This window comes from Streptomyces sp. NPDC091972 (genome assembly GCF_044756385.1).
Classification (GTDB): domain Bacteria; phylum Actinomycetota; class Actinomycetes; order Streptomycetales; family Streptomycetaceae; genus Streptomyces.
This window is the reverse complement of the sequence record NZ_JBIVSV010000004.1, coordinates 508548-620224: the sequence shown is the minus strand read 5'-3', so window position 1 is coordinate 620224 and position 111677 is coordinate 508548. Positions and strand designations below refer to the sequence as shown.

General features: G+C 70.9%; 106 protein-coding genes and 1 pseudogene (2 of these 107 cut by a window edge). 43 read left to right on the top strand and 64 right to left on the bottom strand.

Translation table 11 applies throughout. The annotated features are described in order from the left end of the window. The 3 genes in view from ACIQJT_RS15400 to ACIQJT_RS15390 are tightly spaced (each overlapping or abutting the next) and all read left to right on the top strand, a layout consistent with a single transcriptional unit that may run on beyond the window. Positions 1-431, top strand: the end of a protein-coding gene (locus ACIQJT_RS15400) for an aromatase/cyclase (protein WP_365451032.1). It extends 523 nt beyond the left edge of the window; 431 of the gene's 954 nt are visible here — the last part of the coding sequence; its start codon lies beyond the left edge, outside the window; it ends in the stop codon at positions 429-431. Continuing rightward, a complete protein-coding gene (locus ACIQJT_RS15395; protein WP_402643568.1) occupies positions 428-1975 on the top strand; it encodes a class I adenylate-forming enzyme family protein in 1548 nt (515 codons plus the stop codon). The genes ACIQJT_RS15400 and ACIQJT_RS15395 overlap by 4 nt, the downstream gene beginning before the upstream one ends. Next, a complete protein-coding gene (locus tag ACIQJT_RS15390) occupies positions 1968-3116 on the top strand; it encodes an alpha/beta hydrolase family protein (RefSeq protein ID WP_402643565.1) in 1149 nt (382 codons plus the stop codon). The genes ACIQJT_RS15395 and ACIQJT_RS15390 overlap by 8 nt, the downstream gene beginning before the upstream one ends. A gap of 93 nt (positions 3117-3209) precedes the next feature. On the opposite strand, the gene ACIQJT_RS15385 is transcribed toward ACIQJT_RS15390, so the two are convergent. After that, positions 3210-3698 (bottom strand): MarR family transcriptional regulator, encoded by a 489-nt coding sequence (locus tag ACIQJT_RS15385; RefSeq protein ID WP_365451038.1) that lies wholly within the window; start codon positions 3696-3698, stop codon positions 3210-3212. 67 nt (positions 3699-3765) lie between these two features. Between ACIQJT_RS15385 and ACIQJT_RS15380 the strand changes: the two genes are divergently transcribed. Together ACIQJT_RS15380 and ACIQJT_RS15375 are read left to right on the top strand one after the other, a co-directional pair. Next, on the top strand, positions 3766-5484 hold the full coding sequence (locus tag ACIQJT_RS15380) for an MFS transporter (RefSeq protein ID WP_402643563.1): 1719 nt from the start codon (positions 3766-3768) through the stop codon (positions 5482-5484). Next, complete coding sequence (locus ACIQJT_RS15375; RefSeq protein WP_365451042.1) at positions 5481-5795, top strand: hypothetical protein; 315 nt, start codon at positions 5481-5483, stop codon at positions 5793-5795. Before ACIQJT_RS15380 ends, ACIQJT_RS15375 begins: the two co-directional genes overlap by 4 nt. A gap of 495 nt (positions 5796-6290) precedes the next feature. Here the strand turns inward: ACIQJT_RS15375 and ACIQJT_RS15370 are convergent, their stop codons facing one another. Continuing rightward, positions 6291-6629 (bottom strand): MazG-like family protein, encoded by a 339-nt coding sequence (locus tag ACIQJT_RS15370; RefSeq protein ID WP_402643560.1) that lies wholly within the window; start codon positions 6627-6629, stop codon positions 6291-6293. A 36-nt stretch (positions 6630-6665) separates the two neighbouring features. Further along, entirely contained in the window at positions 6666-7241 is a 576-nt protein-coding gene (locus tag ACIQJT_RS15365; RefSeq protein ID WP_365451046.1) for a DoxX family membrane protein, read from the bottom strand. 133 nt (positions 7242-7374) lie between these two features. Between ACIQJT_RS15365 and ACIQJT_RS15360 the strand changes: the two genes are divergently transcribed. Together ACIQJT_RS15360 and ACIQJT_RS15355 are read left to right on the top strand one after the other, a co-directional pair. Further along, on the top strand, positions 7375-7701 hold the full coding sequence (locus ACIQJT_RS15360) for a nuclear transport factor 2 family protein (RefSeq protein ID WP_402643556.1): 327 nt from the start codon (positions 7375-7377) through the stop codon (positions 7699-7701). A 60-nt stretch (positions 7702-7761) separates the two neighbouring features. Next, complete coding sequence (locus ACIQJT_RS15355) at positions 7762-8742, top strand: aldo/keto reductase (protein WP_402643553.1); 981 nt, start codon at positions 7762-7764, stop codon at positions 8740-8742. A gap of 12 nt (positions 8743-8754) precedes the next feature. Here the strand turns inward: ACIQJT_RS15355 and ACIQJT_RS15350 are convergent, their stop codons facing one another. From ACIQJT_RS15350 to ACIQJT_RS15335, 4 genes are all read right to left on the bottom strand, one after another. After that, positions 8755-9447: an ABC transporter ATP-binding protein gene (locus ACIQJT_RS15350; RefSeq protein WP_365451052.1), complete on the bottom strand. Its 693-nt coding sequence runs from the start codon at positions 9445-9447 to the stop codon at positions 8755-8757. A gap of 123 nt (positions 9448-9570) precedes the next feature. Then, on the bottom strand, positions 9571-11031 hold the full coding sequence (locus ACIQJT_RS15345) for an ABC transporter permease (RefSeq protein ID WP_402643551.1): 1461 nt from the start codon (positions 11029-11031) through the stop codon (positions 9571-9573). Positions 11032-11374: 343 nt separating this feature from the next. Then, entirely contained in the window at positions 11375-12133 is a 759-nt protein-coding gene (locus ACIQJT_RS15340; protein ID WP_365451056.1) for an SDR family oxidoreductase, read from the bottom strand. Between the two features lie 44 nt (positions 12134-12177). Then, complete coding sequence (locus ACIQJT_RS15335; RefSeq protein ID WP_402643548.1) at positions 12178-13206, bottom strand: Gfo/Idh/MocA family protein; 1029 nt, start codon at positions 13204-13206, stop codon at positions 12178-12180. Between the two features lie 88 nt (positions 13207-13294). Between ACIQJT_RS15335 and ACIQJT_RS15330 the strand changes: the two genes are divergently transcribed. From ACIQJT_RS15330 to ACIQJT_RS15310, 5 genes are all read left to right on the top strand, one after another. Next, positions 13295-14629, top strand: a complete 1335-nt coding sequence (locus ACIQJT_RS15330; protein ID WP_402643545.1) for a multidrug effflux MFS transporter — start codon at positions 13295-13297, stop codon at positions 14627-14629. Further along, positions 14554-15756 carry a serine hydrolase domain-containing protein gene (locus ACIQJT_RS15325; RefSeq protein WP_402643542.1) on the top strand — a complete coding sequence of 401 codons (1203 nt, stop codon included), beginning with the start codon at positions 14554-14556 and terminating at the stop codon, positions 15754-15756. The genes ACIQJT_RS15330 and ACIQJT_RS15325 overlap by 76 nt, the downstream gene beginning before the upstream one ends. A gap of 178 nt (positions 15757-15934) precedes the next feature. Next, positions 15935-16924, top strand: coding sequence for a small ribosomal subunit Rsm22 family protein (locus ACIQJT_RS15320; RefSeq protein WP_402643540.1), 990 nt, complete (start codon positions 15935-15937; stop codon positions 16922-16924). Positions 16925-17157: 233 nt separating this feature from the next. Beyond that, complete coding sequence (locus ACIQJT_RS15315) at positions 17158-17790, top strand: TetR/AcrR family transcriptional regulator (RefSeq protein WP_402643537.1); 633 nt, start codon at positions 17158-17160, stop codon at positions 17788-17790. Between the two features lie 98 nt (positions 17791-17888). Continuing rightward, positions 17889-18626: a bifunctional DNA primase/polymerase gene (locus ACIQJT_RS15310; protein WP_053850511.1), complete on the top strand. Its 738-nt coding sequence runs from the start codon at positions 17889-17891 to the stop codon at positions 18624-18626. 21 nt (positions 18627-18647) lie between these two features. On the opposite strand, the gene ACIQJT_RS15305 is transcribed toward ACIQJT_RS15310, so the two are convergent. The 4 genes from ACIQJT_RS15305 to efeO are packed head-to-tail and all read right to left on the bottom strand — an operon-like array spanning position 18648 to position 22888. Next, entirely contained in the window at positions 18648-19649 is a 1002-nt protein-coding gene (locus ACIQJT_RS15305) for a hypothetical protein (protein WP_402643534.1), read from the bottom strand. Continuing rightward, complete coding sequence (gene efeU, locus ACIQJT_RS15300; protein WP_365451072.1) at positions 19609-20481, bottom strand: iron uptake transporter permease EfeU; 873 nt, start codon at positions 20479-20481, stop codon at positions 19609-19611. Before efeU ends, ACIQJT_RS15305 begins: the two co-directional genes overlap by 41 nt. 3 nt (positions 20482-20484) lie before the next feature. Then, on the bottom strand, positions 20485-21732 hold the full coding sequence (gene efeB, locus ACIQJT_RS15295) for an iron uptake transporter deferrochelatase/peroxidase subunit (protein WP_402643530.1): 1248 nt from the start codon (positions 21730-21732) through the stop codon (positions 20485-20487). Positions 21733-21742: 10 nt separating this feature from the next. After that, positions 21743-22888 (bottom strand): iron uptake system protein EfeO, encoded by a 1146-nt coding sequence (gene efeO / locus ACIQJT_RS15290; protein ID WP_402643527.1) that lies wholly within the window; start codon positions 22886-22888, stop codon positions 21743-21745. Positions 22889-23074: 186 nt separating this feature from the next. On the opposite strand from efeO, the gene ACIQJT_RS15285 reads away from it, so the two are divergent. Further along, a complete protein-coding gene (locus ACIQJT_RS15285) occupies positions 23075-23719 on the top strand; it encodes a PhzF family phenazine biosynthesis protein (protein ID WP_365451078.1) in 645 nt (214 codons plus the stop codon). 3 nt (positions 23720-23722) lie between these two features. On the opposite strand, the gene ACIQJT_RS15280 is transcribed toward ACIQJT_RS15285, so the two are convergent. Next, positions 23723-24370: a biliverdin-producing heme oxygenase gene (locus ACIQJT_RS15280; protein ID WP_365451080.1), complete on the bottom strand. Its 648-nt coding sequence runs from the start codon at positions 24368-24370 to the stop codon at positions 23723-23725. Between the two features lie 145 nt (positions 24371-24515). Next, positions 24516-25373: a type I methionyl aminopeptidase gene (gene map / locus ACIQJT_RS15275; protein ID WP_365451082.1), complete on the bottom strand. Its 858-nt coding sequence runs from the start codon at positions 25371-25373 to the stop codon at positions 24516-24518. A 58-nt stretch (positions 25374-25431) separates the two neighbouring features. Between map and ACIQJT_RS15270 the strand changes: the two genes are divergently transcribed. After that, the gene (locus ACIQJT_RS15270) at positions 25432-25662 is read left to right on the top strand and encodes a hypothetical protein (protein ID WP_053850503.1); all 231 of its coding nucleotides are present in this window, start codon (positions 25432-25434) and stop codon (positions 25660-25662) included. On the opposite strand, the gene ACIQJT_RS15265 is transcribed toward ACIQJT_RS15270, so the two are convergent. Together ACIQJT_RS15265 and ACIQJT_RS15260 are read right to left on the bottom strand one after the other, a co-directional pair. Beyond that, positions 25663-26919, bottom strand: a complete 1257-nt coding sequence (locus ACIQJT_RS15265; RefSeq protein WP_402643724.1) for an MFS transporter — start codon at positions 26917-26919, stop codon at positions 25663-25665. A gap of 93 nt (positions 26920-27012) precedes the next feature. Next, the gene (locus ACIQJT_RS15260) at positions 27013-27615 is read right to left on the bottom strand and encodes a hypothetical protein (RefSeq protein ID WP_365451086.1); all 603 of its coding nucleotides are present in this window, start codon (positions 27613-27615) and stop codon (positions 27013-27015) included. Between the two features lie 183 nt (positions 27616-27798). On the opposite strand from ACIQJT_RS15260, the gene npdG reads away from it, so the two are divergent. Beyond that, positions 27799-28506 (top strand): NADPH-dependent F420 reductase, encoded by a 708-nt coding sequence (gene npdG / locus ACIQJT_RS15255; protein WP_402643522.1) that lies wholly within the window; start codon positions 27799-27801, stop codon positions 28504-28506. A gap of 4 nt (positions 28507-28510) precedes the next feature. Continuing rightward, positions 28511-28780 (top strand): hypothetical protein, encoded by a 270-nt coding sequence (locus tag ACIQJT_RS15250; RefSeq protein ID WP_365451090.1) that lies wholly within the window; start codon positions 28511-28513, stop codon positions 28778-28780. Here ACIQJT_RS15250 and ACIQJT_RS15245 read toward each other — a convergent pair. Beyond that, positions 28770-29567, bottom strand: coding sequence for a site-2 protease family protein (locus ACIQJT_RS15245; protein ID WP_402643519.1), 798 nt, complete (start codon positions 29565-29567; stop codon positions 28770-28772). The two genes, ACIQJT_RS15250 and ACIQJT_RS15245, sit on opposite strands and share 11 nt — an antisense overlap. A gap of 623 nt (positions 29568-30190) precedes the next feature. Here ACIQJT_RS15245 and ACIQJT_RS15240 point away from each other — a divergent pair. After that, the gene (locus ACIQJT_RS15240) at positions 30191-33502 is read left to right on the top strand and encodes an AfsR/SARP family transcriptional regulator (protein ID WP_402643516.1); all 3312 of its coding nucleotides are present in this window, start codon (positions 30191-30193) and stop codon (positions 33500-33502) included. 30 nt (positions 33503-33532) lie between these two features. Here the strand turns inward: ACIQJT_RS15240 and ACIQJT_RS15235 are convergent, their stop codons facing one another. Next, entirely contained in the window at positions 33533-34348 is an 816-nt protein-coding gene (locus ACIQJT_RS15235; protein WP_402643513.1) for an ABC transporter permease, read from the bottom strand. Beyond that, entirely contained in the window at positions 34345-35370 is a 1026-nt protein-coding gene (locus ACIQJT_RS15230; protein ID WP_365451098.1) for an ATP-binding cassette domain-containing protein, read from the bottom strand. The genes ACIQJT_RS15235 and ACIQJT_RS15230 overlap by 4 nt, the downstream gene beginning before the upstream one ends. Positions 35371-35471: 101 nt before the next feature. Between ACIQJT_RS15230 and ACIQJT_RS15225 the strand changes: the two genes are divergently transcribed. Continuing rightward, positions 35472-35948 carry a hypothetical protein gene (locus tag ACIQJT_RS15225; protein WP_402643510.1) on the top strand — a complete coding sequence of 159 codons (477 nt, stop codon included), beginning with the start codon at positions 35472-35474 and terminating at the stop codon, positions 35946-35948. Positions 35949-36002: 54 nt separating this feature from the next. On the opposite strand, the gene ACIQJT_RS15220 is transcribed toward ACIQJT_RS15225, so the two are convergent. The 4 genes from ACIQJT_RS15220 to ACIQJT_RS15205 all read right to left on the bottom strand — a co-directional run bounded on the left by ACIQJT_RS15220 (position 36003) and on the right by ACIQJT_RS15205 (position 40883). Beyond that, positions 36003-37223 carry an MFS transporter gene (locus ACIQJT_RS15220; RefSeq protein ID WP_365451102.1) on the bottom strand — a complete coding sequence of 407 codons (1221 nt, stop codon included), beginning with the start codon at positions 37221-37223 and terminating at the stop codon, positions 36003-36005. Between the two features lie 101 nt (positions 37224-37324). Beyond that, positions 37325-38374: an endonuclease/exonuclease/phosphatase family protein gene (locus ACIQJT_RS15215; RefSeq protein WP_365451104.1), complete on the bottom strand. Its 1050-nt coding sequence runs from the start codon at positions 38372-38374 to the stop codon at positions 37325-37327. 197 nt (positions 38375-38571) lie between these two features. Continuing rightward, positions 38572-39195 (bottom strand): TetR/AcrR family transcriptional regulator, encoded by a 624-nt coding sequence (locus ACIQJT_RS15210; RefSeq protein ID WP_365451106.1) that lies wholly within the window; start codon positions 39193-39195, stop codon positions 38572-38574. A gap of 101 nt (positions 39196-39296) precedes the next feature. Continuing rightward, a complete protein-coding gene (locus ACIQJT_RS15205; RefSeq protein ID WP_365451108.1) occupies positions 39297-40883 on the bottom strand; it encodes an MFS transporter in 1587 nt (528 codons plus the stop codon). A gap of 203 nt (positions 40884-41086) precedes the next feature. Between ACIQJT_RS15205 and panB the strand changes: the two genes are divergently transcribed. After that, positions 41087-41950 carry a 3-methyl-2-oxobutanoate hydroxymethyltransferase gene (panB, locus tag ACIQJT_RS15200; protein WP_365451110.1) on the top strand — a complete coding sequence of 288 codons (864 nt, stop codon included), beginning with the start codon at positions 41087-41089 and terminating at the stop codon, positions 41948-41950. 132 nt (positions 41951-42082) lie between these two features. Here the strand turns inward: panB and ACIQJT_RS15195 are convergent, their stop codons facing one another. From ACIQJT_RS15195 to ACIQJT_RS15180, 4 genes are all read right to left on the bottom strand, one after another. Beyond that, positions 42083-44119: an NAD(+) synthase gene (locus ACIQJT_RS15195; protein WP_365451112.1), complete on the bottom strand. Its 2037-nt coding sequence runs from the start codon at positions 44117-44119 to the stop codon at positions 42083-42085. A 113-nt stretch (positions 44120-44232) separates the two neighbouring features. Then, positions 44233-46173, bottom strand: coding sequence for a protease pro-enzyme activation domain-containing protein (locus ACIQJT_RS15190; protein WP_402643503.1), 1941 nt, complete (start codon positions 46171-46173; stop codon positions 44233-44235). 143 nt (positions 46174-46316) lie between these two features. Then, complete coding sequence (locus ACIQJT_RS15185; protein ID WP_053849697.1) at positions 46317-46934, bottom strand: DUF305 domain-containing protein; 618 nt, start codon at positions 46932-46934, stop codon at positions 46317-46319. Continuing rightward, entirely contained in the window at positions 46931-47593 is a 663-nt protein-coding gene (locus tag ACIQJT_RS15180; RefSeq protein WP_402643500.1) for a DUF3105 domain-containing protein, read from the bottom strand. The genes ACIQJT_RS15185 and ACIQJT_RS15180 overlap by 4 nt, the downstream gene beginning before the upstream one ends. Before the next feature lie 339 nt (positions 47594-47932). Between ACIQJT_RS15180 and glnA the strand changes: the two genes are divergently transcribed. Further along, a complete protein-coding gene (glnA, locus tag ACIQJT_RS15175) occupies positions 47933-49294 on the top strand; it encodes a type I glutamate--ammonia ligase (protein ID WP_028807424.1) in 1362 nt (453 codons plus the stop codon). A gap of 159 nt (positions 49295-49453) precedes the next feature. Here the strand turns inward: glnA and ACIQJT_RS15170 are convergent, their stop codons facing one another. From ACIQJT_RS15170 to ACIQJT_RS15080, 19 genes are all read right to left on the bottom strand, one after another. Next, positions 49454-50350: a hypothetical protein gene (locus ACIQJT_RS15170; RefSeq protein WP_402643497.1), complete on the bottom strand. Its 897-nt coding sequence runs from the start codon at positions 50348-50350 to the stop codon at positions 49454-49456. A gap of 104 nt (positions 50351-50454) precedes the next feature. Beyond that, positions 50455-51705, bottom strand: a complete 1251-nt coding sequence (locus ACIQJT_RS15165; protein ID WP_402643495.1) for a tyrosine-type recombinase/integrase — start codon at positions 51703-51705, stop codon at positions 50455-50457. An 80-nt stretch (positions 51706-51785) separates the two neighbouring features. Further along, positions 51786-52031, bottom strand: a complete 246-nt coding sequence (locus tag ACIQJT_RS15160) for a helix-turn-helix domain-containing protein (RefSeq protein ID WP_402643493.1) — start codon at positions 52029-52031, stop codon at positions 51786-51788. Between the two features lie 303 nt (positions 52032-52334). Then, positions 52335-53897 (bottom strand): YfjI family protein, encoded by a 1563-nt coding sequence (locus tag ACIQJT_RS15155; RefSeq protein WP_402643490.1) that lies wholly within the window; start codon positions 53895-53897, stop codon positions 52335-52337. After that, positions 53894-54217, bottom strand: coding sequence for a hypothetical protein (locus tag ACIQJT_RS15150; RefSeq protein WP_402643487.1), 324 nt, complete (start codon positions 54215-54217; stop codon positions 53894-53896). Before ACIQJT_RS15150 ends, ACIQJT_RS15155 begins: the two co-directional genes overlap by 4 nt. Beyond that, a complete protein-coding gene (locus ACIQJT_RS15145; protein WP_402643485.1) occupies positions 54214-55092 on the bottom strand; it encodes a bifunctional DNA primase/polymerase in 879 nt (292 codons plus the stop codon). Before ACIQJT_RS15145 ends, ACIQJT_RS15150 begins: the two co-directional genes overlap by 4 nt. Continuing rightward, positions 55089-55718, bottom strand: coding sequence for a DNA cytosine methyltransferase (locus tag ACIQJT_RS15140; RefSeq protein ID WP_402643482.1), 630 nt, complete (start codon positions 55716-55718; stop codon positions 55089-55091). Before ACIQJT_RS15140 ends, ACIQJT_RS15145 begins: the two co-directional genes overlap by 4 nt. After that, on the bottom strand, positions 55715-56365 hold the full coding sequence (locus tag ACIQJT_RS15135) for a DNA methylase (RefSeq protein WP_402643721.1): 651 nt from the start codon (positions 56363-56365) through the stop codon (positions 55715-55717). Before ACIQJT_RS15135 ends, ACIQJT_RS15140 begins: the two co-directional genes overlap by 4 nt. Positions 56366-56564: 199 nt before the next feature. Next, positions 56565-56852: a hypothetical protein gene (locus ACIQJT_RS15130; RefSeq protein WP_402643479.1), complete on the bottom strand. Its 288-nt coding sequence runs from the start codon at positions 56850-56852 to the stop codon at positions 56565-56567. 19 nt (positions 56853-56871) lie between these two features. Beyond that, entirely contained in the window at positions 56872-57375 is a 504-nt protein-coding gene (locus tag ACIQJT_RS15125) for a hypothetical protein (RefSeq protein WP_402643476.1), read from the bottom strand. Between the two features lie 11 nt (positions 57376-57386). Next, positions 57387-57581 carry a hypothetical protein gene (locus tag ACIQJT_RS15120; RefSeq protein WP_123761058.1) on the bottom strand — a complete coding sequence of 65 codons (195 nt, stop codon included), beginning with the start codon at positions 57579-57581 and terminating at the stop codon, positions 57387-57389. Positions 57582-57603: 22 nt separating this feature from the next. Beyond that, positions 57604-57861 (bottom strand): hypothetical protein, encoded by a 258-nt coding sequence (locus tag ACIQJT_RS15115; protein WP_402643473.1) that lies wholly within the window; start codon positions 57859-57861, stop codon positions 57604-57606. Positions 57862-58002: 141 nt separating this feature from the next. Next, entirely contained in the window at positions 58003-60192 is a 2190-nt protein-coding gene (locus ACIQJT_RS15110; RefSeq protein ID WP_402643470.1) for a cell division protein FtsK, read from the bottom strand. A gap of 137 nt (positions 60193-60329) precedes the next feature. After that, complete coding sequence (locus tag ACIQJT_RS15105; protein ID WP_402643468.1) at positions 60330-60713, bottom strand: RRQRL motif-containing zinc-binding protein; 384 nt, start codon at positions 60711-60713, stop codon at positions 60330-60332. Continuing rightward, entirely contained in the window at positions 60710-61843 is a 1134-nt protein-coding gene (locus ACIQJT_RS15100; RefSeq protein ID WP_402643466.1) for a conjugal transfer protein, read from the bottom strand. Before ACIQJT_RS15100 ends, ACIQJT_RS15105 begins: the two co-directional genes overlap by 4 nt. Next, a complete protein-coding gene (locus ACIQJT_RS15095) occupies positions 61840-62505 on the bottom strand; it encodes a GGDEF domain-containing protein (RefSeq protein WP_402643463.1) in 666 nt (221 codons plus the stop codon). The genes ACIQJT_RS15100 and ACIQJT_RS15095 overlap by 4 nt, the downstream gene beginning before the upstream one ends. Then, positions 62502-62951 (bottom strand): Pycsar system effector family protein, encoded by a 450-nt coding sequence (locus tag ACIQJT_RS15090; RefSeq protein WP_402643461.1) that lies wholly within the window; start codon positions 62949-62951, stop codon positions 62502-62504. Before ACIQJT_RS15090 ends, ACIQJT_RS15095 begins: the two co-directional genes overlap by 4 nt. Then, positions 62948-63238 carry a hypothetical protein gene (locus ACIQJT_RS15085; protein ID WP_402643719.1) on the bottom strand — a complete coding sequence of 97 codons (291 nt, stop codon included), beginning with the start codon at positions 63236-63238 and terminating at the stop codon, positions 62948-62950. Before ACIQJT_RS15085 ends, ACIQJT_RS15090 begins: the two co-directional genes overlap by 4 nt. A gap of 103 nt (positions 63239-63341) precedes the next feature. Next, a complete protein-coding gene (locus ACIQJT_RS15080) occupies positions 63342-64154 on the bottom strand; it encodes a DUF4097 family beta strand repeat-containing protein (protein WP_402643458.1) in 813 nt (270 codons plus the stop codon). Positions 64155-64641: 487 nt separating this feature from the next. Between ACIQJT_RS15080 and ACIQJT_RS15075 the strand changes: the two genes are divergently transcribed. Then, positions 64642-65037 carry a GntR family transcriptional regulator gene (locus ACIQJT_RS15075; protein WP_402643456.1) on the top strand — a complete coding sequence of 132 codons (396 nt, stop codon included), beginning with the start codon at positions 64642-64644 and terminating at the stop codon, positions 65035-65037. A gap of 216 nt (positions 65038-65253) precedes the next feature. Here the strand turns inward: ACIQJT_RS15075 and ACIQJT_RS15070 are convergent, their stop codons facing one another. Both ACIQJT_RS15070 and ACIQJT_RS15065 read right to left on the bottom strand, forming a co-directional pair. Then, a complete protein-coding gene (locus ACIQJT_RS15070; RefSeq protein ID WP_402643454.1) occupies positions 65254-65754 on the bottom strand; it encodes a flavoprotein in 501 nt (166 codons plus the stop codon). Positions 65755-65813: 59 nt separating this feature from the next. Continuing rightward, the gene (locus ACIQJT_RS15065; protein ID WP_402643451.1) at positions 65814-67049 is read right to left on the bottom strand and encodes a helix-turn-helix domain-containing protein; all 1236 of its coding nucleotides are present in this window, start codon (positions 67047-67049) and stop codon (positions 65814-65816) included. 303 nt (positions 67050-67352) lie between these two features. Between ACIQJT_RS15065 and ACIQJT_RS15060 the strand changes: the two genes are divergently transcribed. Continuing rightward, positions 67353-68753, top strand: coding sequence for a hypothetical protein (locus tag ACIQJT_RS15060; protein ID WP_402643448.1), 1401 nt, complete (start codon positions 67353-67355; stop codon positions 68751-68753). Between the two features lie 161 nt (positions 68754-68914). Next, positions 68915-69001, top strand: a pseudogene (locus ACIQJT_RS15055) (glutamine synthetase); the annotation flags it as partial. Positions 69002-69059: 58 nt separating this feature from the next. On the opposite strand, the gene ACIQJT_RS15050 reads toward ACIQJT_RS15055, so the two are convergent. Together ACIQJT_RS15050 and ACIQJT_RS15045 are read right to left on the bottom strand one after the other, a co-directional pair. Then, entirely contained in the window at positions 69060-69494 is a 435-nt protein-coding gene (locus ACIQJT_RS15050; RefSeq protein ID WP_365451118.1) for a VOC family protein, read from the bottom strand. A gap of 40 nt (positions 69495-69534) precedes the next feature. Beyond that, positions 69535-70044 (bottom strand): pyridoxamine 5'-phosphate oxidase family protein, encoded by a 510-nt coding sequence (locus tag ACIQJT_RS15045; protein ID WP_402643445.1) that lies wholly within the window; start codon positions 70042-70044, stop codon positions 69535-69537. Positions 70045-70232: 188 nt separating this feature from the next. Between ACIQJT_RS15045 and ACIQJT_RS15040 the strand changes: the two genes are divergently transcribed. Then, a complete protein-coding gene (locus ACIQJT_RS15040; protein ID WP_402643442.1) occupies positions 70233-73220 on the top strand; it encodes a bifunctional [glutamine synthetase] adenylyltransferase/[glutamine synthetase]-adenylyl-L-tyrosine phosphorylase in 2988 nt (995 codons plus the stop codon). Positions 73221-73250: 30 nt separating this feature from the next. On the opposite strand, the gene ACIQJT_RS15035 is transcribed toward ACIQJT_RS15040, so the two are convergent. Beyond that, the gene (locus ACIQJT_RS15035) at positions 73251-74129 is read right to left on the bottom strand and encodes a phosphatase PAP2 family protein (RefSeq protein ID WP_402643439.1); all 879 of its coding nucleotides are present in this window, start codon (positions 74127-74129) and stop codon (positions 73251-73253) included. 132 nt (positions 74130-74261) lie between these two features. Further along, positions 74262-75296: a LacI family DNA-binding transcriptional regulator gene (locus tag ACIQJT_RS15030; RefSeq protein ID WP_053849710.1), complete on the bottom strand. Its 1035-nt coding sequence runs from the start codon at positions 75294-75296 to the stop codon at positions 74262-74264. A 363-nt stretch (positions 75297-75659) separates the two neighbouring features. Here ACIQJT_RS15030 and ACIQJT_RS15025 point away from each other — a divergent pair, with 363 nt between their 5' ends. The 9 genes from ACIQJT_RS15025 (at position 75660) to ACIQJT_RS14985 (ending at position 90569) form a co-directional block, all read left to right on the top strand. Then, on the top strand, positions 75660-76928 hold the full coding sequence (locus ACIQJT_RS15025) for an extracellular solute-binding protein (RefSeq protein ID WP_053849691.1): 1269 nt from the start codon (positions 75660-75662) through the stop codon (positions 76926-76928). Positions 76929-77060: 132 nt separating this feature from the next. After that, complete coding sequence (locus ACIQJT_RS15020) at positions 77061-78065, top strand: carbohydrate ABC transporter permease (protein ID WP_402643435.1); 1005 nt, start codon at positions 77061-77063, stop codon at positions 78063-78065. 13 nt (positions 78066-78078) lie between these two features. Then, positions 78079-78987: an ABC transporter permease subunit gene (locus ACIQJT_RS15015; RefSeq protein WP_365451129.1), complete on the top strand. Its 909-nt coding sequence runs from the start codon at positions 78079-78081 to the stop codon at positions 78985-78987. A gap of 129 nt (positions 78988-79116) precedes the next feature. Beyond that, positions 79117-80778 (top strand): glycoside hydrolase family 13 protein, encoded by a 1662-nt coding sequence (locus tag ACIQJT_RS15010; protein ID WP_402643715.1) that lies wholly within the window; start codon positions 79117-79119, stop codon positions 80776-80778. 128 nt (positions 80779-80906) lie between these two features. Next, a complete protein-coding gene (locus ACIQJT_RS15005; RefSeq protein ID WP_402643431.1) occupies positions 80907-81473 on the top strand; it encodes a dihydrofolate reductase family protein in 567 nt (188 codons plus the stop codon). A gap of 109 nt (positions 81474-81582) precedes the next feature. After that, positions 81583-82974, top strand: coding sequence for an alpha-amylase family protein (locus tag ACIQJT_RS15000; RefSeq protein WP_402643429.1), 1392 nt, complete (start codon positions 81583-81585; stop codon positions 82972-82974). Between the two features lie 120 nt (positions 82975-83094). Then, a complete protein-coding gene (pulA, locus tag ACIQJT_RS14995) occupies positions 83095-88494 on the top strand; it encodes a pullulanase-type alpha-1,6-glucosidase (protein WP_402643426.1) in 5400 nt (1799 codons plus the stop codon). Between the two features lie 73 nt (positions 88495-88567). After that, complete coding sequence (locus ACIQJT_RS14990) at positions 88568-90187, top strand: fused response regulator/phosphatase (RefSeq protein ID WP_365451137.1); 1620 nt, start codon at positions 88568-88570, stop codon at positions 90185-90187. Positions 90188-90215: 28 nt separating this feature from the next. After that, complete coding sequence (locus ACIQJT_RS14985) at positions 90216-90569, top strand: isomerase (protein WP_365451139.1); 354 nt, start codon at positions 90216-90218, stop codon at positions 90567-90569. Here the strand turns inward: ACIQJT_RS14985 and ACIQJT_RS14980 are convergent. The 3 genes from ACIQJT_RS14980 to ACIQJT_RS14970 form a co-directional block, all read right to left on the bottom strand. Further along, positions 90566-91255, bottom strand: coding sequence for a TetR/AcrR family transcriptional regulator (locus tag ACIQJT_RS14980; RefSeq protein WP_402643422.1), 690 nt, complete (start codon positions 91253-91255; stop codon positions 90566-90568). The genes ACIQJT_RS14985 and ACIQJT_RS14980 overlap by 4 nt on opposite strands. 87 nt (positions 91256-91342) lie before the next feature. Continuing rightward, a complete protein-coding gene (locus ACIQJT_RS14975) occupies positions 91343-93268 on the bottom strand; it encodes a hypothetical protein (RefSeq protein ID WP_365451143.1) in 1926 nt (641 codons plus the stop codon). A gap of 49 nt (positions 93269-93317) precedes the next feature. Continuing rightward, entirely contained in the window at positions 93318-93818 is a 501-nt protein-coding gene (locus ACIQJT_RS14970; RefSeq protein ID WP_402643418.1) for a tetratricopeptide repeat protein, read from the bottom strand. A 129-nt stretch (positions 93819-93947) separates the two neighbouring features. Here ACIQJT_RS14970 and ACIQJT_RS14965 point away from each other — a divergent pair, with 129 nt between their 5' ends. Next, positions 93948-94382, top strand: a complete 435-nt coding sequence (locus tag ACIQJT_RS14965; RefSeq protein WP_078959897.1) for a hypothetical protein — start codon at positions 93948-93950, stop codon at positions 94380-94382. 59 nt (positions 94383-94441) lie between these two features. On the opposite strand, the gene ACIQJT_RS14960 is transcribed toward ACIQJT_RS14965, so the two are convergent. The 3 genes from ACIQJT_RS14960 to ACIQJT_RS14950 all read right to left on the bottom strand — a co-directional run bounded on the left by ACIQJT_RS14960 (position 94442) and on the right by ACIQJT_RS14950 (position 98109). Next, entirely contained in the window at positions 94442-96022 is a 1581-nt protein-coding gene (locus tag ACIQJT_RS14960) for a DUF1996 domain-containing protein (RefSeq protein ID WP_402643415.1), read from the bottom strand. A 183-nt stretch (positions 96023-96205) separates the two neighbouring features. Then, positions 96206-96859, bottom strand: a complete 654-nt coding sequence (locus ACIQJT_RS14955) for a response regulator (RefSeq protein ID WP_402643412.1) — start codon at positions 96857-96859, stop codon at positions 96206-96208. Next, positions 96850-98109, bottom strand: a complete 1260-nt coding sequence (locus ACIQJT_RS14950; RefSeq protein WP_402643409.1) for a sensor histidine kinase — start codon at positions 98107-98109, stop codon at positions 96850-96852. The genes ACIQJT_RS14955 and ACIQJT_RS14950 overlap by 10 nt, the downstream gene beginning before the upstream one ends. A 314-nt stretch (positions 98110-98423) precedes the next feature. On the opposite strand from ACIQJT_RS14950, the gene glnII reads away from it, so the two are divergent. The 5 genes from glnII to ACIQJT_RS14925 all read left to right on the top strand — a co-directional run bounded on the left by glnII (position 98424) and on the right by ACIQJT_RS14925 (position 102385). Further along, complete coding sequence (glnII, locus tag ACIQJT_RS14945; protein WP_053848744.1) at positions 98424-99452, top strand: glutamine synthetase; 1029 nt, start codon at positions 98424-98426, stop codon at positions 99450-99452. Positions 99453-99537: 85 nt separating this feature from the next. Then, positions 99538-100467, top strand: a complete 930-nt coding sequence (locus tag ACIQJT_RS14940; protein ID WP_402643405.1) for a DUF6891 domain-containing protein — start codon at positions 99538-99540, stop codon at positions 100465-100467. Positions 100468-100565: 98 nt separating this feature from the next. Beyond that, positions 100566-100688 (top strand): hypothetical protein, encoded by a 123-nt coding sequence (locus ACIQJT_RS14935; RefSeq protein ID WP_086724564.1) that lies wholly within the window; start codon positions 100566-100568, stop codon positions 100686-100688. A 77-nt stretch (positions 100689-100765) separates the two neighbouring features. Then, entirely contained in the window at positions 100766-101317 is a 552-nt protein-coding gene (locus ACIQJT_RS14930) for a winged helix-turn-helix domain-containing protein (RefSeq protein ID WP_402643402.1), read from the top strand. 60 nt (positions 101318-101377) lie between these two features. Beyond that, the gene (locus ACIQJT_RS14925) at positions 101378-102385 is read left to right on the top strand and encodes an NAD-dependent epimerase/dehydratase family protein (protein WP_402643399.1); all 1008 of its coding nucleotides are present in this window, start codon (positions 101378-101380) and stop codon (positions 102383-102385) included. Between the two features lie 206 nt (positions 102386-102591). Here the strand turns inward: ACIQJT_RS14925 and ACIQJT_RS14920 are convergent, their stop codons facing one another. Continuing rightward, entirely contained in the window at positions 102592-103266 is a 675-nt protein-coding gene (locus ACIQJT_RS14920; protein ID WP_053849681.1) for a hypothetical protein, read from the bottom strand. A gap of 108 nt (positions 103267-103374) precedes the next feature. Next, on the bottom strand, positions 103375-103740 hold the full coding sequence (locus ACIQJT_RS14915; protein ID WP_402643395.1) for an arsenate reductase family protein: 366 nt from the start codon (positions 103738-103740) through the stop codon (positions 103375-103377). 164 nt (positions 103741-103904) lie between these two features. Between ACIQJT_RS14915 and ACIQJT_RS14910 the strand changes: the two genes are divergently transcribed. Continuing rightward, complete coding sequence (locus tag ACIQJT_RS14910) at positions 103905-104219, top strand: hypothetical protein (protein ID WP_365451161.1); 315 nt, start codon at positions 103905-103907, stop codon at positions 104217-104219. 245 nt (positions 104220-104464) lie between these two features. On the opposite strand, the gene ACIQJT_RS14905 is transcribed toward ACIQJT_RS14910, so the two are convergent. Then, complete coding sequence (locus ACIQJT_RS14905) at positions 104465-105664, bottom strand: winged helix DNA-binding domain-containing protein (RefSeq protein WP_402643392.1); 1200 nt, start codon at positions 105662-105664, stop codon at positions 104465-104467. A 235-nt stretch (positions 105665-105899) separates the two neighbouring features. Between ACIQJT_RS14905 and ACIQJT_RS14900 the strand changes: the two genes are divergently transcribed. After that, positions 105900-107240 (top strand): DUF2252 domain-containing protein, encoded by a 1341-nt coding sequence (locus ACIQJT_RS14900; RefSeq protein WP_402643389.1) that lies wholly within the window; start codon positions 105900-105902, stop codon positions 107238-107240. Positions 107241-107385: 145 nt separating this feature from the next. Next, positions 107386-107670 carry a hypothetical protein gene (locus tag ACIQJT_RS14895; RefSeq protein ID WP_365451167.1) on the top strand — a complete coding sequence of 95 codons (285 nt, stop codon included), beginning with the start codon at positions 107386-107388 and terminating at the stop codon, positions 107668-107670. A gap of 29 nt (positions 107671-107699) precedes the next feature. On the opposite strand, the gene ACIQJT_RS14890 is transcribed toward ACIQJT_RS14895, so the two are convergent. The 4 genes from ACIQJT_RS14890 to ACIQJT_RS14875 all read right to left on the bottom strand — a co-directional run bounded on the left by ACIQJT_RS14890 (position 107700) and on the right by ACIQJT_RS14875 (position 111113). Next, entirely contained in the window at positions 107700-108284 is a 585-nt protein-coding gene (locus tag ACIQJT_RS14890; RefSeq protein WP_402643387.1) for a hypothetical protein, read from the bottom strand. A gap of 2 nt (positions 108285-108286) precedes the next feature. Further along, positions 108287-109204 carry a zinc metalloprotease HtpX gene (gene htpX, locus ACIQJT_RS14885; protein ID WP_365451171.1) on the bottom strand — a complete coding sequence of 306 codons (918 nt, stop codon included), beginning with the start codon at positions 109202-109204 and terminating at the stop codon, positions 108287-108289. 98 nt (positions 109205-109302) lie between these two features. Then, entirely contained in the window at positions 109303-110769 is a 1467-nt protein-coding gene (locus ACIQJT_RS14880) for a hypothetical protein (protein ID WP_402643385.1), read from the bottom strand. 86 nt (positions 110770-110855) lie between these two features. Beyond that, on the bottom strand, positions 110856-111113 hold the full coding sequence (locus ACIQJT_RS14875) for a hypothetical protein (RefSeq protein ID WP_365451175.1): 258 nt from the start codon (positions 111111-111113) through the stop codon (positions 110856-110858). A 392-nt stretch (positions 111114-111505) separates the two neighbouring features. On the opposite strand from ACIQJT_RS14875, the gene ACIQJT_RS14870 reads away from it, so the two are divergent. Further along, positions 111506-111677, top strand: partial view of a hypothetical protein gene (locus ACIQJT_RS14870; protein WP_402643383.1) — the 5' end (the start) only. The gene runs 1577 nt beyond the window's last position; the window shows 172 of its 1749 coding nt (coding positions 1-172); it begins with the start codon at positions 111506-111508; its stop codon lies beyond the right edge, outside the window.

The window sequence follows — 111677 nt, the reverse complement described above, 5'->3', positions numbered from 1 at the left end:
ACGACTTCGTGCACCGGTCGGACCTGTGGCCCGAGCGGCTGCCGCACGTCGGCCGGGTCGACCTCACCGAGGACCCGGCGGGAGTGCAGCACATGGAGATGGACACGGTCACCGCCGACGGCCGTACCCACACCACCGCCTCGGTCCGGCTGTGCGTGCCGGGCGAGTCGATCTCCTACAAGCAGACCGTGCTGCCCGCCCTGCTGTCCGGGCACAGCGGTCGCTGGGAGTTCGAGAAGTCGGCCGGCGGCACCGCGATCGTCTCGCACCACACCGTGGCGCTCGACCCGGCCGCCGTGGAGCGGGTACTGGGCGCGGGCACCACCGTCGACCAGGCGTGCGCCCACGTCCGCGACACCCTGGGCGCCAACAGCCGCGCCACCATGGGGGCGGCCTGCGCGTACGCGGCATCGGTGGTGCGACGCCCATGACCCCGACGCCGAAGCTGGTCGGCCTCGCGCTGTCGCCGGACGCCGAGGCCGACCGGGTGTGCATGGTCGCGGGCGGCCGTTCGCTGACCCGGCGCCAGGTCCGCAACGAGGTGGCCCGTACCCAGGCCGCTCTCCTCGACCGCGGCCTGGCCCCGGGCCGGCGGGTGCTGGCCCTGCTGGACCACGGACCGGAGGCGGTGTTCCTCCTCGCCGCGGCCAGTTCGCTCGGACTGCACCTGCTGATGCCGTACGGCCTGCAGACGGCGGCGCTGCCCGAGTGGCTGTCGATCGCGGAGGCCGCCGAGCCCGACGTGGTGCTGCACTTCAAGCGCGACCGGGCCGGACTGGACGTGCTGCGCGAGCGCTGCGCGACCGTGGTCGAGCTGCCGTTCCCCACCGGCGAGGCGCCCGACGCGGAGGTGGAGGTGCGCCACCCCGAGCCGGTGGAGCACTTCCTGGTGCTCTTCACCAGCGGCACCACCGGCAAACCCAAGGCGATCAGCATCAACGAGGCGCACATCGTCACCAGGATCGGCTGGGTCACCCGGACCATGGGCTACGGCCCGACCGCCCGGATCTTCATGACCGGCCTGATGAACAACACCACCGGTGTGATCAACTCCTTCGGCGCGCTGCTGCACGACGCCACCGTGGTCTTCCCGGAGACCCCGGACCCCGCGCAGTGGCCCGCGCAGGTGGCCCGCCACCGCGGCACCCACCTGGCGCTGCGCCCGGTGGCGCTCAAGCAGTTCGTGGCCGCCGCGGCCACCGGCGAGGACGACCTGTCCTGCCTGCGGGTGATCTCCTACGGCGGCGCCGCCGTGCCCCGGGCGGTGCTCGAACAGGGCCGCGAACTGGCGCGCTGCGACTGGATCCAGGGCTACGGGCTGACCGAGACGTACGGCCCGTTCTGCTTCCTGGACGAGCAGGGCCACGCCGAGGAGCGCCCCCTCAAGCACGTCTACTGCATCGGCCGGCCCGACGACTCCCTGGAGGTGCGTCTGGAGCCGGTGGCCGGCCACCCGGACGGAGTCGGCGAGATCTGCGTCCGCGGCGACTCGGTCATGGAGGGTTACGTGGATGTCGCCACCGGAGTGATCCAGCCGGTCGGCGAGTGGCTGCGCACCGGCGACCTCGCCGAGTGGAGCCCGGACGGCGACCTGGTCCTCAAGGGCCGGCTCGCCGGGGTGCTGCTCAGCGAGAACGGTCACCGCATCTACCCCGAGGAGACCGAGGCGGTGCTCGCGGGCACCCCGGGGGCGGACGAGGTGGTGCTGGTCGGGCTGCCCAATCCGGACGGCCCGCACGAGCTGCCGGTCGCCTGTCTGTGCGGCCCGATCGGTGAGCGCGGCGAGAGGGAACTGCGCGAACTGGTCACCGCCGAACTGCGCCACGCGCTGGCGCCGGAGAAGTGGCCCGACCGGATCTGGGCCACCCCGCAGCCGTTCCCCCGCAGCGCCAACGGCAAGATCATGCGCGGCGAGGTGGCCGCGGCCGTCGACCCGGCCCGGGTCGTGCTGCTGAGGGGCGGCACCGATGAATGAGCCGACGGAGATGAGGGAGACCACGGAGCGCCTGCGGGTGCCCGAGCACATGTACCGCGCGCTCGGCTACCTCTTCCCGCGGCTGATGTTCCTCAACGCGCGCTACGCCCCGCAGGTGCACTGGGGCGACATCGCGGCGGCGCTGGACGGCTTCCCCGCCGACGACCTGGACCTGGCCTCCGCGGGGTTCTGGGACCTGTGGCGCGAGCGCTGGACGAGCCAGGCCGAGGGCTGGGCCGCCCTCGCCGAGGCGTCCGGCACGCAGGCCGGGCGCGGACGCGCGCTGCGCACGGCCGCGGCGGCCTACCACTGGGCGGAGTTCCAGTACTTCGACGACCGGGCCGTCAAACAGCGGCTGCGGCAGCGCATCCGGGACTGCTTCCTCGGCAGCCTGCCGGGCACCGGCCTCGACGTCACCGAGCGGTCGCTGCCCGGCACCGGAGCGGGCTACTGGGTGCTGCGCACCGAGGCGATGCGCGCGTCGGGCGAGCCGCTGCCCGCGGTGGTGCTCTCCAACGGCCTGGACTCCGCCACCGAGGTCGAGATCGTGGCCCTGGCCGAGGCCTACCTCGAACGCGGGATCGCCGCCGTGCTCTTCGAGGGCCCGGGCCAGGGCTCACGGCTGGGCCGCACCCCGGTACGGGCGGAGATGGAGCCGGTGGTCGCCGAGCTGCTGGACGGGCTGCGCACCGAGCCGGGGATCGACACCGGCCGGCTGGCGTTCGCGGGCATCAGCTTCGGCGGCTATCTGGCCCTGCGGGTGGCCCGAGGGCTCGGCGAGCACTTCCGGTGCGTCGTCAACTTCGGCGGCGGGCCGGTGATCGCCAAGTTCGACGGCCTGCCGCGCCGACTGAAGGACAACTTCCGGTTCGCCTTCGGAGCGGAGCCGGGCGCCGACCTGCAACCGCGCTTCGACGAGCTGGCGATCGAGCCCGGCCCGGCGCCGGCCACCGAGGTGCTGAGCGTCGGCGGCGCGCTGGACGACATCTTCCCGGTCGAGGGGCTGTACGACCTCGACCGGGCGTGGTCGGGCCGGCACGCGCTGGAGGTGCACCCCAGGGAGGCGCACACCAGCCTCAACCTGATCAACTCCTACACCCTGCGCACCGCCGACCTGGTCGCGGACCGGCTGACCGGCTGACCGGACCGGCTCACGAGGGCCTGCCCGCCGGGACCGCCGACGGGCAGGCCCTTCGGCGTGCGCCGGGGCCCGCCTCGTGCGGAACCGGTCCGGTCAGCGGCTCTCGGCGAGCGCGCCCTCGGACGTGAGGAGGCCGGGGTGCAGGTCTCCGGCGAGTCCGGCCTGCACGAAGACCCGCTTGAGCAGGGTGACGAAGATCCGCGCCTCCTCCGGCTCCAGTCCGCCGAGCAGCCGGGCCTCGAAGCCACTGATGAGCGACTCGGCCTCGGTGTGCAGCTCGCGGCCGGCCGGGAGCACGTGCACGGCGTGGGCGCGGCGGTCGGTGGGGTGGCGGCGGCGCTCCACCAGGCCGCGCCGCTCCATCTCGTCGACCAGGCCGACCATCACGTTGCGGTGCACGTTCAACGGCCCGGCGAGCTGGTGCTGACTGAGCCCGTCCTTGTCGATCAGCAGGTCGAGCAGGCCGAACTGGCGGGGGTGGATGCCCAGGGGGGCGAGCACGTCGACGAGCTGCTCCTGCACATGGGCGCTGAGGTGGGTCATCACGCAGGCGGGGTGGTCGAACAGCGATGGGGTGGTCACGCCCGCCATGATACCTCCGAAGAATTATCACCTTGAGGGATAGTCACTGGAAGTGCATACTTGTTCCGTGACCCAAGACATCTCCGCATCTACTCCCGCCGCCGCCCCGCCGCAGGAAGCCGCGGGTGGCACCGCACCCGACCCGAAGCGCCGCCTGGCCTTCGCCGTCGTCCTGATCGCCGGATTCATGGACCTGGTCGACACGACGATCGTCAACGTCACCGTCCCGAGCATCCAGCGCGACCTGCACGCCGACTACGCCCAGATCGAGTGGGTCATCGCGGCGTACGTGCTGTCCTTCGCCGCCCTGCTGATCCTCAGCGGCCGGCTCGGCGACATCTTCGGACGCAAGCGCGTCTTCCTGGTCGGCATGGCCGCCTTCACCGTCGCCTCGCTGCTGTGCGGGGTCGCCGTCAACCCCGGAATGCTGATCGCCTCCCGGTTCGTCCAGGGCGCCGCGGCCGGCCTGATGGTCACCCAGATCCTGGCGATCCTGCACGTGATCTTCCCGCCGAGCGAGCGCGGCAAGGCCGTCGCGATCTTCGGCGCGGTCACCGGCTCCTCCGCCGTGTTCGGCCTCGCCCTCGGCGGCGTGGTCGTGCAGTGGGACCTCTTCGGCTGGGAATGGCGCCCGATCTTCCTGGTCAACGTCCCGGTCGGGATCGCGGCCCTGATCGCGGGCGCCCTGGTGATCCGCGAGTCCCGCGCCCCGCAGCGCCCCAAGCTCGACCTGCTCGGCATGCCGCTGGCCCTCGCCGCCGTGGCACTGCTCGTCTACCCGCTCACCGAGGGCCGCCGCCTGGGCTGGCCCGCCTGGACCTACGGCATGCTCGCCGGCGCCCTGGTGCTGCTCGCGGTCTTCCTCGCCTACGAGAAGCGCCGCTTCGCCAAGGTCGGCTCCGCGCTCGTCGAGTTCGGGGTGTTCCGCTCCCGCTCGTTCTCCATCGGCATGGCCGTGTGGTTCCTGTTCTGGATCGCCGTCGGCGGGTTCTTCTTCGTCTGGACGCTCTTCCTCCAGCAGGGCCTCGGCTGGACACCGATGCACGCCGGCCTGACCGCCGCCACCTTCGCCATCGGCGTGGGCATCGGCGCGGGCAACGCCCCCGACAAGCTGGTCCCCAAGTTCGGCCGCAACGTCCTGGTGGCCGGCGGCATCGTCAACGCGATCGGCTTCGTCGCCTTCTCCGTCCTGGTCGCCCACTACGGCCACAGCCTCGCGTCCTGGCAGATCATCCCGGTGCACATCGTCTCCGGTGTCGGCTTCGGCCTGATTGTCGCGCCGACCCTGGACCTGCTGCTCGGCCAGGTCCCCGGCGAGCAGGCGGGCAACGCCTCCGGCCTGCTGAACACCGTCCAGCAGCTCGGCATGGCCCTCGGTGTCGCGCTGACCGGCGTGGTCTTCTTCGCCCAGGTCGCGAACGCGTCGGGTGAGGCCGCCGACGAGGCGGCCCCGGCGCTGAAGTCCGCCCTCAGCGGTGCCGCGGTCGGCTCCGAGGACCAGCTGCTGGCCGACTTCCGCACCTGCGTGCGCGAGCGCGCCGACTCGGTCGACCCGAGCGAGGTCCCGGGCGTCTGCCGCAAGGACGACCCGAGGGTCGCCGACGCCTTCGGCGGGGCCATCGCCCGCGCCGACTCGGTCAGTTACTCCTCCGCGTTCCGTACCGTCCTGCTGCTGGACGCCGGCATCCTGGTGATCGCCGCCGCCGGCTTCCTGACCCTGCCCAAGCACTCACGGCCCGCCGACGCGGCCGTCGGGAGCCCCGAGCCCACCGAGGTGACGGCATGAGCAACGAGAAGAACGTCCTGGTCCTCGGCCGTGAGCGGCACCTGGTCGACGCCTCCACCGGCATCATCGAGGCCGCCGGCTTCCACACCGTCGGCGTCACCCGTGACGAGGAGGCGCTCTCCCTGCTGGACACCGGCCGGTTCATCGCCGTCCTGGTCGGCAGCGGCGTCGAACGGGAGTCCCGTCCTCCGGTGCGGCAGCACGCCGCTCCGCACGGCACGGTGGTCCTGGAGGCGCAGCGCGTCCCGATGCAGACCGTCCAGGAGCACGTCCGCCATGTGATCGTCCCGAAGCTGCGGCAGATCGCCTGACCACCTCCGTACCAGGGCCCCGGATCCGGCCGTCCCCCGACGGGTCCGGGGCCCTGCCACCCCCTGACCCGGCACGGCACGCTCACTCCACGACCGCCATCGCCCGATCCGCCCCGTCGAGCCACCTGCCCCCGCCCTCCGTGCACGTCACGACATCCGCGACCCGCACCCCGAACCGCCCCGGCAGACTCCTCGGAACGGGGTCGCCGTGCGGTTCATCGTCCGAGGAGCCGGGTGCGGGGTGCCCGGGGCTTACACCGAACGGGTGAACGCCGAGCTCGGTCAACGCCGAGCTCGGTCAACGCAGAACTCGGCCCGAGCCCGTGATCCGCTCTCCCGACCGTCCCGCGAGCACCGCCCCGAACGGCCCCCACGGCGACTGCCGTGACGATCGTGACCAGCTTCAGCGTCAGACCGTGCATCCCGACGGAGCCGACGGTGAGGGTGAGGAACCCCGGCAGCGGACAGCAAGGTGGCCGTCGCCGATCGAGCGCGCTAGCGAGGGCCCAGCGAGCGGTCCGTGACGCGGGTCAGGTGCTCCATGAAGACCTCGCGCGTGTCCGGCGTCAGCGTGCGCAGCGCCACGAGCGCTGTGATCACCACGTCGCACAGCTCGCCCTGCACGTCCTCCCAACTGTGGCTGACACCCTTGCGGGGGTTCTGGCCGATCGCCCCGATCACCGCCTCGGAGACCTCGCCGACCTCCTCGGAGAGTTTCAGCATGCGCAGCAGCAGGCCCTCCCGGCCGCTCACCGGCTGATCCGCCTCCAGCCAGGTCCACAGGGCGTCGACGGACTTCCAGAGGTCGGGGGAGGGGGTGCCGTGATCACTCATGTGCAGGAGCTTGCCACGGCGAGGGGCCCCGCTCGCCTACTCCCCGAACAACGCCTCCTCCTCCGCGAACAGCGACGACTGGCCGTCGTCCCCGCCGTTCTCCTTCTCCCGGAGCCGCCGGTTCCGGGCCCCGACGACCAGCGTCGTCACCAGGGCCGTCGCTCCGAGCGCCACCGGCACCATCCAGCCCCGGTTCACCGTGTGGCCGAGAGCGTGGTCCAAGGAGAGGCGGCCGGGGCCCGTCACCGCGAGGCCCGCCGCCGTCAGGCCCAGCGTGGCCGCGTACTCGTAGCCGCCGCCCGCGTTGAAGAAGCCGTTGGGGGCGTGCACCGCGGAGGCGCCGGCCATCGCGCCGGCCGCCGCCGCGCCCGCCGCCGGGGTGGCCAGACCCAGCGCCAGCAGGGTGCCGCCGCCCGCCTCGGCGAGGCCCGCCGCCGTGGCGCTCGCCCGGCCCGGCGCGTAGCCGACGGACTCCATGAACTGGCCCGTGCCCTCCAGGCCGCCCCCGCCGAACCAGCCGAGCAGCTTCTGCGCGCCGTGGGCGGCCAGCACACCTCCGGTTCCCAGCCGGAGCAGCAGCAGGCCCAGATCGCGTCGGTCGTAAGCGGTCACGATGAACTCCCAGCAGAAGAGGTGGAACGAGACCCCCCTCGCGTTTCCACCGTCGCACCCCTCACACGCGCCCGGAAGACGCGGGCCGCCGTTCGGGTGGCGGCCGCGCGCACGCGGTGTGAGCCTGGCAGGCATGACGATGCAGCCCGCCAAACTCAGCGACCCGGCCGTCCGCGCCTTCGTCTGCGCCGTCAACGCCCATGACCGCGAGGCCTTCCTGGCCCTTCTCGCGCCCGGGGCGACCATGGCGGACGACGGCAGCGACCGCGACCTCGACGAGTGGGTCGACCGGGAGATCTTCTCCTCCCACGGCCACCTCGACGTCGACAACGAGTCCAACGGCGGCCGTTCCCTCCTCGCCCACTACCGCAACGACGCCTGGGGCGAGATGCGCACCCGCTGGGACTTCACGGTCCAGGAGGACGGCAGGATCTCCCGCTTCGAGACCGGACAGGCATAGAGGGCAAGAACCGGAAAGCCCTTGCCCTGGAGCGCACTCCAACTCCTAACGTTCCGGAGCATGGAGACCACACGTACTCTCGGCCGCTCCGGCATCGAGGTCAGCGCGCTCGGCTTCGGCTGCTGGGCGATCGGCGGCGAATGGCAGAGCATCGACGGGCAGCCGCTCGGCTGGGGCAAGGTCGACGACGAGGAGTCCGTACGGGCCGTCCGGCGCGCCCTCGACCTCGGCATCACCTTCTTCGACACGGCCGACACCTACGGCGCCGGGCACAGCGAGCGGGTGCTGGGCCGCGCCCTCGGCAAGCGACGCGACGACGTCGTCCTCGCCACCAAGTGGGGCAACGTCTTCGACGAGGACACCCGCACCCTCACCGGCCAGGACGACACCCCGGCCTACGCCCGCCGCGCCCTCACCGCCTCCCTGGGGCGCCTCGGCACCGATCACATCGACCTCTACCAGCTCCACCTGTCCGACCTCGACCCGACGCTCGCGGCCGAACTCCGGGACCAGTGCGAGGAGTTCGTCAGCGAGGGGCTCATCCGCGCCTACGCCTGGAGCACCGACGACCCGGCCCGCGCCGCGGTGTTCGCCGAGGGGGAGCACTGCGCGGCCGTACAGCACGCACTGAACGTGATGCAGGACGCGCCCGAGATGCTCGCCCTGTGCGAGGAGTCGGGGCTCGCGAGCATCAACCGCAGCCCGCTCGCCATGGGGTTGCTCGCGGGCAAGCGGCAAGGACCCGCGGACGCCGGGGACATCCGCAGCAGGCCGCCGGCCTGGCTCCAGGGCTTCGGCGACGGCACGTCGGCGGACCCGGAGTGGCTGGCCCGCATCGACGCGCTCAAGGAGATCCTCACCAGCGAGGGCCGCACCCTGGCGCAGGGCGCGCTGGCCTGGATCTGGGCCCGCAGCCCGCGGACCGTTCCGATCCCCGGCTTCCGTTCCGTGGCCCAGGCGGAGCAGAACGCGGGCGCCATGGAGAAAGGGCCGCTCACCGACGGCCAGTTGACCGAGATCAACCGCATCCTGCAACGGTGAGCGGCCCGCGTCCTACCCGGCGAAGGACCGCTGCTGCTCGGTCAGGGTGATCCGCCCCGCCTTGATCGTCGCCAGTCGCGGCGCCCGCCGGGCGATCGACGAGTCGTGCGTGACCATGACGAACGTCAGCCCGTACTCGTGCCACAGCCCTTCCAGCAGCGCCATGATCTCGTCCCGCATCGACTCGTCGAGGTTGCCGGTCGGCTCGTCGGCGAGCAGCACCTTCGGCTTCTTGACCAGGGCCCGCGCGATGGCCACCCGCTGCTGCTGACCACCGGACAGCTCGGCCGGCGCGTGGGTGAGCCGCTCGCCCAGACCCACCGAGCGGAGCGCCTCCGCCGCCCGTTCGCGCCGCTCGGCCGGCTTCACGCCGAGCGGCACGAGGGCCGTCTCCACGTTCTCCTGCGCCGTCAGCGTCGGGATGAGGTTGAAGGACTGGAAGATGATGCCGATCTTCTCCGCCCGCAGCCGCGTCAGCTTGGCCTCGCTGATCCTCGCGAGGTCGACGCCGTCCAGTTCGACGCTGCCCTCGGTGGGCCGGTCCAGTCCGCCGATCATCTGGAGCAGCGTGGACTTGCCGCCGCCGGTGGGGCCCTGGATGACGAGCTGGTCGCCGTCCTCGATGGTCAGGTCGACGCCGCGCAGCGCCTCGACCGTCTCCTTGCCGCGCGTGTAGCGCTTGGTGACGCCCGTGAGTCTGTACATGAGAGCTCCGTAGAGAAGTCCGTGGAGAAGGAGGAGAAGGGAGGAGAGGAGAGGGACGCCGTGCCTCGGGGGGAGTGGACACGGCGCCCCGGCACAGGGGGAGTTACGGCGGGGCGGGCGCTGTCAGGACACGCTGCGCAGCGCGTCCGCCGGCCGCATCCGGGACGCCCGCCAGCCGCCCATCGCCCCGGCGATCAGGCCGCCGGTCACCGCGAGGCCCACGGCGAGCGCGATGGTGGTCAGCGAGACCGGTGCGGTGAGCGCGATCTCCATGGTGTTCTGTGCGGACTGCTGACCGGGCCCGCTACCGGGGCCGCCTCCCATGCCGCCACCGCCGCCGGCGCTGCCGAGCTGGGCGGTCAGCTCGGGGCTGATCGCGGTGACCGTGTACGCGGCCGCGAGGCCCAGGGCGATGCCGAGGGCGCCGCCGAGCAGGCCGTTCACGATGGACTCGCCGACGACCTGCCGGGTGACCCGGCGGCTCGGCCAGCCGAGCGCCTTGAGGGTGCCGAACTCACGGACCCGGCGCGAGACCGCCGAGGAGGTGAGCAGCGCGGCCACCAGGAAGGCGGCCACCAGGACGGCGACGGACAGCCACTTGCCCACGCTGGTCGCGAGGTTCGAGGCGGTCGACAGGGAACCGGACACCGTCTCGGCCAGATCCGCCGAGGTCGTGACGGTCGTACCGGAGATGTTCTTCTGGATCGCCGCCTTGACGGAGTCGATCTGCTGGGAGTCGGTCGCCTTGACGTAGATCGTGGTGACCTTGTTCCCGGCGTCGGCCAGTGTCTGGGCCTGCTTCAGGGGCAGGTAGACGTCGGTGGTGGACTCGCTGCTGTCGGGCGTCGCGATGCCGATGACCGTGTACGTGGTGCCGGAGATCTTTTGGGTCTTGCCGACCTTGAGGGAGTTCTCCTTGGCGTACGACGTGCTGACGACCGCGACCTTCGCGTTCGTCTGCGCGGCGGTGAACGTCCTGCCGGTGGTGATCTTCGAGCCGGCCAGCGGGCCGAGCGTCTGGTCGGTGACGTCCACGCCGGCGACGGAGTAGGAGTTCACGTCGAACTCGGCGCCGCCGCCCTGGACCTGGGGAGCGGCCGTGCTGTCGCCGCCGCCCGGGCCGCCCTGGCCGCTGTTCCCGGTGGTGCCGCCGGAACTGCGGGCCTTGCCCTGGGTGAAGGAGCCGTCGACCTTGGTGACGTTCAGGGTCAGTGCGCCGACCGCGGCGGCGACGCCCTTCTGCCGCGCGACCTCGGTGACCACCGTGGACGCCAGGGCCTGACCGCCCTGGGTCATCACGCGGTCGGAGCTCTGCGTCTCGGAGCTGTCGTCGGCCGAGGCGTCGAACCGGAAGTTCGGTCTGCCCGAACTGCCGGACGTGGGCGCCGACCTGGCCTTGGTGACGGTCATGTCGGTGCCGAGGCCGTACAGCGACTTCAGGACCTTGTCCTGAGCCTGAGCCATACCGGCCGACACCGAGTTGACGGTGATGACCAGCGCGATACCGAGCGCCAGACCCAGAGCGATGACCAGGGCCGCCTTCTTGCGCCGGCCCAGCTCGCGCTTGAGATAGATGCCAAACATCCCGTTCCTCGAAGGTTCTTGGCGCCCGCTGTGGGCGCGCCCTCAAGGTAGGGACGCCGCATTGCGGGGCCGTGAGGAAGGGATGTGCACCGGCTGAGAAGGGATGTGCGTGAGCTGAGAATGTGCGCGGCGGCCGTCCTCGGACCGGTGCGCATCTCGCGGTACCACGCGAGATCCACCCCCACCCGGCCCATGGACGGCCGCCGCGCTCCCCCCTCGGGCGAAGCCGATGGAACGCCGCCCCCCAGATGTGAAGCTCTTGTGGGGGCGTGTGATGAGCATAAGCCGTCCACCGGCCGCGATGGGGGTGGAATTACATATTCCGCTTGTGCAAATCGGCTGCTCAGCCGCGCCCCACGTACGGCATCGCCGTCGCCAGTACGGTCGCGAACTGCACGTTCGCCGCCAACGGCAGCTCCGCCATGTGCCGTACCGTGCGCGCCACGTCGGCCACGTCCATCACAGGTTCGGGCACGACCTCCCCGTTGGCCTGCAACGCTCCGGCCCCCATGCTCGCGGTCATGTCGGTCGCCGCGTTCCCGATGTCGATCTGCCCGACCGCGATGTCGTACGGCCGCCCGTCCAGCGACAGCGACTTGGTGAGCCCGGTGAGGGCGTGCTTGGTCGCGGTATAGGCCACGGAGTGCGGGCGGGGCGTGTGCGCCGAGATCGAGCCGTTGTTGATGATGCGGCCGCCCCGCGGGTCCTGCTCCTTCATCTGCCGGTACGCCGCCTGCGCGCACAGGAACGCCCCGTTGAGGTTGGTGTCCACCACGTGCCGCCACGCGTCGTACGGCAGCTCCTCCACCGGCACCCCGCCGGGCCCGAAGGTCCCCGCGTTGTTGAACAGCAGGTCCACCCGCCCGAACCGCTCCACGGCGGCGGCGAACAGCGCGGCCACGTCGTCGGGGACCGAGACGTCCGTCCGTACGGCGAGGGCGGCGCCCCCGGGCACGAGGGCCGCCGTCTCCTCCAGCGTCCCGGCCCGCCGCCCGGCCAGCGTCACCGACCAGCCCGCCCGCAGCAGCTCCACGGCGACCGCGCGTCCGATCCCGGAGCCCGCACCGGTCACCACGGCACTCTTCACGTTCTTGGTGTCCATGGGCCCGCAGCGTAGGTGAACCGCCGCCGGACGAAAGCCCTGTCTCAGGCGGACGCCGGTGCCGTGACCCTTGCGGCGGGCTCTCCCGGGTAGCGCACGCCGATCCGGTCGCGTACCGCGTCCAGGGTGCGCATCACCGCGAGGGTGCCCTCCAGGGGGACCAGGGGGGACTCCGTCTCGCCGGCGCGCAGGGCGCGCATGACCTCGCGGGCCTCGTGCTTGAGGCTGTTGCGGGGGCCGTCGGCCGGGTCGGCGACGAACTCCTCCGGGTCACGGCCGTCGCGGTGCAGGACGAAACGGTCCGGGTGGAAGAAGCCGTTCGGGATGTCGATCCGGCCCAGCGAGCCGGTGACCGACGCGATCGTGGCGGTGCCGCCGGTCAGCGAGCAGTGCAGGGAGGCCAGCGCCCCGCTGTCCCAGGAGAGCAGCGCGCCCGTCTGGAGGTCCACGCCCTCCTCGGACAGCACCGCCTTCGCCGTGACGTCCGAGGGCTCCCCGAGCAGCAGATGCGCGAACGACACCGGGTACACCCCGAGGTCCAGCAGCGCGCCCCCGCCCTGCGCGGGGTCCCGCAGCCGGTGCGAGGGCGGGAAGGGGCCGGCGAGCCCGAAGTCGGCCTGCACCGTGCGCACCTCACCGATCGCGCCGTCGTCGACGAGTGCCTTCAGCCGCCGGACCAGCGGGTTGCAGTACATCCACATGGCCTCCATGAGGAAGCGCCCGTGCTCCTTCGCGAACCCGACCAGCTCCTCGGCCTCGCGCGCGTTCAGCGTGAACGCCTTCTCGCACAGGACGTTGCGGCCGGCGGTCAGACACAGCCCGGCGGCCGCGCGATGCGCCGCGTGCGGGGTGGCCACGTACACGACATCGATGTCCGTGTCCTCCGCGAGGGCGCCCCAGTCGCCGTACGCCCGCTCGATCCCGAACCGTTCCGCGAACGCCTTCGCCGAGGCCTCGGACCGGGAGGCCACCGCGACCACCTCCGCGTCCGGCAGATCCACCAGGTCCGCGGTGAACGCCGCCGCGATCCCGCCCGTCGCCAGAATCCCCCAGCGCACGCTCTGCTCCGTCATTCCCGGCCCCACCCTCGCTCACCTGATCCTCGCCACCCTGTACGAGCTGAGAGCATAGGTGGCGGATCACCGGGAGAGGGAGGGGCACATGCCCGAGCAGGGGGCACCGACACCGCACCTGGAGCAGCGGGCGGCCGTACCGGACACGGAACCGCCCGCCGCGGCGGTGCGCCGCACCGGCCTCCTGGTCACCCTGCTCCTCGGCGGCCTCACCGCCACACCCCCGCTGGCGATGGACATGTACCTGCCGTCGCTGCCGGAGGTCACCGACTCGCTGCGGGCGCCCGCCGCCACCGTCCAGCTCACCCTCACCGCCTGTCTGCTCGGCATGGCGCTCGGGCAGCTGGTGGTCGGCCCGATGAGCGACCGCTGGGGCCGCAGGCGCCCGCTGCTGGCCGGCCTCCTCGTGTACGTCGTCGCCACCGCGCTGTGCGCCCTCGCGCCGACCGTGGAGTTCCTGGTCGGCTTCCGGCTGGTGCAGGGTCTCGCGGGCGCGGCGGGCATAGTGATCGCCCGGGCGGTGGTCCGGGACCTGTACGACGGGGTCGCGATGGCCCGGTTCTTCTCCACCCTCATGCTGATCGGCGGGGTCGCGCCGATCGTGGCGCCGCTGGTCGGCGGGCAGATCCTGCGGGTGACGGACTGGCGGGGCGTGTTCGTGGTCCTGACGGCCGTCGGGGCCCTGCTCGCCGCCCTGGTGTGGGCGCGGCTGCCCGAGACCCTCCCGGCCGCCGAGCGGCACACCGGCGGTGTCGCCGACGCCCTGCACTCCATGCGCCGCCTCCTCGCCGACCTGCCGTTCACCGGCTACATGCTCACCGGCGGCTTCGCCTTCGCCGCGCTGTTCGCCTACATCTCGGCGTCCCCGTTCGTGGTCCAGGAGATCTACGGCGCCTCCCCGCAGACGTTCAGCCTGCTGTTCGGCGTGAACTCCGTGGGACTCGTCGTGGTCGGCCAGATCAACGGCAAGGTGCTGGTGGGCCGGGTCGGCCTGGACCGGGTCCTGGGCGTGGGGCTGCTCGTCGTGACGGCGGCGGCCGCGGCGCTGCTGCTGATGACGACCGGGGTCTTCGGCGAGGTGGGACTGTTCCCCGTCGCCGCCGGTCTCTTCGTCCTGATGTCCGCGATGGGTGTCACCCTGCCCAACGCCCAGTCCCTCGCCCTGCTGCGCACCAAGCACTCCGCCGGGTCGGCGTCCGCCCTGCTCGGTACGTCCTCCTTCCTCATCGGCGCGATCGCGTCCCCGCTGGTGGGGATGGCAGGGGAGGACACCGCCGTCCCGATGGCGGTCGTCCAGCTGGCGGCCGCACTGGTAGCGCTGCTGTGTTTCATGGCAATGTGCCGTCCTTGGAACAGGCGTGCGACCGCGGAGGACGGGGGTCCCGCCGTCCGAACGGATCCGAGAACGGGGGAGGAGAGCTGAGCGCACCGAGACTGCGCGTCGACACACCGGAACGAGCCGGCCTCGACCCCGAGGAACTCCAGCACCTCGTCCGGGAGTTCCACGCCCTCACCACCGGTGAACGCCCCTGGGCCCCCGGCGCCGTACTGGTCGCGGGGCGCGGCCCGGTGATCGCCGTGCAGGAGGCGTCGGGCTGGGCCGTGCGCTACGCGTCCTACGACCCCGAGGCCGACGCGGGCGTGGAACTGCCCCCCGAGGCACGCGTCCCGGTCCGCGTGGACACCCCCTTCGACCTGGCGTCCCTCACCAAGCTGTTCACGGCCGTGGCCGCGGTGCAGCAGATCGAGCGGGGCACGCTGGGCATCGACGCGAGGGTGGGCGCGTACCTCCCGGAGTTCACGGCGGCGGTGACCCACGGCATCACCGTGCGCGAGCTGCTCACCCACACCTCGGGACTGCGCCCCGAACTGCCCCTCTACGACTGCGACGACGACGCGGGCCGCCTGGACCTCCTGCGCGCCGAGCCGCCCATCGGGGTCCCCGGCACCTACACCTACTCCGACCTCAACCCGCTCCTCCTCCAGCACGTCCTCGAACGCATCACCGGCCGCCGCCTCGACGTCCTTGTCCGCGACGGCATCACCCGCCCCCTCGGCATGACCTCCACCCGCTTCGGCCCCTGCCCGCAGGCGGCGGCCACGGAGGACCAGCGCCGGCCGTGGGCCAAGGCGGACCGGGGGATGCTGCGGGGCGTGGTCCACGACGAGAACGCGTGGGCGCTGGGCGGCGTGGCGGGCCACGCGGGCCTCTTCTCCACCGCGCGCGACCTCGCGATCTTCTGCCGGGCCCTGCTGGCGGGCGGCGCGTACGGCCCCGCCCGCATCCTCGGCCCGGACTTCGTGGAACTGCTGCTGACCCCGCCGGGGCTCGGCTTCGCCATCGACCAGAAGTGGTTCATGGGCGAACTGGCGGGACGCGGAGCGGCGGGCCACACGGGCTTCACGGGCACGTCCCTGGTCCTGGACCCGTCGACCGACACGTTCGTGGTCCTCCTGGCCAACACGGTCCACCCGAGAAGACGCCCCCCGGACAACACCCCCCGGGCGAACACGGCGACAAGACTGGCCCGCGCGGTACGCGGCACGTGAGGAATGCGGGGGGGGGGCGACCGCGCCGTGCACCGGCCGTCGCCCCGGACGACCGCCCCCCTCGCCGTCGTACCGCCCGGGGGCACCGGACTTGGGTAGGAGCCGCGTCCCTCCGCGCCCCCCGTCCGGGCACCCGGCCTGGGCAGGCGGCCGCGTACCCCGCGCCTAGAATCGCCGGGTGAACGTCCCCGCCTCGCCAGCCGAAACCCTTCGTGCCGCCCTTGCCGGTCTTCTCGACGGGCTTCCCCCGAAGCAGGCCGCTCAGGCGGTGGAGCGGCTGATCGGCCACTACCGGGGAGCCACTCCCACCGACAGCCCCATCCTGCGGGACCGGGCGGACGTGGCCGCCTACGCCGCCTACCGGATGCCCGCCACCTTCGAGGCGGTGCACGCGGCGCTGGAGGCGTTCGCCGGGGCGGTCCCGGGCTGGACGCCCGCCGACCACGTCGATGTCGGCGGCGGCACCGGGGCCGCGACCTGGGCCGTCGCCGCCACCTGGCCGGGGGACCGGGCGGTCACCGTGCTCGACTGGTCCGACCCCGCGCTCGCCCTCGGCCGGGAGATCGCCGCGGCCAACCCCGCCCTGGGGGACGCCCGCTGGCAACGCGCCAGGATCGGCTCGGACCTCGCCCTGCCCACGACGGACCTGGTCACCGTCTCGTACGTCCTCAACGAGATCACCCCGGCCGACCGCACCGCCCTCGTCGACACCGCGGCGGCGTCGGCGCAGGCGGTCGTGATCGTCGAGGCCGGGACCCCCGCCGGGTACGCCCGCGTCATCGAGGCCCGCGACCGTCTCGTCACCGCCGGTTTCCGCGTCGCCGCGCCCTGCCCCCACAGCGCCGCCTGCCCGATCGCCCCCGGCGAGGACTGGTGCCACTTCTCGGCGCGGGTCAGCCGCTCCTCCCTGCACCGCCAGGCCAAGGGGGGCTCACTGCCGTACGAGGACGAGAAGTTCAGCTATGTGGCGGCCACCCGGCTTCCCGCCACCCCGGTGCCCACCCGGGTGATCCGCCGCCCGCAGATCCGCAAGGGGCAGGTCCTGCTCGACCTCTGCGAACCCGACGAGCGGCTGAGCCGCCGTACGGTCACCAAGCGGCACGGCGACCTGTACAAGGCGGCGAGGGACGCCTCGTGGGGCGACGGCTGGCCCCCGGCCGGCCACTAGCCCCGGGCGGGTCCCGCGCACCGCCGATCCGGCCGCCGCGGTCACCGCCGCGCAGCGCCTTGCGGCCGATGTTGCTGCGGGTGCCGCCGACTCCGAGCATGCCGCCCGCTCCACCTCGTGTCATGACCTGCTCCTTTTCCGCAACCAGAAGGGAACGAGACGTATCGTCTCGTCTAATGAACCCTTACTATCCGGCGAGACGCACCGTCTTGTCAACCTGGTAAGTTCGCCCCATGGCCACCCAGAGCTCGAAGCAGCCCGCCCCCGACACCACCCGGCGCAGCGAGAGGTCCCGCCGCGCCATCTACGACGCCGCCCTCGACCTGGTCGCCGAGGTCGGCTACCCCAGGACCACGATCGAGGGGATCGCCGCGCGCGCCGGTGTCGGCAAGCAGACGATCTACCGCTGGTGGTCGTCGAAGGCGGAGGTGCTGATGGAGGCGTTCCTCGACCTGAGCGAGCAGGCGGCCCGGGAGGCCGGTCCCGACGCGGCCCACGCCATCCCGGACACCGGTGACCTGGCCGCGGACCTCAAGGCCGTCCTGCGCCTCACCGTGGACCAGCTCAAGGACCCCCGCTTCGAGGCACCCTCCCGCGCCCTGGCCGCCGAGGGAGTCGTCAACGAGCAGGTCGGCCGGGCCTTCGTGGCCCAACTCCTCGAACCCTCGCTCCAGCTCTACGTCGACCGGCTGCGCGCCGCCCAGGAGGCCGGCCAGGTGCGCCCCGAGATCGACCCGCGCATCGCGCTCGAACTGTGGGTCTCCCCCCTCGCCCAGCGCTGGCTCCAGCACACCGGCCCGATCAGCTACGACTACACCGACACCCTCGTCGACTACGCCCTGAACGGCATCGCACCCCGGGCATAGGTTCCCAACCCCTCATATCCGCTCAGGGCCCCCCGGAGCATCGGAAGGTGGGACCATGAGGCATGCTGTTCCGCACGACAGCGAGGCGAGGGTGGTAGATGAGCGCGGAGTCGGGGGGCCGGACCGGCCTGCAGGGCAAACTCTCCCAGTGGCTGCGCGGGCGCAGGCCCAAGGAGGCCGCCGCCGGGGACGACGGCGGTCGTGAGGCCCTGCTGCTGGCCGCCGCCTCAGCGGGACTCCCGCTGGCGCCCGCCGCGCATCCCGCCCCCGGATACCGGTGCTCCTGCGACCGCGTCGGCTGTCCCACACCCGCCAGGCACCCGGTGTCCTTCGCCTGGCAGACCCAGTCGACCACCGACCGCGCCCAGATCGAGCGCTGGGCCCGGCACCAGCCGCAGGCCAACTTCATCACCGCGACCGGCATGGTCCACGACGTCCTCGACGTCCCCCTGGAGGCCGGCCGGGAGGCCCTGGAGCGGCTCCTGGCCGCCGGCGTCGAGGTCGGCCCGGTCGCCGAGAGCGACGACGGACGGCTCCTCTTCTTCACCCTCACCCGCGGCACCCCCGAGGACGAGGACGAGTGGTGGCCGTGCGAGCTGGACTGCCACCCCGAGACCGCGGACGAACACCCCGGCCTGCGCTGGCACTGCCGGGGCTCCTACGTCCTCGTACCGCCCGCCCGGCTGCCCGGCGACCAGGCCGTGCACTGGGTCCGCGGCCTCGAACACCCGCTGCCCGACCCGCTGAGCCTGCTCGAAGTCCTCACCGACGCCTGTGCCCGGCACGTGGGCGAGGAGCCGGACCACGCGAACGCGGCCTGGCCCCTGCGCCGGTAGCGGACCGCCCCGGACCGGCCCCTACGAGCCCTGCGCGGACGTCAGTCCCTGGATCCGCCCGAGCACGTCGACCCGCTGGTCGCCCGCACCCTTCGGCGGGTCGAGCGCGACCTCGTTGGAGACGAACTGCATCGTCAGCGACTGCTTGATCTCGCCGGTCGTCAGCGCGAGCACGGCGTCACCGGGGTCGGGCACCGACGTACCGGAGTGGGCCGTCTCCTTGACGTAGTGGTGCGTGGCGAAGAACACCAGTGCCCCGCCGTCCTTCGTGCGCAGCGCCAGCGGCGCGTAGGCGTCGTTCGCCAGCGGCTCGTCGAGGTACTGGGTGGCCAGCCCCGGCCTGATGGCGTCCTTCGCCCGGTCCGCCCGCCACACACTGGTGTGCGCTCCGTTCGCGAAGACGTTCCCGCCGCTCTTCAGATAACTCACGTACTTCGTGCTCAGGTCGCCGGGCTCGACGGCCAGCCCGGTCGAGTCCGCCGGGACCGCCTCGGCCCAGCCGTCCGCGTCCTTCTCGAACTCCGGGACCTTGCCCTCGGCCACCAGCGTCAGGTACGCCACCTGGAACGGCTCGTCCAGTGCGTCCCGGGTGAACACGAGCAGCCAGCGCGCGGTGCCGCCCTTGTTGCCGGCCGCGTCGGCGACGAACCAGCGCGGCCAGCCCGCCTTCTTCGGGATGGTGTACGTCACGTCCGACAGCTTCAGCGGGGTGTGCGAGGGGTTGCCGTCCGGGCTGTTGGCCTTGCCGGCCTTCAGCCGCGCCGCGTCGATGGCGCCGAGCGCGCCGGTGACGTGGGCGGCGTCCAGCGAGCTGTCGTACGCCTTGTCCGCCGCGTTGTACGCGTTCGTGAACTGCTGGAGCGCCTTGGCGGCCTCCGCCTGGGTGGTCGCGGGAAGCACCTCCCGCTCGCCGTGCACCACCACGCATCCGCTCGCCGTCAACGACAAAGCGGTCACGGAGGCTGCTATCAGTGCGCTCCGGTCAAGCCTGCGGAGCCTTCGAGGGCCGCGATCCCTGCTCATCAGGTGCCTTCACCTTCCCCTTCCCGGAGGCGAACCCTACCGGGGCGAGGAACAGCGCGAGCGTCGGGACCAAGTACAGCAGCCACACCGTGACCTGAAGGACGGTCGGGTCCGGCTGGAAGTTGAACACGCCCTTGAGGAGCGTGCCGTACCAGCTGTCCGGCGGGACGGTGTCGCTGATGTCGAAGGCCCTGTCGTTCAGGCCGGGCAGCCAGTCCGCCTCCTGGAGGTCGTGGAAGCCGTACGCCAGCACGCCCGCCGCCACGACGACCAGCATGCCGCCGGTCCAGGTGAAGAACTTGGCCAGGTTGATGCGCAGGGCGCCGCGGTAGAACAGCCAGCCGAGGACGACCGCCGTCAGGATGCCCAGGGCCACGCCGATCAGCGGGCGCGGGGTGCCGTCCCCGGCCGCGCGCACCGACGCCCACACGAACAGGGCGGTCTCCAGGCCCTCCCGGCCGACGGCCAGGAACGCGGTGGCGACCAGGGCACCGGTGCCCATCTGAAGGGCCGCGTCCAGCTTGCCGTGCAGCTCGGACTTCAGGTGCCGGGCGGTGCGCCGCATCCAGAAGACCATCCAGGTGACCAGGCCGACCGCGAGGATCGACAAGGAGCCGCCGAGCGCCTCCTGCGCCTCGAACGTCAGCTCCTGCGAGCCGAACTCGAGTGCGCACCCGAAGCCGAGGGCGAGCGCGACCGCGACGCCGATGCCGATCCAGATGGGCCGCAGGGCGTCCCGGCGGCCGGTCTTCACCAGGTAGGCGATGAGGATGCAGACGACGAGAGACGCCTCCAGGCCCTCGCGCAGACCGATCAGGTAGTTGGAGAACACGGGTCAGCCCTCCTCGGCGAACAGCGTGCTGCCCCACCAGTCGTCCTTGTCACGGACGCCGGGCGGGATGGCGAAGACCGCTGAACCCACGTGCTGGATGTACTCGTTGAGCGCATCGGTGGACAGGTGGCGCTGGATCCGGATGAAGCCCTCGCGGACGTCCTTCTGGTACGCGAGGAAGAACAGTCCCGCGTCCAGCCGGCCGAGGCCGTCCGTGCCGTCGGTGAAGGAGTATCCGCGGCGCAGGATCGTCGCCCCGCCGTTGGAGTCGGGGTGCGCGAGCCGGACGTGCGCGTCGGGCTTCATCGCCGGCAGGAACGGCTCGTCGCGCTCCTTCGCCTTGCCGACCGGGGCGCCCTCGCCCTTGTCGCGGCCGAAGATGTCCTCCTGCTCCTGGAGCGAGGTGCGGTCCCAGGTCTCGATGTGCATGCGGATGCGGCGGGCGACGAGGTAGGAGCCGCCGGCCATCCAGGCCCTGTCCTTGCCGTCGGCCCACACGAACTTCTTCAGCCGGTCCGTCTCGGTGCCCGCGATGTTGCGGGTGCCGTCCTTGAAGCCCATCAGATTGCGCGGGGTCTGCGCGTCGGGCGTGGTCGAGGACGTCTTGCCGAAGCCGAGCTGGGACCACCTGATGACGACCTTGCCGAAGCCGATCCGGGCGAGGTTGCGGATGGCGTGCACGGCGACCTGCGGGTCGTCCGCGCAGGCCTGGACGCACAGGTCGCCGCCGCTGCGGTTCTTGTCGAGGTTGTCCCCGGCGAACTGCGGGAGGTCGACGAGCGCCTCGGGCCGCCGGTCGGCCAGGTCGAACTTCTCGAACAGGGACGGCCCGAAGCCGATGGTGAGCGTCAGCCGCGACGGCTTCAGCCCCAGCGCCTCCCCGGTGTCGTCCGGGGGTGCCTCGGCGAGACCGCCGTACGCCCCGTCCCCGACCGCCTTGCCCGCGGTCATCCGGCGGGCCGCGGCCGTCCAGTCCTTGAGCATCCGCACGAACTCGGCGCGGTCGTCGGTCGTCACGTCGAACGCGGCGAAGTGCAGCCGGTCCTGCACGGGCGTGGCGATACCCGCCTGGTGGGCGCCGTGGAACTCCACGGCGGCACCGGCCTCGGCGGCCGTCGGGGCGATGTCGTCGCCGGAGCGGGTCATCGCGACCGCGCCGCCGGCCGCGGCGGCACCGAGCGCGAGCCCGGCCCCGCCCCAGCCGATGAGGGCCCGCCGCGAGGGAGACGTGGAGTGTGCTTCGTCCGTCATGGCCTCGGCCTCAGGAGGACTTGGTGACGACGGCGGCGGCGAGCTTGGACAGCGGCTCCGCGAGCGCGTTCACCGCGTCCGACAGCTCCTTGCGATCGGCGGCGCCGACCTTGTCGTACGAGGTGAAGTCGTACGACGTCTTGTCGGCGCGGTACTTGTCCAGCAGCGTGTCGAGCGCCGCGAACTGCTTGTCGAGCTCGGTGACCAGGGCCGCGTCGTTCTCCTCGGCGACCGGCTTCAGCAGCTCGTACGACTTCTCGGCGCCCTCCACGTTGGCCTTGAAGTCGACGAGGTCGGTGTGCGAGTAGCGCTCCTCCTCGCCGGTGACCTTGCCGGTGGCGACCTCGTCGAGGAGCTCCTTGGCGCCGTTGGCCATGGAGGTGGGGGTGATGTCCGCCTTGCCGACCCGCTTCTGCCAGTCGGTGAGGTCGGTGATGAGCTGGTCGGCGAGGGTCTTGTCCTCGGCGGTGATCTTCTTGTCCTGCCAGAGGGACTTCTCCAGGCGGTGCCAGCCGGTCCACTTCTGGCCGTCCTCCAGGCCGTCGGCCCGGACGTCGACCTTCGGGTCGATGTCGCCGAAGGACTCCGCGACCGGCTCGGTGCGCTCCCAGCCGATGCGGGAGGGGGCGTAGGCCTTCTTGGCGGCCTCCAGGTCACCGGCCTTGACCGCGGCGGCGAAGGTCTTCGCCAGCGGCAGGGTCGCGTCGGCCTGCTCCTGCGCGTACTTGCGGTAGGCGGCGACGGCCGCGTCCAGCCGCGGGTCGCGCTTGGCGGCGGTCCCGCCGGTGGCCTTGACCGCCTGGCGGATGCCGTCGCCCTTCATGCCGGGCTTGCAGGCGATCGTGTAGTCGCCGGCCTTCACCTCGGCGGTGACCTTCTGCTTGGTGCCGGGGCCGATGTTCTCGCGCTCGGTGACGATCCGGTCGTCCGGGAACAGGACGTAGACCTCGGTGACCTTGGAGCCCTTGTTCTCGATCGCGAGCTCCAGGTGGCCGGCCGGGAACTCCTTCTTGGAGACCTCGCACTTGCTGTCCGTGGCGGTCACGTCGATCACGTGGTCGCTGTCGCCGGAGCTTCCCTTCTCCGTGCAGCCCGTGACGGCGGTCAGTGCCGCCACGGCGGTGACGGTGACGACGGACAGTCTGACGGCGCGCATACGAGCTCCCGAGGGTTGGATAGGCTCGCCTAACTTATATGAGCCTTATCTATGTATGGCCCCAATTAAAAGTCAAGTAAGAGTCAAGGGAGATTCAAGGGGGCCCTGGTGGAGGTACAGGAGGATCCCTCCCGGCACCGGCCGCCCACGTCCGGCCCCCGGGGCCGCGAATGCTTCAATTCCCCCGTGACTGACTACGACGTGCTGCGCGTCTTCTGCGCGCCGAACGGCGGCTACGGCAATGAGCTGGGCGTCGTCCGCGAGGGGTCCGTGATGCCGGACCGGGACGAGCGACAGGCGTTCGCCGCGAAGCTCGGCTTCAGCGAGACCGTGTTCGTCGACGATCCCGAGCGGGGCGTCATCGACATCTACACCCCCTCCCTGCGGCTGCCGTTCGCCGGGTACCCCTGCGTCGGGGCCGCCTGGCTGCTCGACGTGCCCGAGCTCGTCACGCCCGCCGGGGTCGTGGGCACCCGGCTCGACGGGGAGTTCAGCTGGATCGAGGCGCGCGCCGAGTGGGCTGCGCCGCGGACCTTCCGCCAGTACGGCACCGCGGCCGAGGTGGACGACCTCGCCGTGCCGGCGCCGGGGGAGTGGATCTACGCTTGGGCCTGGGAGGACGAGGCCGCCGGCCGGGTCCGGGCCCGCGGCTTCCCCGGCCGGGGTGACGGCGTCGAGGAGGACGAGGCCACCGGTGCCGCGGCCATTCAGCTCACCGCCGGGCTCGGGCGGGCGCTGAACATCGTCCAGGGCGCCGGCTCCCAGATCCTCACCGCCCCTCAGCCGGGGGACTGGGTCGAGGTGGGAGGCCGGGTCCTCCTGGAGCGCTGAGCCTCAGGCGGACAGCGGGAACTCCTCGCCCAGTGCCCTGAACACCCCGGTGTTCAGGGCGAACGCCCGCTTGCACTCCGCGACGATCCGCTGCCTCTCCAGGTCGTCCGCGCGCACCGCGTCCAGCAGTTCCCGGTAACCCCGCTTGAAGGCGGCGGGGTTGGGGATCTCCTCGAAGACGTAGAAGCGCACGCCGTCGCCCTTCTTCTCGAACCCCCAGGTCTTCTCCGCCCGGTCCCGGATGATCTGCCCGCCGGAGAGGTCGCCCAGGTAGCGCGTGTAGTGGTGCGCGATGTATCCGGCCGGCCAGGTCTCCGCGCAGGCACGCACCCGGTCCGCGTACGCCCGGGTGGCGGGAAGCGCGGACAGTTGCGCCCGCCACTCCGGTCCCCGCAGGTGCGCCAGGTCCCGCTCCAGCGCCCGCAGCCGGAACAGCTCGGGCCGGACGAAGGCGCCCGCCACCGGGTCCGACGCCAGTTTCCCGGCCCCGGTCTCCAGCGCCTCGTAGACGAACCACAGTTGCTCGGTGTAGCGCGTGTACGCGTCGATGCCGAGCCGGCCGCCGAGCAGGTCGCTCATGAAGGTCGAGGTCTCCGCCTCCACGTGCTGCTCGTGGGACGCGGTGCGGATGAGTGTGGAGAACGAGTCCATGGGGGAGAGTCTCGGTGGTTAGGGTTACCTAAGTCAATGCTTTGCCGACTTTCTGTCGGCAACCTTCCCGACGGTCTGTCGGTAAAAACCCGTGCGGGCAACGAAAAGCCCGCCCTCGGCAGAGGGCGGGCACGGGCGATGGGGACTACGGCAGCGTCAGGATCTCCGCGCCGGTCTCCGTCACCACCAGCGTGTGCTCGAACTGGGCGGTCCGCTTGCGGTCCTTCGTGACGACCGTCCAGCCGTCGTCCCACATGTCGTACTCGTGCGTCCCGAGCGTCAGCATCGGCTCGATCGTGAACGTCATGCCGGGCTGGATCACCGTCGTCGCGTGCGGGCTGTCGTAGTGCGGGATGATCAGGCCGCTGTGGAAGGAGGAGTTGATGCCGTGGCCCGTGAAGTCGCGGACGACTCCGTAGCCGAAGCGCTTGGCGTACGACTCGATCACGCGGCCGATGATGTTGATCTGGCGGCCCGGCTTGACCGCCTTGATCGCGCGGGCCAGCGACTCCCGGGTCCGCTCGACCAGCAGCCGGCTCTCCTCGTCCACGTCGCCGACCAGGTACGTCGCGTTGTTGTCGCCGTGCACCCCGCCGATGTACGCCGTCACGTCGAGGTTGATGATGTCGCCGTCCCGGAGCACGGTGGAGTCCGGAATGCCGTGGCAGATCACCTCGTTGACGCTCGTGCACAGCGACTTCGGGAAACCCCGGTAGCCGAGCGTCGACGGGTAGGCGCCGTGGTCGCACATGTACTCGTGCGCCACCTTGTCCAGTTCGTCGGTGGTCACCCCGGGAGCGATCAGCTTCGCCGCCTCCGCCATCGCCCGGGCCGCGATACGGCCGGCGGTCCGCATCGCCTCGACGGTCTCCGGGGTCTGCACCTCCGGACCCGTGTACGGCGCCGGCGCGGGCTTGCCGACGTACTCGGGGCGGCGGATGTTTCCGGGCACGGAACGGGTGGGGGACAGCTCCCCGGGCACGAGCAGCGACTGGCCAGACATGCGGACGAGTCTATCCAGCGGCGATGGGGGAACATGTCCGTGGCGAGAGGAGCAGGTCATGCCACTGTTCAAGAAGCGCGCGGCCGGCAAGCCGGGCGAATGGTTCTACTGCCTGGAGCACAAGAAGGTCGAGGAGGGGCCCCAGTGCCCGGCCAAGGACCGCTTCGGCCCGTACGCGAGCCGCAAGGAGGCCGAGCACGCGATGGAGACGGCCCGGGAGCGCAACCTCGAGTGGGAGAACGACCCCAAGTGGCACGACGCCCCGGCGGGGGGCCGGGAGGACGACTGATCACACCCGGGCCGCGGCCCGCTGGTCCCGTACCCGGGCCGCGTGCTCGTCCGTGCGGGCGTCGTAGGTCATCAGCTTCGGCAGGCACAGCGCCAGCAGGCCCACCGCCCCCGCGCACAGCACCCCGCCCGACCAGACGGAGGCCCGCACGCCCCACCACGCGGCGAAACCACCGCTGCGGACCTGGCCGACGGTAGGACCCACCGAGTACGACAGCAGTTCGATCCCGGCGAGCCGCCCGCGCAGCTCGTCCGGGATCGTCTGGTTCCACATGATCCCCCGGAAGATCCCGCTGACCATGTCGCAGCCTCCGGCCACGGTCAGGAACAACAGCACCAGCCAGACATTGCTCATCACCCCGGCCGCCGCGATCGCCAGACCCCACAGGGCCGCGGCCAGGACCACCATCCGCCCGTGCCGGTGCACCCGTCCCGTCCAGCCGCTGACCAGGCTCACCAGCAGCGCGCCGAGCGGGACGGACGCGTACATCAGGCCCAGCGACCACCGGGCGTCCAGCTCGTCCGCCAGGAACGGCAGGACGGCCAGCGGCATCGCCAGGAACATCGCGGCCAGGTCGACGGCGTAGGTGCCGAGCAGTTCCTTGCGGCTCCACGCGTACCGGGCACCCTCCACGATCGACCGCAGGGAGGGCTTCGCCGCCTCGTGGGAGGCCGGGGCCGGCGCGATCCGCACGACCAGGGCGACCGAGACGACGAAGGTCAGCAGGTCGGCGCCGTACGCCCAGCCCAGGCCCGCGTAGGCCACCACGACACCGGCCAGCGCGGGTCCCGCGACCCCGCCGACCGTCCAGCGGAAGGAGTTCAGCGAGGCCGCCGCGGGCAGGTGGTCGTGGGCCACGATCCGGGGCCAGAGCGAGTCGAGCGCGGGCCGCTGCACCGAGACCAGGCCGGAGGACAGGGCGGCGACGACGTACAGCGGCCAGACGGCCGGGTGCGGGAGCAGCGCGTTGAGCAGCAGGCCCGCGCTGAGCAGGCCCTGCCCGGCCTCCGTCCACACGATCAGTTTCCGCTTGTCCCAGGCGTCCGCGAGCGCGCCCCCGTACAGGCCGAAGACGAGGAGGGGCAGCAGCTCGACGGCCCCGATCGCGCCCACCGCCGCGGCCGAGCCCGTCAGGTCCTTGAGCTGCACCGGCAGCGCCACGAAGGTGAGGAAGCTGCCGAAGTTCGAGACCAACCCCGAGTACCAGAGCCGCCGGAAGTCCCGGGAGGCCCGCCACGGGGCGAGGTCGGGGAGCATCGCGCGAAGGCCGGAAGGGGAGGCGGGGGCGTCGTCGGTCACGACCGGTCATGGTCGGGGGAGGGCTGCCGGTCCGGCAACTGCTTTTCGCGGCTACCAGCGGGCCGGGGGCGGCGCCGTCAGCTCGTCGGCCAGCCGCGACAGCCGGTCCCGGAACCGCCGCCGGCCTCTCGGGGCGGGGACGGCGTTCTCCCCGGCCGCCGCGCTCACCAGGTGCTGCACGGTGTCCAGATCGAGGTCCGTGCCCTCCGGCACGGCCAGCGACTCATGGGCCATCGCGGCGAGTTCGCCCTCGTCGGGGCCGAGGGACAGGACCGTGGCGCCGGCCCGTCGGGCGTCGTGCACCTGCTCCAGAAGCGGGGCGCCCGGCCGGTCCGGGGACACCACGAGCAGGGTCTCGCCGCGCCGGGCCGCCGCGAGCCGGCCCGGTCCGACCGACAGGTGCGCGGGGTCCGAGGGCCGCGCGTCGTGCCGTACGAGGGTGGGGGCCAGCTCCGGTGTGCCCGACCAGGCGGCCTCGTCGACCAGATGGGCCGCCAGGTGCCACGGTTCGTACTCCGGGGTGCCGACCAGGAGCAGTCCGCCGCCGTGCGAGACCACCGACCCGCGCAGCACGCCCGCGAAACGGCGCGTGGCGCCCAACCACTCGGTCCCGGCGAGCACTTCGCGCAGCAGCGCGACCCGTACGGCGTCCATGGGGCCGCATCCTGCCGCAAGAGCCCGTGCCCGGCCCGGGGTTCGCCCCGGATTCGCCCGAACCGGTCAGGGCAGGACTCCCGCACGGGGCCCGGACCCCTGCCCCACGCCCGTCCGGCGGGTGTCCGTGACGCGGCTCACCCGACCGGTCGGGGCGGGCGGGGCGGACGTAAAGTCGGCGCCATGACCTCTACCGACAGTGCTGCACAGAAGGCTCCCGCCAAGGACCCCTGGGACCTTCCCGACGTCTCCGGGCTCGTCGTCGGCGTACTCGGCGGGACCGGGCCGCAGGGCAAGGGCCTCGCCTACCGGCTCGCCCGCGCCGGGCAGAAGGTGATCATCGGTTCGCGGGCCGCCGACCGCGCGCAGGCCGCCGCCGGTGAACTCGGACACGGGGTCGAGGGCGCCGACAACGCCGAGACCGCGCGCCGCAGCGACATCGTGATCGTCGCGGTGCCGTGGGACGGGCACGGCAAGACCCTGGAGTCGCTGCGCGAGGAGCTCGCCGGCAAGCTCGTCGTCGACTGCGTCAACCCGCTCGGCTTCGACAAGAAGGGCGCCTACGCGCTGAAGCCGGAGGAGGGCAGCGCGGCCCAGCAGGCGGCGGCCCTGCTCCCGGACTCGCGGGTCACCGCCGCCTTCCACCACCTGTCGGCCGTGCTGCTCCAGGACCCGGAGGTCCAGGAGATCGACACCGACGTCATGGTGCTCGGCGAGGAGCGGGCCGACGTGGAGATCGTGCAGGCACTGGCCGGCCGCATCCCCGGCATGCGCGGCATCTATGCGGGCCGGCTGCGCAACGCCCACCAGGTGGAGGCCCTGGTCGCCAACCTGATCTCGGTCAACCGGCGGTACAAGGCGCACGCGGGACTGCGGGTCACGGACGTCTGAGCCGATGGGGGACACTGGTCGTCACGGCACAGCGGTGTCCCCCCGGACAGCGGTGCCCCCCGAACAGCGGTGTCCCCCGACAGGAGCCATGGAAATGCCCCGCCTCGCCCTCTACGCCCTCGTCGTCTGCCTCCTCGCGGTCGCGGCGGCGGTCGTCTCCTTCGCGCAGGGCAGTTGGCTGGGGGTTGTGTGGGTGCTGCTGGCGGGGCTGTCCTCCAACATGTGCTGGTACTACGTCAAGCGCGGCCGGGTCGGGAAGTCCGTCACCCGCTGACCGTGCAGAAATCGCTCGTCTGCCAGAACCGGTACAGGTCCTGGCCGCAGTACGTCTCGAGCTCGTGGATGCCGAGCGAGGCCAGAATCGAGTCGATCACGTCGAAGAACGCGTGGTTGACCGCCGGCACCCACAGCAGCGCGAACACGAACAGCAGGCCGAACGGCGCGAAGGGCTCCACCTGGCGCTTGACCTGGTAGGACAGCCAGGGCTCGATGACGCCGTAGCCGTCCAGGCCCGGGACCGGCAGGAAGTTCAGCAGGGCCGCCGAGACCTGGAGCAGGGCGAGGAAGGCCAGCGCGAAGCGGAACTCCAGGGGTACGCCGTCGAGGGCGCCCAGCCAGAACGGGGCCGTGCAGGCGGCGGCGAACAGGACGTTGGTGAGCGGGCCCGCCGCGGAGATCAGGCTGTGCCGCCAGCGGCCGCGGATCCGGTCGCGCTCGATGAAGACCGCGCCGCCGGGGAGACCGATGCCGCCCATGATCACGAAGATCACGGGGAGGACGATGCTGAGCAGGGCGTGGGTGTACTTCAGCGGGTTCAGCGTGAGGTAGCCCTTCGCGCCGATCGTGATGTCGCCGCTGTGCAGGGCGGTGCGGGCGTGGGCGTACTCGTGCAGGCACAGGGAGACGATCCAGGCGCCGGTCACGAACAGGAACACGGCGATGCCGGACTGCTCGGAGAAGCGCGTCCAGGTGGCCCAGCCCGTCACCGCCGTCACGGCACAGATCCCGATGAAGACCGGGCTGATCCGCCGGTCGCTGTGGCGGGTGGTGGCGGTGGTCATGGGGCTCCCTGGACTGGACATTCACACGGTGGGACGGCCTGACGGTACCGGGCAGAGGGGAGAACGTCTGGGGGTGGGGCTGGGGTTCCGTGGGGTCGTGTTGTCCGCGGGTGGGTGGGGGCGGGCGTTTTGCGCAGTTCCCCGCGCCCCTGATGCCTGCGGCGGCCCGTCGCTGTCCGGTGGGGGCGTGTGTAGCGCGTGCGGTCCGGTGGGTGGGTCGGTGCCGGGGTGGGGGGTATCCGTCCTCGGTCCGGCGGCTCGGCTGCTGCAACAGTGCTCGGTAACGGACGCCGGCCGCTGCGGGCGGACACCCCCCACCCCGTCCCCTCACCGCCGTCCGCGACTGACGGCCCTTCGTGGCGCGCGTGGCTGTACCCACCCAGGGGCGCGGGGAACTGCGCGACAAACCACGACGGACCTGTAGGCGTCAGACGGCCGGTCGTGACGCACGGCCCCTCGTGACTCGGGCGACTGCAACCCCCCAGGGGCGCGGGGAACTGCGCGACAAGCCACGAGGCGCCCGCACCCGCCGTGCGACCCCACCTGGCACTCTTTTAGGCGCCCCGTCCTACGACACCCCCGCTGAAGCAACCCCGTGACCGGCCCCGGCCCGAGCAGAGACAATGGACCCCGTGCGCTACCGCATCCTCGGCACCACGCAAGCACTCCGCTCCGACGGTACGACCGTCCCGGTCGGCGGAGCGCGGCTGCGTGCGCTGCTGACCGTTCTCGCGCTGCGGCCCGGCCGTACCGTCCCGGTGAGCCTCCTCGTGGACGAGGTGTGGGACGGCGACCCGCCCGCCGACGCGACGGGTGCGGTGCAGGCGCTGGTGGGACGGCTCAGGCGGGTGCTCGGGGCGGACGCGGTCGCCTCGGTGGACGGCGGCTACCGGCTCACCGCCGCGCCCGACGACATCGACCTGCACCGCTTCGAGCGGCTCGCCGGAGACGGCCTGCGGGCGCTGGCCGACGGCGACCCGGCGAAGGCGGCCGTGGCCCTGGACGACGCCCTCGCCCTGTGGCGCGGCCCGGCACTGGCCGACCTGCCCGACCGTACGGCCGAGGCGACCCGCGCCGAGGCCCGCCGGCTGGACGCGCTGCGCGCCCGGCACACCGCCGCGCTTGCCCTCGGCCAGGCCGACCAGTCCCTGCCCGAACTGACCGCCCTGTGCGACACCCACCCCCTCGACGAAACCCTCCAGACCCTGCGACTGCGTGCCCTGCGCGACACGGGCCGCACCGCGGAGGCGCTGGCCGCGTACGAGTCCGTACGCCAACTCCTCGCGGACCGGCTGGGCGCGGACCCGGGGCCGGAACTGCGGGCGCTGCACGGTGAGTTGCTGCGGCCCCAGCCGTCTCCCCGGCCCGTCGCGGACGCGCACCACCCGTCCCGCGCCCCCGCCCCCGCGGGTCCGCCGCCCGGCAACCTTCGTGCCCGTCTCACCTCCTTCGTCGGCCGGGAAGCCGACATCGAGGCGATCCGGGGGGACCTCGCCGCCGCACGCCTGGTCACCCTGCTCGGTCCGGGCGGGGCCGGCAAGACCCGACTCTCGCAGGAGGCCGCCGAGGCGGTGGGGGAGGCGGTGCGGGACGGGGTGTGGCTGGCCGAGCTCGCCCCGGTCGACGACCCGGACGCCGTGCCCGAGGCCGTGCTCACCGCCGTGGGGGCCCGCGAGACCGTGCTGTACGGCGCCGGTGCCGAAGCGATGCGCGCCGCCGGCAGCGAACGGCTCGACGACCCCGTCGAGCGGCTCGCCGAGCACTGCGGCCGACGTCGGATGCTGCTGATCCTCGACAACTGCGAGCACGTGGTCGACGCGGCCGCCCAGTTGGCGGAGACGCTCCTGGAGCGCTGTCCGGGGCTGACCGTCCTGGCCACCAGCCGTGAACCCCTCGGCGTGCCGGGGGAGTTGCTGCGCCCCGTGGAACCCCTGCCGGAGCCGGTCGCGCTGCGGCTGCTCGCCGAGCGCGGGGCCGCCGCCCGGCCCGGCTTCCGGGTCGACGCCGACGAGGAGACCGCGGCGGCCTGCGCCGAGATCTGCCGGCGCCTCGACGGACTGCCCCTCGGCATCGAGCTCGCCGCCGCCCGGCTGCGGATGCTGACGCCACGGCAGATCGCCGACCGGCTCGACGACCGCTTCCGGCTGCTCACCTCCGGCAGCCGTACCGTGCTGCCCCGCCAGCAGACCCTCAGGGCCGTCGTCGACTGGTCCTGGGACTTGCTCGACGAGGAGGAACGCGACGTCCTGCGGCGGCTGTCGGTGTTCGCCGGCGGCTGCGACCTGGCCGCCGCCGAGGCCGTGTGCGGCCCCGCCGCGCTGGACGCGCTCGGCTCACTCGTCGACAAGTCCCTGGTGGTGGCGGCCCCTTCGGGGGACGGCGAGATGCGCTACCGGCTCCTGGAGACCGTCGGCGAGTACGCCGGTGAACGCCTCGACGAGAAGGCCGGCGCCCGTGCCGACGCCGAGCGCGCACATCTGACGCACTACCGCGAACTCGCCCGCACCACCGACCCGTTGCTGCGGGGGCCGGGTCAACTCGCCGCCATCGGGCGGCTGGAGCGGGAGTACGAGAACCTCCGTACCGCCCTGCGCCGGGCCGTGGCCGACCGCGACGAGCAGGAAGGGCTGTGCCTGGTCCTGTCGCTGGCCTGGTACTGGCAGATGCGCGACCTGCGCATCGAGGCCCGCAACTGGTCCCGCGAGGTCCAGGGCCTCGGCCCCGACCCCTTCGCCGAGCCGGTCCGGCCCGCCGCACCGGTGTGGGAGCGCTGCACGGACACCGCGCCGCCGTGGACCGGAGAGGTGTTGGAGGAGGCCCGGCGCGGTGCCCACCTCGTCCATCTCGCCTGCATGGACACCGAGCTGGACGCCTGGCAGAACCAGCACGCGCAGACCAAGCTGCGCACCATCGCCGCCACCTATCAGCCCGGCATGCCGCAGACCTGCCGGATGCCGGGCTCGCTCTGGTTCTTCGCCATCATGCTCACCGGGGACATGGACCGGCTGCGGACCGTCATCCAGGCGACCGTCGAGACCTGCCGTGCGACCCCGGGCTACGAGTGGGAGCTGGCGGCGGCCCTCCAGTGGCGGGCCAATCTGCTGGCCAACCGCTCGGACTGGGCCGGCGACGCCATCCAGGACGCCGAGGAGGCGCTGGCGCTCTACGAGCGGCTCGGCGATGTGTGGGGGACCGCGGAGGCGCTGTCCGCGCGTGCCGAGGCCCATGAACGCAAGGGCGAGTGGCGCGCGGCCGCCGACGACTACGAGAGGGCGATCGAGCGGGCCGAGGAGCTCGGTGCCCGCGCCCAGATGTCCGTGCTCAACGCCCGGCTGGGCAGCGCACTGCTGGAGACCGGGGAGGCCGAGCGCGGCGAGCGCCTGCTGCGCGAGGTGATCGCCGACCAGGACGGCGCCCGCAACGAGGCGATGCCCGCCTCCCGGATGTTCCTCGCCGGCCGGCTCGGTCTGACCGGCCGCATCCCCGAGGCGCGCGAGCAGCTCAAGCTGCTGCGCCAGCAGTTCGGCATCGCCCACTTCGTCATCTTCGACGCCTTCATCCTCGGCTCGGAGGCCTGGCTGGAGGCGATGGACGGCCGCTACGACGACTGTCTGCGGCTGGTCCGGCGGGCGCTGGAGAAGTCCGAGGACCCACTGGCCCTGACCATCGCCCCCCATATGCGCACCATGTACCTGCACACCGCGGGGCTGGCCCTCGCCGGGGCCGACGGCGGCGCCCGCGCCCGGGACGGCGCCCGCTGCCTCCGGGCGGGCGACGCGCTGCTGCCGGCCCGGCACGCCCCGACGACCATCGAGCGCACCCTGCGGGACAGGGCTGAGCGGGACCTGCGCGCGGTGCTCGGCGACGCGGCCTACGAGTCGGCGTACGCGGAGGGCGACGGCCTCTCCTCGAAGGAGGCCGCCGCCCTGGTGTGACGCGCACCGACGCCTGGTGGCGCAGTCCGGTCAGTTCTTCGTGCGGAACTTGTGGATGGCGTACGGTGCCGCCACCGCCGTGATCGCCGCCGACCAGCCGAGCGTCACCCACAGGTCGTGCGCGACCGGGCCGCCCACCATCAGTCCGCGGGCCGCGTCGGCGAGCGCGGACAGCGGGTTGTAGTCGGTGAAGTGCTGGAGCCAGCCCGGCATCGAGTTCGTCGGCGCGAAGATCGACGAGCCGAACTGGAGTGGGAACAGCACCAGGAAGCCCATCGCCTGCACGGACTGCGCGTTCTTCAGGATCACCCCCAGGGTGAGGAACACCCACATGATCGAGGAGGCGAACACGGCGGACAGACCGACCGCCGCGAACAGCCCGGCCCAGTGGTCGATGTCGAATCCGACCAGCACGGCGACGATCATCAGCACGGTGGTCGCGAACAGCATGCGCAGCAGCTCGACCGAGATCTTCGCGAACAGCACCGAGCCGCGCCCGATGGGCAGGGACCGGAACCGGTCCATCACACCGGAGTTGAAGTCCTGGCTGAAGCCGGTGCCGACGCCCTGGGACAGGGTCATGCTCATCATCGCGATCATGCCCGGGATGACGTACTGGACGTACCCGTCCTGTCCGCCGCCCAGGGCCTGTCCGATCGAGCCGCCGAAGACGTACACGAACAGCAGGGTGAAGACGACCGGCATCAGCAGGGCGTCGAACATCGACTCGGGGTCCTGACGGATCCACAGCAGGTTGCGGCGGACGAGGGCGCCGGTGTGCCGCAGGTGCCCGCGCAGCGGGATCCGGGCGTCGGCGTCGATCGTGGTGGCGGTTGCGGCACTCATACGGCGACCTCCTCGCGGGTGTCGGTGGGGACGGCGTCCTGCGGGGCACTGGCACGGTGGCCGGTGAGGGACAGGAACACCTCGTCCAGGCTGGGCAGTTCGGTGGTGATGGAGGAGAGGGTCACGCCGCGCGCGGTGACCGCGCCGACCACGGCGGTGAGCTGCTCGTCGCTGAGGATCGGGACGATGACGGTGCCGCTCTCGGTGTCCACGGTGCTGGTGGCGAGCCCGGTGATGCCGAGTTCGTCGATCCACCCGGCGAGCGGCCGGAGCTGGAGCGGGTCCACGGGCCGGACCCGCAGCGAGCGTCCGCCGACCTTCGCCTTGAGCTCCTCGATGGCGCCGTCGGCGATGACCTTGCCGTGGTCCACCACGGTCAGCTCGGAGGCGAGCTGCTCGGCCTCCTCCATGTACTGGGTGGTCAGCAGGACGGTCACGCCGTCCCCGACCATCCGCTTGACCTCGTCCCACACCTCGTTGCGGGTGCGGGGGTCGAGACCGGTGGTCGGCTCGTCGAGGAAGAGCACCTGGGGGCGCCCGATCATCGAGGCGGCGAGGTCGAGCCGCCGCCGCATGCCGCCCGAGTAGGTGCTCGCCGGCCGCTTCGCCGCGTCCGTCAGCGAGAACCGCTCCAGCAGCTCGTCGGCCCTGGCGCGGGCCTCCTTGCGGGGCAGGTCGAGCAGCCGCCCGATCATGTACAGGTTCTCCCAGCCGGGCAGCTTCTCGTCCACCGAGGCGTACTGCCCGGTGAGTCCGATCACGCGCCGCAGCTGCCGGGGCTGGCGCACCACGTCGAAACCGGCGACCGTGGCCTGGCCGGCGTCGGGGGAGAGCAGGGTGGACAGAATGCGTACGAGGGTGGTCTTCCCGGCTCCGTTCGGCCCGAGCACGCCCATCACGGTGCCCTCGCGCACGTCCAGGTCGACGCCGTCCAGCGCCTTGGTCTCGCCGTAGTGCTTGACCAGACCCCGCACGGACACGGCGGAGTCCCCGCCCTTGGGGTTCTTGTCGATTCGCGTCATACCGAGGACGGTGCCAGCCCCCGCCGACAAACCACCGACAGGCCGCCTACAGGTGCCCGCAGATCACCGACAGACCCCGTCCGGTCCATCGTCGTGCGACGATGACCCGCATGTCGGGCCAGGTCTGGGTGTCTCTGATATCGCTGGGCGGTGTCGCCCTGGGCGGCGTGCTCTCCTACCTCGTCCAGCACAGGACGCAGCAGTCGGCGGAACGCGCCGAACAGCAGCGGCAGCGCATCGCGGTCTCGGAGGCCCGGCGCGCGGAACGCCTGGCCCTGCTGGAACGCTTCATCGAGGTCAGCGCCGAGGCGGAACGCGCCGCCTACTCCCGTCCCGCCGACCACGAGCACACCGACCCCTGGTTCGTCACGACCAGCGACGTGATGAACCGCCTGTGGGTGGCCGAGCGCCTCATCCGGGTCCAGTTCCCGCTCTCCGTCCACCGGGCGGCCCGCGCCCACTTCCTCGACCTCAACCGGACGGTGTGGGAGGGCCTGCCGGAGGGCGAGAGCGTACGGGACCACCTGGAGGCCAACCGGCTGGCGTTCCTGGACGCGGCGCGGGAGACGATGGGGTGAGCGAAAGGGGGGCGCCCGGTGATCACCGGGCGCCCCCCTTCGTCGTACGACCGCTCAGCGGTGTGCCGCCTCCGCGTGCTCCGGGACGTGCGAGGCGATCACGCGCTCCCGGCCGGCCGGAGTGGCCACGCGCCGCCGGTCCACGACGGCGGCCACCGCCGCGACCCCGAGGCCGAGCACGGCCAGGGCGGCGCCGGTGAGCGCGGGGGACGTCACGCCGAGGCCCGCGGCGAGCGCGAGACCGCCGATCCAGGCGCCGCCGGCGTTGGCCAGGTTGAAGGCGGCCTGGTTGGCGGAGGAGGCCAGGGAGGGGGCGGCGGACGCCTTCTCCATCACCATCAGCTGGAGCGGGGAGCCGGTGACGAAGGCCGCCGTGCCCAGCAGGACCACCGCGACCGCCGCGCTCCACTGCGCCGACATCAGCAGCGGGAACAGGGCCAGGACCACGACCAGCGAGGTCAGGCCGCCGAACAGGGTGCCGCGCAGCGAGTGGTCGGCGAGCCGGCCGCCGACCAGGTTGCCGGCCGTCGCGCCGACCCCGAACAGGGCGAGCAGCAGCGTCACGCTGGAGTCGGCGTAACCGGCCGCGTCCGTGAGCATCGGCGTGATGTAGCTGTACGCGGCGAACAGCGCGCCGAAGCCCGCCACCGTGGTGCCGAGCGCCAGCCAGACGGGCAGCGACCGCAGCGCGACCAGTTCGCGGCTCAGGCCCGCCGCCGGGGCGTGCGTGTGGTCGTGCGGGATGAGCAGCGCCAGGGAGGCTATCGCCGCCAGGCCGATCGCGCTGACGCCGAGGAAGGTCGCCCGCCAGCCCAGGTGCTGGCCCACGAGGGTGGCCACGGGCACGCCCGCGATGTTGGCGAGGGTCAGGCCGAGGAACATCAGCGACACCGAACGGGCCTTGCGTTCCGGCGCCACCATGCTCGTGGCGACGACCGCGCCCACTCCGAAGAAGGCACCGTGCGGCAGCCCGCTCAGGAAACGGGCCGCGAGCAGCCAGTGCTCGTCGGGGGCGAGGGCGGAGAGCGCGTTGCCGGCCACGAACAGTGCCATCAGGCCGATGAGGACCGTGCGACGGGACATCCGGGCGGTGACCGCGGCGAGCAGCGGGGCGCCGATCACCACGCCCAGCGCGTACGCGGAGACCAGGTGCCCGGCGGTCGGGATCGAGATTCCGAGGTCGCCGGCCACGTCGGGCAGCAGGCCCATCATCACGAATTCGGTGGTGCCGAGACCGAAAGCGCCGACGGCCAGTGCGAGCAGGGCCAAGGGCATGGAGTGCCGAGCCTTTCAGGGGAGAGCGGAGTTCCGTACGAGTGTATGTTCAAGTACGGAACAAACTCGCCCGGGCCCGGTATTCCGAGCGCCGCCGCGGATCACGACGAGGTGGTGAGGTCCACCCGGGCCGCCACCGGCAGATGGTCGCTGCCGGTCTCGGGCAGCGTCCACGAACTCACCGGCTCCACGCCCTGCACCATGATCTGGTCGATCCGCGCCATCGGGAACGACGCCGGCCAGCTGAAGCCGAACCCGCTGCCCGCCGCGCCCTGTGTGGAGCGCATCTGGGAGGTGACGGCGTTCAGCGCGCGGTCGTTCATCGTGCCGTTGAGGTCGCCGAGCAGGATCTTGCGGGGCAGCTTCTCGTCCGCGATGGCCTCGCCCAGCGCGTCGGCGCTCTTGTCGCGCTGCCGGGCGGTGAACCCGGCCTCCATTTTCACCCGTACGGACGGCAGATGGGCCACGTAGAACGCGACCGGGCCGTCCGGGGCGGCCACCGCGGCCCGCATGGCCCGGGTCCAGCCCAGCTTGATGTCGACGGCCCTCACGCCGGTCAGCGGGTACTTGCTCCACAGCCCGACGGTGCCCTCGACCGCGTGGTACCGGTACGCCGACGCCAGCGCCTTCTCGTACACCGGCACCGCCGAGGCGGTCAGCTCCTCCAGGGCCACCACGTCCGCGCCGGAGGCGGCCACGTCCCGGGCGGTGCCGGACGGGTCGGCGTTGTCGGCGTTGACGTTGTGGGTGGCCACCGTGAGGTCGCCCCCGGTGCCGGCCTTGTCGGTGAGCAGACCGCCGAAGAGGTTCAGCCACACGGCCGCCGGGAGCACCACCGCGATCAGCGCGGTCGCGGACCTGCGCAGGAAGCCGAGCAGGAGCAGCACCGGGACGAACAGGCCGAGCCACGGCAGGAAGGTCTCGGTGAGACTGCCGAGGTTGCCGATGGCGTTCGGGATCTGCGCGTGCAGCAGCATCACCAGGGCGACGACCACCGCGAGGGCGGCCAGGACGATCCCGCGGCGCCAGATCCGGCGGTCACCGCGCCACCCCGAGAACGGGCGGCCGAGCAGACGCCGGAACCGGTCTCTGCGGCGCTCGGATCCCGAGCCGCCGTCCGCCGTCTCCGTCACGTACGCCTGCTGCGCCATACCGTCGCCTCACTACCTGCCGTGCACGCCGTTCGCCCCACTGCCGCGAGGTCTCAAACACCCCGTACGACCCTAGGGGATGATCGGCTTCCCTCTCGTCGTCCCATGACGACCGTACGGGGGCGATGACGTACAAGTCGCCTTCACGAGTTCCCCGTCGGGGTGGTGAAAGCGCCCTCTGTGACGAAACGCGCACACTAGGAACTGACGGGGCGTAGGCCTTCGAGGACGGTGTCGACGATCTGTTCGGACAGGCCCTCCGGCAGGGCGGCGTTGGGCTGCATGATGGTGCGGAAGAGCATGGGTCCGATGAACAGGTCGTTGACCAGTTCGACGTCGATGTCCGTGCGCAGTTCGCCGTTGGCCTGTCCCCGGCGCAGGATGGCGACCTGCTGGCGGCGCCGGGGCGCGACGACGAGCGTGTGGTAGGCGTCCCAGACCTTCGGACTGCTCTTCATCTGCGCGAACACGCTGTGCAGCAGGGCCGAGGAGCGGGTCATCAGTCCGCGCTGCCGCAACTGCTCCAGGAGCGCCACGAGATCGTCGCGCATCGAGGTGCCGGGCAGCTCGGCGTCCGGGGGCTCGGCGGTGCGCACGACGTCGACGAAGAGCTCCTCCTTGCCGTTCCAGCGGCGGTAGATGGTGGCCTTGCCGACGCCCGCGGTCCGGGCGATGCGCTCGATGGACAGTTCGGCGAGCGGCACGCCGTCCTCCAGCAGCTTGATGACCGCCTCGAGGATGGACCGCTCCACGGCCTCACTGCGGGGCCGTCCCCGAACGGTCCCCGTGTGCCTGGACTGACTCTCCGCGAGGCCGCTCACGTCGCTTGGTCCTCTCTGTGCGATGAGGCGATTATCCCTGCTCCACGGCGGGACGGCGGGGCGGTGTCCGGCCGTCGCCGGCCGGACACCGCCCCCTCGGGTCACTCGCCCGCGGGAACCAGTTCCTGTTCCTCCTCGCCCGGCTGACGTTCCGTCGGGCGGCCCGGCAGGTACAGGGCCACCACCAGGGCGCCGACCAGGGCCACGCCCGCTCCCCACAGCGCGGTGACGTGCATCGCGTGCAGGAAGGCGTCGTTGGCCGGGCCGACCAGGGCGTCACCGCGGGGGCCGAGCTTCGCGGCGACGCCGAGCGTGGCCTCGATGGACTCGCCCGCGGTGTGCCGTGCGCCCGCCGGAACCGGGCCCAGGTGGGACTCGATGCCGTTGCGGTAGGCCGTGGAGAGCACCGAGCCGAGGACGGCGATGCCGAGCGCGCCGCCGACCTGCCGGAAGGTGTTGCTGAGCGCGGACGCGGAGCCGGCCTTCTCACGCGGCAGGGCCTGCATGATGACCACGCTGGTCGGCGTCATGATGTGGGCCATGCCGGTGCCCATGAGGAAGAAGATCACCTCGAGGAGCCAGATCGGAGTGTCCGCGTCCAGCACGGCGAACGCCACCAGCATCGCGGCGATCAGCAGCATGCCTCCCGTGGTCGTCACCCGGTAACCGAAGCGGTCGACGACCAGCCGGGCGCGCGGCGCGAAGACGAGCTGCGCGGCGGCCAGCGGCAGCATCAGCAGACCGGTCTGCAAGGGCGAGTAGCCGCGCACGCTCTGGGTGTAGAAGACGGAGAAGAACGTCACACCCATCAGCGCGAAGAACACCAGCCCTATGGCCCCGATCGCGGCCGAGAACACCTTGTTCTTGAAGTAGGTGACATCGATCGAGGGGTGGTCGCTGCGCTTCTCGAACACCACGAACGCGACGAGGACGGCGAGTCCGGCGCCGATGGTGGCCAGCACGGTCGCGTCCGTGAAGTCGGCGAGCTGACCGCCCTTGATGATGCCGTAGACGAGCAGGACCAGTCCGATGACCGACAGCACCACACCGACGGGGTCGAGCCGGCCCGGGTTCGGGTCGCGGGAGTCGGGCACCAGCCACAGCATCAGCGCGAGCGCGAGCACCACGATCGGCACGTTGATGAGGAAGACCGAGCCCCACCAGAAGTGGTCGAGGAGCGCCCCGCCGGTGATCGGTCCGATGGCGATGGCGAGTCCGACGCCGCCCGCCCAGATGCCGATGGCCTTGGGCTGCTCCTCGCGCTCGAAGACGTTCATCAGGACGGCGAGCGTGGCCGGCATGACGAACGCCGCGCCGAGGCCCATCAGCGCGCGGAAGGCGATGAGCTGGTCCGGCGAGCCGGAGAACGCGGCGAGGGCGGAACCGGCGCCGAACACGAACAGGCCGCCCAGCAGCACCTTTTTGCGGCCGAGCCGGTCGCCGAGCAGGCCCGCGGTGAACAGGAGACCGGCGAAGACCAGGGTGTAGGCGTTGATCGCCCACTCCAGCTCGCTCTGGGTGGCGCCCAGGCCGGTCGGCGCGGGAGTCGAGATCGTCTTGATCGCGACGTTCAGGATCGAGTTGTCGAGCACCACGATCAGCAGGCTCAGCATCAGTACGCCGAGGATCGCCCAGCGGCGCCGGTGCACCGCCTCCGGTACCCGGGAGTCAGGGGCTGCGGTAGTCATGCGTCCGAGACTAGCCCCATTACGATACGGAACCGTCTCGTATCGTAAGTCTTTGCCGAGACCTTACGTGCCGAAGGGGCGCCGGAGGGGTGCCGGAACGGTCACACCGACCACCCCTGGCCCTGACTGGCACGAGGTGCCACCATGGAGGTGATCCGGGGACGCCGTGAGGGCGCCTCGAGATGACGTAAGGAGCCGTTGCAATGACGCAGCTTTCGGCTGCCCACACCAAGCCCTCCGACGGCAAGACGCTGTACGGGGGGAAGGGCACCCGCCGCATCACTGTCCGGGACATCGCCCTCGCCAAGGAACGCGGCGAGAAGTGGCCCATGCTCACCGCCTACGACGCGACGACCGCCTCCGTCTTCGACGAGGCCGGCATCCCGGTGCTGCTCGTCGGCGACTCGGCGGGCAACTGCCATCTCGGGTACGAGACCACCGTGCCCGTCACCATGGACGAGATGACCATGCTGTCGGCGGCCGTCGTCCGGGGCACCTCGCGCGCCCTGATCGTCGGCGACCTGCCCTTCGGTTCCTACCAGGAGGGCCCGGTGCAGGCGCTGCGCTCGGCGACCCGGCTGGTCAAGGAGGCGGGCGTCGGCGCGGTCAAGCTGGAGGGCGGCGAGCGCTCCCACGAGCAGATCCGGCTCCTCGTCGAGTCCGGCATCCCGGTCATGGCCCACATCGGCCTGACCCCCCAGTCCGTCAACGCCATGGGCTACCGCGTCCAGGGCCGCGGCGAGGAGGCGGCCCAGCAGCTGCTGCGGGACGCCAAGGCCGTCCAGGACGCGGGCGCGTTCGCGGTCGTCCTGGAGCTGGTCCCGGCGGAGCTCGCGGCCGAGGTCACCCGGGTGCTGCACATCCCGACGGTCGGCATCGGCGCGGGTCCGGAGACCGACGCGCAGGTCCTCGTCTGGACCGACATGCTCGGCCTGACCGGCGGGCGGGTCCCGAAGTTCGTCAAGCAGTACGCCGACCTGCGCGAGGTCATGGGCAGCGCGGTGAAGGCCTTCGCGGAGGACGTCGTCGGCGGGACCTTCCCGCTGGAGGAGCACTCCGTCCACTAGGCCCCACGGCCCCTCAGAGCCACTGCGGCACCAAGCGCCCCGCCGATCTTCCCCCGTCGGCGGGGCGCCCTCTGTTTCCGTACCGTGCTCCTGGGCAGGTCGCCCACGTCGAGGACGGCCCCCGGGCACCGCCTAGTCGAACCGCTCCAGGTCCCGCAGCCACGCCCGCGCCGAGCTGTCCGACGGGGCCCGCCAGTCGCCGCGGGGCGAGAGGGAGCCGCCCGCCGAGACCTTCGGGCCGTTCGGCATGGCCGAGCGCTTGAACTGGGCGAACGCGAAGAAGCGCTTGCAGAACACCTCCAGCCACCGCCGGATCTCCGGCAGGTCGTACGTCACGCGCTTGGCGTCCGGGAAGTTCGGCGGCCAGGCGCCGGTCTTCTCGTCGTGCCAGGCGTGCCAGGCCAGGAAGGCGATCTTCGAGGGCCGGAAGCCGTACCGCAGGACGTGGAAGAGCGTGAAGTCGTGCAGCGCGTACGGGCCGATCTTCGACTCGGTGGACTGCATCTCCTCGCCCGGCACCAGCTCCGGGCTGATCTCGGTGTCGAGGATCGCGGTGAGGATGCGGCCGGTCTCCTCGTCGAACTGCCCGCTGCTGACGACCCAGCGGATCAGATGCTGCATCAGCGTCTTCGGCACGCCCGAGTTGACGTTGTAGTGGCTCATCTGGTCGCCCACGCCGTACGTCGACCAGCCGAGCGCCAGCTCGGAGAGGTCACCGGTGCCGAGCACGATGCCGCCGCGCTGGTTGGCCAGCCGGAACAGGTAGTCGGTGCGCAGTCCCGCCTGGACGTTCTCGAAGGTGACGTCGTACACGGGCTCGCCGGAGGCGAAGGGGTGGTCCATCTCCCGCAGCATCAGCCGCGCGGTCGGCGTGATGTCCAGCTCGGCCGCGGTGACGCCGAGGGCCCGCATGAGCTTGTGGGCGTTGTCCTTGGTGTGGTCGCTGGTGGCGAAGCCGGGCAGGGTCCAGGCCAGGATGTCGCTGCGCGGCCGCCCGGCGCGGTCCATCGCGCGGGCGGCCACGATCAGCGCGTGCGTGGAGTCGAGGCCGCCCGACACCCCGATGACCACCTTCGGGCCGCCGATCGCCGCGAGCCGCTGCTGGAGCCCGGCGACCTGGATGTTGTACGCCTCGTAGCAGTCCTGGGCGAGCCGTCCGGCGTCGGCGGGCACGAACGGGAAGCGCTCCAGTCGGCGCTTGAGGCCCAGGTCGCCCGCGGGCGGGTCGAGTTCGAAGGACACCGTCCGGAAGTCCCCGGTGCGCGCCTGATGGGTGCGCCGGTTCTCGTCGAACGTGCCCATCCGCAACCGCTCCTGCCGCAGCAGGTCCAGGTCCACGTCGGCCACCGCGTACTCGTCGCCCTGCGGGAAACGCTCCGTCTCGGCCAGCAGGACGCCGTTCTCGTAGACCATGGCCTGGCCGTCCCAGGACAGGTCGGTCGTCGACTCGCCGAGTCCGGCCGCCGCGTAGACGTACGCCGCGAGGCAGCGCGAGGACGCCGAGCGGCACAGCAGTTTGCGGTCCTCGGCCCGGCCGACCGTGATGGGGCTGCCGGAGAGGTTGACCAGGACGGTCGCGCCGGCGAGGGCGGCCTCCGCGCTGGGCGGCACCGGCACCCACATGTCCTCGCAGATCTCCGTGTGCAGCACGAGACCGGGGACGTCGGCCGCCTCGAACAGCAGGTCCACGCCGAACGGCACGCTCGCCCCGCCGACCCGGATCGACCCGCCGCGCTCGTCGGCGCCGTCGCCGATCTGCCGACGCTCGTAGAACTCGCGGTAGTTGGGCGGGTACGACTTCGGTACGACACCGAGGACCCGGCCGCGGTGCACGATCACCGCGCAGTTGTAGACCCGGTTGCGGTGGCGCAGCGGGGCGCCGACGACCAGCACCGGGAGCAGGTCGGCCGACCCGGTGACCACGTCCGCGAGCGCGGTCTCGACCTCGTCGAGCAGGGCGTCCTGGAGGAGCAGGTCCTCGATGGAGTAGCCGCACAGCCCGAGCTCCGGGAAGACGGCGACGGCGACCCCTTCCTCACCGCACCGGCGCGCCTGGCGCAGCACCGCTTCGGCGTTGGCGGGCGGGTCCGCGATGACGGTGTGCCCCGTGCAGGCGGCGACGCGTGCGAACCCGTGCTGATAGATGGACCAGAAGTTCGAGGCAGTCACAGGATCAGTGTAATCGTCAGAGCGACGCTATAGCGGGCGGGGGAACGCGCGAGGGGCCCGGTCCCGAAGGTTCTCGCCTTCGGGACCGGGCCCCTGCCCACACGCGTGGCGGGTCAGTGCCGCCCGAAGGACTGCACGTAACCGTTCGCGGGCGTGCCCACGCCCGTCACGTCGTCGTAGCCCTTGACCGCGGACAGCGAGCTGTCCTTGCCGAGGCTGCGGACCGAGGTGCTCGTCCCACCGGTGGCGTCATAGCCGTTGGTGAAGTCGACGCGGGCCACCGCGAGTCCGGAGCCCGTCGGGTTGTCCGTGACGTCGTGGTACACCCGGGACCCGTACTTCGAGTAGATCGACGGGTTGGCGAAGCCGAGCGCCTTGCCGCCGCCCGCCTGCTGCGCCAGCGCCTGCACGGCCGCGATCACCGGCGAGGCCAGCGAGGTGCCGCCGATGCGGTACTCGCTGTACTGCTGCGAGCCGTCGGGGAAGGTCTGCGTCTGCCCCACCAGGAAACCGGTGTTGGGGTCGGCGATCGCGGAGATGTCCGGGACCACGCGGTTGCCGGCGGCGTTGTTGGCCGTGGCGAGCGCGTTCGGGACGACGCCCTTCTGGTAGTAGGGCTCGGCGACCGTCCTGCTGGTGCCGCCGCCCGCGCCCGAGGTGAACGCGCCGGGGAAGCCGGTCCAGCTCTTGCCGTCCGCGGACAGCACGGCCTTCTCGGTGCCCCAGCCGGTCTCCCACAGGTACTTGTCGCCCTTGCCGACGGCGAGGGAGGTACCGCCGACCGCCGTCACCCACGCTGAGTTGGCCGGGGTGTCGACCTGCTTCGTACCGGTGTTGGCGACCTCGTCGCCGTTGTCGCCGGAGGAGAAGTAGAAGCCGATGCCCTCGACCGCGCCGAACTGGAAGACCTGGTCGTAGGCGGCCGCGAGGTCCGGCGTCTGGTTGGCCTCGATGTCGCCCCAGGAGTTGGAGACGATGTCGGCGAGGTGGTTGTCGACGATCTTGCTGAGCGAGTCGAGCAGGTCGTCGTCGTAGCAGGACGCGGCGCCCACGTACGTGATGCTCGCGTCCGGCGCGACCGCGTGCACGGCCTCGACGTCGAGGGTCTCCTCGCCGTACCAGCCGGCCGCCCCGCACTCCTCGGTCTTCGTGTAGTTCTTCGGCAGGACCTGCTTGAGCTGGCCCGTGGTGTAGGCGGCGTCGCCGTGCTTCTTCGCGTAGGTGGCCGCGTCGAAGGCGATGGTGGGGGAGGCGTAGGCGTCGGTGATGGCGACGCGCACTCCCTTGCCGGTGTACGTGCCGGCGCCGTAGGCGGCGCGGAGCTGCTTGCCCGTGTAGCCCTTGACGGCGTACGGGATCTTCGTGCCGTAGGCGTCGGGCAGCGTGCTCGCGATGTTCGAGCCGTAGTACGAGGAGAACGGCCCGGCGTTCTTGAACACGGCGTCCGGCGGCGGCAGTTGGTCCTTGCTGCTGGCCTTGTGCGGGGCGTTGTCCAGGCCGGTGACGGTCAGGACGGCACCGTCCAGGCCGGCCGGCGCGGAGGCGGCCTTGGCCGGGGCGCGGTAGGTCTTCGAGCCCTTGGCGTAGTTGTGGAGCTGGGTGCCGAAGGCCTTCTCGGCGGCGGCCACGTCACCGGTGACGGAGATGTAGTGCTGCGTGGTGCCGGTGACCTTCAGGCCCGCCGACTCCAGCCACGACGTGACCGCGGCGACCTGCGCCTTGGTGGCACCGAAGCGGGCCTGCGCCTGCTCGGCGCTCAGGTGTTTGCCGTACGACGGCGAGGCCGGGTCGGACACCGACTTCGCGTAGGCGGCGAGGCCGGCGGCGTCCCTGCCGGCGAGGTAGACCCGGGCGGAGACCTGGGAACTGTCCGGGGCGGCGCCCTTGTCGGCCTTGGCCGTGGCCCACGCGGGCTTGGTCCCGGCGAGCGTGTCACGGGCCGGGCCGTCCGCGGCGTGGGCCGCGGGTATACCGAGCGCCAGCGCGCCCGCGAGCATCGGCAGCGTCGCCGCCATGCTCACTCCGGCGCGGACTTTGGCGCGGTTGGATCTCATGGAACCCCCTGGATGCGGTTCGTCGCGAGTGATCACTCGACGGTGTGGCCACTCTTGCGACGAACCGTTCATGCAAGGGGAATGCGCATGCCAAGAAGAAACCAATTAACCTAATGAAAAAGGCTGGTTCGAGGGTTAACCCTCTATGATCGCGGCTTCGCGCCCCGCTCCTTCAGCATCCCCGCCATCAGGTCGATCTCCGACTGCTGCGCGTCGACCATCCCCTGCGCGAGCCGCTTCTCCACGCCGACCGCGCACTTGTCCACACAGCCCTTCGCCATGTGGATGCCGCCCTGGTGATGGTCCGTCATCAACTGGAGGTAGAAGACCTCGGCCTGCCTGCCGTTGAGCGTGCCCAGCCGCTTCATCTCGGCGTCGGTCGCCATGCCCGGCATCAGCGAGCCCTCGCCGGCCGACGGCATGTCACCCATGTCCATCCACGTCATCGGCGGATCGGCCGACACCTTCGGCAGCCCCCACAGGTCCAGCCAACCCAGCAGCATGCCGCGCTGGTTGGCCTGCGTCTGCGCGATGTCGTAGGCGAGCCGCCGCACCTCGACGTCCTTGGTGCGGTCGCGCACGATGTACGACATCTCGACGGCCTGCTGGTGGTGCACGGCCATGTCGCGCGCGAAACCCGCGTCCGCGGAACCGGCGGACGGGGTGCCGTCCGATCCGCCGTCCTCGGCCACGGCGTAGGTGATCGCGCCGGCCGCGACGAGGACCCCGGCCACGGCCACGGCCACTCCGGCGAACCTCACTGCCCCAGACCACCCGTGCACGCCGCGCCGGGCTCGGGCGTCTGCTCACCCTGCACGAACTTCTCGAAGAACTTGTCGACGTTCGGGTCGCTCGCCCCCGTCACGGTCCGCTGGTGGCCCCACGCGGACAGCATGATCGGGTCCTTCTGCTTGTCGTCCGGGCTCATCAGTGTGTACGGAGTCTTCTTCACCTTCGCCGCGAGCGCGTCCACGTCGGCCTTCTTCGCCGCGCTGGTGTACGTCACCCAGACCGCGCCGTGCTCCAGCGAGTGCACGGCGTTCATGGTGCCGATCGCCTTGGTGTAGACGTCGCCGTTGCAGTTCATCCACACCTGGTTGTGGTCGCCGCCGACCGGGGGCTCCATCGGGTAGCTCACCGTCTTGGTCACGTGGTTGCGGCCCAGCGTGCCCTTCCAGGTCTTCACGCCGTCCGAGCCCGTGACGAAGTGCCCCTTGCCCTTGCCGTCGGCCGCGGTGCTGTCGTCGTCGGACTGCGACTGCACCAGCACGACGGAGCCGACGACCAGACCGGCGACGACGACCACGGCGGCGCCGATGGTGAGGATCCGGTTGCGGCGCTCCCGGGACTGCTCGGCGCGCCGCATCTCCTCTATGCGCGCCTTGCGTGCCGCTGCGGTGCTCTTCTTGGCGGAACCCATGAGGTGTGTCCTTCTGGGGGAAAGGGGCGGGACGGATGGTGACGATCGGTCCGCTGATCGTAGTGGGACCGGGGTGCCTTCCGGCAGGGAGCCCAGGGGAAACCGGGGCACGCGGTGAGACGGGGAGGGCCGGGCATTACGTATGTCAGTCCGAGCAGGCAATATGGGCGGCAGAGCAGTACATCCGCCGGACGTGAGGCGTTCACCCCCGGGTCGCCGCGACGATCAAGGTCGGCAACGCACACGAAATGCTGTTGTGGTGTGATGCTCAGGTGCCCGACCGCCTCCTGCGGGACCCGGAGACAGGCGGCCTGACCAGCAAGGATGGGGAAGCGGAAGATGGACAAGCAGCAGGAGTTCGTGCTCCGGACCTTGGAGGAGCGCGACATCCGGTTCGTACGCCTGTGGTTCACGGACGTGCTGGGCTTCCTCAAGTCGGTCGCCGTGGCTCCGGCGGAACTGGAACAGGCCTTCGACGAGGGCATCGGCTTCGACGGGTCCGCGATCGAGGGATTCGCTCGCGTGTACGAGTCCGACATGATCGCCAAGCCGGACCCGTCGACCTTCCAGGTTCTGCCCTGGCGGGCCGAGGCCCCCGGCACGGCCCGGATGTTCTGCGACATCCTCATGCCGGACGGCTCCCCGTCCTTCGCCGACCCCAGGTACGTCCTCAAGCGCGCCCTGGCCCGCACCTCCGACCTGGGCTTCACCTTCTACACCCACCCGGAGATCGAGTTCTTCCTGCTGAAGGACCGCCCGCTGGACGGCTCACGCCCGACCCCGGCCGACAACTCCGGCTACTTCGACCACACCCCGCAGAACATCGGCATGGACTTCCGCCGCCAGGCGATCACCATGCTGGAGTCGATGGGCATCTCGGTCGAGTTCTCCCACCACGAGGGCGCCCCCGGCCAGCAGGAGATCGACCTGCGCTACGCCGACGCGCTCTCCACGGCCGACAACATCATGACGTTCCGCCTGGTCATGAAGCAGGTGGCGCTGGAGCAGGGCGTCCAGGCGACCTTCATGCCCAAGCCGTTCTCGGAGCACCCCGGCTCGGGCATGCACACCCACCTCTCGCTCTTCGAGGGCGACCGCAACGCGTTCTACGAGTCCGGCTCGGAGTACCAGCTCTCCAAGGTCGGCCGCTCCTTCATCGCGGGCCTCCTCAAGCACGCGGCGGAGATCTCCGCGGTCACCAACCAGTGGGTCAACTCCTACAAGCGCATCTGGGGCGGCACCGAGCGCACCGCCGGCGCCGGCGGCGAGGCCCCCTCCTACATCTGCTGGGGCCACAACAACCGCTCCGCCCTGGTCCGCGTCCCGATGTATAAGCCCGGCAAGACCGGCTCGGCCCGCATCGAGGTCCGCTCCCTCGACTCCGGCGCCAACCCCTACCTCGCCTACGCCCTCCTGCTGGCCGCCGGCCTCAAGGGCATCGAGGAGGGCTACGAGCTCCCGCCGGGCGCCGAGGACGACGTCTGGGCCCTGTCCAACTCCGAGCGCCGCGCCATGGGCATCGAGCCCCTGCCCCAGAACCTGGGCGAGGCCCTCACCCTGATGGAACGCAGCGACCTGGTCGCCGAGACACTGGGCGAGCACGTCTTCGACTTCTTCCTGCGCAACAAGCGGCAGGAGTGGGAGGAGTACCGCTCGGAGGTGACCGCGTTCGAACTGCGGAAGAACCTGCCGGTGCTGTAAGGGCAGGTCAGAGGGGTTTTCCGCTGATTCGGCGAATGGGGCCGACGGTCCGCGACCGTCGGCCCCATCGCGCGTCACGGTCTCTGGGCCGTCTCTGGGCCGTCTCAGCGTCGACACCTCGTCCTCCGTGTGCCTCTGCCCCATCGGGGAAGCCAGCACCTAGAGGTCGGCCGGGGGAGCGTCGAGCTGGCCTTGCTTCAGCCGGTCGGGGTCTCTGGCGACCTCTTCTGCCACGGCCTCGCTGAACGCGAGAACACGATTTGTAAGGTAGAGGTCCAGGGCTGCATAGGTGACAACATCCATGTTGAACAAACCCGTCATGGACCTCATCTTGATGTCCCGTTCAAGGGAAACCCACTCCACCTGCTCTGCGATAGGGGCGACTTCTTCGCCGTCTACATAAAAGAGTTCGCCGCTTGTTACCAGGACTGGGAAGCATAGGTTTAGGACTGCGTACGATGGGGGCTCGGCAGTATCCCGAGGCGGTCTGAATGATTCTACAGCCTTCATCAAAGGGACCGTTGTGGACTCAAAGATAGACGAGTTGTCTGTTTGCCATTTATTTTGTTGCAGATTCAGGCGAACCAGTTGCACCCCTTTTCTGCTATCGAGGTTAGGGCTGCTGGGTAGGGTGTGAAGTCCCAACCAATTCCATGTGGGGATAACTCGAATGGTGCGCGGGTGGTCTGCCTGAGTATCGTGCCACGTTACGGAGCTGATCGGCATAGTGTGGGAATGTGGTTGGTGACTCCTGTCCCGACCGTTTGGTTTCCTGCCCAGGACTACATAAGGGCCGGTTGACCGCTTGCACTCAATGACAAGCTGGATGAGTACTTGAATGTCTTTTGACGGGTCGCCCCATGCCCTCTTGATGGCATACACGTCGACTTCCCGAGACTTTCCTTCGTCGGGGTCCTCGAAAGCTCTTCCAGTTGTTACCGAGAAGCCGAGAGATCTTACCTGGCTTGCTACGCGTTGTTCCAGGAGGTACCCAGTGCGCTCAAGCGCGCCGATTACCTCGTCGCTGTTGGGTGAGGGGAATGCGCGATCAGTCACAGATGGATTGTAGCTAGTTCGGTGCCAGCGCGGGCGATGTTCCGGGATAGCCTGCAAGTAAGTGTGGCTATCCCGGAAGTCTGGTCTTTCCGTCTCTCGTCTCTTTACAGCGCCGTCAAAGGAGAGGAAGCCGCCTGATACAGGCTGTCCACGGCCTTCCGGGCCCGCGCGTCACTGCTCGGCATGAGGTGGGTGTACACCCGGAGCGTGAACCCCGGATCGTTGTGTCCGAGGTAGTTGCTCAGCGCCTTGACGTTCTCGCCAGCGTTCAGTAGGACCGAGGCGTAGAAGTGCCTGAGAGCGTGCATACCGTGTTCGCGGGCGGCGTGGTGACGCTCACCCGGTTTCGGCTCGGGGATCACTCCTGCCGCGACGAGAGCGGGCTTCCAAGCGCGGTCGTTGAAGTCGGTCCGCCGGACTGCACCTGCGCCGTCGAGGCGAGTGAACAGCAACTCGCGCGTCACCATACGGCCGTCCTTCCGCAGCCACGGCAAGGTGATCGAGACCGGTGGGAACTCCTTCATGTGGCGCTTGAGGGCATCCGCCACGCGGTCGGGCAGGGGAACGTCACGGAGCTTGCCCCGCTTCGGCGGACCGAATACGAGGCCGCCGGTCGTCACCTTCACCTGGTTCACGATGTGCAGCCAACCGGACTCAAAGTCGATTTCATCGACGGGGAGCCCGAAGATCTCCCCTTGCCGCAGGCCGCATCCCGCTCCGAGGTCGACCGCCGCACGGAAGCGCTCCGGCAGGGCCTCCCGGACACCGAAAACGCGTTCGGCCGTCCATGGCACCACGCGGCCCGTTCCCGGTGCGGGTGGGCGTACCGATTGCGCGTGGCACGGGTTCTTCGCCAGGTGGCCGTCATCCACGGCCGCGTTAAGGATGGTCGACACGTTGTTGTAGATCACTCGCCGGTACGACGTTGCGGGTACGGCCTGCTCCAACTCGCTCAGCCAGTCGCGAATGTGTTCCGGCTTGAAGGAGCCGAGAGGGCGCGAACCGATGTAGGGGATCGCGTGGCCGCGAACCGTCGAGGCGACCGTCTCTCGGGTTGTCAGGTCGGTGGTCTGAGTCTTCAGCCACTTCTCGGCGTACTGCCGGAACGTCGTTCGGCCGGCGGCCGGGTCGACGTAATTGCCGCTGTCCATGTCGGCCTCTACCTTCGAGAGCCATTTCTCGGCGAGGCGCTTCTGTCCGTCGGGGTAGCTCTTGGACTTCTCGGTTCCGTCGGGGCCGACGTACCGGGCCCGGTAGCGGAGACCACTGCCGTAGCGGTCGGTGCGGACGCGGACGGTCTTGCCGTTGGCGTCGATCTCGGTCTTGTACCAGCGATCTTGGATGTGGCCAGCCATGCGGCGGCGGTCCTCTCTCGACATGAAGCAGGGAGAGCCGTTCGTGACGGCTCTCCCTGCTGTTTCTGGCGGGTGTTCAGCTACGCGGCGTTGCGGTCGGCGTCCTTGCGTTGCGTGACATAGGCGCGCACGTCGGCGGGGTCGTAGCGGAGGTGTTTGCCGATGCGGAAGCCGGGCGGGCCCGTCCGCTTCTTGCGCCACTGGTAGACGGTCTCGATGGGCACCTCGAACATCCCGGCGATGTCGTCGGGGGTGAGGTACCGGTCCGGTAGACCGCCCCGGAGGGTTGCGCGGGGGTCGGCTACGGGAGAGACGGTTGGGCTCAAGGCTCGCTCCCTTGTGAGTCAGGGTTCGCGGGGGAGTGCCGCCACAGAAACCACGAAATACACAGAAACCCGTAATCACGGGGCTGACCTGCACTGATGCCGGGCGATGCTGGCTTCCACAGAAATCGACGAAGGTTCCACAGAAATAAGGGGGCCGGTGCGGCGGGCCGGGTCGGGCTTATTTCTGTGGCTTCTTTGCGAGATTCTGTGGCGGAGCGCCGCGAGCCGCCGAACGAGACTGTCTGTGCAGGTCAGGCGGCTCGCGGCGGGTATTTCTGTGATTCTGTGGTTTTTGTGGGCGGCTCAGGTGGTGGGATCTGTCAGCCGGGGGTGGACCAGGTAGCGCGGCGAGGGCGGCCGGCCGCGTCCGCCGGTGCGCACGATGGGTTGGGCTCGCACGTAGCCGTGGTCTTCCAGCAGGTTCAGCGTCGGGTCCAGGTCCGCGGCGGTGGGGAACTCAGAGCGGGAGAGCTTGACCATTAGGTCGCGCTTGCTGACCTCGGTCCACCGATGCATGCGCAGCGCTTCCAGGACGCTGTGAGCGCGGGCGGTGGTGTGGTCGGCTCCCATGACATCGAACGCGGCGAGGGCGTGCGCGGTGTAGTACTGCCCCAGCTCGATGGCCGCGTTCATGGTGTCGGCGGTGACGGGGTGGGCGTAGCCGTTGCCGCCGTGTTCGGCGAGGTGCAGCAGCGCGGCCATGCGGGCGGTCGCCCCGGCCAGCTTTCCGGCCCAGTTGGAGATGTGGCCCAGCGTGCCGCCGCGTGCCTTGAGTTGGGGTTCGATGCGCTTCTGATAGGCGATCAGAGCCGCGTCCGCCTCAGGAGAGAGCTGGATGACGGCCGGGTCGGTCCACTCCGCCAGCGACAGCGTCAGATCAATGACCTGCTCGGTGTAGGCGGCGGCCGTCTCTTCCGGGACCGGGTCGGTGATGATCTCGCGTTCGCCGACCGTGGACACCGGCAGGGAGTACAGGAAGCGGGCCAGCAGGCCGCGTCCCTCGAACCCCTTCACCTTCCCGATGTCCTTGAGCACGTCCGGCTGTACGGCGAGGCCGATGGTCAGGGCGGGGGCGTCGATGTACTCGCGGCGGGTCTGCCGGTTGACCCGCAGCCGGTCCCCGGCATGCCCTTTCAGGAAGACCTCCATGTTGGGGGCCCCGGAGTAGCGGCCGGCGATGATGTCGAAGATGCCGCCCTCAGCGCTCATCACCGACAGCCGGCCGCCCTGTTCGGCCATGAGCGAGGTGACCGTCTCGGGTGTCGAGTCATCGGCCAGCAGCACCGGTTCGGCCGGCACGGTGAGCGTGTCGGCGGTCTGCGCGAGGCCCACGGCGGTGGCCACCATGTCGTCGCGCTTGTCGCCGTCGGCGGACGCGGCCTTGGCGGCGGCCCTGTCGGCCGCTTCCTTGGCCAACCGCGCGGTCAGCTCTGCTTCCACGATGACCGGCTTCATCGCCGTCTTGAGCTGCTTCTCCGCCTCATACAGGGGGTTGGTCAGCAGGGCGAAGACGGCGGACTTGCGGTTGGCGGGCGGGAGCGCGACCACGGTGTAGAGATTGGTCGGTTCACGCCAGTTGCCGCGTACGTGGACCACGGACCGGCCGCCGGCCGCCGTGGCGAGCACGGCCAGTGCGATCGATCCGGCGAGGTCCACCGGGGTCTGCGTCTCCTGCGCTACGGCGGTCACGAACTCCCCAAGCCAGGCCGGAAGAACGTGCGCGGGAAACGGGGGCCGCTCGCGTCGGCCGGTGAGGGGAATGGGGTCCTCCCACACCTCCAGTGCGGTGTCGTCCTCGCCGGGCGGGTCTTCCAGGGTGGGCAGTCCGGCCCATAGGTCGGTGCTGTCCACAGGCTGTGGAGTCATGAGGCCGTCCTCCCTTCGGCGGTGGTGGTGTGGGGGCAAATGCCGACGATGACGCGGGTGGTAAGCCGGGCGACGGCGGCGCGGCCCCGGGCGCGTTCGTGCTCGCCGCAGGGGCAGAGCCAGTCCGCGACGGGGATGCCCTCCAACTGGATGTGAAGCCCCGGGGTGATGCCAGTGACGGTGACCGTATGCGGGCCAGAACCAACGGCAGAAAGGACGCCCTTGCGGGCGGCGCCCTTCGGTTCGCCCGCAGTCGGCCGTAGCGCGCCCTGCGTGGCGCCCTGAGGGCCGTTCGTGGAGTTTCGGGATGCTTTGTTCATGCCGCGCGCTCCATAGCCGCCTCAAGGCCGTTGGTGACCGCGCGGCGCGCGTACGCCTCGGGTACGCCAACGGAGACGGCGGCGGTCACGATCTCCTCACCGATCGCGGCCAGGCCGCACGGTCCCGGGCACGCGGTGTGCTGTGCGGCGAGGAAGCGGGCGACGCCGAACGCCTGTGATCCGGCGCCGGACTCGGTGCGGGCGCGTACGAGGGCGAGGCCGCGTTCCAGTCCGGTGCGGACGTATCGCTCGGTGTGGCGGCACCCGGTGGCCACCGACCGGTTCCACGGGGTGCGGGCGGGGAGAGAAGAGGCCACCCCGCGCCGGGCGGGGGTGGTGTCTTCCTTCACGACCAGGGCGCGCACGGCGGCCGTCAGAGGCGCCATGCGGCCGGTCCCGGGACCGAGCCAACGCGCATACTGCGCCAGCGACTTGACGTCGACCCCCGGCCGGACCGCGTTCGACGACAGCATGACGCCCAGGTAGAGCCAGTGTTCGCCGCGCGTGGTCGGCACGATCCGGGTGGCGGGCAGGGTGGCGCGGGCCCAGTCGACGGCTGCCGCGTTGTCCAGGTCCACGACGGTGAGTCCGGCCCCGCCGGGGTGGTAGGCGACCGCCACCGTCTCACGCCACACCGTCGCCCACGCGGGTGAGGTGATCACGTGCAGGTCGGTGGTGGCGGCGGCCCATGCGTGGCACGGCGCGAGGCACTGGCAGGGGCCCGCGCTCTTCATGGTGGGGCGTCCTCCGCACGCGTTCCCCTTGCATGCAGGGCAGTTGCCGAACGGGACCTTTCCCGCCCGCAGGGGCAGGACGGGGACGCCGGCCGCCGCGAGGGCGAGGGCGGCATCCAGGGGGGTGGGTGTGGTGGTCATGCGGCGGCCCTCCCTTGCAGGGCGAGGTACTGGGTGGCGATCCATTCGGTGTAGGCGGGCGGGACGGCTTGCCGGGCTTCGATGTTGGACATCCAGGTGCAGCCCATAGCGTCGGCGTAAGCCCGCTCGCCCTTGTGCTCGAACGCCAGCAGGCCCTTGTGGTGCCAGCACGGCGGGACCAGGTCCCCGCCGCCTCCCCACGAGGTCTCGAACGCCCGGTGGCGGCGGACCCTGAGACCGAACTGCGTACCGCACAGCAGGTAGTCCGGCCTGAGCGGTGCTTCGGGGACGTTCTCGATGACCCACGGCAGCCCGGAGGCTTCCAGCCGCGCACGGCCGGGGGTGAGCAGGTCGGGGTGGTCGGCGCGGCTTCCGCGCCATGCGGTGACGTTGGCGAAGTGCTGGCACGGCCATGAGGCGTGGACCAGGTCGAAGCCGTCCAGGGGGAAGGTGAGGGCGTCGGCCTGGTGGAAGGGGAAGGGGTAGTTGGGCTGCGGGCGGTTGTCGACGCCCACGACGTCGAAGCCGGCGAGGTAGTAGCCCATGGACAGGCCCCCCGCTCCGCAGCACAGGTCCAGCACCCGCAGTCCGTTGGGCCGACGCAGCGGCACCACACGCGCGCTCACGCGGCCACCCCCAGCGCGGGGACCCGGTCGGCGAGGTAGGCGCGGCCGATCCACTCGGTGTAGGCGGGCGGGATCGCCTCCGTCAGTTCCTCCCGCACGTCCGTCCACGTCATGCCCATGGCCGACTGGAGTTCCGGGATGGACGGCTTGCCGCCGCCGTTGCCGTACGCGGCGACATAGGGGCCGTCGTAGAAGCGGCCGTGCCGGTAGCCACGGACCCGGCCCCGGTGCGCGACGTGCGCCGGCCGCCCGGTGGTCCAGCCGCCCAACTCGAAGTTGCGGTGACGGATCACCCCGAGCCCGAACATCTCGCCGCACAGCGTCAGGTCCTTGCGAATCTCCGCGCGGCCGTTCGGCTGCTCAATGACGTACGGCAGACCGGTCGCGTCCAATAGGTCACGGACGGGGGCGACCAGGTCGACGTGGGCGCGGCCCCACCCTTGCGAGGCATTGGTGCCCACAGTCAGCGAGCATCCGTATTGGCACGGCGGGGAGGCGTGGACGAACGCGTACCGGCGGATCTCGCCCGATGCGATCAGGTGGGCGAGGTAGGTGAGGGCGTCGCCGTGGTGGTAGGGGAAGGGGTAGTTGGGGCGGTCGGCGATGTCGCAGCCGTCCACCGCGAACCCGGCGCGGTAGTAGCCCATGGCGGCACCACCGGCACACGAGAAGAGATCCAGCAGACGCGGCCGGGACGCTCGCCCCGTACGGGTGGCACGGAGCGAGGGGCCCTCGCCGAAAACGCTCAGTTGGGCCATGCTGTAGGTCTCCTGTTTCTGTTTCGTCGGGACTGGAGACCGGGGGCGGCGGGTTGTCCTTGTCCGGGAGCCGCCGCCCTCGGCAGAGCTAAAACGGGGCTCCGTTGCTGTAGCCGCCGGGCCCCCACGGGTCAGGAGCGGCCGTGCGGCGCCGCAGCCACCGGGGCCGGTGCGGCAGGGGAAGCAGGATCCAGCGCCGGGTCTCGTTCCAGCACTTGCAGGGCTCCCAGTCGCTGCCGGCGTACTCGCCGGTGTGGTCGCCGTAGGGGTGCTCGAAGCCGCCCATGCCCTGGCAGTCGCGGCAGTTGGGGCGGGGGGTGTCGGTCAGGATCAGGGCCCGGGGCCAGTGGGCGACCTGAATGCGCAGTCGGATCACGGGTGTTGCTCTCCCTTATTCAGCGGCGGTGGTCGTTGTGGGTGCGGGCGAAGATGCCGCGCGTGTGGGTGGTGGTGTGCTCCTGGTGGACCGGCCCGGTGTAGTGGTGGTGGTACTCGTCCGGGGTGGCCTCGCCGATCCGCCGGAACAGGCGGGCGAGGGCGAGGACGGGAACGGCGACGGCGGCCGGGGCGGCGCAGATCATCCCGATGACCGTCGGGTCGGCCTCCCGGGAGGCGATCAGCACCCCGATCGCGATCAGGCCGGGCGGGACGGTGGCCAGTCCGGCGGTGAGCATGAGGCGGGAGGCGTCCACGGCCCGCTGGGACATCGGCGGCACCCCCGGCTGCGCGACCGGCGGCATGTCGCCGTGCGCGGGCAGAGGACTCGTGTCGCGGTAGGAGGTGGGCACCTCGGGGGCGGGCCGGTAGGCGTCGGCGATGATGCGCGCGGCCTCGGTGGCAGCCTGATCGTCCGTGAGCGGGACGCCGGTGCGGACCGGGGCGGGGGTGGACTCGTGCACGGGAGCCTCTTTCAGTTGCCGAGGGTGGACAGGGCGTCGGCGGTGGCCTTGACGACGCTGACGATGGGGTCGTAGGCGCCGGTCCCGGCGGTGAAGAACCCGAACAGGAACAGGACGATCGCGGCGCCGCCGCCGGCGGACTTGGTCTTGACGGCGAGGGCGGACGCGGCGCCGAACAGCAGCACGGCGGAGATGTCGAAGATCACGGGATGCCTTCCGGCCGGTCGGTCAGGGGGTGTCGGTGCCGGAGCGGTAGATGCGGGCCCAGCGGTTGTAGAGCCAGCGGCCGGCGCGGATGCGCTTGCCGGTGGCCTTGCAGCGGCGGCAGTCCTTGCCGCGCTTGGGCCGTCCCTTGCGGTCGGTCTTCATTGCGTGGCCCATGCCGTGGCAGCGGCGGCAGTTGCCGAACGGCGAGGCCGCACACAGTCCGCTGTAACCGAGTGTGACTATGAGCAGGCAGGTGATAGCAGCGAGGATGGGGGTCATCAGGGGCCCTCCGGGCGGGTTTTCGGGGGTTTCCGCAGGTGGGGTGCTATCCGCTAGATCGCAGATGGGGTGCGGTTTGGGGTGCTAGCGGGGGTGCTACCGGTAGCAGGGCACCCTGCTACCGGTAGCACCTTGCCGGGGCTATGCGGCGCCCGGCTTCTCGTTACGCTCCGCAATCGCCTTGAGGAGGTCGGCGCGGACGATGCCGCGCCGGGTGGTGCGGGTGCCGTCCTCGGTCGTGCCGGCCACGTCGCGGGTTTTGATGCCGTGCGGCTTGAGCGCGGAGGTGACGTTCTCGCCCTTCCAGCCGCCGTAGACGTCCGGGCGCAGTTCGACAAGGCGGGCGGCGATCCGCTCGTTCCACACCCGCTCTTCCGCCTCCGGCACCACCGCGAGGACGTCGGCGAGCAGGTCGTAGGCGGGGCCGGTGACCGTCTCGGGGGCCTCTCCGAGGGCGAAGCCGGACAGGAGTCCGGCCTTCTCGCGGATGGTGCGGGCGCGTTCGGCGATCGCGTCGGCGCCGGGGGCGTCGACGTAGACGGAGGAGACGATGCGGGCATCGGCACCTTCGCCGACGAAGTAGTGAATGCCCTTGTCGCCCCAGGCGAACATGGTCGCCCGCACCCCGCGCTTGTAGGCGGAGGTGCCCAGCACCATGTCGTTCTCCGTCTGGCCCATGACCTTCAGGCACCACCGGGCGGACGCGTTCGCGCTGATCCCGGTGGGCAGCGACTTGGCGTCCGGGCGCTGGGTGGCCAGCAGCATCACGATTCCGGTGGCCGGTCCCCGCTTAACCAGGTCGGTGGCGATCTCCTCGAACTCCTTGCCGTGCTCGGGGTGCTCGAACAGGACCTGGCACTCATCCACCCCGACCACAATCGGGTGCAACCCCAGCGACCGCTTGTCCGCAAGCTGGCTGGTCACCTTGTTCTCGGGGCAGATGTCGCGGGGCAGTGAGCGGATCACCTTCACCCGGCGGCGCAGTTCCTCCCGCAGGGCACGGAAATCACCCAGCACGTAGAGGATCGCTTCGTCATCGTCACCGGCGGCGTGCCGGTGGGAGACGTTGTTGCCGACCGGATCGAGGTCGCCGGTGCCCTTCATGTCGAAGCTGTGCACCTCCGCCCGCGGATCCAGCGCCGCGATCAGCAGAAGCAGCCTGAGCAGGAAGGTCTTGCCCATGCGGGGGATCGCGCCGATGACGCCGGCGATGAACATCAGGGTGATCTCAACCCAGCGTCCGCGCTGGTCGGTGCCGAACGCGACCGGCTTGAACAGGTCGACCGTGCCCGACTTGGCCAGCGGCCATGCGGGCTTCTTCGCGGTGTTCATGTCCTGGTCGCCCGCCCACAGCACCAACCGCCCCGGGTGCTCCGGCGCGGCCTCCGGCCACACACACCCGAGCGGGCGGCGCAGGCCGGAGGCCAGGCGCTCGCGCTTCTCGATGATGTCCGTGACCGTTACGCCGTACGGGAGTTCGCCCGTGGCCCGCCAGCCGGGACCGTCGCGGGTGATCGGGGCGGTGAACTCGAAGCCGTCCCGGCCCTTGGCCTGCGCCTGGCTGATCGCCGGAATGCCCAGCGCCCCGAGCGCCCGCAGCACGATGTCACTGGTGAGCTTGGATGCCTTGGGGATCTCCACCGCCCGGTGGATGACCGGCTGGTCGGCCTTGCGGCCGTTCATGCCCAGCGCCAGGACCAGGGCGCCGACTGAGACGGCTTGCAGCCAGTCAGGGGCCAGCACGTACAGGGCGAGCGCCAGACCGAGACCGACGAACATGCCCAGCACCATGACCAGCGTGCGCAGTCGCACCCGTCCGTCCCGCTGCCGGGACAGCTTCAGGTACTCCGCCGCGTCCTCGCGGCGCACGGCCGCCAGACGCACCGGCTCGCCCTCGCGGTCGGCGACCCACCGCATGGTGCCGCCCACGAACCGGGCCAGCCCGGACGGGGCCTGCATGGTCAGCCGGGCGGCATACACCGGAGTGCGCAGTGCGTGGTACCCGGCGGTGTGGGCGTAGTGGCGGGCCACCCACGCGGACGCGGTCTTGAGTTCGGCGACCGAGCGCAGCCACAGCGGGACGACGTCCCGGCGCTTGGCGGCCGCCAGTCGACCGAGGTAGCCGGGACCGGCCGCCTGTGTGGCCGGGTCGTCGACCAGCCGCCGGGCGGTCGGGTCGGCCGACTCGGGGTCGGCGGTCGGAGTCGACTCGCGGGCGGCGCGCGCCTTGTCGAGGTCGACCACGTCCGCCCCCTCCCCGGGGGTGGTGTCGGTGGCCATTTCGGCTTCCAGCCGGTTGAAGAGTTCGTTGTCGTCGTCGGGGTGCTTCACTGAGGTTCCTTCCGCTTTCGGGTGTGAGGGAGAGCGGGCCCGGCCGACGCTGTAGGAGGTGGGCGGCCGGGCCCGTGAGAAGAGAGTCAGCCCAGATGGGGCGAACCAAGGCACGCAAAGTGCGTGCCCTGTGTGCTTCAAGCGGCGCGCTGTTCCTCGGGAAAGGCGCATGCCACGCAGGCTCCAAGGGTGGGCGGGATGACGTATCCGGCATCCCGCCGGCACTCGGGGCAACGGCGGCGCGCGGCGTTGGCCTTGGCCAGCGCCGCCCACCTCGCCGGGGTCATCGGGCGTACCGGGTGGGCGAGGTCGATGCGGTACAGGTACGCGGTCAGCGGCTCCCGCCAGCGACGCGGCCTCAGCATCTGCGCCGCGATGTCCTGACCGCCCGGCCGCAGTCCACGGATGCGGAGTTGGCGGCGGGTGGCCATGCCGTCGGGGGCGTAGCGCCACGGGTAGGTGGGGATGCCGAAGCGCTCGCCGTCCGGGTCGAAGCAGTCGGCCAGCGTCAGCCGCTTCACGGGCCGGTGGCCACGGCGGCACGCTCAGACAGCAGCGTGTCCCGCAGCATCCGGGCGTTGGCCGGCGAGGTGTGCACCTCACGGCGGATGCCCTCAGCCGTGATCCGGCTGTCCGGCCACCCGGCGGTGACCGTGCGGGCCTCAGCCAACAACTGATCCGCCGTGCGCTTGTGCCTGACCGGCCGTGCCACCTGAGGAACCCGGCCGGTCGCCCGACGGGGTCGACTCGATGCCGCCGGGACCGCCCGCACCACCGGCGCCGGAAGCGAGGGCGGGGCGATCGGGGCCGGAGCGGGGGCGAGCGGCTTGAGCGGGAGAATCGACTTGCCCAGGTCCACCGCGACCGGTTCGGGGACCGTGAGTCGGGTCAGTGTCACCACCGGGGCCGGGATCGATTCCCGCAGGTCAGGCATAGACCGATTCCTCATAGTCTCGGTAGATTCCTCCGCATTCGCGTCCGCCTCGGGGATCGGGGCGAGGGCAGGGGTGGTGCCGCCGAACATCGAACCGAGCGCGGCATCCGCACCGGCGGTGATCCGCTCGCGCTGGACATCGAGGAGCCTCGATCCGAGCGCCGCGTCCCCGATCCCGACCTTGCGGGCCAGGCGCCACGACTTGCGCTCCGACCACCACTGAACCCGACCGCTGGGGTGCTGAGCGGCGCGGGCGCGATGGTAGGCGAGGGCCTGTACGAGGTCGGCGGTGCGCCGCTCGTTCTCCGCGTCGCGGCCGTCGGTGTGCACGACGATCCGGCGGGCGAGGAACGCCATGCCCTCAGCGGAGACGGACATGCCCATCGGGGTCAGGGCGTAGATCACGGTGCGTCCCGGGTCCGGCGCGGCCGTGGCGCCCATGACGGCGGCGGCGGCCGGCAGCGCCCACAGCCCCATCCGCACGATGCGCGGCGAGGACTGACCGAGCATGGTCAAGCCCAGCAGAACCAGGGCGAGGACGGCGGTGGCGCCCTCGCCGGCACCGAGGGCACCGAGCGCGGTGCCGGCGCCGTAGGCGTGCCCGATGTTGCTGTAGGTGCCGATCCCGCCGACCACGCCTGTGGCGAGCATCGGCACGAACGCGGCTGTCAGGACGCCGATCTGAAGCTTCGTCAAAGGCTTGCGGGTCTCGTTCATGCCGCCTCCCTCCGCTGTGTCGTGTGGGTGCCGGGGCGGCCGGTACGGCGTCCGGCGGTCGTGGTGCAGCGGGGTGCGAAGGCGGCGTTCTGCCATCCGCCCCCGCCGCGCTTGGCCGTGTACATCGCTTCGTCGGCCAGTCGCAGCAGCCCCGACAGCTCCCGTCCGGTCCCACCGGGGACGTCGCTGGAGAGCACGGCGCCGATGGACGCACCGACCGTGAGGTCACGTCCGGTGTGGCGGAACGGGGCGGTGATCTCGTCGTGCATGCCTCGCAGCAGCCACGGCAGCGCGATCGGGTCGGACAGGGCGACGGCGGCGGCGAACTCGTCACCTCCGAGGCGTCCCGCGACCGCCCGCCGATGGCCAGCAAGCGCGTCGGTCAGGCTCGCGCCGGTGGCGCGGATCGCTGCATCCCCGGCGGCGTGGCCGTGGGTGTCGTTGACGGCCTTGAATCCGTCCAGGTCGACCAGCACCACCGCGACGTGTGCGTGCCGGGCCAGCAGTCGGGCGGCACGCTGCTCGAACGCGTCCCGCGTCCACAGCCCGGTCAGCGGGTCGCGTCGGGCCGTCTCGATCCGGCGCGTCAGCCGCAGCGCGTGAACCGACCACCCGGCCGCCAGCGGCAGACCGGCAGCGGCGGCGTACATCAGCTCGCTCATGCCGCACCCCCGAGGGCGAACACGAGGGCCAGGATGAGCAGGGCGCCGCCCACGCACGTCAGGTCGACCGCGCGGCGCAGGCAGGTGAACTTGGCGACCGCCAGTCGGGACAGGCCCGCGATGTCGGCGGCGAGGTCCCGGGAGGCGGTGAGGTTGGTGATCTGCTCGGGGGTGAGTGTGGCCCACAGCGGGAAGCCGTGTCGCCCCTTGATGTTGGGGCGCACCGACCGCAGCAGCAGACCCGCGGCCCCTATCAGCAGTGCCAGTCCCAAACCGCCCGCCGCGTAGGCGAGGGGGTTCAGCGGCATGTCACGGGCGATCGTCCACCCGCCGGCGAGCACGGCGCCGACGAACGCCAGCAACAGCGCGGTCTTGGCGTCGGTCCGGGCGATCTCCGCCTTGACCTCAGTGTGCGCGGCCGTCAGGTTCTGTGTCACGGCGTTCATGCTGCTTCCCCCGTTCCCGGCCGGAAGCCGCGAGCGGAGCGCAGGAATGGCACGGTGCGGGTCAGGGCGTCGGCGTACAGGGCGTCCCACCCGGCGATCTCGTCACCGGCCTCCGCCTCCGCGACCAGGTCGGCGAGGACGTCACGGGCCGCGTCCTCACGGGCGGCCCGCTCGCCGTCCGTCTCGAACTCCAGCGGGCCCCGGAACAGGTCGACGTCGATACCGAGCGCCAGTTCCGCGAACTCGATGTCGCCGTACGCCTCTTGGCCGGCGACGTAGGTGCGCATACGCATGGTGGGGTCTCTCCTTGAAAGCGTCGGGAAGGGCGCGGGGCGGTCGGTTGTCCTGTCCGGGAGCGGCCGCCCCGCGAAGAACGGGGGTCAGGCGGTGCTAGCTGATCTGCACGTGGCCGCTGGTCACCCGGCGGCGGACGTTGAGGTGAGCGGCGCCGGTGATGCGTGCGCTGCCCGAGGTGGCGTTGACCGTGAGGCGGCCGGTGGCCTGTGCGGTGGCGGCCATGCGGAGGTTGCCGGAGGTGAGGTTCAGCCGGGCGCAGTGGCCGCTGTAGGCGGCGATGTTGACGTTGCCGGAGGTGAGGTTGATGTCCAGCGGGCCGCTGACCTCGCCGACGATGACGCTGCCGGAGGTGACGATGGCTTCCAGGTCGCCGACGCGCTCAGCGGTCAGCGTGCCGGAGGTGCCGTCGTACTCCAGCCGCGCGAGCGTGCCGGTGACGACGGTGTTCGCGCTGTTGGTGCTGATCGCGGCCACTGACTTGGCGGGCAGGTGGATCGTGGCGGTGATCGGGGTGAGTGCGTCCCCGGCCGGGCCGGTCGCGGTGACCTCGCGGCCGTTGACGAAGACCTTGCCGCCGCCGTGGCCGGTGATGTGGACGTTGCCGTTGACGATCTGCACGCCGTTGCCGCCGGAGAACGTCATGGTGTTGCCGCCCACCCGGATCGTCGTGCTGCCACCAGCGCCGCCGGCCACGTCCGGGACGCGGACCCGGAGGTTCTGCCCGGTGAGGCTGACGGTGGTGTCGCGGATCGCGTCGGCGGACGGGCCGGAGGTCGCCTCCGTCGTCAGTGCCATGCGCGCCTGCTTCAGCATCGCGTCGACGACGACGCGGATACTGCCGGTGCTCATCGCCAGATCCAGGGCGATCGGGCCGACGACGTCCACGGGGATGATGCGCTCGGTCATGGGCTACTGCTCCTGACTATGTCGGGAAAGGAGACCGAGCGCGGCGGGATGTCCTGTCCGGGAGCCGCCACGCTCGGTACGCAGGCCAACGCCGCACGAAGCGGCAGGCCAAGTGCCCCGGGCCCGATCCGATCGGGCGCCCCTCACGGCTGGTTGCCGGGGCTACGAAGGTGCTGCGGATTCAAAATCACGCAATGCCGTCACCGCCCCGAAGGGCGGATCAGGGCAGGTCACCCGGCCCGACATGGGCGTCGGGATGGTGACCCGCACCCATCGACCACCCATGTGCAGGTGGCTGGGTCGGCACTCTGTTGAGTTCTTCGCAGTGCTGAATCCGGGCCTTGCTTCCGGGCACTGACACGGCCGTTGAAGCCCTTCCGGGCCTCGCGTTCGGCGATGACTTCAGATTGACCTAGGTCAATCCGACTGTCAAGAGGGTGCGACTGAGCGACGTGAGATTGACCTAGGTCCGGTTACTCTCGGGGGCATGGATCAGAGCCCCGAAGTGACCAAGCCCACGCCGACGGCCAAGGAGATTGCGGCGCAGTTCCGCGAGAAGATCACGGGCCCCGATCGCGAGTACGACGCGGGGGACCGGCTCCCAGCAGCTCGCGCCCTCGCTAAGGAACTCGGTGTACAGCTCATGACTGTTCAGAGCGCGTACGGCCAACTCCGTGACGAGGGGTTGATCCTCACCCAGCAGGGGCGCGGGACGTTCGTCCGCGACCCCGCTGCCCCCCTCGGCACAGAGCCGGGCAGTAGCCCCGCATTCGCGGCCCTGGCCGCAGAGCTCAGCACGATTCATGACGCTCTCCGATTGCTCGGGGAGCGGCTTGACCGGCTTGAGCAGCTTGTGGGTAGCGAGACTCCACCGTCGCTGTGAGTTCATCCGCACGCCTCAGCAGTCGTTCGGCCTTGAGGCGTGCGTCCCTCAAACTCGCTTTGACCAAAGCGAGTTCAGCAGGAGTCATGCATTCCAGCTCGCCGCTTCGCTCATTGATCCTTGGCATGCCAATGAGCATGTAGCCGTGAACGGCAGAGGACCCGGACAGAGTGTCCGGGTCCTCTTTGCTTGCAGGTCAGGGCAGTTGACGACTCGTCATCGAGTCGCTTCGTCCACGGCATCCAGCACTGCCTCCCAGGGCAGTTCGCGCCCCGCTGGCGCCTCGCGCGGTTCGTACAGCGGCCACACTTCCGGGCCGTAGATGATGCGCACGCCTCCCGCCCGGAGGGTGTCGAGGTGGTTCTGCCATGCCGGGTGGCGGGCGTGCGCCGCGTTCACCCGAGGGAAGACGACGACGGGCAACCCGAGGGTGCCGATCGCCTCGCCCACCTGTGTGAGCGCCTGGTTGTCCATCAGGCCGGCGGCGAGCTTGGCCACCATGTTGGCCGACGCGGGGGCCACCACATAGCAGTCAACCGGCGGGTGCGGTCGTGCCTCGCCAGGAAGGCGGGGTTCATCGCGTACCGGTAGGCCGGTCACTTTCTCCAACTTCTCGAACTCGCCGCTCATCCGTAGCCAGTGACCAGCGGTCGGCGTCAGAGTGACCGCCACCTGCCAACCGCGCCCCATCGAGGGCTCAACCAGGCCGGTGCGCAACGCCTCTACGCCTCCTGCCGCCGACCCGACGACTCCGAGCACCCCACGCTTGCCTGAACTCACTGCACCGCCCTGCACCTTTGGGCCATCACGAACACCTCGGATGATCGCGAGCCGCCAGTAACCGGTGATTGCTTGATCAGATCCCGCAGCGTCTCGCGAACCCTCGGATTGTTGCGTACGAGCTGCGGTGACGTGCGTTCGGCTGTGCGCAGCTCCGTGAATGCCTCATCTCCCTGACCATTGAGCGAGAGAGCGCGCGCGAAGTCGATGCGGTGCGACACGCTCCGTTCCTGCGGCATGTGGTCGACGTTGATCCGGCCGTGTTCCACCACGTACGACACATTGTCGAGGTCCAGCTCAACCGACAGCCGGTGAAGCAGTACGTTCGTGGGCCCGAAGCCGGTCTGCCAGTAGTTCTCATCCGAGCCGAGATCATCCGCGAGTTCTTCGGCTCGGTCCAGCAGGCCGGAAGCGGTGGGTCGGTCCTGGTGGCGAGCCGCCGCGACAGCGGCTCGCAGATGGATCATTCCCAGCAGACTCAGCGCGGCAGGGTCGTTGTCGGTCACCTGAGATGAGAGCCATGCGGCGGCCGTGTTGCCCAGCTCCAACGCGTCGTCGTACCGGCCGTTGGCCAGCAGGGCGTGCGTGCCGGACCGTGCCGCGGACGCCAGCACAAGCGGGTCGTCGGACTCGTCTGCGGCACGCATCGCACGCTCCGCAGCAAGCCATGAAATGTCTGACTCACCGATCTTGGCGAGTGTCGTTGCTGCGAGGTGATGAGTGCGGGCCGATACTGCCCAGCAGTCGCTACGGTCCTCGCCGCGCCGTGCGGCTCGCTCCTCCAGCTCTTGCGCAGTCTGGAGGAGCGTCGGAAGCGCGGCGATGACGCTGCCGAGCCGCCCACCTTGATAGTCGTTCCATGCCTGCTCCACACGCACGGCCACGGGTGCGGGCGTGGGAAGCTGTGTCTCGGCCTCGGGACCGAAGAGCAGACGAGACAGTCGGCGCGGGCTCATGAGCGCGTCGCGCACGGCCGGCACGTCGTCCTGCCGCTTCTCGTCCTCCATGAGCACCGTCTGACCGAGTAGGTCCCCAAGGGGCACGCGCAGGATTCGCGACAGCTCAGCGAGCATGTCGATCCGGGGAGGCTTCCGGCGCCCCGTCTCGATCTTCGCCAACCAGTCGGTGCTACGCCCGACCAGACCGGCGAGCACCTCTTGCGTGTAGCCGCGACGCTTCCGGTAGAACGCGATGCGCTCACCGACACTGAGGTGATCTCCAAGACCACGCATTACGTGCTGCCTCCTGCGGGTTGTAGGGGCCCGTCTCACGGTACAGAGCCGAGGGCTAGGTAGGTAGTTGGTCCATCAGCGGTGCTGAGCCAGAGCTATGGTGTGTGGCTCATGGCGAGGGGACCCGGACAGACCGTCCGGGTCCCCTCGCCATGAGCCACCGTGAGCCTCGGCGGCCATCGCTACGCGAAGCTTTTGTTAGTTCCTTGGACCCGGGCAAGGTGTGGGAGGTCTTTTCTAAAGATCGGGTGCAACCCAAGCCCGTGCGCTAGCATCTTCCTAATTCACGCAGAGGGGTGGAAAGTGTCGGAAGAGATTACCCCCGAAATCATCGAGCAAAAGAAGGCTGAGCTGGGCGAGTCGGACGCACGCATCCAGTTCGAGAAGTTTTATGCGAGTGGAGGAATCCCGATCTCGTGGGAGATTTCTCCATCGCTCGGCATGACTGTCGTAGCAGAGATGCCCAACGGTAGAAAAAAGCGACGTTTGAGGGTCGACGCTCAGCTTGCCCAAGAGTTTTGGTCGCTTGAATACCCGACCTTCACCTATCTGGGTGACTTTGATGCTGCACTCTTCTTGGACAGGGGGGTTATAGAGGCTACGCTCCTGCCGCTTCCCCCAAATGGCCCGGGGCTCCAGGACCTGGCAGGCGTCGAAAAAATCGGGCCGCAACAAATGACGTTGCTAGATGAGGATGAAGAAAGGGAAATCGGGCCTCGAATCGGTAGGTCCAGGGATGATGAAGCCTGGGTGCTGAAACTGACTCCAGCTCCCAGTAACCCGGATATGCGTCTGGAATTGGGTTCTGCGTCACGAGTGTTTAATGCAGTCTCGGACAGATATCGCAGGCGCACTGTCGGGAGGGAGCCGCTTCCGCTGGGGTTGGGGCGTTTCCCGACGCTTCGGATTTCTGGGGTAACTGTCACTCGCCACGATGAGGCGCTTGATATTCTGACGCGGGTCTCAGGTGCCTTGTTCTTCGAGTTGGATCTCCAGCACGGAATTTCACCCGAGCTGGCCCTTTCGATGACCGCTACGAGGGAGCGTCTCCGTGGCAGGTTCCGGCAACGACGTGAAGTATCCCAAGAAACTCCTAGAAATCCGCAGAATCAGTATCCGGAAAAGCCTCTCAATCTATATTGGTACGGGCGCTCGTCTAGTCGCCTCCCGCTTCTGGAGTACCTCGCTTATTATCAGGTTCTGGAGTACTTTTTCCCGAGTTTTAGTCGTCGGGAAACTCTGGAACGGCTTCGAAATGAGCTGCTAGATCCCCGCTTCAGGCCGGACGATGATAATAATCTCGTACGTATTATCAATCTGGCTTCAGGGACGGGGAGAGGGTTCATCAGCGAGCGCGAGCAACTGCGCTCAACCATCGGAGGATGTGTAACCGAGGATCATATTCGCGACTTCATTACAGGTGACGATATCCTCTCGGATCACTTTTCGGGGAAGCAGAAGATCAAGGACGTTGCCCACCTTAACCTCGCCGACGCGAAGAGTGACCTGTTGACCGCGGTAGCAAATAGGGTCTACGACATCAGATGCCGAATTGTGCACGCGAAAGAGGATGGCGGGAGTTCAGCCGTCGACCTGCTCCTCCCGTTCTCGACAGAAGCCGATTCCCTGGGGCCAGACATCGCCTTGGCCAGGTTCCTGGCGCAGAAAGTGTTGATCGCTGGAGCTTCGCGGTTGAGCTTCTGAGGTGAGCACCGCCCCTCAGCGGAGACCGTTCGGCGCTGGGCCGTGTGTGGGCCGTCGAAGGGTGGCTCACAGCGACCAACAACGACCAACAACGGCTATCCGATCTCAGCCCAGCGCTGCCTGAACGCCGATCGCGCGAGGTCGCCCCAGAACGTCGTCACTTCCTGCGCAACAAGCGGCAGGAGTGGGAGGAGTACCGCAGCGAGGTCACGGCCTTCGAGCTGCGGAAGAACCTGCCGGTGCTGTAGGGCTGAACGCCGGGGGTGCGGGGACTGTCGCGTGGTTCCCCGCACCCCTGCCGGCGGGCTACCGGGCCGCCTGCTGCGCCAGCACCTGGTGCAGCGGCTCCGTCTCGCGGCGCCTGTACTCCTGGATCGCCCAGCCGTTGCCGTCCGGGTCCTTGAAGTACATGAAGGTGGCGCCGTCCTGCGGAGCGAACTGGACCGGCTCGCTCACGTCCAGGCCGCGGGCGGTGAGCTCCTCGTACGCCGCCTTCGCGTCCGTCACACACAGTTGCATGCCGTGGTAGGTGCCGGGCTGCGGGGCTCCGGTGGGGATCTGGAGGCCGTCCACCAGGGCGATGGAACAGCCCGAGCCGGGCGGGGTGAGCTGGCAGATGCGGACGCCCTCCATCACCTCGCCGTCCAGATCCACGTGGAAACCGACCTTGTCGCGGTAGAACTCCTTGGCACGGTCCACGTCCGTGACCGGCAGCAGGATCACTTCGAGGCTCATGTCCATGGCGTGACTCCCTTGTCGACGTCCGTACAGAGGGCCGCTCTCAGAAACGCCACCGTGTCTGGCTGAACGGCTGTCCCTTACCGAAGCCGAAAACCGTGCGCGGCGCCACCGCATAGACGACGGCGTGTCCCGGTCCGTGGTGGAAGTAGCCGTCCCGCACCTCGAAGCGCCAGAAGTCGCCGTACTTCGCCTCCCACGCGGCGGCCAGCTCGCGCAGCCTCGTGTCGTCGGAGACCCGCACCGCCTCGCCCTCCACCACCAGGTCGTAGCCCTTGTCCCAGATGTTGGTGCCGGTCGTCAGCGTCACGTGCGCGTTGTGCGCGAGGTTCTTCGCCTTGCGCTCCTCGGGGCCCGTGCAGAAGTGCAGCGCCCCGTGGGCCCACACGGCCGGCAACGGCGTGACGTGCGGGCGCCCGTCCGGCCGTACCGTCGAGATCCAGAACAGTTCGGCGGAGGCCAGCAGGGACACCGCGTCGGCCCAGGAGTGCGCTGTCGCGCCCGGGTCGCTGTAGCGGGCATCGAGGTGGGTCTCGGGTTCCTTCTCGGTCATCACACAGCCTCCGGCTCGGGGAACACCCGGGCCACCGCGGCGGTCCGGCTCGACACCCCCAGTCTGCCGAAGGCGTGCCCGCATGCGGAGCGGGACGCCCCGGAATCCGCCCACCTGCGCCCAGGCGCTTCTCCGCGGCTTCCCGGTTAGGCTCGATCGACACGACCTTGATCGGACGGGAGGCCGGGATGACGTCGGCGCCGGGGCGCAGGAGCAGTACCTTCACGCGGCTGCTGCGGCACGGTTTCACCGATCCGTCCGCCGCCGAGCGGCTGTTGGAGAGCGCCGAGCTCAGCGCCGTGCGCAACGACCCGGTGCTCCTGGAGGCGCTCGGCGCGACCGCCGACCCCGATCTCGCGCTGCTCGGTCTCGTACGGCTGCTGGAGGCGCAGCCCGACCGGGAACTGCTCGACACCCTGATAGCGGCCAAGCCGTTCCGCGACCGGCTGCTCGGGGTGCTCGGCGCCTCCGCCGCGCTCGCCGAGCACCTCGCCCGGCACCCCGGCGACTGGCACGCCCTCGTCACCTACGAGCCCCGCGACCTGCACCCCGGCGTCGAGGAGTTCGAGCACGGGCTCGCCGAGGCCACCGACCCCGTCGCCCTGCGCGTCGCCTACCGGCGCTGTCTGCTGTCGATCGCCGCCCGGGACGTGTGCGGCACCATCGACCTCGCCGAGACCGCCGCCGAGCTCGCCGACCTCGCCACCGCGACCCTGCGCGCCGCGCTGGCCGTCGCGCGGGCGGCCGCCCCCGAGGACGCGGCGCTGTGCCGGCTCGCGGTGATCGCGATGGGTAAGTGTGGTGGCCACGAGCTGAACTACGTGTCCGACGTCGACGTCATCTTCGTCGGGGAGGCCGTCGACGGGGCCGACGAGGGCAAGGCCCTGCGCGCCGCCACCAAGCTCGCCTCGCACATGATGCGGGTGTGCTCGGAGACGACCGTCGAGGGGTCCATCTGGCCCGTCGACGCCAACCTGCGCCCCGAGGGACGGAACGGACCGCTCGTGCGCACCCTCTCCTCCCACCTCGCCTACTACCAGCGCTGGGCCAAGACCTGGGAGTTCCAGGCCCTGCTCAAGGCCCGCCCGGTCGCCGGCGACCCGGAGCTCGGCGAGGAGTACGTCGCGGCCCTCGAACCCCTGGTCTGGAAGGCCGCCGAACGCGAGAACTTCGTCGCCGACGTGCAGAAGATGCGGCGCAGGGTCGTGGAGAACATCCCCGTCGCCGAGCTCGACCGGCAACTGAAGCTCGGTCCCGGCGGTCTCCGGGACGTCGAATTCGCCGTACAGCTCCTCCAGTTGGTGCACGGCCGGGAGGACGCCTCGCTGCGCAGCGGCACCACCCTCAACGCCCTCCAGGCGCTTGCCGCCGGCGGTTACGTCGGCCGGGCCGACGCCGCCCAGCTCGACGAGGCTTACCGCTTCCTGCGCTCCATGGAGCACCGCATCCAGCTCTACCGGCTGCGCCGCACCCACCTCGTCCCCGAGGACGAGGCCGACCTGCGCCGCCTCGGCCGCTCCCTGGGCCTGCGCACCGACCCGGTGACCGAGCTCCTGCGGGAGTGGAAGCGGCACGCCTCCGTCGTACGACGACTGCACGAGAAGCTGTTCTACCGGCCGCTGCTGGACGCCGTGGCCCAACTCGGGCCCGGCGAGATCAGGTTGAGCGCCGGAGCGGCCCGGGAGCGGCTGGTCGCGCTCGGGTACGCCGACCCGGCCTCCGCCCTGCGCCACCTGGAGGCCCTGGCCTCCGGCGTCACCCGCAAGGCCGCCATCCAGCGCACCCTCCTCCCGGTCCTGCTGGGCTGGTTCGCCGAGTCCGCGGACCCGGACGCCGGACTGCTCAACTTCCGCAAGGTGTCGGACGCGTTGGGCAAGACGCCCTGGTACCTGCGGCTGCTCAGGGACGAGGGCGCCGCCGCCGAGAACCTCGCCCGCGTCCTGTCCGCCGGCCGGCTCGCCCCCGACCTGCTGATGCGCGCCCCGGAAGCCGTGGCGCTGCTCGGGGACGGCGACGGCGGCGGGCTCGCACCGCGCGGGCGCGCCGGGCTCGAACAGGAGATACTCGCCGCCGTCCGCCGCGCCGACGGCGCCGTCCAGGCGGTCACCGCGGCCCGTGGAGTCCGCCGCCGCGAGCTCTTCCGTACGACCGCCGCGGACATCGTCGGCTCCTACGGCACCGAGACCCGGCCCGCCGAACCGGACCAGGGCGCCCTGGTGGACCGTGTCGGCGCGGCCGTGTCCGACCTGACCGCCGCGACCCTCGCCGGCACCCTGCGCGCGGTGGTCCGGGAGACCTGGGGCGACACCCTGCCGACCCGGTTCGCCGTCATCGGCATGGGCCGCTTCGGCGGACACGAACTCGGCTACGGCTCCGACGCGGACGTCCTGTTCGTCCACGAACCCTGCGAGGGCGTCGACGAACGGGAGGCCTCCCAGGCCGCCAACAAGGTCGTCTCCGAGATGCGCCGGCTGCTCCAGATCCCGAGCGCCGACCCCCCGCTGCTCATCGACGCCGACCTGCGCCCGGAGGGCAGGTCCGGCCCGCTGGTGCGCACACTGACGTCGTACGCGGCCTACTACCGCCGCTGGTCCCTCACCTGGGAGGCACAGGCGCTGCTGCGGGCCGAACCGGTCGCCGGGGACGCCGATCTGGGCCGCCGCTTCGTCGAGCTCATCGACCCCCTGCGCTATCCGGCGGCCGGCCTCGGCGACGACGCGGTACGGGAGATCCGGCGGCTGAAGGCACGCATGGAGGCCGAGCGGATGCCGCGCGGCGCCGACCCGAAACTGCACACCAAACTCGGGCCGGGCGGGCTGTCCGACGTCGAGTGGACGGTCCAGCTGCTCCAGATGCGGCACGGGGCCAAGGTGCCGGGCCTGCGCACCACCCGCACCCGGGCGGCCCTCGCCGCCGCACGGGACGCCGGGTTCATCTCCGCGGACGACGCCCAGGTCCTCGACGAGGCGTGGGTGCTGGCGACCCGGGTGCGCAACGCGGTGATGCTGGTGCGCGGCCGGGCCGGGGACACCTTCCCGGCCGAGGCCCGGGAACTCGCCGCGGTGGGCCGCTACCTGGGGTACGGGCCGGGTCACGCGGGCGACATGCTGGACGACTACCGGCGAACGGCCCGGCGGGCCCGGGGCGTGGTGGACGAGTTGTTCTACGGAGGGTAGCGACGCCCTCCCGGGGCGCGGGCCGGAACCCTAGGCCCGCGTGTGCAGCGGCTCGCGCTCGTCCGGCACCGCCCTCGGCGGCCGTGCGTACGGCACCTTCGGCAGGGCGTACGGCTGCGTCCCGTACCAGAGGCGGGCCACCGTGTAGCCGAACAGCAGGCACAGCACGCCGCCGACCGCGTCGAGCCAGAAGTGGTTGGCCGTGGCGACGATGACCAGCAGGGTCGCCGCCGGGTAGAGGAGGCCCAGGACGCGGACCCACGGCACCGACGCCAGCGCGAAGATCGTCAGACCGCACCACAGGGACCAGCCGATGTGCATGGACGGCATCGCGGCGTACTGGTTGGACATGTGCTTGAGGTCGCCGGAGGCCATCGAGCCCCAGGTCTCGTGGACCATGACCGTGTCGACGAAGTCGCCGCCGGTCATCAGCCGCGGGGGCGCGAGCGGGTACAGGTAGTAACCGACCAGGGCCACACCCGTCGTCGCGAACAGGACCATGCGGGTGGCCGCGTAGCGGCCGGGATGGCTGCGGTAGAGCCAGACCAGGACGCCCAGCGTCACGACGAAGTGCAGTGTCGCGTAGTAGTAGTTCATCCCGACGACGAGCCAAGTCACCGAGTTGACCGTGTGGTTGACGGACTCCTCGACCGCGATGCCGAGGTGGTGCTCCATCCGCCAGATCCAGTCGGCGTTGCGCAGCGCCTGCGCCTTCTGCTCCGGTACCGCGTTGCGGATCAGCGAGTACGTCCAGTAACTCACCGCGATCAGCAGGATCTCGAACCACAGGCGCGGCCTGCGCGGGGTGCGCAGCCGACGGAGCAGGACCGGCCGGTCCGCGGCCGTGAGGGAGTCAGGAGCGGCCGCATTCCCGCGGTCGTCCAGACTGGTCACGGTCGAGTCACCCATAGACACAAAGTCTGCCAGAAACGCTTTACCCCACCGATCATCCCCCGGTCGGGTTCGGGCCGCATGTCCTACGACGGGCGGACCGTCCTGTTCTCCTACCGGCGCAGGGGTAAGGGCGCCGGTTCCTCCGCCCTACGGACGAGCCCGGTCGCCGGGGGCCGAAGCGGTCGAACCCCGCACCACCAGCTCCGGCATGAAGACGAACTCGCTGTGCGGGGCGGGCGTTCCGCCGATCTCCTCCAGCAGGGTCCGCACCGCGGCCTGTCCCATGGCCGGCACCGGCTTGCGGACCGTCGTCAGCGGCGGGTCGGTGAAGGCGATCAGCGGGGAGTCGTCGAACCCCACGACCGACACGTCCCGCGGCACCTCAAGGCCCCGCTGCCGGGCCGCCCGTATCGCGCCCAGCGCCATCATGTCGCTCGCGCACACGACCGCCGTGCAGTCCCGGTCGATCAGGGCCGTCGCGGCCGCCTGACCGCCCTCCAGGGTGTACAGGGAGTGCTGGACGAGGTCCGCCTCGACGGTCGCCGCGGCCAGCCCCAGCTGGTCCTGCATGGTGCGTACGAAGCCCTCGATCTTGCGCTGCACCGGCACGAAGCGCTTCGGTCCGAGCGCCAGGCCGATCCGGGTGTGCCCCAGCGACACCAGATGGGTCACCGCCAGCGCCATCGCGGCCCGGTCGTCGGGGGAGATGAACGGCGCCTGCACCTTCGGCGAGAAGCCGTCCACGAGCACGAACGGCACGCCCTGCGCCCGCAGCTGCTCGTAGCGCTGCATGTCGGCGGAGGTGTCCGCGTGCAGTCCGGAGACGAAGATGATGCCGGCCACGCCCCGGTCGACGAGCATCTCGGTGAGCTCGTCCTCCGTGGAGCCGCCCGGGGTCTGGGTGGCGAGGACCGGGGTGTATCCCTGCCGGGTCAGCGCCTGGCCGATCACCTGGGCCAGGGCCGGGAATATCGGGTTCTCCAGCTCCGGGGTGATCAGGCCCACCAGGCCCTCGCTGCGCTGCCGCAGCCGTACCGGGCGCTCGTAGCCCAGCACGTCGAGTGCGGCCAGCACGGACTGGCGGGTGGTGGCGGCGACACCCGGCTTCCCGTTGAGGACGCGGCTGACGGTCGCTTCGCTCACCCCCGCCTGAACAGCGATGTCGGCTAGCCGTGTGGTCACGCCACCGGACTGTACCGGCCGTATCGTCATCGCGGTCCCTCTGTTCTGGTCGGCGCCCCTTGTCCCGCAAGGGGATGATTCCCGTACGGGAGCGGGATGGCAAGAGCTTGCAGAGTCTTGCACAACCGGTGGTCATCCCGCTCAGCCCCGTAAAACAAGGGTCTCGTGACGGTCGACGAGGGATCACGACGGGGTAACTTCCGCAGTCTCTTGCACTTTTTTTCTGCAAGGTCTTTCGCAAGCCTTGCATCGCTGTTACGTTCCCACTCGCCCGGCGGCCGCAACGGCGCAGTCGGCAGGCAGGGACGGCAGACGGGGCCGACACCCTGCACCAACGGGCTTTTTCACCCTCAAGGAGAACTCATGCGGCGTGGCATAGCGGCCACCGCGCTGGTGGCGTCTTTCGCCCTCGCGGCGACGGCCTGCGGCGGAAGCGACAGCGGCGACAAGGCCGACGGTCCGGTCACCATCACCTGGTGGGACACCTCCAACGCCACCAATGAGGCGCCGACGTACAAGGCCCTGATCAAGGACTTCGAGGCCGCCAACAAGGACATCAAGGTCAAGTACGTCAACGTCCAGTTCGACCAGGCGCAGAACAAGTTCGACACCGCCGCCGGCGCGAGCGGCGCCCCCGACGTGCTGCGCTCCGAGGTCGGCTGGACCCCGGCCTTCGCCAAGAAGGGCTACTTCCTGCCCCTCGACGGCACCGAGGCCCTCGCCGACCAGGCCAAGTTCAAGTCCAACCTGATCGAGCAGGCCAAGTACGACGGCAAGGTCTACGGTGTCCCGCTGGTCACCGACACCCTCGCCCTCGTCTACAACAAGCAGCTCTTCGAGAAGGCCGGCGTCGAGGCCCCCAAGACCTGGGACGACCTGAAGAAGGCCGCCGCCACCATCAAGGACAAGACCGGCGTCGACGGCTACTGGGGCTCCACCCAGGCCTACTACGCCCAGACCTTCCTCTACGGCGAGGGCACCGACACCGTCGACGTCGCCGCGAAGAAGATCACGGTGAACTCGGACGCCGCCAAGAAGGGCTACGGCACCTGGCTGAGCCTCTTCTCCGGCAAGGGCCTGCACAAGGCCGACACCACCGCCGACGCCTACGCCCACATCCAGGACGCGTTCGTCAACGGCAAGGTCGCCGCGATCATCCAGGGCCCCTGGGAGATCACCAACTTCTACAAGGGCTCCGCGTTCGCCGACAAGAACAACCTCGGCATCGCCACCGTCCCGGCCGGCTCCACCGGCAAGGCGGGCGCCCCGACCGGCGGCCACAACCTCTCGGTCTACGCCGGCTCGGACTCCGCCCACCAGAAGGCCGCGCTGAAGTTCGTCAACTTCATGACCTCCGCGAAGTCCCAGTCGACCATCGCGCTGAAGAACTCCACGCTGCCCACCCGCGACGACGCCTACACCGACCAGGTCAAGGCCGACCCGGGCATCGCCGGCTACGGCACGGTCCTCGCCGCCGCCCAGCCGCGCCCGGCCCTGCCCGAGTACAGCTCCCTGTGGGGCCCGCTGGACACCGAACTGCCGAAGATCGCCGGTGGCAAGGAGTCCCTGGACAAGGGCCTGAGCACCGCGGAGACCGCCATCGCCAAGCTGGTGCCGGACTTCAGCAAGTGAGCCCGGGTGGCCGCCGGATCTCCCGGTCATGGGGGAGAGGTCCGGCGGCCACCGGCCTGTGCCCGGCCACGCCGGCGGGCCGCTTCGCCCAGCCACTTCTCAGAGCCGCAGAACTTCCAGAAGGTGTCGAACATGACAGTCGCCATCGACCGCGCCACCGGCAGACGCCGCGGTGACCGCGCGCCGCGGCCCGGGCTGGGCCAACGCCTGAAGCACAGCTACCACAAGCACTGGTACGCCTACGCGATGATCACCCCGGTGGCGGTCGTCATCGGTGTCCTCGTGCTCTACCCCCTGGTCTACGGCGTCTACCTCACGCTCACCGACGCCAACAGCCTCAACACGGCCCGCACGATCGGCGTCAACCACATCGACGCCACCTACAAGTTCATCGGCCTGGACAACTACGCCGACATCCTGTGGGGCGACACCGCCTACGACCGCTTCTGGTCGCACTTCATCTGGACCATCGTCTGGACGGCCCTGTGCGTCACCCTGCACTACTGCATCGGGCTCGGCCTCGCGCTGCTGCTCAACCAGAAGCTGCGCGGCCGCACGCTGTACCGGCTGATCCTGGTGCTGCCCTGGGCCGTGCCGACCTTCGTCACCGTCTTCGGCTGGCGGTTCATGCTCGCCGACGGCGGCGTCATCAACTCCGCCCTTGACGCACTCCACCTGCCGAGCCCCTCCTGGCTGGAGGACACCGCCTGGCAGCGGTTCGCCGCGGTCATGGTCAACACCTGGTGCGGAGTGCCGTTCATGATGGTCTCGCTGCTCGGCGGACTCCAGTCCATCGACGCCTCGCTGTACGAGGCCGCCGAGATGGACGGTGCGACCGCCTGGCAGCGCTTCCGGTACGTCACCCTCCCCGGGCTCAGGAGCGTCAGCTCCACCGTCGTCCTGCTCGGCATCATCTGGACGTTCAACCAGTTCGCCGTGATCTTCCTGCTGTTCGGCAACACCGCGCCGGACGCGCAGATCCTCGTGACCTGGGCCTACTACCTGGGCTTCGGACAGCAGCCGCGTGACTTCGCGCAGTCGGCGGCGTACGGCATCCTGCTGCTGGCCATCCTGATCGTCTTCACCTCCTTCTACCGCCGCTGGCTGAACCGCAATGACCAGCAGCTCGCGATCTGAGGCAGGAGCTCCCATGAGTACGACCACAGTCGAGACCTCCGCCGCGGTGTCCCCGGCCGGCCCGGCACCGGCACCCGGCCGGATCCGCCGCCGCGGGGAGAAGAGCCTCGCCGGTTCGTTCGTCTCGCACGGCATCCTGATCGTCGCGAGCCTGATCGCGCTGTTCCCGATCGCCTGGCTGGTCTTCCTGTCCCTCGGCCCGGACAAGGACGACTACCTCCACCCGGGCGGCATCTGGAAGAAGATGACGTTCGACAACTACTCGTTCGTCCTCCAGCACACCGAGTTCTTCAGCTGGCTCAAGAGCTCGCTGATCGTCTCGCTGGGCACCACGGTGATCGGCGTGCTGATCGCCGCGACCACCGGGTACGCCGTCTCCCGCATGCGCTTCCCGGGCTACCGCAAGTTCATGTGGGTCCTCCTGGTCACCCAGATGTTCCCGGTCGCCGTCCTCATGGTGCCGATGTACCAGATGCTCTCGGACCTCCAGCTCATCGACAGCTACCTCGGGCTCGTCCTGGTGTACTGCTCGACCGCGGTGCCGTACTGCGCCTGGCTGCTCAAGGGCTACTTCGACACCATCCCGTTCGAGATCGACGAGGCCGGACGCGTCGACGGGCTCACCCCCTTCGGCACGTTCGCGCGGCTGATCCTGCCGCTCGCCAAGCCGGGGCTCGCGGTCGCCGCGTTCTACAGCTTCCTCACCGCCTTCGGCGAGGTCGCGTTCGCCTCGACGTTCATGCTGTCCGACACGAAGTACACCTTCGCTGTGGGACTCCAGAGCTTCGTGAGCGAGCACGACGCCCAGCGCAACCTGATGGCCGCGACGGCGGTGCTGATCGCGATACCCGTGTCCGCGTTCTTCTACCTGGTGCAGAAGAACCTGGTGACCGGGCTCACCGCCGGCGGCACGAAGGGGTAGGACCGCCGTCCTTCGCGCCTCGCCAAGACCCGAGGTGGCCGTGGTCTCCATCCGACCCCGCCGTGACCGCGGCCGCCTCGCCCATTCCCTACCTTTGACCTGATGAACCCGTTACGTACCAAGGAAGCCATGAGCCAGCAGCACTCCGCCCTCGCCCCGGCCCCTCACCCCGCCGAAGCCAAGCGCAGCGACTGGTGGCGGGACGCGGTGATCTACCAGGTCTATCCGCGCAGCTTCGCCGACAGCAACGGCGACGGCATGGGCGACCTGGAGGGCATCCGCACCCGCCTGCCGTACCTGCGCGACCTCGGCGTGGACGCCGTGTGGCTCAGCCCCTTCTACGCCTCCCCGCAGGCCGACGCCGGCTACGACGTGGCCGACTACCGGGCCGTGGACCCCATGTTCGGCAACCTCCTGGACGCCGACGCGCTGATCAGGGACGCCCGCGAGCTGGGGCTCAGGACCATCGTCGACCTCGTGCCCAACCACTCCTCCGACCAGCACGAGTGGTTCAAGCGGGCCGTGGCCGAAGGGCCCGGATCGCCGCTGCGGGAGCGCTACCACTTCCGTCCCGGCAAGGGCGAGCACGGCGAACTCCCGCCCAACGACTGGGAGTCCATCTTCGGCGGCCCCGCCTGGACCCGTGTCGCGGACGGCGAGTGGTACCTGCACCTCTTCGCCCCCGAGCAGCCCGACTTCAACTGGGACCACCCGGCCGTCGGCGACGAGTTCCGCTCCATCCTGCGCTTCTGGCTGGACATGGGCGTGGACGGCTTCCGCATCGACGTGGCCCACGGTCTGGTGAAGGCGGAAGGGCTTCCCGACCTTGGATCCCACGACCAGGTGAAGCTCCTGGGCAACGATGTCATGCCGTTCTTCGACCAGGACGGCGTCCACGAGATCTACCGCCAGTGGCGTCTCATCCTCGACGAGTACTCCGGTGAGCGCATCTTCGTGGCCGAGGCATGGACCCCGACCGTGGAGCGCACCGCCAACTACGTCCGCCCCGACGAGCTGCACCAGGCGTTCAACTTCCAGTACCTCGCCACCGCGTGGGACGCCAAGGAGCTGCGCGGGGTCATCGACCGCACGCTGGAGGCGATGCGCCCGGTCGGCGCCCCGGCCACCTGGGTGCTCTCCAACCACGACGTCACCCGGCACGCCACCCGCTTCGCCAACCCGCCCGGCCTCGGCACCCAGATCCGCACGGCCGGCGACCGGGAGCTGGGGCTGCGCCGCGCCCGCGCCGCCACGCTGCTCATGCTGGCGCTGCCCGGATCGGCGTACATCTACCAGGGCGAGGAGCTCGGCCTGCCGGACGTCGTCGACCTCGCCGACGAGGTCCGCCAGGACCCGGCGTACTTCCGCGGCGCGGGCCAGGACGGCTTCCGCGACGGCTGCCGGGTGCCGATCCCGTGGACGCGCGAGGGATCGTCGTACGGCTTCGGCGCGGGCGGCAGCTGGCTGCCCCAGCCGCCGGAGTGGGCCGAGCTGAGCGTGGAGGCGCAGACCGGTGACCCCGGCTCCACCCTGGAGCTGTACCGCACGGCCCTCGCGGTCCGCCGGGCCCAGCCCGACCTGGGCGCCGGCGACGCGGTCGAGTGGCTGCGGGCGCCCGAGGGCGTGCTGGCCTTCCGGCGCGGCGAGTTCGTCTGCGTCGCGAACACCACCGGCGAGTCGGTGACGACCCCGGCGTACGGCCGGCTGCTGCTCGCCAGCGGTGAGGTCGCCGAGGTCGACGGGGACGCGAAGGTGCCCGCCGACACGACCGTGTGGTGGACGACGGCCTGAGCGCGCGGGAGGAATCACCGGGCCCTGAAGGGGTCCGGTGATTTCTTTCTCCGGCGTGTCGATCGGCGGGGTCCGCGTTCGACGCTCGGGTGGAAGGGCGAACAGCGCCCCTCGTCCGAGGAGAGACCATGCAGATCCGCGCCCGCATGAGCATGAGTGCCGACGGCTACGTGACCACGCCGAGCGGCTGGCCCGCGCAGACCGCCGACCCCGCGTTCGTCTCCGGTCAGAGCCACGGCATCCGCGAGTTCCTGGCGGACTGCGAGGCAGCCCTCATGGGCCGTACGACCTTCGAGCCCGCGCTGACCAACAGCCGCTGGCCCTGGCCCGGCCTCGACGTGTTCGTTCTCGCCTCGCACCGCCCGGAGGGCACCCCCGGCCACGTCACCACCGACAGCGACCCGGCCCGGCTGCTGGAGCGCGTCCGCGCCGCCAACCGGGGCGGCGACGTCCATCTCATCGGCGGTCCGCGGACCATCGCCACCTTCCACGCGCTCGGCGCGCTGGACCGCCTCGAACTGGTCGTCCTGCCCATGCTGTTCGGCGGCGGCATGCAGCTCACCCCGGCGCTCAGCCCCGAGGCCGGACTGACCTTCGAGAGCCAACGGGCCCTGCCCGGCGGGTCGGTGGAGATCGTCTACTCCTGCGGGGGCAGCCGCGGCGACCTCCCCGGCAGGCCTGCCAGCCAAGTGTGAAAGTTCTTGCCGTTACTTTCTCGACTCTTGCTGTAAACATTTCAACAGCGGTACGTTCTCGCCGGCGCCGGGCAAAGAAGCCCGGCCGTCGTGTAAGGAGAACCCCCACGTGATACCGAGAAGGTCCGCAAGAGCCGCCGTCACCGCCGCGGGCACCGTGCTCGCCGCCACGGTCGCCGTCCTCACCCCCACCACCGCCCAGGCCTCCCCGCCGGGCGCCAAGGACGTCACCGCAGTCCTCTTCGAATGGAACTTCGCCTCCGTCGCCAAGGAGTGCACCAACACCCTCGGCCCCGCCGGATACGGCTACGTCCAGGTCTCCCCGCCCGCCGAGCACATCCAGGGCTCGCAGTGGTGGACCTCGTACCAGCCGGTCAGCTACAAGATCGCAGGCCGGCTCGGAAACCGTACGGCCTTCCAGAACATGGTGAACACCTGCCACGCGGCCGGTGTGAAGGTCGTCGTCGACGCCGTCGTCAACCACATGTCCGCGGGCAGCGGCACGGGGACCGGCGGCTCGTCGTACACGAAGTACAACTACCCCGGGCTCTACTCCTCGTACGACTTCGACGACTGCACCGGTCAGGTGAGCAACTACGCCGACCGCTGGAACGTCCAGCACTGCGAGCTGGTCGGCCTGGCCGACCTCGACACCGGTGAGCCGTACGTCCGTGGCGCGATCGCCGGGTACCTGAACGACCTGCTCGGCCTCGGCGTCGACGGCTTCCGCATCGACGCGGCCAAGCACATCGACACCGCCGACCTCGCCAACATCAAGTCCCGTCTCAGCAACCCGTCGGTGTACTGGAAGCAGGAGGTCATCTACGGCAGCGGGGAGGCCGTCCAGCCCACCGAGTACACCGGCAACGGGGACGTCCAGGAGTTCCGTTACGCCTACGACCTCAAGCGGGTCTTCAACAACGAGAACCTCGCCTACCTCAAGAACTACGGCGAGGGCTGGGGCTACATGAGCAGCTCGGTCGCGGGGGTCTTCGTCGACAACCACGACACCGAGCGCAACGGCTCCACCCTCAACTACAAGGACGGCGCCGGCTACACCCTGGCCAACGTCTTCATGCTCGCCCATCCCTACGGCGCCCCGGACGTCAACTCCGGCTACGAGTGGTCCGACAAGGACGCCGGGCCGCCCAACAATGGCTCGGTGAACGCCTGTTGGCAGGACGGCTGGAAGTGCCAGCACGCCTGGCCGGAGATCCTGCGCATGGTCGCCTTCCGTAACGCGACCCGCGGTGAGCCGGTCACCAACTGGTGGGACAACGGCGGTGACGCGATCGCCTTCGGACGGGGAAGCAAGGGATTCGTGGCCATCAACCACGAGTCGGGCAGTCTGAGCCGGACCTACCAGACCTCGCTGCCCGCCGGGACGTACTGCAACGTGCAGAACAACACGACGGTGACCGTGAACTCCAGCGGCCAGTTCACCGCCACCCTCGGCGCCAACACGGCGCTCGCCATCTACGCCGGCAAGTCGAGCTGCTGAACACCCCGGCACTGAAAGTTCTTGCCAGCTGTTTCAGGACTCTTGCTGTAATCCTTACGGCGGCGATACGGTCACGCGGGGTCGGACCCACGTAGAGCCGCAATCGCAAGGAGTCCATCCGTGATACCGAGATGGCCGGTGCCGCCCAGGCGCCGTACCGCCCAGGCCGGACGGGTCGCCGCGGTCACCGTGACCGCGCTGGCCGCAGCGCTCGTCCAGCCGCTGTCCGCCCGGGCGGACACCCCTCCGCCACCGCCCTCCGACGCGAAGCTCGCCGCGGCACCGGCCCGGCACGACGACACCCGTGAGCAGTTCTACTTCGTCCTGCCGGACCGTTTCGCCAACGGCGACACGGGCAACGACCGGGGCGGGCTCACCGGTTCGCGGCTGAGCACCGGCTACGACCCCACCGACAAGGGGTTCTACCAGGGCGGCGACCTCAAGGGCCTCACGAAGAAGCTCGACTACATCAAGGGCCTCGGCACCACGTCCATCTGGATGGCCCCGATCTTCAAGAACCGGCCCGTCCAGGGCACGGGGTCCAACGCCTCGGCCGGGTACCACGGTTACTGGATCACCGACTTCACCCAGGTCGACCCGCACTTCGGCACCGACAAGGACCTGGAGACCCTGATCTCCAAGGCGCACGCCAAGGGCATGAAGGTCTTCTTCGACGTCATCACCAACCACACGGCCGACGTCGTCGACTACGAGGAGAAGTCCTACGACTACCTCTCCAAGGGCGCCTTCCCGTACCTGACGAAGGACGGCCGGCCCTTCGACGACGCGGACTACGCGTCCGGGGACCGGAAGTTCCCGGCGGTCGACGCCGACTCCTTCCCGCGCACCCCGACGGTCACCGGCACGGACGCCAAGGTCCCGTCCTGGCTCAACGACCCGACGATGTACCACAACCGCGGCGACTCCACCTACGCCGGTGAGTCCACCACCTACGGCGACTTCTCCGGACTCGACGACCTGTGGACCGAGCGCCCCGAGGTCGTGAAGGGCATGGAGCGGATCTACCAGCGCTGGGTCCGCGACTTCGACATCGACGGCTTCCGGATCGACACCGTGAAGCACGTCAACATGGAGTTCTGGACGCAGTGGGCCACGGCCCTCGACGCCTACGCGGCCGAGCAGGGCCGGAAGAACTTCTTCATGTTCGGCGAGGTCTACTCCGCCGACACGGCGGTCACCTCCCCGTACGTCACCCAGGGCCGCCTCGACGCCACGCTCGACTTCCCCTTCCAGGAGGCGGCACGGCAGTACGCCTCCCAGGGCGGCAGCGCGCGGAAGCTCGCCTCCGTCTTCGGCGACGACTACAAGTACACGACCGACAAGGCCAACGCCTACGAGCAGGTCACCTTCCTCGGCAACCACGACATGGGCCGCATCGGGTACTTCCTGAACCAGGACAACCCGCAGGCGACCGACGCCGAACTCCTCGCCAAGGACGAGCTCGCGAACGAGCTGATGTTCCTCAGCCGCGGCAACCCCGTCGTCTACTACGGCGACGAGCAGGGCTTCACCGGCGCGGGCGGCGACAAGGACGCCCGCCAGACGATGTTCGCCTCGAAGACCGCCGACTACCTCGACGACGACGAGATCGGCACCGACCGCACCCACGCGAGCGACGCCTACGACACGAGCGCGCCGCTGTACCGGCAGATCGCCGCACTCGCCAAGCTCCGCAAGGCCAACCCGGCGCTCACCGACGGCGTCCAGGAGGAGCGGTACGCGGCCGACGGGGCCGGGGTCTACGCCTTCTCCCGCACCGACGCCAAGACCGGCCAGGAGTACGTGGTCGCCTTCAACAACGCCGGCGAGACCAAGTCGGCGACCTTCGCGACCGGTTCGGCGGACATGGCCTTCAAGGGCGTCTACGGCGGCGCCTCCGACACCGCCTCCGGCGCCGACAAGAAGATCACCGTCAGCGTCCCCGCCGGCTCCGCGATCGTGCTCAAGGCGGCCGGCAGGCTCGCCGAGCCCGCCACGAAGCCGACGCTCACCCTCAAGGCCCCCGCCCCCGGCGCCACCGGCACGGTCGAGCTCACCGCCGACGTGGACGGCGGACAGCTCAACCGGGTCGTCTTCGCGGCGCAGACCGGCAACGGCACGTGGCGCACCCTCGGCTCCGCCGACCACGCCCCCTACAAGGTCACGCAGACCATCGGGAAAGACGTGAAGGCCGGAACCGCCCTGCGCTACAAGGCAGTCGTGGTCGACACGGCTGGACGCACGGCCGGCGCGACCGCCTCGTCGCAGGCCGGCACCCCGCCCGCCGAGGAGACCCCCACCGCCTCCTCCCGCGACTACGCCGTCGTCCACTACCAGCGCACCGACGGCGACTACGACAACTGGGGCCTGTACGCGTGGGGCGACCTCGCCGACGGCGAGTCCACCACCTGGCCCGCCAGCCACCCCTTCGTCGGCCGGGACGCCTACGGCGCCTTCGCCTACGTCAAGCTGAAGCCCGGCGCCTCGAACGTCGGCTTCCTCGTCATCGACAAGGACGGGAACAAGGACGTCTCCGCCGACCGCACGATCGACGTCACCAAGACCGGCGAGGTCTGGATCGAGCAGGGCAAGGCGGACGTCCGCACCGAGCGGCCGGACTACCCGGCGCAGGACAGGACCAAGGCGGTCGTCCACTACCACCGCACCGACGGGAACTACGACGGCTGGGGCCTGCACGTCTGGACGGGCGCCGCGAACCCCACCGACTGGTCGAAGCCGCTGGCGCCGGTGCGGACGGACGCCTACGGCGCGGTCTTCGAGGTACCCCTGAACGAGGGGGCCACGAGCCTCAGTTACATCATCCACAAGGGCGACGAGAAGGACCTGCCCACCGACCAGTCCCTGGACCTGGCGGCCGACGGCCACGAGGTGTGGCTGCTGAACGGCCAGGAGGAGTACCTGCTCCCGCAGCCGGCCGGGTCCGCCGCCGCCCTCGACCCGACCACCTCCAAGGCGGTCTGGATCGACCGGAACACGGTCGCCTGGAACGGCTCGCAGGCGGCCGCCTCCACCCAGCTCCTGTACTCCCGCGACGGCTCGATCGCCGTCGACGGCGGAGCCCTGACCAGCGACGACGAGCGGTGGCTGCGGCTCGCCAGAACCACCCTCAGCGACGCGCAGAAGGCCAGGTTCCCGCACCTGAAGGACTACACGGCCTGGTCGGTCGACCCGCGTGACGCCGATCGCGTGAAGGAGGCCCTCGGCGGACAGCTCGTCGCCTCCCAGCGGGCCGCGAACGGCGCCGTGCTGGCGGCGACCGGTGTCCAGATCGCGGGCGTGCTCGACGACCTGTACCCGAAGGCGACCAAGGCCGACCTGGGCCCGACCTTCAGCAAGGGGCGTCCCACGCTCGCGGTGTGGGCGCCGACCGCGCAGTCCGTGCGGCTCGAACTCGACGGCTCCACGGTCGCCATGCGACGCGACGCCGGCACCGGCGTCTGGTCCGTCACCGGCCCCAAGTCCTGGAAGGGCAAGCCCTATCGGTACGTCGTGAAGGTCTGGGCGCCCAGCGCGGGCAAGGTCGTCACCAACAAGGTCACCGACCCCTACTCGGTCGCCCTCACCACCGACTCCGAGCGCAGCCTCGTCGCCGACCTCGACGACCGGTCCCTCGCCCCGAGCGGCTGGACGTCCTACACCAAGCCCAAGGCCGTGCCCCTCAGGGACGCCGAGATCCAGGAGCTGCACATCCGGGACTTCTCCGTCGCCGACAGGACGGCGGACCACCCCGGTACGTATCTCGCGTTCACCGACAAGGACAGCGACGGCTCCGAGCACCTGAAGAAGCTGGCGAAGTCGGGCACCTCGTACGTGCACCTGCTGCCGGCGTTCGACATCGCGACCATCCCCGAGAAGAAGGCCGACCAGACGAGCACCGACTGCGATCTCGCCTCCTACCCGGCCGACTCCGACAAGCAGCAGGAGTGCGTGGCGAAGACGGCCGCGAAGGACGCCTACAACTGGGGCTACGACCCGTACCACTACACGGTCCCCGAGGGCTCCTACGCGACCGACCCGAACGGCACGGGCCGCACGGTCGAGTTCCGCAAGATGGTCAAGTCCCTCAACGAGGACGGCCTGAGGGTCGTCATGGACGTCGTCTACAACCACACCGCGGCGAGCGGACAGGCCGCCACGAGCGTCCTCGACCGGATCGTCCCCGGCTACTACCAGCGGCTCCTCGCCGACGGCTCGGTCGCCAACAGCACCTGCTGCGCCAACACGGCCACCGAGAACGCCATGATGGGCAAGCTCGTCGTCGACTCGATCGTCACCTGGGCCAGGGAGTACAAGGTCGACGGCTTCCGCTTCGACCTCATGGGCCACCACCCCAAGGCCAACATCCTGGCCGTGCGCAAGGCCCTCGACGCCCTGACCCTCAAGAAGGACGGCGTCGACGGCAAGAAGATCATCCTCTACGGCGAGGGCTGGAACTTCGGCGAGGTCGCCGACGACGCCCGCTTCGTGCAGGCCACGCAGAAGAACATGGCCGGCACCGGCATCGCGACCTTCTCCGACCGCGCCCGTGACGCCGTACGCGGTGGCGGCCCCTTCGACGACGACCCCGGTGTCCAGGGCTTCGCGTCCGGGCTGTACACCGACCCCAACTCCTCGAAGAGCAACGGCACTCCGCAGGAGCAGAAGGCCCGGCTCCTGCACTACCAGGACCTCATCAAGGTGGGCCTGTCCGGCAACCTCGCGCGGTACCGCTTCACCGACACCGACGGCAAGGAGGTCACCGGCGCCCAGGTCGACTACAACGGACAGCCCGCCGGATACGCGGACGCCCCCGGCGACGCCCTCGCCTACGCCGACGCGCACGACAACGAATCGCTGTTCGACGCGCTGACCTACAAGCTGCCCGCCGGCACCAGTGCCGCCGACCGGGCCAGGATGCAGGTCCTCGCCATGGCCACGGCCGCCCTCTCGCAGGGACCGGCGCTCTCCCAGGCCGGCACCGACCTGCTGCGCTCCAAGTCCCTGGACCGCAACTCCTACGACAGCGGCGACTGGTTCAACGCGATCCACTGGAACTGCCAGGACGGCAACGGCTTCGGCCGCGGCCTGCCCATGGCGGCCGACAACGCCTCCAAGTGGCCGTACGCGAAGCCCCTGCTGGGCTCGGTGCAGGTGGGCTGTGCGCAGATCGAGGGGGCGTCGGCCGCGTACCGGGACCTGCTGAGGATCCGTACGACCGAGAAGGCGTTCTCGCTCGGCACGGCGGACCAGGTGCAGTCCCGGCTGTCCTTCCCGCTGTCCGGGAAGGACGAGACGCCGGGGGTGATCACCATGGAACTCGGTGACCTGGTCGTCGTCTTCAACGCGACACCGAAGGCCCAGGACCAGCGGGTCACCGCCCTGGCCGGAAGCACCTACCGGCTGCACCCCGTGCAGGCGGCGGGGGCGGACTCTATCGTCAAGGGCGCGTCCTACGACAAGGAATCCGGTTCCTTCGCCGTCCCGGCCAGGACCGTGGCTGTTTTCATCCGCCATCCCTAGCTGAACGCATTACGGTGGTGGAGCAGGCCCCGAACCCCGGTCTGCTCCACCAGTGTTGCCCGAGGGGTGACGGATGGACGCAAAAGGCAAGCTGACCGGCGCGACCGTGCTGGTCGTGGACGACGTGGAGGCCAGCCGGTACGCCGTGGGCACCGTGCTGAGCCGTGCCGGGCACCGGGTCGTCCCGGTCGCCACCGGCGGCGAGGCCCTCGCCGAACTCGACACCCGGCTGCTCAAGGGCACCCTGCCGGACGTGGCGCTCGTCGACGTGGGACTGCCCGACATGAGCGGCTTCGACCTGTGCCGGCTGTTCAAGCAGCGCCCGCACACCGCCGCCATGCCCGTCGTGCACTTCTCCGCCGCGGCCTCGCCCCCGGCCGACTTCTGCCAGGGCCTGGACGCGGGCGTCGAGGCCTATCTGAAGGTGCCCGCCGAGCCCCTGGAGATCGAGGCGGTGGTCCGGGCCGCCGTACGCAACGCGCAACTGCGGGCCGGTGACCGGGCGCTGGTGCGACGGCTCACCCTGCTCTCCGAGACGATCGTCACCATCCAGTCGGCCCGCACCCTCCAGGAACTGTCCGAGGCGGCCGCCGAGGGCGTCTCACGGCTCACCGGAACCCCCGCCGCGGTCTTCGTCCTCGACCAGGACGACCAGCTCTACCGCGGCCTGTCCCGCGACCGCATCCCGGTCGCGCTGCCGGACGAGGACGCCGACCGGGCCGTCGCGGGCCTGCTGCGCCGGCTCGCCCGCGGGCAGGCCGGAGTGCAGCTCACCACCGTGCCGGCGCCGCTGTGGCCCGCCGGGTTCTTCCGGCCCGGCGTCGAGCACGACGCCCGTCTCGCGTTCGTCGTCACCCAGGACGGTCACGCCCCGGTGTGCCTCGCGGCGCCCGCCCGCGGGATGCGCAGGGCGGGCCTGGAGGGCGAGGCCCTGCTGGCCCAGCTCGCGCAGGCCACTGCGCTGGCCGCCGAGCCGCTGCTCATGTACAAGGTCGAGCGGCACGTCGCCCTCACCCTCCAGCACAGCTTCCTGCCCCAGCCGCACCGGCTGCCCGACCTGCCGGGCATCGACGTCGTGGTCCGGTACGTCCCGGCCTCCCGGCAGACCGAGATCGGCGGCGACTTCTACGCCGCGCTGCGCGTGGACGAGGGCGTGCTGACCGCGGTCGGCGATGTCGTCGGGCACTCCCTGGACGCGGCGACCGTCATGGTCGAGCTCCGGCACGCGCTGCGCGCCTACGCCGTCGACGAGAGCGACCCGGCCGTGCTCGCCGAGCGCCTCGACCGGACCCTGCGGCGCTACCACCCCGACACCACGGCCACCGTCTGCCTGGCCCTGATCGACCCGGCCACCGGGCGCACCAGGATCGCCAACGCCGGTCACATCCCGCCGCTGATCGTGCGGGACGACGGCACCGCCGACTTCGCGGAGGCGTCCGGCCCGCTGCTCGGGATCGGCCTGCCCCACCCCCCGGCCACCGAGCTGCTCCTCGCACCCACCGACCGGCTCCTCATGGTCACCGACGGGCTCATCGAGACCCGGGGCACCGACCTCACGGCCTCCCTGGAACAGCTGCGCGCGGCCTCCTCGGGCGCCCTGCCCGGACTGGACGCGCTGTGCGACACCCTCCTGGACACCTTCGGCCACGACCGGGAGGACGACATCGCCATGCTGGCGCTGCGGCTAGGCTGACCTGTATCTGCCTAGAACAGGAGTGCCCATGCCGCAGATCACCGTCGAACGCTCCCCCTACCTCGACCACGTCGACTGGGAGGAGTTCGCCCTGGCGCTGCACCAGGTCGTCGTCGAGACGGCGGACGCGAAGCTCGAGGCGTGCAAGACCCGGGTGCTGCGCGGCGAGGACGAGGCGGTCGGCGGCGAGAAGGAGAACCACGCGATCGTGAACGTCACGGTCGCGCTGCTCGCCGGACGCTCCGAGGAGACCAAGGCGAAGCTCACCCAGGCCGTCGTGGAACTGCTGCGCAAGCACGTCGGGCCCGCGGACGGCCTCACCGTGCACCTCTCCGCCGAGGCGCGCGACCTGGACCCCTCCTACACCAAGGCCGTGCTCTAGGAGGCCAGGGTGATCAGCCGGGCCGCCAGGTCGGTGAACGGGCCGTCGTGCGGTTCGTCCTGGAGGATGCGGCGCAGCAGCGCGGTCATCTCCTCGTCGTAGGCCGCGGCGACCGCGGCCAGCGCGGCGAAGTCGTGGACGAGCTGCACCTCCAGCTCGCCGCGCGGGACACGGCGGCCGTCCAGCCAGATCAGGGCCGTCGACTCGACGAGCGAGATCCAGGAGCGGATGAGCAGTTCCAGCCGGGCGGGCGGGTCCGTCACCCGCAGGTGCGACAGGATCTGCTCGTAGGCGACCTGCCGTACGGAGTCGATGAGCGCGTTCGTCGCCGACGAGCCGACCGCGGGGCCGCCGCGCATCAACGCCGAGAATCCTGGGCCGTGTTCGTCCACGAAGTCGAAGAACCGCCGCATCACGCGCAGCAGTCGGCGGCCCAGCGCCCCCTCGTGCGGTTCCTCGAAGCGGCTCGCCAGATCCTGGGCCGCTCGCTTCAACGCGGCCTCGTACAGGCTGAGTTTGCCGGGGAAGTAGTGGTAGACCAGCGGTCGGGAGATACCCGCCGCCGACGCTATCTCGTCGATGGAGACCTCGTCGGGCGAGCGGCGGGCGAACAGTTCGAGGGCGACGCCGATCAACTGCTGACGCCGTTCCTCGACTCCCATTCTTCGACGGACCCCGGTTGTCATACGAACACCTTACCGATCGGATCCGGCCTGGAACGGACTGGTCCGACCAGCGGTGTTCACATCTCCCTCACCAGCTGTCCGCGAGCCCTACCGGAGCCCGCCGACCGTCCGCCCGTCCTCCAGGGTCCCCTTCAGCTCGGCCTGGGCCCCCTGCCGCGTGCGCACGGCCAGCAGGTGCCCCCGGGCGGAACCGCTCACCCCACCCGTCGCACTGATCGACGAGGTCCCGCGGTTCCCCGCCGCCAGCAGGTACCAGGAGCCGGCCCCCGACTTCCACAGCACCCCGGCCAGCACCTGCGGATCCTTCGCCCCGCACGCCGGGACGTTCTCGGCCTTCGCCGCGACCGCCCCGTACGTCGAACCAGGCGTGTGGAACTGGGCCAGCACCCGCTCCCCGCCGCCCTGCCAGGTCTCGGCGCGGGTGCACACCCAGTCGGCCGTGCCGCTCGTGTCGGGCAGCGGCTGGGAGGCGTAGGTCCAGGCGTTCACACTGCGCACGCCCGAGGAGCGCATCGCGCCGAGCGAGCAGGCGTACGGCGCCCAGGCGCGCAGCGACCCCGCCCCGGACGCGTCCTTCACGGACCCGGGGCGGCCGGTGGTCAGCCGGGCCGGGACCAGCTCACCGAGGTCGGTCAGCAGCCGGGTGCCGGAGGCGTCCGTCAGTTGCAGCACGTTCCACGAGGTGCAGGCGCCGCTCTGCGCGGGGCCCGCCATCGGCGCGGTGGCCCCGCCGGTCAGCGGGAGGTCCATGGCACCGGAGCCCGGCTTCAGCAGGTCCCGCTCGGCGGCCTTCGTCACCCAAGGCGCGGTCAGATAGCGGATGTTGCCGTCGGCCCGGCCCAGCACGACCGCGCTCGCCCCGGCCCGGTCCGCGCCGTCGACCCGGGCGAAGTCGAGCGCGGCGCCCTGGGTGCCGTCGCGCGGCTCGGCGTAGCGGACGATGCGCAGACCGTCGTAGAGGAGCACCACGTGCGCGTTGTCCACGGTCCCGGCGTACAGGAGTTGCGGCGGGCCGGAGGGGCCGCCCGACGGGGTGCCGGGGGTCGCGGAGACCTGGACGCTCTCGCCGGGACGGGCCCAGACGGCGAGGGCGCGGCGCAGCAGGGCACGGTCGCCGGTGAGGTCGCCGCGTGCGGGCCACACGGAGAAGTCGGTGCGCGCCGAGGACTCCCACGCGGCGGCCGGGACCTTGAGCAGCAGGGCCGGGTTCAGCGCGGCCTGGGCGGCGGGGTTCTGCGCGTAGGGGGGTGCGGCGGCGCCGTCGGGGCCCCAGCCGTCGCCGGGCATGCCGAGCAGCGCCCCGCACACGGCGACGGCTGCGGCGGCGGCGAGCGCGGCCTTCGTGTGCTGCCTGCGCCGCATCAGGTCGGTGGGCCGGGCCTGGAGCGAACAGGGGTCGAACTCGGGGGAGTTCAGGAGGGCGTACCGGTCCTCGGCGCCGGCGGCCTCGTCGAGCGCCGCGTCCACGTCGGCCACGCCCGCCGCCGTCAGCAGCTCGCGGACGTCACCGTCGGGCAGTTGCTCAAGACCGCGCAGGACATAGGCGGCCCGCGCCGGTCCCGACATGGCCGACAGGCGCTGGTCCAGGGCGAGTTCGTCGGCGCCGCCGGAGCGCGGGAAGAGCCTCAGACCCCACACCTGGGGGAGCAGCGGCGGGAGCTGGGAGCGCTTGGGCCACGCCCTGCGCCTGAGCGGGCGACCGGCCTCCAGTGCCGTACGCACCACCTGGAGGCGGACGAAGGCGTACCCCGGGTCGCCCTCGCGGCCGGCCGACTGCGCCGGGATCACGGGCGTCGCCGCCCGGCCCCGCGGCAGGGCGCGCTGGGTCAGGGCGTGCGCGGTCAGGACCCGCCGGCCCCGGCCCAGGCCCGGCGGCAGTACCAGATAGGCGAGCCGGACCAGCCGGGGGTAGTGCTCGACGAGCGCGGCCTCGGCCTGCTCGACGTCGACGACGGGCTCGCCGGTGGAGCCGGAACCGGGTGCGGGGCGCGGGGCGACATCCTGTGACTGCACGTTCAGCAGAACGAGCGAATCGTCGGGAGGTCACCGCCGCCCGGGTGAATCAGCCTTCCGGGTCGACCAGGGCGCGCGCGTAGTTGGCCATCGACCGCTGGTAGCGCGGGAGATGGCGGGCGAGCGCGCCCAGGACCAGCGAGAGTCCCTCGCGGTCCCGGCCCAGGCTGGACAGGCACAGCGCGAGCGTGGCGCGCACCGCGTCGTCCAACTCGTCGGAGGGGGCGTCCAGTTCGGGCGTGAGCAGCTTGACGCCCTCCTCCGGCTGCCCGATGTTCCGCAGGGAGCTCGACAGCTGGATCCTGGCGCGCCGCCCCTTGTACCCGCGCAGCCCCTTCTCGAGCGCCTCCCGGTACAGCGGGACCGCCTTGTCGGAGTGGCCCGTCGAGTCCCACGCGCAGGCCCGCTCGAAGGGGCCGAGCGCACTGCCCTCCGGCAGCTCGGCCACGAGCGCGTCGATCACGGCGCGGAACTCGGCCGCCCGTTCCTCGGGATATTCGTCGAAGGTCGCCCAGGCGGCGTCGACCCGCTTTTCCCAGTCCTCGTCCACCGGCACACTTTCGCACAGCCGTACCCGTGATGACACGAGGATTTGAGCGTCCCGGGCCCCACAGCCGTATGGGGGGAGACGGACCCCCGCCGGGGCCCGTCCGACGTGACCCCGTGACCGGAGGAACAGATGAGGTTGACCCGACCGATGCTCGCGCTGACCGGCGCGGCCGCGGTGCTGGCGCTGGCGGGCTGCGGATCCGGCGGTGACGCGAAGGCCGCCGCGGTGCCGCCGGCGGCCACCGGCAGCCTGGAGCACCTGGCCGCCGAGGTGAAGTGCACGCCCGACATCCAGATCGACGCCGACGAACTGCGCCAGGCCGTGTGCAAGAAGGCCAAGGACGCCGACGGCAAGTTCATCCTCGCCACCTTCGCCACCGACCGCGGCCAGCGCGAGTGGATCAACGGCGCCAAGGACTACGGCGGTCACTTCCTGGTCGGCCGCAAGTGGGTCGCCGTCGGGGACACCACCAGCACGGTGGCGGCGCTGCGCAGGACGCTCGGCGGGGACATCGAGGAGGGCACGGACCACTCGAAGATGGGCGCCACGCACTCGGCGCACTGAGGACGCGGACACACGAAAGCCGGCGGTGAGGAATCCTCACCGCCGGCTCTCTCAGTGCGTCACTGGCAGCGCCTGCCGGTGTTGATGCAGTTGACCATCTTGTTCATCGTGTTCTGGGAGAAGAAGTTGATGAAGTCGTTGTGGTCGGTGATCGGCTTGTGCAGGTTCTCCGGGAAGGTGTCCACCGCGTAGGGGTTGACGACCGTGCCGTTCTGCAGCTTCGGGGCCGGGACGTTGTAGACGAGCCGGACCTGGAGCTGGGGGATCGCCTTGAAGCCGTTGGCGCAGGTGCCGTCCGCCTGGACGAAGGACACGTGGGTGCGGTGGTTGGCGCTGTCGATGTTCTGACCGTCCCAGCAGCTCTGGAAGTTGGTCGTGCGCACCACCTGGCTGCCCTGCGGGCAGATCGGGTACTTGTCGTGCAGCTGCACCTTGTTCTCGAAGCCGGTGCAGGACCAGTTCACGTTGGCGTTGGCGTTGCCGTTGACGAAGGCCTTCGCGTCACCGGTGATGATGCGCAGGGCGGTCGGCATCGCGACGACCTTGCCCTTCTTGTTGCCGACGAACTTCAGCTGGGCCTGGGCCGGCTGGAGGATCTTGCCGACGTTGCCCTCCTTGCCGCCGCCGTCGTTGTTCTGGTCGAAGTCCTGCTGACCGTTCTGCAGACGCAGCACCGGCCAGAAGTACGAGGACTTGTCGCCCTGGTTCTGGCAGGTGGTCGAGGCTGCCGCCAGCTCCTGGTCGCTCGCGAAGGCGTCGTTGTTCTGGTTGCCGACGTAGTCGTGCAGGTGGTGGGCGCCGTTGGCGACACCCGGGGCCACGATCACGTTGTCCGTGTTGTGGTTGTCGTTCCCGTTGGTGCCGCACCTGGTGGTGAAGGTGCCCCGCGAGCCCGAGTTGCCGTTGGCCTTCAGGCCGTTCTGGCCCACGCCGAGCTGGGCGCTGCCCTGGACCTTGGTGATGTCCACGAAGTCGGCCGCGACCGGGCCGTTGCCGCCCTGTCCGCCGTTGCCCTGCTGGCCACCGTTCTGCTGGCCACCGTTCTGCTGGCCGCCGTTCTGCTGCTGACCGCCTTGCTGCTGCCCGCCGTTCTGCTGCTGACCGCCCTGCTGCTGGCCGCCGTTCTGCTGCTGGCCGCCACCGGCCTGGCCGGCGTTCGTCTGCGCGTTCTGCGTCGTGCAGGCGGCCAACTGGCTGAGCGAGGTGTTGAACTGACCGCCGACCCGCTGGATGTTGATGCGGATCCGGTCGATCGTGGCCGCCCGCTTCTCCTTCAGGGGACCGACGATGGCGTTCTGGACGAAGCCGGAGTCGTTCGCCTGGGCCTGTCGCGTCGACGCGAGCCTGGCGTAGGCCTCGGTGATCTGCTTGTCCAGGTTGGCCAGCTCCGCGGCCACCCCCTGACGCGCGTTCTGAGGCACGTTCGTCAGCTTCTGCCCGACATCGGGGCACGAGATCGTCGCCACCTGCGCGGCGGCGGCCTTGGTCTGGTTCTGCGACCAGCCGTTGTTGTCGGACTCGTGCGCCGAAGCGTAGAAGTTCGCCCAGATCAGCCCGCCCCCACCGAGCGCTAGGGCCGCCGACGCGGCTATGGCCTTCGTGGCCATCGACGAGCGGCGTTTACGTGTATTGCGTCCCATGGAACTCCTCTGACTTCCTTTTTCGGGGCTATCGAGGCGCCCGACAGGAGTGAAGCGGCGCCATCCCATACGCACGGCGCCCCACGGGTGTTCAGCCGTCCCACGAACAAATCAGAGGTTTGCCGGGACCCGGGGCGGCAACAGCCCCCTGAACAGCGGGAGTTACAGAAAATAAGGGCTCGCTCACCGGCCCCGGTCCAGGAACGCGAGGACCGCCAGAACGCGGCGATTGTCGTCGTCCGACACCTCGAGGTCCAGTTTGGCGAAGATGTTGGCGGTGTGCTTGGCGATCGCCCGTTCCGTGACGACGAGCTTGGCGGCGATCGCCGCGTTCGACCGCCCCTGGGCCATCAGTTCCAGCACCTCCCGCTCACGGGGCGTGATCCGGGCCAGCGGCTGGTCGTCGGCCGCCCGCCGGGACAGCAACTGCTGGATCACCTGGGGGTCCATCGCCGTACCGCCCGCCGCGACCCGCCGTACGGCGTCCACGAACTGCTCGGCGTCGAACACCCGGTCCTTGAGCAGGTACCCGATCCCGCCGGTGCCGTCGGCGAGCAACTCGCGCGCGTAGAGCTGCTCCACGTGCTGGGAGAGCACCAGCACCGGCAGCCCGGGCCTGTCCCGGCGGGCGTTCAGCGCGCACTGGAGCCCCTCGTCGGTGTGCGTCGGCGGCAGGCGTACGTCGACGACGGCGACGTCCGGTTCCAGCTCGGCCAGCGCACGGGCCAGCTCGGGTCCGCTCTCGACGGCCGCGGCGATCTCGAAGCCGTGCGCCTCCAGGAGCCGTACCAGTCCGTCGCGCAGCAGGAAGAGGTCTTCGGCCAGCACTACACGCAAGGGATCTCCATGGTCACCATGGTGGGACCGCCCGCGGGTGAGCTGACGGCCAGGACGCCGTCGAATGTACCCAGCCGCCGCTCCACCCCGGCCAGGCCCGAACCGGCCGTGACGGCCGCGCCGCCCCGGCCGTTGTCGGTGACCGTGATCCGCAGTTTCCCCTCCGCCTGGTGCAGGTCGACCCAGATCCGGTCGGCGTCCGCGTGCTTGACCGCGTTGGTGAGGACCTCGCTGACCGCGAAGTAGGCGGCCGACTCCACCGGCGCGTCCGCCCGGCCCTGGAGCTCCACGGTCACCTCGGCCGGCACCGGCAGCCGCAGCGCCAGCGCCCGGACCGCGTCGCCCAGTCCGCGCTCGGCCAGCACCGGCGGATGGATGCCCCGCACCAGGTCGCGCAGTTCGGCGAGCGCGTCCACGGAGGACTGGCGGGCCTGCGCGAGGAGCCGCTTGGCCTGGGCGGGGTCCTTGTCGAGGAGCATCTCGATGGTGCCGAGGTCCATGCCCATGGCGACCAGGCGGGCCTGCGCCCCGTCGTGCAGGTCCCGTTCGATGCGCCGCAGTTCGGCCGCGGAGGTGTCCACCGCGTCCCGCCGGGTCTCGGTGAGGACGCGGACCCGCTCGGCCAACTCGCCCTGCCCGGCCCCGAGCACGGTCCGGGTGAGCCGGAAGTGGAAGGTCAGCAGACGCGGCGCGAGCGCGGCGAGGGGCAGCAGGGCGATCCCCAGGGCGCCGGCGAGCAGTGCGGAGGTCTGGTCGGTGACGTGCACGAAGCCGTACCAGTAGCCGCCCATGTCCTGGAACGGCCGCCACAGCCCGGCCGCGATCACGAGCCCCTCCAGCGGGTAGAGGACGAGCACCGCCGGCAGCAGGGCGGTCACGAACCCCGCCGTCATGTCCACCGGCAGCCACCGCAGATCCCGCCAGGTCGCCGGGTCGCGCAGCATCCCGAAGGTGCGCGACCAGGGATTGGCGTCCGGCGGCGCCGGGCGGTACGCCGACGGGATCCGCACCCCGCCCCACTGGGCCGCGAGCACCCGCCGCCAGTCCGCGAAGGCACGCACCCCGGTCAGCACCCACGGGGTCGTGACCAGACCGATCCCGAGGGGCACGAGCGCGAGGGACACCACGGAGAGGACGAAACCGAGCACCGCCCCCGGCAGCGTCACCAGCGCCAGCCCGAACCCCCGCAGGGCCGCGAGCCCGACGGCCCGCACCCTCGTACCGATACCGCTCCGTGTCCCGATGCTCATGCCGCCAGTCTGGTCGAGGCGGGGACGGGGGTCACGGGGCCTGACCGCCCGGTCGGGGGGTGGTGCCAGGTACACCCTTTGCATACGAGGCGCACGAGTCGCGGACGCCGTGTCTCCCTGTCGACTTTCACACCGCCCGCCGTGCTCACAGGGTGAGTCGCGCCACAGCACCACCAGGTAACACGGGGTTCACATTCGAGCAATGACCGGGAAATCGCCTGTTGACAGGCTCGCGGGCACCAGGAGGCGGCGTTTCAGTGCCGCAGCGCCGCAGCACCCGCAGTGCGTAGACACATCCCCGAAGGAAGTGGCCCGTGACCTTCAAGGCTGAGTACATCTGGATCGACGGCACCCAGCCGACGGCCAAGCTCCGTTCCAAGACGAAGATCCTGGCGGACGACGCCAAGGGAGCGGAGCTGCCGATCTGGGGCTTCGACGGGTCCTCCACGAACCAGGCCGAGGGCCACTCCTCGGACCGTGTCCTCAAGCCGGTCTTCTCCTGCCCCGACCCGATCCGCGGCGGCGACGACATCCTCGTCCTGTGCGAGGTCCTCAACATCGACATGACGCCGCACGAGTCCAACACCCGTGCCGCGCTGACCGAGGTCGCCGAGAAGTTCGCCGCCCAGGAGCCGATCTTCGGCATCGAGCAGGAGTACACGTTCTTCAAGGACGGCTACCCCCTCGGCTTCCCCAAGGGCGGCTTCCCGGCCCCGCAGGGCGGCTACTACTGCGGTGTCGGCGCCGACGAGATCTTCGGCCGTGACGTCGTCGAGGCGCACCTCGACAACTGCCTCAAGGCGGGCCTCGCGATCTCCGGCATCAACGCCGAGGTCATGCCCGGCCAGTGGGAGTTCCAGGTCGGCCCGGTCTCCCCGCTGGAGGTCTCCGACCACCTGTGGGTGGCTCGCTGGCTGCTCTACCGCACCGCCGAGGACTTCGGCATCGCCGCGACCCTGGACCCCAAGCCGGTGAAGGGCGACTGGAACGGCGCGGGCGCGCACACCAACTTCTCCACCAAGGCGATGCGCGAGAGCTACGACGCGATCATCACCGCCGCCGAGTCGCTGGGAGAGGGCTCCAAGCCGCTCGACCACGTCAAGAACTACGGCGCCGGCATCGACGACCGCCTGACCGGCCTGCACGAGACCGCCCCGTGGGACAAGTACTCCTACGGCGTCTCCGACCGCGGCGCCTCGGTCCGCATCCCGTGGCAGGTCGAGAAGGACGGCAAGGGCTACATCGAGGACCGCCGCCCCAACGCCAACGTCGACCCGTACGTCGTGACGCGCCTGCTCGTCGACACCTGCTGCTCCGCGCTGGAGAAGGCCGGCCAGGTCTGATCCTCCGCATCTTCCCGAGGGGCGCCCACCGGTCACGGTGGGCGCCCCTCGGCGCGTTGTCAGTGGCACCTGGCATGGTGGGGGCATGGAGATCGAGGGGGGCTTGGCCGTCAAGGCCGAGACGGAGTACGGAGAGACGCTCGCCCGCGTGAGCGAGCAGCAGTTGCGGGACCTGGTGCACCGCATCGGGGAGAGCGGCGACCGCTGGCTGGTGCTCCAGCGCGTTCCCGACCGCCCGGACGTGTTCGCCCAGGTGTGGCACGAGAGCGGTGGGACCTACCAGGTGGAGCACCGCGAGAGCCGCGAGAGCTTCTCCGGTGCGGAACTGACGCATCCGGACGCCGTCGCCGACGCGCTGACGGGCTGGGCCCGCGGCGAGGCCGGCTGGGACGAGGGGATCGCCTGGTCACCGGTCGAGGTCGATCCGCCCGAGGACGTGCCCGAACTCCCCGACGAGGTGCGCGAGGAGGTCGAGGCACACGTCCGCGAGCAGCTGCGGTGCGGCTACGGCACCCGCGCGACGCTCGCCCGGTCCGCCGGGGAGTGGATCGCCGACGCCGACGACGGCAGGCAGCCCGTGTCCGCCGCCCAGGCCCGGCTGCTCGTCGACCGGCTCTGGCTGGAGCGCCTCGCCGAACAGGAGACCTGGGAGGGCCCGACCGACCCCGAGCGGCTCACCCGCGCCTTCGAGGCGCTGAACGCACAGGGCGTCACCGCCCGCGAGCACTTCACCTGCTGCCGTACCTGCGGCACCGCCGAGATCGGCGCGGAGCGGGCCGAGGGCGACCACGGCTTCGTGTACTTCCACACGCAGTGCACCGAGAGCGCCGCCGCGGGACACGGGCTGACGCTGCTGTACGGCGGTTTCGACGGCTCGGCCGACACCACGGCCGCGGTCGGACGCGAGGTCGTCGCCGCCCTCACCGCCGTCCGCCTGTCCCCGCAGTGGGACGGCGATCCGGGCAGGGCGATCGAGGTCAGGCCGCTGACCTGGCACAGACGCCTGGTGGGGTGAGAGGGGTCCCCGTCGGTTCGCCCGCCGAGGAAGCGTCCGAGCGTCCGAGCAGTGAGAGCGGTCTCCTGTTGCGGGCCGGTGTCTGCTTCAATGGGCTCATGGCCAGCTACCAGAAGATCACCGCGACGGGTCGCCATGACCTCGAGCCCTTCTGGCCGTCCCGTCAGCACCACGACTTCGACCGGGTGTGTTGCCGCGCGACGAACGCGCCGGCCCTCTAACGCCGTACACCCCGGCCTTCGGCCAGCGCGCAGACGTACGTCCTCCGACGACCCTCTCGCGCGAAAGAGCTGACCTCATGGCGACCCCTTCCGTCCCCACCAGCACCCTCCCCACCCCGTCCGAGAACGGCGCACGGCACCGGTTGCGAGCCGTCGGCCCCGACGAGGTCCCGCACGTGGCGGAGTTCCTTCCTCCCGGCGCCACCTGGCTGCCCGCACCCCAGCACACCCTGCCCACCCTGCCGGGCCGGCCCCCGATGGTCGGCTACCTGGTGCTCGTCCCGGCCGACCAGCACCCGCCGTTCCCGGTGGCGCCGGCGCCCGCGGAGACCGGCGCCCCCCTCGTGCGGATCGACACCGTGCAGCGCACCGCCGAGGTGAACGGCAGGGAACTCGACCTCACCTACCTGGAGTTCGAGCTCCTCGCCCACCTCGTCCAGCACCCCCACCGGGTGCACACCCGCGATCAGCTCGTCACCACGGTCTGGGGCTACGGCCACGTCGGCGACGGCCGTACCGTCGACGTCCACATCGCCCGGCTGCGCCGCAAGCTGGGTGCCGAGTTCCGGGGCGCGATCCAGACCGTGCGGCGGGTCGGCTACAAGTACACCCCGCCGACCGGCGACTGACCCTCTGCCCTCGGCAGATCCGGGTTCCTCCGAGCCGCCCGGGCGGGCACAGTCACCGGCATGAGACTTCTTCTGCTGGGCGGCACGGAGTTCGTCGGCCGGACCGTCGCCGAGGCGGCCCTGGCCGACGGCTGGGACGTGACCGCCTTCCACCGGGGACGGCACGCGCCGGTGCGGGGGGTGCGGTCGCTGCACGGCGACCGCACCGTGGCCGGCGGACTCACCGCGCTCGCCGAGGGCGGCCCGTGGGACCTCGTCGTGGACACCTGGTCGGCGGCGCCCCGCGCGGTCCGGGACACCGCCCGACTGCTGCGGGACCGCGCCGACCGGTACGCGTACGTGTCGAGCTGCTCGGTCTACGCCTGGCCGCAGCCGACCGGCTACACCGAGGACGCGCCCGTCGTCGAGGGCGCCTCGGCCGACGCGGACCAGGCCGACTACGCCCGGGACAAACGAGGCGGTGAGCTGGCCGTCCTGGACGCCTTCGGCCCGGACCGCGCCCTGCTCGTCCGGGCCGGGCTGATCCTCGGCCCGTACGAGAACATCGGCCGCCTGCCGTGGTGGCTGGGCCGTGCCGCCCGCGGCGGCCCGGTGCTCGCACCCGGCCCACGGGACCTTCCCCTCCAATACGTCGACGTCCGCGACCTGGCCTCATGGGTGTTGGCGGCGTCCGCGGCGGGGCGCAGCGGCCCGTACAACCTGGTGAGCCCGCCGGGGCACACCACGATGGGTGAACTCCTCGACGCCTGCGTGGCCGTGACCGGCTCGGACGCCGAACTGCGCTGGACCGACCCGGACATCGTCCTCGACGCGGGCATCGCCCCCTGGACCGGCCTGCCGGTGTGGGTCCCGCCGGGCACCGACCTGCACACCACCCTCCACGGGGCGGACACCTCCCGGGCGGCCGCCGCGGGCCTGCGCTGCCGGCCGGTCACCGAGACGGTGGCCGACACCTGGAGCTGGCTGTGCGAGATCGGCGGGGTGGCACCGCAGCGCCCGGACCGGCCGGTGGTGGGCATCGACCCGGAGACGGAGGCGAAGGCGCTGGCGACCGGAGCGCGGGACTGAGTCACCGGCCGGTCCTGCTGCCCGTGGCCGCGAGCAGCAGGACCGTTCCCCCTCGCGTACGAGGTGGCGAGCCGGGCGGGTGAACCGCTGCCGCGGTCGGAGACCGACGTGGCCCCCGGCGTCTCCCGCCCCGCGCTACCGCGGTCCGCACCTCCCGGACCGGCCCGCCGCCTCGTTGAGTTCCTGAGCGAACGTCCCCTGCAACCTCACCCGACCTTCTCGATCAGGGCCCGGCGGATGAGGAACTTGCCCGGCTCCCGGACCTGTTCGAAGGCGGCGTTGTTGAGCAGGGCGCAGCTACCGGAGACCGAAGTGACCTCCACCGTCGTGGACTTGTTGTTGTCCAGGTTGGTGACCCGCAGCTTCGTGCCGGCCGGGAACTGGTTGCTGGACGCGGCGGGCGCCCCGCCCTCGCCGGACAGCGTGACGGTCGAGCCGTTGCACACCTGCTGCCCGGAAGCGGCGTTGCCCGCGGGCGGGGCCTGGGAGGCGGGCGGAGCCTGGGACGCGGCCGGTGCCGACGGGGGAGCGGCCGGTGCGGTCTGCTGTCCGGCGCCGGCCTGGGAGCCCTGAGCCGACTCCCCGACCACGCAACCGGATGCCTCCTGCTGGACCTTGATCTGCGCGATCACCGCTTCCCGGTTGGCGATCCGGGCCGCCGACTGGGCGTCGGGTGCGGCCCGTTGCCCCTCTATGAACCGCTGGTTGTTGCCGAGCGCGGTGGCGAGGCCCTGGCAGACCGTGGACTCCGCCGCCGTCTGCGGACTCTGCGAGGCGTTGGAGGTGCCGGCCATCGCGAAGGCCCCGCCTCCCGCCACCGCCGCCGCGCTCACCAGCAGCGCGACCTTCTTCTTCGTACCGAGCGTTCTCCTGCGCGACATCCGCGCCTCCTGAGAGGTAGGGGAGCGTACGCCGCTATGTACGAGATACCGAACGAGGTTGCTCACCGGTCGCAGGAGTCAAATGACGTAACCTGCGTCACACTCCGGCTACTTCCTCCTCGACAGGGCTTCCTGTACGGCGTCCTCGCTGCGGGCGACCAGTGCCGAACCGTCGTCCGCCGTGATGATCGGACGCTGGATGAGCTTGGGGTGCGCGGACAGTGCGGTGATCCAGCGGTCGCGTGAACTGTCGTCCCGGGCCCACTCCTTGAGGCCGAGCTCCTTGGCGGCGGGCTCCTGGGTGCGGGTGATGTCCCAGGGTTCGAGGCCGAGCCGGTCGAGCACCTCGCGGATCTCGTCCTCGCTCGGGACGTCGTCCAGATAGCGGCGGACGGTGTAATCGGCGCCCTCCGCGTCGAGCAGGCTGATCGCGCTGCGGCACTTCGAACAGGCCGGATTGATCCAGATCTCCATGGCGCCCACGGTACGCGAAAACCCGTCTTCCACCTGCGTCACAGCACCCCCGAAAGCCCTTGTGGCCAGGGGCTTTTGTCAGTGGCGGGCGGTAGAATGAAACCAGTGTTCGAGGGCGTCGCCGGGGTTCCGCCGGACGCCCTTACCGCGACAGGAGGATGCCTGTGCCCGCTGCCGCACTGAAGCCGAAGCCGTTGCCGACCCAGTCCACCGCGAAGCACCCCGTGCTGCTCGACCTGCCCTACACCCCCGTGGAGAAGCGCCCGTTGCCGCCGGGCCGTCCCCGCGAGTGGTACGTCACCCACAACCGCCGCCTCAAGGCGATGCGGCTCGCGATCGCCCTGCTCGACTCCGGCGTCTACGTCCCGAACCAGGCTCGCAACGAGACGATCCGGGACACCGCGGAGATGATCGGCGTCCACCCACCGTCGGACACGACGTGCCACATGGTGCGGGCGCTGATGCGGTATTCCCGGTAACCCGTGACACCGGGCGCCCACTTGCTCTCCGGGCGCCCGGCGTCCGGCCGTTCACCCCGTGGGTTCGGCCAGTTCCTTCTCTAGTGGATGCGGAAGCGGGTCGTACCCTGGTGCGCCGCCCCGGTCCCGCGGCCGGGCTGCCTCGGCCGGGATGGCGGTGTGCGCCTTGTGCCGGGCGCCCACGTGCTGCTCAGGGCGCCCGGCGTGCCGGCCGGTCAACTGTCGGGCGCCCGGCGTCCGGCCGTTCACCTCGTGGGTTCGGCCAGTTCCTTCTCCAGTGGGGTGCGGAAGCGGGGTCGTACCCGGGTCGCCCCTACCCAGTCCCGCAGCCGGGCTGCCTCCGTCGCGATGGCGGTCCGGGCCTCGTGGCCCACGCCCTCCGTGTCCAGCAGGCGCCAGACGATCTCGCCGTCCGGGCGCTGGCCCCAGCCGCCCACCACCCGGCCGTCCCACCACACCGTCGGGCCCACGTTGCCGCTGCGGTCGAACAGGGCGGGTCTGAGGGCGGGCGCCAGATACCAGTCCCGTTGCTGCCAGCCCATCGCCGTCGGATCGAGCCCGGGAAGCAGCGCGGCCCACGGCTCCTCGGGCTCCGCGACCGGATCGGCGTCACCGACGACGACGTAGGCCGGGCCCTCGTCGACGGTGACCCGCACCGCGCGGATCGCCGTGAGCGCGCGGCGGACGTCGGTCACCTTCCAGCCCGTCCACCACTTCAGGTCCGCCTCCGTGGCCGGGCCGCACACCGTGAGCCAGCGCCGCAGCAACTCCGCCTGCGCCTCGGCCGCGTCGAGCTCGGGGTGCGGCGGCGCCACGGCCCAGCGGAACTGCGAGGACATCCAGGTGCCGAGCGGCCGGCCGCGGACCACCTTGCCCTCCACCCCGAGCACCCGCAGCAGCCGACTGCCGACGGTGTGGACGCCCTCGTAACTCTTGCCGGCCGCGTACGCGAACTGCACCCGCAGCCGCGGCTCGTCCTCGGCGAGCTCCGACGCCGTGGCCTGCCCGCGCCGGGCGAGCGCGGCCAGCGCCGACTCCTCGACCTCCTTCAGCCAGGCCGCGTCCGGGGCACCGGCCTTCGCCATGTCCTGGATGAGCGATGCCCGTTCCCGTGCGGCGACCGTGAGACCGGTCGAGGCGTGCACGACCGCGGTGAGCTCGGTCGGGAACGCGAACACGGTGTGCCGCATCCCGTGCATCCGCACCAGGGACCGGTCCTCGTACAACGCCCGCTCGGTCGCGGCCACGGTCCCGGAGGGATCCGTGAGCCGCGCGCCGACAGCCAGATACACGGTCGCGGGGTCGGACCCGTGCAGCGCGACCAGCGCCCCGGCCACCTCCTCGGGACTGTCCACCCGCGCCGTCCTTGCCAGCTGCTGCCGCAGCCCGAGCCGAGCCCGCCGCTCGCCCGCCCCGACGTACCGCACTCCATCATCCAAGCCCATACGGCCCATCCTGGCGCAGGGCACTGACAACGGGCCCGCAAGGTGCTCCGGGAACCGCGCGACGAGCGCACCCCGCAGCCGCCCGACGACCCGGCGGGCACCCCGTCCGGCGAAGCCCCGGTCACCCGTTCGCCGTACCCCACATGCGCCCGCCGCACCCCCGCCCTTCACTGCGATCAGGAGGTGACCCGCACACCGGCGACCAGGAGGCGGACGTGACCCACAGGCACGGCACATGAACACCCCCGGCACGCCCCAGGAGCGCGGCCGGGCCGCCCGCAAACGCGTCCCCCGCTCCGCCCACGCCTGCTGGATCCCCTCCGTCGACCGCCCCGACCCCGTCGCCGTACTGGAAAGACAGGGCCGCGACCGGCTCCCGGAACTGCTGCCGATCCGGTACGGCAGGATGTCCGCCTCCCCCTTCGCGTTCCTGCGCGGCGCGGCCGCCGTGATGGCCGCCGATCTCGCCGCCCAGCCCCACTCCGGCCTCACGGTGCAGCTCTGCGGCGACGCCCACCTGCTGAACTTCGGTCTGTACGCCTCCCCGGAGCGCTCCCTGCTCTTCGACCTCAACGACTTCGACGAGACCTTTCCCGGCCCCTTCGAGTGGGACGTCAAGCGGCTCGCCGCGAGCGTCGCCGTCGCCGCCCGCGAGAACGGGCACAGCGAGGCCAGGGCCCACCGGGCGGCGGGGGAGGCGGTCACCGCGTACCGCACGGCCATGCGCGAGCTGGCCGGTATGGGCGAGCTGGAGGTCTGGTACGCGAGCGTCGACGCCGACAGCCTGCTGCCCCTCGTCCGCTCGGCCCGCCGGCGCCGGCGCGTGGAGTCCAGCCTCACCCGGGCCCGCCGCCGCACCAGCCTCCAGGCCCTCGGCAAGCTCACCGAGGTCGTCGACGGCCGCCGCCGCATCATCCACGACCCGCCGCTCCTCGAACCGGCCGGCGGTCCCGACACGGCCGGCCTGCGCAAGCTCTTCAGCGACTACCGCTCCACGCTCTCCGAGGAGCGCCGGCTGCTCCTGGACCGCTACCGCTTCGTCGACGCGGCCCGCAAGGTCGTCGGCGTCGGCAGCGTCGGCATGCGCTGCTTCATCGTGCTGCTGACCGGACGGGACGCCGACGACCCGCTGTTCCTCCAGATCAAGGAGGCGCGGACGTCCGTACTGGAGGAACACCTGCCGCACGGCCCGTACGTCCACCCCGGCCGCCGGGTGGTCGTGGGCCAGCGGCTGCTCCAGGCGGCGAGCGACATCTTCCTCGGCTGGATGAGCGGACCGCAGGGACGGGCCTTCTACTGGCGCCAGTTGCGCGACATGAAGGGAACCGCGGACGTCGCCGGCATGCCCCCGGCCGACCTCAGGTCCTACGCCCGTCTGTGCGGGAGCACGCTGGCCCGCGCCCACGCCCGCTCCGGCGACCGTGCCGCCATCGCCGCGTACCTGGGCGGCGCCGACACCTTCGACGCGGCGGTGGCCGACTTCGCGCTCGCCTACGCGGCCCGGACCGAGGCCGACCACGCGGCCCTGTGCGCCGCCATCGCGGCAGGCGTCGTCAGGGCGGCCCCGGGGGAGTGAACACCGGCCACCGGCGTGCGCCCGCGTGCAGGGCCGACGTTCCGTCGACTCCCCGAGTGCGGGAAAAGCCGCGCGCAGGGCCGGCATCAGCACGCCCCTCCGGGGCTAGGCTTCTGCACCACACCCACGCACACGGAGGCCCGTCATGGGCACCATCGTCCTTTCCGGGACCGTCGTCCTGGTCATCCTGGGCTTCGGGAACCACACCTGGTGGCTCGTCGCCGTAGCCCTGCTCTTCGTGTACATGCAGTACGGCCGAGGCGGTGCCTCGGCGTCGTCGGGCGGTTCGTCCGGCGGCGGCTCGGGAGCCGTGCCCGGCAGCTACCGGGCCTACCGCGACCGCCGGGACAAGCAGGCCAAGTGGGACCGCCGTTACCGCCGCGAGCGTCCCCTGGAGTCCCGTCGGCAGGCACGGGAGAGAAAGGGCTAGGGAGCTCTTCCGACGGCCCGGGCCGGGGCTCACAGGCCCGGGGCGCCCCACAGCGGGAACCAGCGGTTCAGGTCCTGCTCGATCCGCAGGTCGTTCGTGAGCGCGGCCTTCACCCGCAGCTCCAGCGGGTTGTCGCGCCGCTGCCCCGCGCCGGGCAGCGGTGCGAAGGGGTAGAAGGTGCCGCGCTTGTAGAGGTAGACCAGAGCGAGGGAACGGCCCTCGGTGTCCTCGAACCCGGCGAGCGAGCACAGCAGTTGCGGCCCGAAGCCGTTGACCTCCATCGAACTGTTCACCGCGTGCAGGTCGTTGACGAGCTGGGGGAGCTGGTCCGGGAGACGCTCCGAGACCAGCCAGGAGTAGCCGAACCCGTCCCTGGTGAGGTGGACCGGGGGGCCGTCCCGTTCGGCGTCCGCGTCCAGCAGGGCCTGGACCTCCCGGTGCGTCTGCTCGAAGGCCGCGCCCTCGACCGTGGCGAAGCACACCGCCCCGCGTCCGGTCGGCGTGAAGGAAGCGGCCGCTTCCAGGGTGACGGCCGCCGACGGCAGCGCGAAGAGCTGGTCGAGATCGGGTGCGACGGGCTTCGTCCGCCCGAGCAGGATGTCCAGCAACCCCATCCTCAGCCCGCCTTCCCGGGCTCCACAGGCTCGCCCAACTCCGCGGAGATCCGCCCGAGTTGCTCCAGCCGCTGCTCCAGGGACGGGTGGGTCGAGAAGAACCGCTCGATGCCGGGCTCCCTGCCGGTGGCGGGAGTGAAGTAGAAGGCGTTGAACGCCTGGGCGGTGCGCAAATCCTTGGTGGGGATGCGGGCGAGCTCCCCGGAGACCTTGGTGAGCGCGGAGGCGAGTGCGGAGGGACGGCCGGTGAGATGGGCCGCGGCCCGGTCCGCCGCCAGCTCCCGGTACCGGGACAGCGCCCTGATCAGCAGGAAGCTGAGCGCGTACACGGCCGCCGAGACACCCATCACGGCGGCGAAGATCACGGCGGTGTTCTGGTCCTTCCGCCCGCCGAAGACCTGGCTGTAGAACGCGAACCGGACGACGAGCCCGGCGATCACCCCGAGGAAGGACGCGACGGTGATCACGGCGACGTCCTTGTGCGCCACGTGCGACAGCTCGTGCGCGAGCACGCCCTCCAGCTCGGCGGGCTCCAGCCGGCGCAGCAGCCCGGTGGTCACGCACACCACGGCGTTGTCCGGGTTCCGCCCGGTGGCGAACGCGTTGGGCATGTCCATCGTGGACACCGCGATCACCGGCTTGGGCATGTCCGCGATGGCGCACAGCCGGTCGACCACGGCGTGCAGTTCGGGATACTCCTCCCGCCCCACGACCCGCCCGCGCATCGCGAACATCGCGATCCGGTCGGAGAACCAGAACTGCGCCACGAACATCACGGCGACCAGCGCCAGTACCAGCAGCCAGGACTTCAGCAGGACGATCAACGCGGCGACGAAGGCCACGTACAGCAGTCCCAGCAGGAACAGCGTGACCGTCATCCGCACGGCCAGCCGCCGGTCGCTCCGAAAACGACTCCGCATCTGCACCACCCCGCAGGTAAGGCACTCGCCCCACACATCAGTGTGCACCTGCCCCGCCCCATGAAGCGGTCGCGATCAGCCCTGGTCCCGGCAAAGGCTCAGGCCCTGAGCCCGGCCTCCCACAGGAGCCGCTTCAGCACGTGGTCACCAAACAGATGCCGTGCCCGCCCCAGCAGCTCACCCACCTCGGCAACCCCGGCCGGGACGTCCGCCGTCGGATGCCAGCGCTGCACCGACTGCCGTGCCCGGTGCCGCAGTCCGCCGTCCGGATCGTCGACCAGCGCGACGGCGGCCCGCAGCCGTACGAGCCCGTCGTGCGCCCCGAGCAGCCGGAACGCGGAGACCCGCGTCTCCCGTGCCCGCTCCACCGCCAGCCGCTCCAGCAGCCACCCGGCGTCGAGCAGCCGTGCGGACGGCAGCAGCGCCGAGGTCGCCTCCCTGACCACACCGGGCGCGGGATCGTCGAGCAGCTCCCGCAGCCGCCGCACGTCCAGTACGTCCAGCAGCCGCAACCCGCCCACGGCACGCGACCTGATCACCGGATCCGGATGCGCGGTCAACGCCCACAGAGCCTCGGCGTCACTCCGGTCCCCGCACTCCGCGAGCCCGCTGACCACCCCCGCCGACAACGCAGGGTCACCGGCATCGGCACACCGACGCCGGTACCACTCCACGGGGTCGCCCCCGGACTGCCGTACGACGTACCGCGCACAGGCCCGCACCACGCCGGCCCGGTCACCGAGATACCCGACCGCCCGCTCGCCCCGCCCGGCCCGCCGCAGCGCGGTCACCCCGGCCGACCGCACCTGCGGATTGCGGGCACCGAGCAGCGGTTCGAGTACGTCGTCGTCCACGTGGCCCTCCGCCGAGGCCGCAAGCGCGGCCTCCGCGCACAGCCTCTGGAGGACCGTGTCGTCGTCCCGGGCGGCGACGCCGGCCAGCTCGGCGGGGGAGAGGTGCCCCTCCTCGACGGCGAGGCGGTAGGCGTATCGCCGGACGGTCCGGTCGGCGTCGGCGTACAGCGGGACGAGCGTGCCCCGGGGCGCGGCGCGCAGCACCCCGGTGGCGAGGTCGGTGGCGAAGTCGCCCCGGCCCCGCCGTCCGATGCGCAGGATCAGCGGCAGCAGCCGTACGGCGGACTCGGCGTCGAGCAGCTCCGTCAGCAGCCGCCGCGCCTCCTCCCGCACCGGCGGTGCCCAGTCGGAGCAGCGCACGACCACCAGCGGGAGCAGCCCCGGACACGCGGCGGCCCGCGCCAGGGCCGCTGCCCGGATCCGGCCGTTCCGGTGGCACAGACCGAGTGCGAGCCGCGCCTCGGTGAGGAGCCCGTCCGCCGCTGTGTCCTGCCCTCCCTGCAGAGCGTCCGACAGGGCCCGTCCGCCCTCGGTCCGCTCCCACGCCGACGGCTGCCAGGAGGCCTCGCCGTAGGCCCAGCCGCGCTCCCGAGCCCCGGCGTCCAGCGCGATCCAGGCGCTCGGATCGGCGGTGTCGACCGTCTCCCCGAGCGATGCCCCCTCCGCGAGGCGCACCGCAGCCGCGGGCCCGTCCCAGATGTTCTCGCGCACGCCCGCTCCCGGCCTCGATGTGTCCGTGGATCGTAGACGTCACCGGCGCGGAAAATCCCGCGATTTACCTGCTCAGGCCGTGGGGGCTAGTACGACGCCCGGAAGTTCACGTACCCCAGCAGCAGGACGACCGCCGCCACGCAGCCGAACACGATCGCCGTCGACACCCACGACGAACGGCGAGGCGCCCTCAAATCGGCCTCGGCACGGAACGGCTGCGGCTTCGGCGGGTTCTCCTTCCACCGGGCCGCGAGCATCCGGGCCCGCGCCGAGGGCTCCTTGTACGCGGCCCCGTCGGCCCACTTGAGGTCGAACTCCCGCTCCACGTCGTCCTGTTCGGGCATCCCCACAAACCCCCGTCCACCTTCTCGAACAACCGTGCCAGAACCTTACGACGAGGCCCCCGCCCCGAGAAACCGGGACGGGGGCACCGTACGGACTGGCCGGGCGTCGATCACACGTCGAAGAAGTGATGTTGCGGCTCGGCTATCTTGTGGCTTTGCACTCAGCGCTGCCCTGAACAGGAAAGACGCTGTTGTTGTTTGTCGTCGTTGGTCGTTGCAGGTGGCCCTGGTGCGGCCCACAGGCGGCCCGGCTTCGACACTCTCGCAGGGCCCGCGGGTGAAAATGTCCCGTTCTCGCCCCACGCAGCCTGGATGCCTGGCAGAGTTTGCCGCATGCCGGCCGGTTCGACATATCAGCCGCCGAAGTCACTATCCGAGAGGGCAATGCGGAAATGGCTCGGAAGAGCGAGTTCAAACACAGCGTCTACCTGGCTGCGTCATGGAGCCAAGAGCATGATGCCATAAACTATTACGTGGTGGACAAGCTGGCAAACGACCACGACCTGCTCGTCGTGGGAGATCACAAAGTCTACCGAGACACCAAGCACGAGCGCGGTTTGGGCT

What these genes read in the sequence shown, in the direction of transcription:
- ACIQJT_RS14875 (WP_365451175.1), bottom strand. Translation starts at nt 111,113, where the DNA reads ATGCCCGAACAGGACGACGTGGAGCGGGAGTTCGACCTCAAGTGGGCC.
- ACIQJT_RS15395 (WP_402643568.1), top strand. Translation starts at nt 428, where the DNA reads ATGACCCCGACGCCGAAGCTGGTCGGCCTCGCGCTGTCGCCGGACGCC.
- ACIQJT_RS15080 (WP_402643458.1), bottom strand. Translation starts at nt 64,154, where the DNA reads ATGACCGAGCGCATCATCCCCGTGGACGTCGTCGGCCCGATCGCCCTG.
- map (WP_365451082.1), bottom strand. Translation starts at nt 25,373, where the DNA reads ATGTCTGGCCAGTCGCTGCTCGTGCCCGGGGAGCTGTCCCCCACCCGT.
- ACIQJT_RS15265 (WP_402643724.1), bottom strand. Translation starts at nt 26,919, where the DNA reads ATGCTCCCCGACCTCGCCCCGTGGCGGGCCTCCCGGGACTTCCGGCGG.
- ACIQJT_RS15225 (WP_402643510.1), top strand. Translation starts at nt 35,472, where the DNA reads ATGACCCGCATGTCGGGCCAGGTCTGGGTGTCTCTGATATCGCTGGGC.
- ACIQJT_RS15145 (WP_402643485.1), bottom strand. Translation starts at nt 55,092, where the DNA reads ATGACCACCACACCCACCCCCCTGGATGCCGCCCTCGCCCTCGCGGCG.
- ACIQJT_RS15005 (WP_402643431.1), top strand. Translation starts at nt 80,907, where the DNA reads ATGCAGATCCGCGCCCGCATGAGCATGAGTGCCGACGGCTACGTGACC.
- ACIQJT_RS15100 (WP_402643466.1), bottom strand. Translation starts at nt 61,843, where the DNA reads ATGAACGAGACCCGCAAGCCTTTGACGAAGCTTCAGATCGGCGTCCTG.
- ACIQJT_RS15095 (WP_402643463.1), bottom strand. Translation starts at nt 62,505, where the DNA reads ATGAGCGAGCTGATGTACGCCGCCGCTGCCGGTCTGCCGCTGGCGGCC.
- ACIQJT_RS15390 (WP_402643565.1), top strand. Translation starts at nt 1,968, where the DNA reads ATGAATGAGCCGACGGAGATGAGGGAGACCACGGAGCGCCTGCGGGTG.
- ACIQJT_RS14990 (WP_365451137.1), top strand. Translation starts at nt 88,568, where the DNA reads ATGGACGCAAAAGGCAAGCTGACCGGCGCGACCGTGCTGGTCGTGGAC.
- ACIQJT_RS15375 (WP_365451042.1), top strand. Translation starts at nt 5,481, where the DNA reads ATGAGCAACGAGAAGAACGTCCTGGTCCTCGGCCGTGAGCGGCACCTG.
- ACIQJT_RS14920 (WP_053849681.1), bottom strand. Translation starts at nt 103,266, where the DNA reads ATGTCGCGCAGGAGAACGCTCGGTACGAAGAAGAAGGTCGCGCTGCTG.
- ACIQJT_RS15065 (WP_402643451.1), bottom strand. Translation starts at nt 67,049, where the DNA reads ATGCGTGGTCTTGGAGATCACCTCAGTGTCGGTGAGCGCATCGCGTTC.
- htpX (WP_365451171.1), bottom strand. Translation starts at nt 109,204, where the DNA reads ATGCGGAGTCGTTTTCGGAGCGACCGGCGGCTGGCCGTGCGGATGACG.
- ACIQJT_RS15205 (WP_365451108.1), bottom strand. Translation starts at nt 40,883, where the DNA reads ATGACTACCGCAGCCCCTGACTCCCGGGTACCGGAGGCGGTGCACCGG.
- ACIQJT_RS14935 (WP_086724564.1), top strand. Translation starts at nt 100,566, where the DNA reads ATGGCCAGCTACCAGAAGATCACCGCGACGGGTCGCCATGACCTCGAG.
- ACIQJT_RS15135 (WP_402643721.1), bottom strand. Translation starts at nt 56,365, where the DNA reads ATGGGCTACTACCGCGCCGGGTTCGCGGTGGACGGCTGCGACATCGCC.
- ACIQJT_RS15215 (WP_365451104.1), bottom strand. Translation starts at nt 38,374, where the DNA reads ATGGCGCAGCAGGCGTACGTGACGGAGACGGCGGACGGCGGCTCGGGA.
- ACIQJT_RS15235 (WP_402643513.1), bottom strand. Translation starts at nt 34,348, where the DNA reads ATGAGTGCCGCAACCGCCACCACGATCGACGCCGACGCCCGGATCCCG.
- ACIQJT_RS15115 (WP_402643473.1), bottom strand. Translation starts at nt 57,861, where the DNA reads ATGACCCCCATCCTCGCTGCTATCACCTGCCTGCTCATAGTCACACTC.
- ACIQJT_RS15085 (WP_402643719.1), bottom strand. Translation starts at nt 63,238, where the DNA reads ATGCGCACCTACGTCGCCGGCCAAGAGGCGTACGGCGACATCGAGTTC.
- ACIQJT_RS15310 (WP_053850511.1), top strand. Translation starts at nt 17,889, where the DNA reads ATGAGCGCGGAGTCGGGGGGCCGGACCGGCCTGCAGGGCAAACTCTCC.
- ACIQJT_RS15150 (WP_402643487.1), bottom strand. Translation starts at nt 54,217, where the DNA reads ATGAACAAAGCATCCCGAAACTCCACGAACGGCCCTCAGGGCGCCACG.
- ACIQJT_RS15340 (WP_365451056.1), bottom strand. Translation starts at nt 12,133, where the DNA reads ATGGACACCAAGAACGTGAAGAGTGCCGTGGTGACCGGTGCGGGCTCC.
- panB (WP_365451110.1), top strand. Translation starts at nt 41,087, where the DNA reads ATGACGCAGCTTTCGGCTGCCCACACCAAGCCCTCCGACGGCAAGACG.
- ACIQJT_RS15270 (WP_053850503.1), top strand. Translation starts at nt 25,432, where the DNA reads ATGCCACTGTTCAAGAAGCGCGCGGCCGGCAAGCCGGGCGAATGGTTC.
- ACIQJT_RS15180 (WP_402643500.1), bottom strand. Translation starts at nt 47,593, where the DNA reads ATGGGTTCCGCCAAGAAGAGCACCGCAGCGGCACGCAAGGCGCGCATA.
- ACIQJT_RS15090 (WP_402643461.1), bottom strand. Translation starts at nt 62,951, where the DNA reads ATGAACGCCGTGACACAGAACCTGACGGCCGCGCACACTGAGGTCAAG.
- ACIQJT_RS15245 (WP_402643519.1), bottom strand. Translation starts at nt 29,567, where the DNA reads ATGACCACCGCCACCACCCGCCACAGCGACCGGCGGATCAGCCCGGTC.
- ACIQJT_RS14985 (WP_365451139.1), top strand. Translation starts at nt 90,216, where the DNA reads ATGCCGCAGATCACCGTCGAACGCTCCCCCTACCTCGACCACGTCGAC.
- ACIQJT_RS15250 (WP_365451090.1), top strand. Translation starts at nt 28,511, where the DNA reads ATGGGGGACACTGGTCGTCACGGCACAGCGGTGTCCCCCCGGACAGCG.
- ACIQJT_RS14890 (WP_402643387.1), bottom strand. Translation starts at nt 108,284, where the DNA reads ATGGGGTTGCTGGACATCCTGCTCGGGCGGACGAAGCCCGTCGCACCC.
- ACIQJT_RS15035 (WP_402643439.1), bottom strand. Translation starts at nt 74,129, where the DNA reads ATGGGTGACTCGACCGTGACCAGTCTGGACGACCGCGGGAATGCGGCC.
- ACIQJT_RS14915 (WP_402643395.1), bottom strand. Translation starts at nt 103,740, where the DNA reads ATGGAGATCTGGATCAATCCGGCCTGTTCGAAGTGCCGCAGCGCGATC.
- ACIQJT_RS15155 (WP_402643490.1), bottom strand. Translation starts at nt 53,897, where the DNA reads ATGACTCCACAGCCTGTGGACAGCACCGACCTATGGGCCGGACTGCCC.
- ACIQJT_RS15335 (WP_402643548.1), bottom strand. Translation starts at nt 13,206, where the DNA reads ATGACGGAGCAGAGCGTGCGCTGGGGGATTCTGGCGACGGGCGGGATC.
- glnA (WP_028807424.1), top strand. Translation starts at nt 47,933, where the DNA reads ATGGACAAGCAGCAGGAGTTCGTGCTCCGGACCTTGGAGGAGCGCGAC.
- ACIQJT_RS15040 (WP_402643442.1), top strand. Translation starts at nt 70,233, where the DNA reads ATGACGTCGGCGCCGGGGCGCAGGAGCAGTACCTTCACGCGGCTGCTG.
- ACIQJT_RS14940 (WP_402643405.1), top strand. Translation starts at nt 99,538, where the DNA reads ATGGAGATCGAGGGGGGCTTGGCCGTCAAGGCCGAGACGGAGTACGGA.
- ACIQJT_RS15330 (WP_402643545.1), top strand. Translation starts at nt 13,295, where the DNA reads ATGCCCGAGCAGGGGGCACCGACACCGCACCTGGAGCAGCGGGCGGCC.
- ACIQJT_RS15230 (WP_365451098.1), bottom strand. Translation starts at nt 35,370, where the DNA reads ATGACGCGAATCGACAAGAACCCCAAGGGCGGGGACTCCGCCGTGTCC.
- ACIQJT_RS14965 (WP_078959897.1), top strand. Translation starts at nt 93,948, where the DNA reads ATGAGGTTGACCCGACCGATGCTCGCGCTGACCGGCGCGGCCGCGGTG.
- ACIQJT_RS15260 (WP_365451086.1), bottom strand. Translation starts at nt 27,615, where the DNA reads ATGGACGCCGTACGGGTCGCGCTGCTGCGCGAAGTGCTCGCCGGGACC.
- ACIQJT_RS15355 (WP_402643553.1), top strand. Translation starts at nt 7,762, where the DNA reads ATGGAGACCACACGTACTCTCGGCCGCTCCGGCATCGAGGTCAGCGCG.
- ACIQJT_RS15280 (WP_365451080.1), bottom strand. Translation starts at nt 24,370, where the DNA reads ATGGACTCGTTCTCCACACTCATCCGCACCGCGTCCCACGAGCAGCAC.
- ACIQJT_RS14925 (WP_402643399.1), top strand. Translation starts at nt 101,378, where the DNA reads ATGAGACTTCTTCTGCTGGGCGGCACGGAGTTCGTCGGCCGGACCGTC.
- ACIQJT_RS15345 (WP_402643551.1), bottom strand. Translation starts at nt 11,031, where the DNA reads ATGTTTGGCATCTATCTCAAGCGCGAGCTGGGCCGGCGCAAGAAGGCG.
- ACIQJT_RS15360 (WP_402643556.1), top strand. Translation starts at nt 7,375, where the DNA reads ATGACGATGCAGCCCGCCAAACTCAGCGACCCGGCCGTCCGCGCCTTC.
- ACIQJT_RS14980 (WP_402643422.1), bottom strand. Translation starts at nt 91,255, where the DNA reads ATGACAACCGGGGTCCGTCGAAGAATGGGAGTCGAGGAACGGCGTCAG.
- ACIQJT_RS14960 (WP_402643415.1), bottom strand. Translation starts at nt 96,022, where the DNA reads ATGGGACGCAATACACGTAAACGCCGCTCGTCGATGGCCACGAAGGCC.
- ACIQJT_RS15015 (WP_365451129.1), top strand. Translation starts at nt 78,079, where the DNA reads ATGAGTACGACCACAGTCGAGACCTCCGCCGCGGTGTCCCCGGCCGGC.
- ACIQJT_RS15075 (WP_402643456.1), top strand. Translation starts at nt 64,642, where the DNA reads ATGGATCAGAGCCCCGAAGTGACCAAGCCCACGCCGACGGCCAAGGAG.
- ACIQJT_RS15020 (WP_402643435.1), top strand. Translation starts at nt 77,061, where the DNA reads ATGACAGTCGCCATCGACCGCGCCACCGGCAGACGCCGCGGTGACCGC.
- ACIQJT_RS15315 (WP_402643537.1), top strand. Translation starts at nt 17,158, where the DNA reads ATGGCCACCCAGAGCTCGAAGCAGCCCGCCCCCGACACCACCCGGCGC.
- ACIQJT_RS15010 (WP_402643715.1), top strand. Translation starts at nt 79,117, where the DNA reads ATGAGCCAGCAGCACTCCGCCCTCGCCCCGGCCCCTCACCCCGCCGAA.
- ACIQJT_RS14950 (WP_402643409.1), bottom strand. Translation starts at nt 98,109, where the DNA reads ATGAGCATCGGGACACGGAGCGGTATCGGTACGAGGGTGCGGGCCGTC.
- ACIQJT_RS15370 (WP_402643560.1), bottom strand. Translation starts at nt 6,629, where the DNA reads ATGAGTGATCACGGCACCCCCTCCCCCGACCTCTGGAAGTCCGTCGAC.
- ACIQJT_RS14930 (WP_402643402.1), top strand. Translation starts at nt 100,766, where the DNA reads ATGGCGACCCCTTCCGTCCCCACCAGCACCCTCCCCACCCCGTCCGAG.
- efeO (WP_402643527.1), bottom strand. Translation starts at nt 22,888, where the DNA reads ATGCGCGCCGTCAGACTGTCCGTCGTCACCGTCACCGCCGTGGCGGCA.
- ACIQJT_RS14905 (WP_402643392.1), bottom strand. Translation starts at nt 105,664, where the DNA reads ATGGGCTTGGATGATGGAGTGCGGTACGTCGGGGCGGGCGAGCGGCGG.
- ACIQJT_RS15350 (WP_365451052.1), bottom strand. Translation starts at nt 9,447, where the DNA reads ATGTACAGACTCACGGGCGTCACCAAGCGCTACACGCGCGGCAAGGAG.
- ACIQJT_RS14900 (WP_402643389.1), top strand. Translation starts at nt 105,900, where the DNA reads ATGAACACCCCCGGCACGCCCCAGGAGCGCGGCCGGGCCGCCCGCAAA.
- ACIQJT_RS15165 (WP_402643495.1), bottom strand. Translation starts at nt 51,705, where the DNA reads ATGGCTGGCCACATCCAAGATCGCTGGTACAAGACCGAGATCGACGCC.
- ACIQJT_RS15240 (WP_402643516.1), top strand. Translation starts at nt 30,191, where the DNA reads ATGGACCCCGTGCGCTACCGCATCCTCGGCACCACGCAAGCACTCCGC.
- ACIQJT_RS15305 (WP_402643534.1), bottom strand. Translation starts at nt 19,649, where the DNA reads ATGAGCAGGGATCGCGGCCCTCGAAGGCTCCGCAGGCTTGACCGGAGC.
- ACIQJT_RS15190 (WP_402643503.1), bottom strand. Translation starts at nt 46,173, where the DNA reads ATGAGATCCAACCGCGCCAAAGTCCGCGCCGGAGTGAGCATGGCGGCG.
- ACIQJT_RS15050 (WP_365451118.1), bottom strand. Translation starts at nt 69,494, where the DNA reads ATGGACATGAGCCTCGAAGTGATCCTGCTGCCGGTCACGGACGTGGAC.
- ACIQJT_RS14895 (WP_365451167.1), top strand. Translation starts at nt 107,386, where the DNA reads ATGGGCACCATCGTCCTTTCCGGGACCGTCGTCCTGGTCATCCTGGGC.
- ACIQJT_RS15045 (WP_402643445.1), bottom strand. Translation starts at nt 70,044, where the DNA reads ATGACCGAGAAGGAACCCGAGACCCACCTCGATGCCCGCTACAGCGAC.
- efeB (WP_402643530.1), bottom strand. Translation starts at nt 21,732, where the DNA reads ATGACGGACGAAGCACACTCCACGTCTCCCTCGCGGCGGGCCCTCATC.
- ACIQJT_RS15025 (WP_053849691.1), top strand. Translation starts at nt 75,660, where the DNA reads ATGCGGCGTGGCATAGCGGCCACCGCGCTGGTGGCGTCTTTCGCCCTC.
- ACIQJT_RS15220 (WP_365451102.1), bottom strand. Translation starts at nt 37,223, where the DNA reads ATGCCCTTGGCCCTGCTCGCACTGGCCGTCGGCGCTTTCGGTCTCGGC.
- npdG (WP_402643522.1), top strand. Translation starts at nt 27,799, where the DNA reads ATGACCTCTACCGACAGTGCTGCACAGAAGGCTCCCGCCAAGGACCCC.